The sequence below is a fragment of the Enterobacter sp. JUb54 genome (assembly GCF_014298075.1).
Classification (GTDB): Bacteria; Pseudomonadota; Gammaproteobacteria; order Enterobacterales; family Enterobacteriaceae; genus Klebsiella; species Klebsiella lignicola.
This window is the reverse complement of record NZ_CP060418.1, coordinates 4,313,122-4,428,120: the sequence shown is the minus strand read 5'-3', so window position 1 is coordinate 4,428,120 and position 114,999 is coordinate 4,313,122. Positions and strand designations below refer to the sequence as shown.

The 114,999-nt window shown below is 58.0% G+C and carries 106 protein-coding genes and 1 riboswitch (2 of these 107 cut by a window edge); of the genes, 51 read left to right on the top strand and 55 right to left on the bottom strand.

All coding sequences use genetic code 11. The annotated features are described in order from the left end of the window. The 5 genes from greB to feoC all read left to right on the top strand — a co-directional run. Nucleotides 1–282: the 3' portion of a transcription elongation factor GreB gene (greB, locus tag HF679_RS20340; protein WP_123757324.1), read on the top strand. Its footprint begins 192 nt before the window's first position; only the last 282 of its 474 coding nucleotides appear in the window; its start codon lies beyond the left edge, outside the window; the stop codon is at nt 280–282. Nucleotides 283–383: 101 nt separating this feature from the next. Beyond that, nucleotides 384–2,714: a Tex family protein gene (locus HF679_RS20335; RefSeq protein WP_187042340.1), complete on the top strand. Its 2,331-nt coding sequence runs from the start codon at nt 384–386 to the stop codon at nt 2,712–2,714. 444 nt (nt 2,715–3,158) lie between these two features. Beyond that, nucleotides 3,159–3,386: a ferrous iron transporter A gene (feoA, locus tag HF679_RS20330; protein ID WP_123757322.1), complete on the top strand. Its 228-nt coding sequence runs from the start codon at nt 3,159–3,161 to the stop codon at nt 3,384–3,386. Nucleotides 3,387–3,414: 28 nt separating this feature from the next. Further along, a complete protein-coding gene (gene feoB, locus HF679_RS20325) occupies nt 3,415–5,733 on the top strand; it encodes a Fe(2+) transporter permease subunit FeoB (RefSeq protein ID WP_123757321.1) in 2,319 nt (772 codons plus the stop codon). Nucleotides 5,734–5,742: 9 nt separating this feature from the next. Next, the gene (gene feoC / locus HF679_RS20320; protein ID WP_123757388.1) at nt 5,743–5,979 is read left to right on the top strand and encodes a [Fe-S]-dependent transcriptional repressor FeoC; all 237 of its coding nucleotides are present in this window, start codon (nt 5,743–5,745) and stop codon (nt 5,977–5,979) included. Between the two features lie 55 nt (nt 5,980–6,034). Here feoC and HF679_RS20315 read toward each other — a convergent pair whose 3' ends face one another. Both HF679_RS20315 and bioH read right to left on the bottom strand, forming a co-directional pair. Further along, a complete protein-coding gene (locus HF679_RS20315; protein ID WP_123757320.1) occupies nt 6,035–6,304 on the bottom strand; it encodes a YdgH/BhsA/McbA-like domain containing protein in 270 nt (89 codons plus the stop codon). A 108-nt stretch (nt 6,305–6,412) separates the two neighbouring features. Further along, a complete protein-coding gene (bioH, locus tag HF679_RS20310; RefSeq protein ID WP_123757319.1) occupies nt 6,413–7,195 on the bottom strand; it encodes a pimeloyl-ACP methyl ester esterase BioH in 783 nt (260 codons plus the stop codon). Nucleotides 7,196–7,232: 37 nt separating this feature from the next. Between bioH and gntX the strand changes: the two genes are divergently transcribed. From gntX to gntT, 3 genes are all read left to right on the top strand, one after another. Then, entirely contained in the window at nt 7,233–7,907 is a 675-nt protein-coding gene (gene gntX, locus HF679_RS20305; protein ID WP_123757318.1) for a DNA utilization protein GntX, read from the top strand. 58 nt (nt 7,908–7,965) lie between these two features. After that, nucleotides 7,966–8,541, top strand: coding sequence for a Fe-S biogenesis protein NfuA (nfuA, locus tag HF679_RS20300; RefSeq protein WP_123757317.1), 576 nt, complete (start codon nt 7,966–7,968; stop codon nt 8,539–8,541). A 341-nt stretch (nt 8,542–8,882) separates the two neighbouring features. After that, nucleotides 8,883–10,199, top strand: coding sequence for a gluconate transporter (gene gntT, locus HF679_RS20295; RefSeq protein WP_123757316.1), 1,317 nt, complete (start codon nt 8,883–8,885; stop codon nt 10,197–10,199). 102 nt (nt 10,200–10,301) lie between these two features. Here gntT and malQ read toward each other — a convergent pair whose 3' ends face one another. Continuing rightward, the gene (malQ, locus tag HF679_RS20290) at nt 10,302–12,389 is read right to left on the bottom strand and encodes a 4-alpha-glucanotransferase (RefSeq protein WP_187042339.1); all 2,088 of its coding nucleotides are present in this window, start codon (nt 12,387–12,389) and stop codon (nt 10,302–10,304) included. A gap of 10 nt (nt 12,390–12,399) precedes the next feature. Then, the gene (malP, locus tag HF679_RS20285; RefSeq protein WP_123757314.1) at nt 12,400–14,790 is read right to left on the bottom strand and encodes a maltodextrin phosphorylase; all 2,391 of its coding nucleotides are present in this window, start codon (nt 14,788–14,790) and stop codon (nt 12,400–12,402) included. Nucleotides 14,791–15,398: 608 nt separating this feature from the next. Here malP and malT point away from each other — a divergent pair. Then, entirely contained in the window at nt 15,399–18,104 is a 2,706-nt protein-coding gene (malT, locus tag HF679_RS20280; protein ID WP_123757313.1) for an HTH-type transcriptional regulator MalT, read from the top strand. A gap of 6 nt (nt 18,105–18,110) precedes the next feature. Here malT and HF679_RS20275 read toward each other — a convergent pair whose 3' ends face one another. From HF679_RS20275 to glpE, 3 genes are all read right to left on the bottom strand, one after another. Then, nucleotides 18,111–18,869, bottom strand: coding sequence for a DeoR/GlpR family transcriptional regulator (locus HF679_RS20275; RefSeq protein WP_123757312.1), 759 nt, complete (start codon nt 18,867–18,869; stop codon nt 18,111–18,113). 54 nt (nt 18,870–18,923) lie between these two features. Beyond that, nucleotides 18,924–19,754 carry a rhomboid family intramembrane serine protease GlpG gene (gene glpG, locus HF679_RS20270; RefSeq protein ID WP_123757311.1) on the bottom strand — a complete coding sequence of 277 codons (831 nt, stop codon included), beginning with the start codon at nt 19,752–19,754 and terminating at the stop codon, nt 18,924–18,926. Nucleotides 19,755–19,934: 180 nt separating this feature from the next. Next, nucleotides 19,935–20,264, bottom strand: a complete 330-nt coding sequence (gene glpE / locus HF679_RS20265; protein WP_123757310.1) for a thiosulfate sulfurtransferase GlpE — start codon at nt 20,262–20,264, stop codon at nt 19,935–19,937. Nucleotides 20,265–20,479: 215 nt separating this feature from the next. Between glpE and glpD the strand changes: the two genes are divergently transcribed. Beyond that, entirely contained in the window at nt 20,480–21,988 is a 1,509-nt protein-coding gene (glpD, locus tag HF679_RS20260; RefSeq protein ID WP_187042338.1) for a glycerol-3-phosphate dehydrogenase, read from the top strand. A 98-nt stretch (nt 21,989–22,086) separates the two neighbouring features. Here glpD and glgP read toward each other — a convergent pair whose 3' ends face one another. The 11 genes from glgP to HF679_RS20205 all read right to left on the bottom strand — a co-directional run bounded on the left by glgP (nt 22,087) and on the right by HF679_RS20205 (nt 38,339). Beyond that, a complete protein-coding gene (gene glgP, locus HF679_RS20255) occupies nt 22,087–24,534 on the bottom strand; it encodes a glycogen phosphorylase (RefSeq protein ID WP_123757308.1) in 2,448 nt (815 codons plus the stop codon). Nucleotides 24,535–24,551: 17 nt separating this feature from the next. Next, on the bottom strand, nt 24,552–25,985 hold the full coding sequence (gene glgA, locus HF679_RS20250) for a glycogen synthase GlgA (protein ID WP_187042337.1): 1,434 nt from the start codon (nt 25,983–25,985) through the stop codon (nt 24,552–24,554). Next, the gene (glgC, locus tag HF679_RS20245; RefSeq protein ID WP_123757306.1) at nt 25,985–27,280 is read right to left on the bottom strand and encodes a glucose-1-phosphate adenylyltransferase; all 1,296 of its coding nucleotides are present in this window, start codon (nt 27,278–27,280) and stop codon (nt 25,985–25,987) included. The genes glgA and glgC overlap by 1 nt, the downstream gene beginning before the upstream one ends. Before the next feature lie 80 nt (nt 27,281–27,360). Then, nucleotides 27,361–29,337, bottom strand: coding sequence for a glycogen debranching protein GlgX (glgX, locus tag HF679_RS20240; RefSeq protein ID WP_154144990.1), 1,977 nt, complete (start codon nt 29,335–29,337; stop codon nt 27,361–27,363). Next, complete coding sequence (gene glgB, locus HF679_RS20235; RefSeq protein WP_123757304.1) at nt 29,334–31,520, bottom strand: 1,4-alpha-glucan branching enzyme; 2,187 nt, start codon at nt 31,518–31,520, stop codon at nt 29,334–29,336. The genes glgX and glgB overlap by 4 nt, the downstream gene beginning before the upstream one ends. A 251-nt stretch (nt 31,521–31,771) precedes the next feature. After that, nucleotides 31,772–32,878 carry an aspartate-semialdehyde dehydrogenase gene (gene asd / locus HF679_RS20230; protein ID WP_187042336.1) on the bottom strand — a complete coding sequence of 369 codons (1,107 nt, stop codon included), beginning with the start codon at nt 32,876–32,878 and terminating at the stop codon, nt 31,772–31,774. Nucleotides 32,879–33,306: 428 nt separating this feature from the next. Further along, nucleotides 33,307–34,647: a gluconate transporter gene (gene gntU / locus HF679_RS20225; RefSeq protein ID WP_123757302.1), complete on the bottom strand. Its 1,341-nt coding sequence runs from the start codon at nt 34,645–34,647 to the stop codon at nt 33,307–33,309. Continuing rightward, a complete protein-coding gene (gene gntK, locus HF679_RS20220; protein WP_004868532.1) occupies nt 34,647–35,177 on the bottom strand; it encodes a gluconokinase in 531 nt (176 codons plus the stop codon). Before gntK ends, gntU begins: the two co-directional genes overlap by 1 nt. A gap of 185 nt (nt 35,178–35,362) precedes the next feature. Then, nucleotides 35,363–36,358 (bottom strand): gluconate operon transcriptional repressor GntR, encoded by a 996-nt coding sequence (gntR, locus tag HF679_RS20215; RefSeq protein ID WP_123757301.1) that lies wholly within the window; start codon nt 36,356–36,358, stop codon nt 35,363–35,365. A gap of 126 nt (nt 36,359–36,484) precedes the next feature. Continuing rightward, a complete protein-coding gene (locus tag HF679_RS20210) occupies nt 36,485–37,180 on the bottom strand; it encodes a pirin family protein (protein ID WP_123757300.1) in 696 nt (231 codons plus the stop codon). 121 nt (nt 37,181–37,301) lie between these two features. Then, nucleotides 37,302–38,339: an oxidoreductase gene (locus HF679_RS20205; protein ID WP_123757299.1), complete on the bottom strand. Its 1,038-nt coding sequence runs from the start codon at nt 38,337–38,339 to the stop codon at nt 37,302–37,304. A 298-nt stretch (nt 38,340–38,637) separates the two neighbouring features. On the opposite strand from HF679_RS20205, the gene HF679_RS20200 reads away from it, so the two are divergent. Together HF679_RS20200 and yhhY are read left to right on the top strand one after the other, a co-directional pair. Next, a complete protein-coding gene (locus tag HF679_RS20200; protein WP_148060403.1) occupies nt 38,638–39,210 on the top strand; it encodes a polymer-forming cytoskeletal protein in 573 nt (190 codons plus the stop codon). 267 nt (nt 39,211–39,477) lie between these two features. After that, complete coding sequence (gene yhhY, locus HF679_RS20195) at nt 39,478–39,954, top strand: N-acetyltransferase (RefSeq protein ID WP_187043076.1); 477 nt, start codon at nt 39,478–39,480, stop codon at nt 39,952–39,954. 53 nt (nt 39,955–40,007) lie between these two features. Here yhhY and ggt read toward each other — a convergent pair whose 3' ends face one another. Continuing rightward, nucleotides 40,008–41,750, bottom strand: a complete 1,743-nt coding sequence (ggt, locus tag HF679_RS20190; protein WP_123757297.1) for a gamma-glutamyltransferase — start codon at nt 41,748–41,750, stop codon at nt 40,008–40,010. Nucleotides 41,751–41,930: 180 nt separating this feature from the next. On the opposite strand from ggt, the gene HF679_RS20185 reads away from it, so the two are divergent. Beyond that, complete coding sequence (locus HF679_RS20185) at nt 41,931–42,254, top strand: DUF2756 family protein (protein ID WP_123757296.1); 324 nt, start codon at nt 41,931–41,933, stop codon at nt 42,252–42,254. 18 nt (nt 42,255–42,272) lie between these two features. On the opposite strand, the gene ugpQ is transcribed toward HF679_RS20185, so the two are convergent. The 10 genes from ugpQ to livK all read right to left on the bottom strand — a co-directional run bounded on the left by ugpQ (nt 42,273) and on the right by livK (nt 52,377). Continuing rightward, complete coding sequence (gene ugpQ, locus HF679_RS20180; RefSeq protein ID WP_123757295.1) at nt 42,273–43,013, bottom strand: glycerophosphodiester phosphodiesterase; 741 nt, start codon at nt 43,011–43,013, stop codon at nt 42,273–42,275. Further along, entirely contained in the window at nt 43,010–44,080 is a 1,071-nt protein-coding gene (locus HF679_RS20175; protein ID WP_123757294.1) for a sn-glycerol-3-phosphate import ATP-binding protein UgpC, read from the bottom strand. The genes ugpQ and HF679_RS20175 overlap by 4 nt, the downstream gene beginning before the upstream one ends. A gap of 1 nt (nt 44,081) precedes the next feature. After that, entirely contained in the window at nt 44,082–44,927 is an 846-nt protein-coding gene (gene ugpE, locus HF679_RS20170; protein ID WP_123757293.1) for a sn-glycerol-3-phosphate ABC transporter permease UgpE, read from the bottom strand. Continuing rightward, nucleotides 44,924–45,811, bottom strand: a complete 888-nt coding sequence (gene ugpA, locus HF679_RS20165) for a sn-glycerol-3-phosphate ABC transporter permease UgpA (protein WP_123757292.1) — start codon at nt 45,809–45,811, stop codon at nt 44,924–44,926. Before ugpA ends, ugpE begins: the two co-directional genes overlap by 4 nt. Nucleotides 45,812–45,916: 105 nt before the next feature. After that, nucleotides 45,917–47,233 carry a sn-glycerol-3-phosphate ABC transporter substrate-binding protein UgpB gene (gene ugpB, locus HF679_RS20160; RefSeq protein WP_123757291.1) on the bottom strand — a complete coding sequence of 439 codons (1,317 nt, stop codon included), beginning with the start codon at nt 47,231–47,233 and terminating at the stop codon, nt 45,917–45,919. A gap of 300 nt (nt 47,234–47,533) precedes the next feature. After that, on the bottom strand, nt 47,534–48,247 hold the full coding sequence (gene livF / locus HF679_RS20155) for a high-affinity branched-chain amino acid ABC transporter ATP-binding protein LivF (RefSeq protein WP_123757290.1): 714 nt from the start codon (nt 48,245–48,247) through the stop codon (nt 47,534–47,536). 2 nt (nt 48,248–48,249) lie between these two features. Next, nucleotides 48,250–49,017, bottom strand: coding sequence for a high-affinity branched-chain amino acid ABC transporter ATP-binding protein LivG (gene livG, locus HF679_RS20150; RefSeq protein ID WP_123757289.1), 768 nt, complete (start codon nt 49,015–49,017; stop codon nt 48,250–48,252). After that, nucleotides 49,014–50,291 carry a branched chain amino acid ABC transporter permease LivM gene (livM, locus tag HF679_RS20145; protein ID WP_154144985.1) on the bottom strand — a complete coding sequence of 426 codons (1,278 nt, stop codon included), beginning with the start codon at nt 50,289–50,291 and terminating at the stop codon, nt 49,014–49,016. Before livM ends, livG begins: the two co-directional genes overlap by 4 nt. After that, complete coding sequence (livH, locus tag HF679_RS20140) at nt 50,288–51,214, bottom strand: high-affinity branched-chain amino acid ABC transporter permease LivH (protein ID WP_123757287.1); 927 nt, start codon at nt 51,212–51,214, stop codon at nt 50,288–50,290. Before livH ends, livM begins: the two co-directional genes overlap by 4 nt. 53 nt (nt 51,215–51,267) lie before the next feature. Then, complete coding sequence (gene livK / locus HF679_RS20135) at nt 51,268–52,377, bottom strand: high-affinity branched-chain amino acid ABC transporter substrate-binding protein LivK (protein ID WP_187042335.1); 1,110 nt, start codon at nt 52,375–52,377, stop codon at nt 51,268–51,270. A 545-nt stretch (nt 52,378–52,922) separates the two neighbouring features. Between livK and panM the strand changes: the two genes are divergently transcribed. Then, complete coding sequence (gene panM / locus HF679_RS20130) at nt 52,923–53,306, top strand: aspartate 1-decarboxylase autocleavage activator PanM (RefSeq protein WP_187042334.1); 384 nt, start codon at nt 52,923–52,925, stop codon at nt 53,304–53,306. 318 nt (nt 53,307–53,624) lie between these two features. On the opposite strand, the gene livJ is transcribed toward panM, so the two are convergent. From livJ to HF679_RS20115, 3 genes are all read right to left on the bottom strand, one after another. Further along, nucleotides 53,625–54,728 carry a branched chain amino acid ABC transporter substrate-binding protein LivJ gene (gene livJ / locus HF679_RS20125; RefSeq protein ID WP_123757284.1) on the bottom strand — a complete coding sequence of 368 codons (1,104 nt, stop codon included), beginning with the start codon at nt 54,726–54,728 and terminating at the stop codon, nt 53,625–53,627. 257 nt (nt 54,729–54,985) lie between these two features. Next, nucleotides 54,986–56,230 (bottom strand): aromatic amino acid transport family protein, encoded by a 1,245-nt coding sequence (locus HF679_RS20120; protein ID WP_174510100.1) that lies wholly within the window; start codon nt 56,228–56,230, stop codon nt 54,986–54,988. Between the two features lie 142 nt (nt 56,231–56,372). Next, nucleotides 56,373–57,638 carry a 4-aminobutyrate--2-oxoglutarate transaminase gene (locus HF679_RS20115; RefSeq protein ID WP_123757282.1) on the bottom strand — a complete coding sequence of 422 codons (1,266 nt, stop codon included), beginning with the start codon at nt 57,636–57,638 and terminating at the stop codon, nt 56,373–56,375. A 118-nt stretch (nt 57,639–57,756) separates the two neighbouring features. Here HF679_RS20115 and HF679_RS20110 point away from each other — a divergent pair, with 118 nt between their 5' ends. After that, entirely contained in the window at nt 57,757–59,280 is a 1,524-nt protein-coding gene (locus HF679_RS20110; RefSeq protein WP_123757281.1) for a PLP-dependent aminotransferase family protein, read from the top strand. A 51-nt stretch (nt 59,281–59,331) separates the two neighbouring features. Here the strand turns inward: HF679_RS20110 and rpoH are convergent, their stop codons facing one another. The 4 genes from rpoH to ftsY form a co-directional block, all read right to left on the bottom strand. Then, on the bottom strand, nt 59,332–60,186 hold the full coding sequence (gene rpoH / locus HF679_RS20105; protein ID WP_123757280.1) for an RNA polymerase sigma factor RpoH: 855 nt from the start codon (nt 60,184–60,186) through the stop codon (nt 59,332–59,334). 259 nt (nt 60,187–60,445) lie between these two features. After that, the gene (gene ftsX, locus HF679_RS20100; protein WP_123757279.1) at nt 60,446–61,504 is read right to left on the bottom strand and encodes a permease-like cell division protein FtsX; all 1,059 of its coding nucleotides are present in this window, start codon (nt 61,502–61,504) and stop codon (nt 60,446–60,448) included. Then, nucleotides 61,497–62,165 (bottom strand): cell division ATP-binding protein FtsE, encoded by a 669-nt coding sequence (gene ftsE, locus HF679_RS20095; protein ID WP_123757278.1) that lies wholly within the window; start codon nt 62,163–62,165, stop codon nt 61,497–61,499. Before ftsE ends, ftsX begins: the two co-directional genes overlap by 8 nt. A gap of 2 nt (nt 62,166–62,167) precedes the next feature. Beyond that, entirely contained in the window at nt 62,168–63,799 is a 1,632-nt protein-coding gene (ftsY, locus tag HF679_RS20090) for a signal recognition particle-docking protein FtsY (protein ID WP_123757277.1), read from the bottom strand. A gap of 191 nt (nt 63,800–63,990) precedes the next feature. On the opposite strand from ftsY, the gene rsmD reads away from it, so the two are divergent. Both rsmD and HF679_RS20080 read left to right on the top strand, forming a co-directional pair. Then, complete coding sequence (gene rsmD, locus HF679_RS20085) at nt 63,991–64,587, top strand: 16S rRNA (guanine(966)-N(2))-methyltransferase (RefSeq protein WP_123757276.1); 597 nt, start codon at nt 63,991–63,993, stop codon at nt 64,585–64,587. Next, nucleotides 64,577–64,855: a DUF1145 family protein gene (locus HF679_RS20080; protein WP_123757275.1), complete on the top strand. Its 279-nt coding sequence runs from the start codon at nt 64,577–64,579 to the stop codon at nt 64,853–64,855. Before rsmD ends, HF679_RS20080 begins: the two co-directional genes overlap by 11 nt. 9 nt (nt 64,856–64,864) lie before the next feature. Here HF679_RS20080 and HF679_RS20075 read toward each other — a convergent pair whose 3' ends face one another. Beyond that, nucleotides 64,865–65,224, bottom strand: a complete 360-nt coding sequence (locus tag HF679_RS20075) for a DUF2500 domain-containing protein (protein ID WP_123757274.1) — start codon at nt 65,222–65,224, stop codon at nt 64,865–64,867. Between the two features lie 141 nt (nt 65,225–65,365). Here HF679_RS20075 and HF679_RS20070 point away from each other — a divergent pair, with 141 nt between their 5' ends. Together HF679_RS20070 and zntA are read left to right on the top strand one after the other, a co-directional pair. Beyond that, nucleotides 65,366–65,992 carry a lysoplasmalogenase gene (locus HF679_RS20070; RefSeq protein WP_123757273.1) on the top strand — a complete coding sequence of 209 codons (627 nt, stop codon included), beginning with the start codon at nt 65,366–65,368 and terminating at the stop codon, nt 65,990–65,992. Nucleotides 65,993–66,070: 78 nt separating this feature from the next. After that, on the top strand, nt 66,071–68,269 hold the full coding sequence (zntA, locus tag HF679_RS20065) for a Zn(II)/Cd(II)/Pb(II) translocating P-type ATPase ZntA (RefSeq protein ID WP_123757272.1): 2,199 nt from the start codon (nt 66,071–66,073) through the stop codon (nt 68,267–68,269). A gap of 226 nt (nt 68,270–68,495) precedes the next feature. On the opposite strand, the gene tusA is transcribed toward zntA, so the two are convergent. Continuing rightward, a complete protein-coding gene (gene tusA, locus HF679_RS20060; RefSeq protein WP_123757386.1) occupies nt 68,496–68,741 on the bottom strand; it encodes a sulfurtransferase TusA in 246 nt (81 codons plus the stop codon). Between the two features lie 166 nt (nt 68,742–68,907). Between tusA and HF679_RS20055 the strand changes: the two genes are divergently transcribed. Next, entirely contained in the window at nt 68,908–69,573 is a 666-nt protein-coding gene (locus HF679_RS20055) for a 7-cyano-7-deazaguanine/7-aminomethyl-7-deazaguanine transporter (protein ID WP_123757271.1), read from the top strand. 73 nt (nt 69,574–69,646) lie between these two features. Further along, nucleotides 69,647–70,204 carry a DcrB family lipoprotein gene (locus HF679_RS20050; protein ID WP_123757270.1) on the top strand — a complete coding sequence of 186 codons (558 nt, stop codon included), beginning with the start codon at nt 69,647–69,649 and terminating at the stop codon, nt 70,202–70,204. On the opposite strand, the gene HF679_RS20045 is transcribed toward HF679_RS20050, so the two are convergent. Then, a complete protein-coding gene (locus tag HF679_RS20045; protein WP_123757269.1) occupies nt 70,205–71,425 on the bottom strand; it encodes an MFS transporter in 1,221 nt (406 codons plus the stop codon). An 837-nt stretch (nt 71,426–72,262) separates the two neighbouring features. Here HF679_RS20045 and HF679_RS20040 point away from each other — a divergent pair. From HF679_RS20040 to acpT, 17 genes are read left to right on the top strand one after another with little or no spacing between them, the layout of a single operon-like run. Then, nucleotides 72,263–72,985, top strand: a complete 723-nt coding sequence (locus HF679_RS20040; protein WP_123757268.1) for a beta-ketoacyl synthase chain length factor — start codon at nt 72,263–72,265, stop codon at nt 72,983–72,985. After that, complete coding sequence (locus HF679_RS20035; RefSeq protein ID WP_123757267.1) at nt 72,982–73,797, top strand: lysophospholipid acyltransferase family protein; 816 nt, start codon at nt 72,982–72,984, stop codon at nt 73,795–73,797. The genes HF679_RS20040 and HF679_RS20035 overlap by 4 nt, the downstream gene beginning before the upstream one ends. Next, nucleotides 73,778–74,035 carry a phosphopantetheine-binding protein gene (locus HF679_RS20030; RefSeq protein WP_123757266.1) on the top strand — a complete coding sequence of 86 codons (258 nt, stop codon included), beginning with the start codon at nt 73,778–73,780 and terminating at the stop codon, nt 74,033–74,035. Before HF679_RS20035 ends, HF679_RS20030 begins: the two co-directional genes overlap by 20 nt. A 10-nt stretch (nt 74,036–74,045) precedes the next feature. Beyond that, the gene (locus HF679_RS20025) at nt 74,046–74,297 is read left to right on the top strand and encodes an acyl carrier protein (protein ID WP_123757265.1); all 252 of its coding nucleotides are present in this window, start codon (nt 74,046–74,048) and stop codon (nt 74,295–74,297) included. 5 nt (nt 74,298–74,302) lie between these two features. Then, nucleotides 74,303–74,884 (top strand): hypothetical protein, encoded by a 582-nt coding sequence (locus tag HF679_RS20020; protein WP_123757264.1) that lies wholly within the window; start codon nt 74,303–74,305, stop codon nt 74,882–74,884. Next, a complete protein-coding gene (locus HF679_RS20015; RefSeq protein ID WP_187042333.1) occupies nt 74,881–76,239 on the top strand; it encodes an AMP-binding protein in 1,359 nt (452 codons plus the stop codon). Before HF679_RS20020 ends, HF679_RS20015 begins: the two co-directional genes overlap by 4 nt. Next, nucleotides 76,226–76,579: a hydroxymyristoyl-ACP dehydratase gene (locus HF679_RS20010; protein ID WP_123757262.1), complete on the top strand. Its 354-nt coding sequence runs from the start codon at nt 76,226–76,228 to the stop codon at nt 76,577–76,579. Before HF679_RS20015 ends, HF679_RS20010 begins: the two co-directional genes overlap by 14 nt. Continuing rightward, nucleotides 76,570–78,261, top strand: a complete 1,692-nt coding sequence (locus HF679_RS20005; RefSeq protein WP_123757261.1) for a glycosyltransferase family 2 protein — start codon at nt 76,570–76,572, stop codon at nt 78,259–78,261. Before HF679_RS20010 ends, HF679_RS20005 begins: the two co-directional genes overlap by 10 nt. A gap of 3 nt (nt 78,262–78,264) precedes the next feature. Beyond that, nucleotides 78,265–78,687, top strand: a complete 423-nt coding sequence (locus HF679_RS20000; protein WP_123757260.1) for an acyl-CoA thioesterase — start codon at nt 78,265–78,267, stop codon at nt 78,685–78,687. Next, nucleotides 78,684–79,289, top strand: a complete 606-nt coding sequence (locus HF679_RS19995) for a LolA family protein (protein WP_123757259.1) — start codon at nt 78,684–78,686, stop codon at nt 79,287–79,289. The genes HF679_RS20000 and HF679_RS19995 overlap by 4 nt, the downstream gene beginning before the upstream one ends. Next, nucleotides 79,258–81,582, top strand: a complete 2,325-nt coding sequence (locus tag HF679_RS19990) for an MMPL family transporter (RefSeq protein ID WP_187042332.1) — start codon at nt 79,258–79,260, stop codon at nt 81,580–81,582. The genes HF679_RS19995 and HF679_RS19990 overlap by 32 nt, the downstream gene beginning before the upstream one ends. Then, nucleotides 81,579–82,163 (top strand): DUF3261 domain-containing protein, encoded by a 585-nt coding sequence (locus HF679_RS19985; protein ID WP_123757257.1) that lies wholly within the window; start codon nt 81,579–81,581, stop codon nt 82,161–82,163. The genes HF679_RS19990 and HF679_RS19985 overlap by 4 nt, the downstream gene beginning before the upstream one ends. A 1-nt stretch (nt 82,164) precedes the next feature. Next, nucleotides 82,165–83,334, top strand: a complete 1,170-nt coding sequence (locus HF679_RS19980) for a beta-ketoacyl-[acyl-carrier-protein] synthase family protein (protein ID WP_154144969.1) — start codon at nt 82,165–82,167, stop codon at nt 83,332–83,334. Beyond that, the gene (locus HF679_RS19975) at nt 83,331–83,807 is read left to right on the top strand and encodes a 3-hydroxy-fatty acyl-ACP dehydratase (RefSeq protein WP_123757255.1); all 477 of its coding nucleotides are present in this window, start codon (nt 83,331–83,333) and stop codon (nt 83,805–83,807) included. The genes HF679_RS19980 and HF679_RS19975 overlap by 4 nt, the downstream gene beginning before the upstream one ends. Further along, a complete protein-coding gene (locus HF679_RS19970; RefSeq protein ID WP_187042331.1) occupies nt 83,804–84,535 on the top strand; it encodes a 3-ketoacyl-ACP reductase FabG2 in 732 nt (243 codons plus the stop codon). The genes HF679_RS19975 and HF679_RS19970 overlap by 4 nt, the downstream gene beginning before the upstream one ends. Continuing rightward, nucleotides 84,532–85,761 (top strand): beta-ketoacyl-ACP synthase, encoded by a 1,230-nt coding sequence (locus HF679_RS19965; RefSeq protein WP_123757253.1) that lies wholly within the window; start codon nt 84,532–84,534, stop codon nt 85,759–85,761. Before HF679_RS19970 ends, HF679_RS19965 begins: the two co-directional genes overlap by 4 nt. Before the next feature lies 1 nt (nt 85,762). Beyond that, entirely contained in the window at nt 85,763–86,332 is a 570-nt protein-coding gene (gene acpT, locus HF679_RS19960) for a 4'-phosphopantetheinyl transferase AcpT (RefSeq protein WP_123757252.1), read from the top strand. On the opposite strand, the gene arnF is transcribed toward acpT, so the two are convergent. From arnF to HF679_RS19920, 8 genes are all read right to left on the bottom strand, one after another. Further along, a complete protein-coding gene (arnF, locus tag HF679_RS19955; protein WP_123757251.1) occupies nt 86,322–86,717 on the bottom strand; it encodes a 4-amino-4-deoxy-L-arabinose-phosphoundecaprenol flippase subunit ArnF in 396 nt (131 codons plus the stop codon). The genes acpT and arnF overlap by 11 nt on opposite strands. Beyond that, the gene (gene arnE / locus HF679_RS19950; RefSeq protein ID WP_123757250.1) at nt 86,717–87,055 is read right to left on the bottom strand and encodes a 4-amino-4-deoxy-L-arabinose-phosphoundecaprenol flippase subunit ArnE; all 339 of its coding nucleotides are present in this window, start codon (nt 87,053–87,055) and stop codon (nt 86,717–86,719) included. The genes arnF and arnE overlap by 1 nt, the downstream gene beginning before the upstream one ends. After that, complete coding sequence (gene arnT, locus HF679_RS19945) at nt 87,052–88,707, bottom strand: lipid IV(A) 4-amino-4-deoxy-L-arabinosyltransferase (protein WP_187042330.1); 1,656 nt, start codon at nt 88,705–88,707, stop codon at nt 87,052–87,054. The genes arnE and arnT overlap by 4 nt, the downstream gene beginning before the upstream one ends. Further along, a complete protein-coding gene (gene arnD / locus HF679_RS19940) occupies nt 88,704–89,606 on the bottom strand; it encodes a 4-deoxy-4-formamido-L-arabinose-phosphoundecaprenol deformylase (RefSeq protein WP_123757248.1) in 903 nt (300 codons plus the stop codon). The genes arnT and arnD overlap by 4 nt, the downstream gene beginning before the upstream one ends. Continuing rightward, nucleotides 89,603–91,588, bottom strand: a complete 1,986-nt coding sequence (gene arnA, locus HF679_RS19935) for a bifunctional UDP-4-amino-4-deoxy-L-arabinose formyltransferase/UDP-glucuronic acid oxidase ArnA (protein WP_187042329.1) — start codon at nt 91,586–91,588, stop codon at nt 89,603–89,605. Before arnA ends, arnD begins: the two co-directional genes overlap by 4 nt. Further along, nucleotides 91,585–92,568 (bottom strand): undecaprenyl-phosphate 4-deoxy-4-formamido-L-arabinose transferase, encoded by a 984-nt coding sequence (gene arnC / locus HF679_RS19930; protein WP_123757246.1) that lies wholly within the window; start codon nt 92,566–92,568, stop codon nt 91,585–91,587. The genes arnA and arnC overlap by 4 nt, the downstream gene beginning before the upstream one ends. A gap of 1 nt (nt 92,569) precedes the next feature. After that, a complete protein-coding gene (gene arnB / locus HF679_RS19925) occupies nt 92,570–93,709 on the bottom strand; it encodes a UDP-4-amino-4-deoxy-L-arabinose aminotransferase (RefSeq protein ID WP_123757245.1) in 1,140 nt (379 codons plus the stop codon). Nucleotides 93,710–94,104: 395 nt separating this feature from the next. Further along, nucleotides 94,105–94,611 (bottom strand): phenolic acid decarboxylase, encoded by a 507-nt coding sequence (locus HF679_RS19920; protein ID WP_174510213.1) that lies wholly within the window; start codon nt 94,609–94,611, stop codon nt 94,105–94,107. 96 nt (nt 94,612–94,707) lie between these two features. Between HF679_RS19920 and HF679_RS19915 the strand changes: the two genes are divergently transcribed. The 7 genes from HF679_RS19915 (at nt 94,708) to nikR (ending at nt 101,024) form a co-directional block, all read left to right on the top strand. After that, a complete protein-coding gene (locus HF679_RS19915; protein WP_187042328.1) occupies nt 94,708–95,568 on the top strand; it encodes a LysR family transcriptional regulator in 861 nt (286 codons plus the stop codon). 166 nt (nt 95,569–95,734) lie between these two features. Beyond that, nucleotides 95,735–97,309: a nickel ABC transporter substrate-binding protein gene (gene nikA, locus HF679_RS19910; protein WP_123757242.1), complete on the top strand. Its 1,575-nt coding sequence runs from the start codon at nt 95,735–95,737 to the stop codon at nt 97,307–97,309. Then, the gene (gene nikB, locus HF679_RS19905; RefSeq protein ID WP_123757241.1) at nt 97,309–98,253 is read left to right on the top strand and encodes a nickel ABC transporter permease subunit NikB; all 945 of its coding nucleotides are present in this window, start codon (nt 97,309–97,311) and stop codon (nt 98,251–98,253) included. The genes nikA and nikB overlap by 1 nt, the downstream gene beginning before the upstream one ends. Continuing rightward, entirely contained in the window at nt 98,250–99,083 is an 834-nt protein-coding gene (nikC, locus tag HF679_RS19900) for a nickel ABC transporter permease subunit NikC (RefSeq protein ID WP_123757240.1), read from the top strand. Before nikB ends, nikC begins: the two co-directional genes overlap by 4 nt. Continuing rightward, nucleotides 99,083–99,847: a nickel import ATP-binding protein NikD gene (nikD, locus tag HF679_RS19895; protein WP_123757239.1), complete on the top strand. Its 765-nt coding sequence runs from the start codon at nt 99,083–99,085 to the stop codon at nt 99,845–99,847. Before nikC ends, nikD begins: the two co-directional genes overlap by 1 nt. Beyond that, the gene (nikE, locus tag HF679_RS19890) at nt 99,844–100,635 is read left to right on the top strand and encodes a nickel import ATP-binding protein NikE (RefSeq protein WP_123757238.1); all 792 of its coding nucleotides are present in this window, start codon (nt 99,844–99,846) and stop codon (nt 100,633–100,635) included. The genes nikD and nikE overlap by 4 nt, the downstream gene beginning before the upstream one ends. Further along, nucleotides 100,623–101,024, top strand: coding sequence for a nickel-responsive transcriptional regulator NikR (nikR, locus tag HF679_RS19885; protein ID WP_123757237.1), 402 nt, complete (start codon nt 100,623–100,625; stop codon nt 101,022–101,024). Before nikE ends, nikR begins: the two co-directional genes overlap by 13 nt. A gap of 50 nt (nt 101,025–101,074) precedes the next feature. Here nikR and HF679_RS19880 read toward each other — a convergent pair whose 3' ends face one another. Together HF679_RS19880 and HF679_RS19875 are read right to left on the bottom strand one after the other, a co-directional pair. Further along, nucleotides 101,075–101,434, bottom strand: a complete 360-nt coding sequence (locus HF679_RS19880; protein ID WP_123757236.1) for a type II toxin-antitoxin system HicB family antitoxin — start codon at nt 101,432–101,434, stop codon at nt 101,075–101,077. Further along, nucleotides 101,431–101,706, bottom strand: coding sequence for a type II toxin-antitoxin system HicA family toxin (locus HF679_RS19875; RefSeq protein ID WP_154144961.1), 276 nt, complete (start codon nt 101,704–101,706; stop codon nt 101,431–101,433). The genes HF679_RS19880 and HF679_RS19875 overlap by 4 nt, the downstream gene beginning before the upstream one ends. Before the next feature lie 155 nt (nt 101,707–101,861). Next, a riboswitch (M-box (ykoK) riboswitch) is annotated at nt 101,862–102,043 on the top strand. A 54-nt stretch (nt 102,044–102,097) separates the two neighbouring features. Here HF679_RS19875 and HF679_RS19870 point away from each other — a divergent pair. After that, nucleotides 102,098–103,111 carry a magnesium transporter gene (locus HF679_RS19870; RefSeq protein ID WP_154144959.1) on the top strand — a complete coding sequence of 338 codons (1,014 nt, stop codon included), beginning with the start codon at nt 102,098–102,100 and terminating at the stop codon, nt 103,109–103,111. A gap of 33 nt (nt 103,112–103,144) precedes the next feature. Here the strand turns inward: HF679_RS19870 and HF679_RS19865 are convergent, their stop codons facing one another. Further along, nucleotides 103,145–103,726 carry a nuclear transport factor 2 family protein gene (locus tag HF679_RS19865; RefSeq protein WP_123757233.1) on the bottom strand — a complete coding sequence of 194 codons (582 nt, stop codon included), beginning with the start codon at nt 103,724–103,726 and terminating at the stop codon, nt 103,145–103,147. 107 nt (nt 103,727–103,833) lie between these two features. On the opposite strand from HF679_RS19865, the gene HF679_RS19860 reads away from it, so the two are divergent. Further along, a complete protein-coding gene (locus HF679_RS19860) occupies nt 103,834–104,727 on the top strand; it encodes a LysR substrate-binding domain-containing protein (protein WP_123757232.1) in 894 nt (297 codons plus the stop codon). Here the strand turns inward: HF679_RS19860 and HF679_RS19855 are convergent. After that, nucleotides 104,724–105,914 carry an NAD(P)/FAD-dependent oxidoreductase gene (locus tag HF679_RS19855; RefSeq protein WP_187042327.1) on the bottom strand — a complete coding sequence of 397 codons (1,191 nt, stop codon included), beginning with the start codon at nt 105,912–105,914 and terminating at the stop codon, nt 104,724–104,726. The genes HF679_RS19860 and HF679_RS19855 overlap by 4 nt on opposite strands. A gap of 230 nt (nt 105,915–106,144) precedes the next feature. On the opposite strand from HF679_RS19855, the gene pitA reads away from it, so the two are divergent. Then, nucleotides 106,145–107,641 (top strand): inorganic phosphate transporter PitA, encoded by a 1,497-nt coding sequence (gene pitA, locus HF679_RS19850; RefSeq protein WP_123757230.1) that lies wholly within the window; start codon nt 106,145–106,147, stop codon nt 107,639–107,641. A gap of 65 nt (nt 107,642–107,706) precedes the next feature. Here pitA and uspB read toward each other — a convergent pair whose 3' ends face one another. Continuing rightward, nucleotides 107,707–108,042 carry a universal stress protein UspB gene (gene uspB, locus HF679_RS19845; protein ID WP_123757229.1) on the bottom strand — a complete coding sequence of 112 codons (336 nt, stop codon included), beginning with the start codon at nt 108,040–108,042 and terminating at the stop codon, nt 107,707–107,709. A gap of 379 nt (nt 108,043–108,421) precedes the next feature. Between uspB and uspA the strand changes: the two genes are divergently transcribed. Together uspA and dtpB are read left to right on the top strand one after the other, a co-directional pair. Next, complete coding sequence (gene uspA, locus HF679_RS19840) at nt 108,422–108,859, top strand: universal stress protein UspA (protein ID WP_004126268.1); 438 nt, start codon at nt 108,422–108,424, stop codon at nt 108,857–108,859. A 312-nt stretch (nt 108,860–109,171) separates the two neighbouring features. Continuing rightward, the gene (dtpB, locus tag HF679_RS19835) at nt 109,172–110,644 is read left to right on the top strand and encodes a dipeptide/tripeptide permease DtpB (RefSeq protein WP_187042326.1); all 1,473 of its coding nucleotides are present in this window, start codon (nt 109,172–109,174) and stop codon (nt 110,642–110,644) included. A gap of 37 nt (nt 110,645–110,681) precedes the next feature. Here the strand turns inward: dtpB and HF679_RS19830 are convergent, their stop codons facing one another. Then, the gene (locus tag HF679_RS19830; RefSeq protein ID WP_123757227.1) at nt 110,682–111,185 is read right to left on the bottom strand and encodes an RrF2 family transcriptional regulator; all 504 of its coding nucleotides are present in this window, start codon (nt 111,183–111,185) and stop codon (nt 110,682–110,684) included. A 232-nt stretch (nt 111,186–111,417) separates the two neighbouring features. Between HF679_RS19830 and HF679_RS19825 the strand changes: the two genes are divergently transcribed. Next, nucleotides 111,418–112,620, top strand: a complete 1,203-nt coding sequence (locus HF679_RS19825; RefSeq protein WP_154144957.1) for an NAD(P)/FAD-dependent oxidoreductase — start codon at nt 111,418–111,420, stop codon at nt 112,618–112,620. A 357-nt stretch (nt 112,621–112,977) separates the two neighbouring features. Here HF679_RS19825 and rsmJ read toward each other — a convergent pair whose 3' ends face one another. Together rsmJ and prlC are read right to left on the bottom strand one after the other, a co-directional pair. Continuing rightward, nucleotides 112,978–113,727, bottom strand: coding sequence for a 16S rRNA (guanine(1516)-N(2))-methyltransferase RsmJ (rsmJ, locus tag HF679_RS19820; RefSeq protein WP_123757225.1), 750 nt, complete (start codon nt 113,725–113,727; stop codon nt 112,978–112,980). 7 nt (nt 113,728–113,734) lie between these two features. After that, nucleotides 113,735–114,999: the 3' portion of an oligopeptidase A gene (gene prlC / locus HF679_RS19815; protein ID WP_123757224.1), read on the bottom strand. Its footprint extends 778 nt past the window's final position; 1,265 of the gene's 2,043 nt are visible here — the last part of the coding sequence; its start codon lies off the right edge, out of view; it ends in the stop codon at nt 113,735–113,737.

Here is a 114,999-nt window from a genome sequence, read left to right as displayed (position 1 = left end):
CTCACCAAATGCCTGGAGCATCTGAAGATTGTCGATTACTCCCCGCAGCAGGAAGGCAAAGTGTTCTTCGGCGCGTGGGTGGAAATCGAGAACGACGACGGCGATACCAAGCGTTTTCGCATCGTGGGCTACGATGAAATCTTCGGGCGCAAAGACTACATCTCCATCGACTCGCCGATGGCCCGCGCGCTGTTGAAAAAAGAGGTCGGCGACCTGGCGGTGGTCAACACCCCGGCAGGCGAAGCCAGCTGGTACGTGAACGAGATTGAATATGTTAAATAGCGCGTCCGGAACATTCTGAGAGCCTCGTGCGGCGACTGGCATTTTACCGTGCCAGCCCGTATAACTATCCCCTGATTTTCGATCCACAAGATGAAATAGACATGATGAATGATTCGCTCTGCCGCATTATTGCGGGTGAACTTCAGGCCAGGTCTGAACAGGTAGAAGCTGCCGTTCGCCTGCTTGATGAAGGGAATACCGTGCCGTTTATTGCACGCTATCGTAAAGAAGTCACCGGCGGTCTGGATGACACGCAGCTGCGTAATCTGGAAACCCGTCTCGGTTATTTGCGTGAACTGGAAGACCGCCGTCAGTCGATTCTCAAATCGATCGGCGAACAGGGCAAGCTGACCGACGCGCTGGAAAAAGCCATCACCACCACCCTGAGCAAAACCGAGCTCGAAGACCTCTACCTGCCGTACAAACCCAAACGCCGCACCCGCGGGCAGATTGCGATTGAGGCCGGACTGGAGCCGCTGGCAGACCTGCTGTGGAACGAACCGTCCCACGATCCGGAGACGGAAGCCGCCAGATTTATCGACGCCGACAAAGGTGTCGCCGATACCAAAGCCGCCCTGGATGGCGCACGCTACATTCTGATGGAGCGTTTCGCCGAAGACGCCCAGCTGCTGGCAAAAGTACGCGACTATCTGTGGAAGAATGCCCACCTGGTCGCCACCGTCGTGACGGGTAAAGAAGAAGAAGGCGCCAAGTTCCGCGACTACTTCGACCATCACGAGCCGATCGCTACCGTCCCTTCACACCGTGCGCTGGCGATGTTCCGTGGGCGCAACGAAGGCATACTGCAGCTGGCCCTCAATGCCGACCCGCAGTTCGACGAGCCGCCGAAAGAGAGCCAGTGCGAGCTCATTATTATCAATCACCTTGGCCTGCGCCTGAACAACGCCCCGGCAGACAGCTGGCGTAAAGGCGTGGTGAGCTGGACGTGGCGCATTAAGGTGCTGATGCACCTCGAAACCGAACTGATGGGCACCGTCCGTGAACGCGCGGAAGACGAAGCAATCAACGTCTTCGCCCGCAACCTGCACGATCTGCTGATGGCGGCGCCTGCTGGCCTGCGCGCCACCATGGGCCTCGATCCGGGTCTGCGTACCGGGGTGAAGGTCGCGGTTGTCGATGGCACCGGTAAACTGGTAGCCACCGATACCATCTACCCGCACACCGGGCAGGCCGCCAAAGCGGCGGTTGCCGTGGCTGCGCTGTGTGAAAAACACAACGTCGAACTGGTGGCGATCGGTAACGGCACCGCTTCCCGCGAAACCGAGCGTTTCTTCCTCGACGTGCAGCAGCAGTTCCCGAAAGTTACCGCGCAGAAGGTGATCGTTAGCGAAGCGGGCGCCTCCGTCTACTCCGCCTCCGAACTCGCGGCGCTGGAGTTCCCGGACCTCGACGTCTCCATTCGTGGTGCAGTATCTATCGCCCGTCGCCTGCAGGACCCGCTGGCCGAGCTGGTTAAAATCGACCCGAAATCCATTGGCGTGGGCCAGTATCAGCACGACGTCAGCCAGTCGCAGCTGGCGCGTAAGCTGGATGCGGTCGTCGAGGACTGCGTAAACGCCGTCGGCGTAGATCTGAACACCGCCTCCGTACCGCTGCTCACCCGCGTGGCCGGTCTGACCCGAATGATGGCGCAGAATATCGTCGCCTGGCGTGATGAAAACGGTCAGTTCCAGAACCGCCAGCAACTGCTGAAAGTGAGCCGCCTCGGGCCAAAAGCCTTTGAACAGTGTGCCGGCTTCCTGCGCATCAACCACGGCGATAACCCGCTGGATGCCTCTACCGTGCACCCGGAAGCCTACCCGATCGTGGAGCGCATTCTGGCCGCCACCCAGCAGGCGCTAAACGACCTGATGGGCAACAGCAGCGAACTGCGCAACCTGAAAGCCGTCGATTTCACCGATGACAAGTTTGGTGTGCCGACGGTATCCGACATCATCAAAGAGCTGGAAAAACCGGGGCGTGACCCGCGTCCAGAGTTCAAAACCGCGAAGTTTGCCGACGGCGTCGAGACCATGAACGACCTGCTGCCCGGCATGGTGCTTGAAGGGGCGGTCACCAACGTCACCAACTTTGGCGCCTTTGTCGATATCGGCGTTCACCAGGATGGCCTCGTGCATATCTCATCGCTGTCGAATAAATTCGTCGAGGACCCGCATACTGTGGTCAAAGCCGGCGATATCGTGCAGGTGAAAGTGATGGAGGTCGATCTGCAGCGCAAGCGTATCGCCTTAACCATGCGCCTGGACGAGCAGCCAGGTGAGAGTAACGCCCGACGCGGCGGCGGCAGCGAACGCCCGCAGGGCAACCGCCCGGCAGCGAAAGCAGCAAAACCTCGCGGCCGCGAAACGGCGTCAGCCGGTAACAGCGCCATGATGGACGCGCTGGCTGCGGCAATGGGCAAAAAACGTTAATGCCTTCCCGGCCCCTCGCTATGAGGGGCCGTTTTCTTACCTGCAACGCTCGCCATTCCCTTTCCCTCTGCCAGTAATCTCTGAGTGTTTATATATTCTCGTAACCGGTTAATTACCGTTAATTACGGTCAATAAAATGAGTAAATATTCTCCGCATAAAGATTTCATTTTGTTAACCAATGAAACCTTAATTAAACATTAACGACAGCGGCTCACTTTGGCCTTATTTTTCGCCACACCACAGACCTTGCGTCATATCAAAAAACCGGCAAATTTGCCGGGCTAAGTTGATTATTACACCGCTTATGTATTGATGATAAAAACCATTATCATTATCATCATTTATAGTCAGTATATATTTTCTCCGTTGGCGATGCTCCCCGGCGCGGTGTAGCTATCGTATGCAATCCGTTCTCATTGACTTAGCGATGACAAGTAGGCCCTATGCAATTCACTCCTCATAGTGCGTGGAAAATCACTGGTTTCTCTCGCGATATTAGCCCGGCTTATCGTCAGAAACTGCTGTCTCTTGGAATGCTGCCGGGCTCTTCTTTTAGTGTGGTTCGCGTCGCACCGCTTGGCGATCCCGTTCATATCGAAACCCGGCGCGTGAGCCTGGTATTACGTAAAAAAGATCTCGAATTAATCGAACTGGAAGCGGTTGCACAATAACGCCAGCCCGGCACTTAGAGTCTGAAATATGAAAAAATTAACCATTGGTTTAATTGGAAATCCTAATTCCGGTAAAACAACGTTATTCAACCAGCTCACCGGCGCCCGCCAGCGCGTAGGCAACTGGGCCGGGGTGACCGTTGAGCGCAAAGAAGGGGCGTTTAGCACCACGGACCACCAGGTCACGCTGGTTGACCTGCCGGGAACATACTCGCTCACCACCATCTCTTCGCAGACCTCTCTGGATGAGCAGATTGCCTGCCACTATATCCTCAGCGGCGACGCCGACATGCTGATTAACGTGGTCGACGCCTCGAACCTGGAACGTAACCTCTACCTGACGCTCCAGTTACTGGAACTCGGATTCCCCTGCATCGTCGCCCTGAATATGCTGGATATCGCCGAGAAGCAAAAAATCCGTATCGACGTTGATGCGCTTGCGGCCCGTCTCGGCTGCCCGGTGATCCCGCTGGTTTCTACGCGCGGTCGCGGGATCGAAGCCTTAAAAATGGCGGTCGATCGCCACCAGCAAAATACCGCGCTCGAACTGGTGCACTATCCGCAGCCGCTGCTGCGTGAAGCCGACATGCTGGCCCAGGAGATGGCGCAGGAAATCCCGGCACGTCAACGCAGCTGGCTGGGTCTGCAGATGCTGGAGGGCGATATTTACAGCCGCGCTTACGCCGGTAATGCCGAGCATAAACTGGAGTCCGCTCTCGCCAACCTGAGCAACGAGATTGACGACCCGGCGCTGCATATTGCCGACGCCCGCTATCAAAGCATCGCCGCCATCTGCGATGCGGTCAGCAACACCCTGACCGCCGAACCGAGCCGCTTCACCGCCGCGATGGATAAAATCGTCCTCAGCCGCGTGCTGGGGCTGCCGGTGTTTCTGTTTGTCATGTACCTGATGTTCCTGCTGGCGATCAACATCGGCGGCGCGCTGCAGCCGTTCTTTGACGCCGGTTCCGTGGCTATCTTTATCCACGGTATCCAGTGGCTGGGCTACACCCTGCACCTTCCGGACTGGCTGACCGTTTTCCTGGCCCAGGGGATTGGCGGCGGTATCAATACCGTCCTGCCGCTGGTGCCGCAGATTGGCATGATGTACCTGTTCCTCTCCTTCCTTGAGGACTCCGGTTATATGGCGCGCGCGGCGTTCGTCATGGACCGCCTGATGCAGGCGCTGGGTCTGCCGGGCAAATCCTTCGTGCCGCTAATTGTCGGCTTCGGCTGTAACGTCCCGTCGGTGATGGGGGCGCGCACGCTGGATGCACCGCGTGAACGCCTGATGACTATCATGATGGCGCCGTTTATGTCCTGCGGCGCACGCCTGGCGATCTTCGCCGTCTTCGCCGCCGCGTTTTTTGGTCAGAACGGTGCGCTGGCGGTGTTCTCGCTGTATCTGCTTGGCATTGTGATGGCGATCCTGACCGGTCTGATGCTCAAGCACACCATCATGCGTGGCGAAGCCTCGCCGTTCGTGATGGAGCTTCCGGTCTATCACGTTCCGCATATTAAGAGCCTGATTATCCAGACCTGGCAGCGCCTGAAGGGCTTCGTGCTGCGCGCGGGTAAAGTTATCGTCATCGTCAGTATCTTCCTCAGCGCCCTGAACAGCTTCTCGCTCAACGGAAAACTGGTGAACAACATCAACGATTCGGCGCTGGCGTCGGTCAGCCGGGTGATCACGCCGATTTTCAAACCAATCGGCGTGCATGAAGATAACTGGCAGGCGACGGTCGGGCTGTTTACCGGCGCAATGGCCAAAGAAGTGGTGGTCGGGACGCTGAACACGCTCTACACCGCGGAAGATATCCAGAATGAAGCCTTTAACCCGCAGGAGTTCCACCTTGGTGACGAGCTACTAGCGGCGGTAGACGAGACATGGCAGAGCCTGAAAGATACCTTCAGCCTGAGCGTGCTGGCTAACCCTATCGAAGCCAGCAAAGGCGATGGTGAAATGGAAACCGGCGCCATGGGCGTGATGGGCAGCAAGTTCGGCAGCGCTGCGGCCGCCTACAGCTACCTGATTTTCGTTCTGCTCTATATTCCGTGCATCTCGGTGATGGGGGCTATCGCCCGCGAATCCAGCCGCGGCTGGATGTCATTCTCCATCCTGTGGGGGCTGAACATCGCTTATTCGCTCTCGACGCTGTACTACCAGACCGTCAGCTTCAGCCAGCATCCACGCTATAGCCTGGTGTGCATCCTGTCGGTGATCCTGTTTAACATCGTGGTCTTTGGTCTGCTGCGCCGGGCGCGGAGCCGGGTGGATGTCTCGCTGCTGGCCACGCGTAAAACGCCGTCATCCTGCTGCCAGAGCCCGGCAGGGGATTGCCACTAGGAAACCATGATGGCGTCACTGATTGAAGTCCGCGATATGCTGGCCCTGCAGGGACGGATGGAGGCGACGCAGCTCAGCGCTCGTCTCCATGCGCCGCAGCCGCTGGTTGACGCCATGCTGAGTCGCCTGGAGGCCATGGGAAAAGTCGTGCGCATCAAGGAAGACAAAGACAGCTGCTTGTCCGGTAGCTGCAAAAGCTGCCCGGAGGGCAACGCCTGTTTGCGGGAGTGGTGGGCACTGCGCTGAGCGCCATGACGGCGCGAAGAACAAAGCGAAGCGGGTCCTGAGACCCGCTTTTTGCTTATTTGTAGACGTCGGCGTTAGCGTGCACGGTTTTCTCGTTTTTCTCACCGGCAATAACCACAAAATACTTGCCGCCCAGCTCATCCGCTTTCTTCGACAGATCGCGTTTTGCATCCATCGGAGATGTCGTTTTAGAGGTGGTAATGCTTCCGACTTTCGTCAAATTCATCGATGCAACTTCATCTTTTTGAATCTCTTTCGCCGCAAAAACGCCAAAAGACAGGGATCCAATAACCAGAGATGCAGCAATACCCGTAATAAGTTTCATAGCCTAACTCTCCATCAGGTTGTTTTTATAGGACGCGGTGATGACTGAAATTCACCTTCTCCGCGACAACCTAAGTATTGCGTTGACCGGGATTTTTGCCACAGCCGGCTACAAATAATTGCTCAGGCGGTTATTCAGCGCCACCAGCGGTTGGCAAAACGCCTGCGGGTGCGAGATAAACGGCGCATGGGCGGCTTTATCAAAGACGATAGATTCGCTCTGCGGCCATAAGGCGTCCAGCAGGGGCACAATTTTGCGCGGCACCAGGCCATCCAGTCGGCCATACAGTCTGATAAACGGCATGGTTAACGCCGCCAGCGGCAGGCGCAGGTCCGTGGTTTTGAGGATCTCCAGGCCACCGTTCAATACATCAGTGGAGGGCATCGGCAGCGACAGGACCGTGCTTTTCAACGCCCGGGCGTCCTGACGCGCGCTTTCGGTACCCATGGTCTGCAGTGCCAGAAAACGCTCAACGGTGCGCTGAAAATCCTCGCTCAGCTGCTGCTGGAAGCCGCTCAACACCTCCGCCTTGATACCCGGCCAGTCGCCATCGGCGCCAAAACAGGGGGAAGAGGCAACGGTCACCAGCCCCAGCACCCGCTCAGGATGCTGCAACGCCACCTGGCTGGCCACCAGCCCGCCAAGGCTCCAGCCCAGCCAGACCGCCTTTTCAGGCGCTTTTTCTGCTACCAGCTGCGCCATGGCGTCCAGCGACAGCGCGCCAAAACCGCGACTGCGGCCATAACCCGGCAGATCGACCAGATGCAGCGTAAAATGCGAGGCCAGTTCCGACACGACGCCATCCCATACTCCGGCATTCAGCCCCCAGCCGTGCAGCAGCACAAGATGACAATTTCCTTCGCCCGTGGTTTGCCACCAGATGTCGTTCATCAGTTACTGTTCTCTTTCCATCACTATGAGGTGAAATATGCTAACAGCACACAGCTTATGCTGGCTATGCCAAATGCCGCTGGCGCTCAGCGGATGGGGGATCTGTTCGCGCTGCACCAGTGCATTACTGCACCCGCAACCGCTGTGCCCGCAGTGTGGACTGCCGGCCATCACTGGCCTGCTGCCCTGCGGACGCTGCGTGCAAAAACCGCCGCCGTGGCAACGGCTGGTGGCGGTCAATGACTACCGGCCACCGCTGAGTCGTCTGGTGCATCAGCTGAAGTTTACCGCGCGCCCGGAACTGGCCCCGGCGCTGGCGCGCCTGCTGCTGTTACGCCTGCGCCAGAGCGCGGAATTACCCCGGCCGGACCGGCTCGTCAGCGTCCCGCTCTGGCAGCGGCGCCACTGGCGGCGGGGTTTCAATCAAAGCGACCTGCTCTGTCGCCCGCTGGCGCGCTGGATGCACTGCGCCTGGCATCACGACGCTCTGCGCCGCCACCGGCGTACCGCAACCCAGCATCAACTCTCCGCCCGATTGCGCCGGCGTAACCTGAAAAATGCCTTTCAGCTTGAAATCCCGGTTCAGGGTCACCATATCGCCATTGTGGATGATGTCGTCACAACCGGAAGCACCGTCGCCGAGATATCCCGCCTGCTTTTGCGAAACGGCGCCGCGACGGTTCAGGTATGGTGTATATGCCGTACCTTGTAGACCCCTGCTGATGGGCGTATTATAACCCAGTAAAATAGTCAACTATTAGGCCAACGCTATGATCCGTATTTCCGATGCTGCACAAGCGCACTTTGCCAAACTGCTGGTCAATCAGGAAGAAGGGACACAAATTCGCGTATTTGTGATCAATCCCGGCACCCCTAACGCTGAGTGCGGCGTTTCCTACTGCCCACCGGATGCGGTGGAAGCCACCGACACGGCGCTGAAGTTTGAGCAACTGACCGCCTATGTCGACGAACTCAGCGCGCCGTACCTCGATGACGCTGAAATTGACTTCGTAACCGATCAGCTGGGTTCTCAGCTGACGCTGAAGGCGCCGAACGCCAAGATGCGTAAAGTCTCCGACGACGCACCGCTGATGGAGCGCGTGGAGTACATGCTGCAATCGCAGATTAACCCGCAGCTGGCCGGCCATGGCGGGCGCGTCACGCTGATGGAAATCACCGAAGACGGCCTGGCGATCCTGCAGTTCGGCGGCGGATGTAACGGCTGCTCCATGGTCGATGTGACCCTGAAAGAAGGGATCGAGAAGCAGCTGCTGAACGAGTTCCCGGAACTGAAAGGCGTGCGCGATCTGACCGAACACCAGCGCGGCGAGCACTCCTACTACTAAGCCTCCCCTGCTGCCTCATGCCCGGCGGTGTTTCACCTGCCGGGCTGCTTTTCTGACGCCCCCGCACAGCATTTCCCGCTACGCTATCCGGCTAAAACCCGGAAAAGAGTATGACTTAAGTCTCATATTTAAAATTTACCCCCGCCAGGTGATTCTCAACCTGCGTATGTTACCCGTATCATCTGTTTCAGGCACCGCTGCTATAAAAATAGCCAGCTATCCTTTATTACAGGAGTGATAGTCGATTTTATGGCGCCGCACCGCTTACCACCCTCGCGGGAGCAAGCGAAAAGAGATTGAAATTTGACGTTACCCATAACAAATGAAAGGCCAGGTAAATTATGCCATTAGTCATCGTTGCTATCGGGGTTGCCCTGTTATTACTGCTGATGATCCGCTTCAAAATGAACGGATTTATCGCGCTGGTTCTGGTGGCTCTCGCCGTCGGACTGATGCAGGGTATGCCGCTGGATAAAGTCATCGTATCCATTAAAAACGGCGTGGGAGGCACCCTCGGCAGTCTTGCGCTGATCATGGGCTTTGGCGCCATGCTCGGTAAGCTGCTGGCGGATTGTGGTGGCGCCCAGCGTATCGCCACGACCCTTATCGCCAAATTTGGCAAAAAGCACATTCAGTGGGCAGTGGTACTGACTGGTTTTACCGTCGGCTTCGCCCTGTTCTATGAAGTGGGCTTTGTGCTGATGCTGCCGCTGGTCTTTACCATCGCCGCGTCTGCTCGTATCCCGCTGCTGTATGTCGGTGTCCCGATGGCGGCCGCGCTCTCCGTTACCCACGGTTTCCTGCCTCCGCACCCGGGTCCGACGGCGATCGCCACCATCTTCCATGCCGACATGGGTAAAACCTTACTGTACGGTACGCTGCTGGCTATTCCGACCGTGATTCTGGCCGGTCCGGTGTATGCCCGCTGCCTGAAGAACATCGATAAACCGATTCCGGAAGGCCTGCATAACCCGAAAACCTTCACCGAAGAAGAGATGCCGGGCTTCGGCGTCAGCGTCTGGACCTCGCTGGTCCCGGTGGTGCTGATGGCGATGCGCGCCGTGGCGGAAATGGTGCTGCCAAAAGGTCACGCCTTCCTGCCGGTTGCGGAATTCTTTGGCGACCCGGTGATGGCAACGCTGATCGCGGTCTTAATCGCTCTGTTCACCTTCGGTCTGAACCGCGGCCGTTCGATGGATCAGATCAACGAGACGCTGACCTCATCGATTAAAATCATCGCCATGATGCTGCTGATCATCGGCGGCGGCGGCGCCTTCAAACAAGTGCTGGTAGATAGCGGCATGGATAAATACATCGCCTCTATCATGCATGAATCCAACATGTCTCCGCTGTTTATGGCCTGGTCCATTGCCGCCGTGCTGCGTATTGCACTGGGTTCGGCGACCGTTGCGGCCATTACCGCGGGGGGCATTGCGGCTCCGCTGATCGCCACCACCGGCGTCAGCCCGGAACTGATGGTTATCGCCGTAGGCTCAGGCAGCGTGATCTTCTCTCACGTTAACGACCCAGGCTTCTGGCTGTTTAAGGAGTACTTCAACCTGACCATCGGTGAGACCATCAAGTCCTGGTCGATGCTGGAAACCATTATTTCAGTATGCGGCCTGGTGGGCTGTCTGCTGCTGGGGATGGTGGTGTAACTCAGGCACCGTGATAAAAAAAGGCCGGGTCCGCTTGCTGCGACCCGGCCTTTTTATTGTGGCGTAACCCGGCATACAAGTGCTGTCGGGTAAACGACAGAACTAACGTTTCTTCGCCACGGCTTTACGGCGCTTATCCAGATCCTTAATCAGCTTATTCACCCGTTCATCGGCAAACATCTGCTCAAGGGTCACCGACAGCTTGCGCCGCCAGTTCGGATACTCGGTGCTGGTGCCCGGAATATTGACCGGGGAGGCCATCTCCAGCCAGTCTTCCGGCTGTAACCCCAGCAACGCGCTGTTGCTGTCGGCAATATAACGCTGCATCCCGCGATTCAGGGTCGAGCTCATCGCCATCAGCGAGGCGTGATGCCCGGCGCGTTTTGGCAGGCAGCCGTATTGATGCAGGGCGTCCAGCAGCCCCTGCTTCGCCAGCTCGCGATCCTGATACAGACCGCGCAGTACCACTTCATCCGGATACAGGCCTAACGATTTACCCAGCGTCAGATCTCCGCTTTCCCAGTAGCCGCGCAGCGTCGGCAGGTCATGCGTTGTTGCCACCGCCATTGATTGCACCGGATACGTCTGCGGCGCGCGGAAAGTCTTCTCGTGGTCATTTTCGAAATAGAGCACTTTGTAGGAATAAACGCCGCTCTTACGCAGCTTGCCAACAATCTCTACCGGCACGGTACCGAGATCTTCGCCGATCACCATGCAGCGCTGACGTTGACTCTCCAGCGCCAGAATCGACAGCAGATCATCCACCGGATACTGCACATAGGCCCCGTGGTCGGCGGTTTCGCCGTACGGGATCCACCACAGACGCAGGACCGACATCACGTGATCGATACGCAGCGCGCCGCAGTTTTGCATGTTGGCCCGCAGCAGTTCGATAAACGGCTCATACGCCCGGGAGACGATGATATGCGGATCCATCGGCGGCAGGCCCCAGTTCTGTCCCAGCGGGCCAAGAATGTCCGGCGGTGCACCAACGGAGGCTTTCAGGCAGTACAGTTCACGGTCACACCAGGTTTCCGATCCCCCTTCCGCCACGCCGACCGCCAGATCGCGGTACAGGCCAATCGGCATTGCATCGCGCTGGCTGGTCTGCCAGCAGTCGGCAAACTGTGACCAGGCCAGCCACTGCAGCCAGAGGTAGAAACTCACCTCATCAGCATGTTCAGTGCAGAAGGCTTTCACTTCCAGGCTGGTGATGTCCTGGTAGGCTTTTGGCCACGCCGGCCAGCCCCAGCGCAGCGGGTCCTGCTGAACCTGCCAGGCATGCAGCGCATCAAACGCCGCCTGCCAGTACAGGCTTTCGCCTTCGCGCAGCACGAACTGACGAAACGCCGTCATGGCCTCATCGTTGCGGCCAGAAAAACGCTGCCAGGCCATACGCAATGCGGTCATTTTCAACGCGGTGACCGCGGTGTAATCCACATCTTCAGTCTGACGCGCCGCCTGTAAGGCCTGCTGTGTATCTGCCGAGTGCCACCAGGCCTGGGCTTCTTTGTTCAGACGAAAATCATCGACCGCATTGACGTCGATATAGATAACGTTCAGCCAGCGCCGCGAAGACGGGCTGTAAGGGCTGGCGCTTTCCGGGTTTGCCGGGTAGAGCGCATGAATCGGGTTAAGACCGATAAACGCCCCGCCGCGCTGAGCAATTTGCGGCAGCATTGCGCGTAAATCGCCAAAGTCGCCCACGCCCCAGTTGTTCTCTGAGCGCAGGGTGTAGAGCTGCACGCAGGCGCCCCACAACTTTTGGCCCTCTTTCAGCGCCTGAGGTTCATAGCAACGTACGGGCGCGACAATTGCCCGACAGTGCCAACGCTCTCCCTCCTGGGTGAGCGTCAGCGAGTGATAGCCTTCCGGGAGTTTCACCGGCAGCGGCAGCGTATCGCCGCCGCTAACCTTGCCCTGATACTGCTTCCCCTCTTCGGTGGTGAGGATCCACTGGTATTCACCGCTGCCGGCAACCGGCAGCGACATTTTTTTCCCGTGGGTGAATACCTTCACCGCCGGCAGGGGATCGACCGCCACTTTCGTGGCAGCCGTGGTCCGATGCATCGCATCAAGCAGACGCTTTTTCGTCGCCGCAGCAATAGACTGCGGCTTACCATGCGCATTGATGTAGTCAGGGCTTATCCCTGCCGCCAGCGCGGCGTTATCAAGGCGTTGAGTCTCCATAGGCCCGTCCTTAGCGTTTTGCCTGCCAGATACGTTGTTGATAATCGCGGATAGAGCGGTCGGAGCTGAACATACCGCAACGCGCGGTATTCAGAATGGTCGCGCGCGTCCAGGCTTCCTGGTCACGGTACAATTCATCCACCTGCTTCTGCGCCGCCACATAGGCTTCGAAGTCAGCCAGCACCAGGTACGGGTCGCCGCCTTTCAGCAGGCTGTGCAGCATCTGGTCGAAGGCGTGTTTATCGCCATCGCTGTACTTACCGCTTTCCAGCTCTTTCAGCACCGCATCCAGCAGCTTGTCTTTCTTACGCCATTTCAGCGGGTCATAGCCTTTCGCCTTCAGCGCTTTCACTTCTTCGACGGTGTTACCGAAGATAAAGATGTTTTCCTCGCCGACCTGTTCAGCGATTTCAACGTTCGCGCCGTCCAGGGTGCCGACGGTCAATGCGCCGTTCAGCGCCAGCTTCATGTTGCCGGTACCGGAGGCTTCTTTACCTGCCGTGGAGATCTGCTCAGAGATATCCGCCGCTGGGATCAGCATTTCCGCCGCGGAGACACAATAATCCGGCAGGAACACCACTTTCAGCTTATCGCCCACCAGCGGGTCGTTATTTACCGCTTCCGCTACCTTGTTGATAGCGAAAATGATGTTCTTCGCCAGGTAGTAGCCCGGTGCCGCTTTCGCGCCAAACAGGAATACGCGCGGTACACGGTCTGCCTGCGGGTTTTCACGAATTTCTTTGTACTGCGCCAGGATGTTCAGCAGGTTGAGGTGCTGACGTTTGTACTCGTGCAGACGCTTGATCTGGATATCGAAAATCGCCTGCGGGTTAATCTCGATACCGGTACGCAGCTTAACGAACTCTGCCAGACGGACTTTGTTCGCCAGCTTGATGTCACGATACGTTTTACGGAACGCCGCATCATCGGCATATTTCTCGAGATTAATCAGCTGATCGAGGTCGTTGGCCCACTCTTTCTTCAGCGTCTTATCCAGCAGCGCGGCCAGAGCCGGGTTGCACTGTTTAATCCAGCGGCGCGGCGTGATGCCGTTGGTGACGTTATGGAATTTGTTCGGCCACAGCTGGTGATATTCCGGGAACAGATCCTTCACCACCAGATCGGAGTGCAGTGCCGCCACGCCGTTCACCGCGAAGCCGCTGACCACGCACATGTTCGCCATCCGAACCTGCTTGTCATGCACCACCGCCAGTTTCGCCCATACCTGCTTATCGCCCGGCCAGGTTTTCTCAACCAGGGTTTTAAACTGTTTGTTGATCTCGTTAATGATCTGCATGTGGCGCGGCAGCAGCGCTTTGACCAGCTTCTCGTCCCAGCACTCCAGCGCTTCAGGCATCAGCGTGTGGTTGGTATAGGCGAAGGTTTTGCTGGTAATAGCCCATGCATCGTCCCAGCTCAACTGGTGCTCATCGATCAGCACGCGCAGCAGCTCAGGGATGGCAATCGTCGGGTGCGTGTCGTTGAGCTGGATCACTTCGTAATCCGCCAGCTCGGCCAGCTTGCGGCCTGCCAGATGATGACGACGCAGAATATCGGCAACCGAACAGGCGCACTGGAAGTACTGCTGCATCAGACGCAGCTTTTTCCCTGCCTGGTGGTTGTCGTTCGGGTAGAGCACTTTAGTCAGTTTGGCCGCGTCGATACCCTGCTGTTCAGCACGCAGGAAATCGCCGTCGTTAAATTTGGTCAGGTTAAACGGATGCGCGTGGGTCGCCTGCCATAAACGCAGCGGCTGCGCGACGTTATTGCGATAGCCCAGTACCGGCAGATCCCAGGCTTCACCGGTAATCACAAACGCCGGCTGCCAGGCACCGCTCTTGCTCACCTTGCCGCCCAGCCCGACCTGTACGTCCAGCTGTTCGTTATGGCGGAACCATGGGTAGCGACTACGCCCCCAGTCATCCGGCGCTTCAATCTGCTGGCCATCGTTGAAAGACTGGCGGAACAGACCGTATTGATAATTGAGGCCATAGCCGGTTGCCGACTGGCCTACGGTCGCCATGGAGTCGAGGAAACAGGCTGCCAGACGGCCCAGGCCGCCGTTACCCAGTCCCGGATCGATCTCTTCTTCCAGCAGGTCGGTCAGGTGGATGTCGTGCGCTTTCAGCTCATCGCTCACCCCTTGATACCAGCCGAGGTTCAGCAGGTTGTTACCGGTCAGGCGGCCAATCAAAAACTCCATCGAGATGTAGTTGACGTGGCGCTGTCCTTTCGCTGGTTTCGCGATCGGCTGAGCCGATAACAGCTCGGCCAGCGCGCCGCTCACGGCGTGCCACCACTGACGCTGCGTCATCTCAGAAGCGGACTGTAAGCCAAGATGCTGCCACTGACGGGTCAGTGCAGCCTGAAACTGATCTTTATTAAAAGAAGTCTGTGACATAAGAAATCCGGGTCCTTTACTAAAACGTTGGCGTTAGTGTGCCGACCTCCTGCAACAACGTCCTCATCCCGATGGGGATTAGGCAGGGAGGAGCAGCAGGGATGAGCGAAAAGTGTGATCGTGGCCACTATAACGGTAGCTCTCTGAGAAAAATTTGCTGAATAAATCACCACGCCGGGGGGCGATAGAGGGACAAAATCTGTTACAGGGCGAAACATGGTGCTCAACCCAATACCCTTGCGCAATTATCACCAAATAAAAATAAACATTGTGTAAAAATAATCCTCTCCGGGACGCTCAATACGTCAAAACGCTTATTTCTAAGAATTTGCTGACATTAATTTAATAAAAACATGCAACTACAAGAAAATGCAGTGAAATTCATTTCATCGCCGCTGAAAGTGCGATCAAACCCAGGCTCCACGCCCACTGGTACCGGTTTTACCATGCGAGTGATTTAATGAGGAATTTGTGACCTGGTGCAAATTCAAGAGCATAAAATTCGGACATAACTTGCAATAACTTTCATAATCGCCGACCTTAATAGTCATTAATTACGAAGCGCAAAAAAAATCGCAAACCTCTCTTGCACAGCGAAATGATTAACTATGTTGATTCCGTCTAAATTAGGTCGTCCAGTCCGCCTTGAACACACTGTGGTTCGCGAGCGATTACTGGCGAAACTTTCCGGCGCGAACAATTACCGTCTCGTGTTGGTCACCAGCCCGGCAGGCTATGGCAAGACCACGCTCATCTCACAGTGGGCGGCGGGGAAAAAAGAACTTGGGTGGTTCTCGCTTGATGAAGGCGACAACCAACAGGAACGTTTTGCCAGTTATCTGATCGCCTCCGTTCAGCAGGCTACCGGTGGGCACTGCGCCGCCAGCGAGGCAATGGTGCAGAAGCGCCAGTACGCCAGCCTCCCCTCGCTCTTCGCGCAGCTGTTTATTGAACTTGCCAGCTGGCAGCATCCGCTGTACCTGATCATCGATGACTATCATCTGATCAACAACCCGGTGATTCATGATGCGATGCGCTTCTTCCTGCGCCACCAACCCGAAAATATGACCCTGGTGGTGCTCTCGCGTAACCTGCCGCAGCTTGGCATTGCCAACCTGCGGGTCCGCGATCAACTGCTGGAGATCGGCAGCCAACAGCTGGCGTTTACCCATCAGGAAGCCAAACAATTTTTCGACTGTCGCCTGACGTCACCGATTGAAGCAGAAGACAGCCGCCGGCTGTGTGACGATGTCGCCGGCTGGGCAACCGCACTGCAGCTGATTGCCCTCTCGGCGCGCCAGAACAACTCCTCCGCCCACCACTCCGCCCGACGTCTGGCCGGCATTAACGCCAGCCACCTGTCCGATTACCTGGTGGATGAAGTGCTGGATAATGTTGATGCCCGCACGCGCAATGTGCTGCTGAAAAGCTCGCTGCTACGTTCAATGAACGATGCGCTTATCGTGCGCGTAACCGGGGAAGATAACGGCCAGATGCAGCTGGAGGAGATCGAACGTCAGGGTCTGTTCATGCAGCGGATGGACGATTCCGGTGAATGGTTCCGCTATCACCCTCTGTTCGGCAACTTCCTGCGACAGCGCTGCCAGTGGGAACTGGCAACCGAACTCCCTGAAATTCACCGCTCCGCCGCGGAAGGCTGGATGGCGCTCGGCTTCCCGAGCGAAGCTATCCATCATGCACTGGCGGCTGGCGACGCGAAAATGCTGCGCGATATCCTGCTCAATCACGCCTGGGGCATGTTTAACCACAGCGAGCTGGGGCTGCTTGAGCAGTCACTGGCGGCGCTGCCGTGGTCAAGCCTGCTGGAAAATCCGCGCCTGATTCTGTTGCAGGCCTGGCTGATGCAAAGCCAGCACCGCTACAGCGAAGTCAATACTCTGCTGGCCCGGGCCGAGCAGGAGATGGATATTAAGCTGGATACCGCCATGCACGGCGATTTCAACGCCCTGCGCGCGCAGGTGGCGATTAACGCCGGCGATCAGGAAGAGGCTGAGCGGCTGGCAATGGTCGCCCTCGACGAGCTGCCGCTGGCCAGCTATTACAGCCGCATCGTCGCCACTTCGGTGCACGGTGAAGTGCTGCATTGCAAAGGCCTGCTTAGCAAATCGCTGGCGGTCATGCAGCAAACGGAGCAGATGGCCCGTCGCCATGATATCTGGCACTACGCGCTGTGGAGCATGATCCAGCAAAGTGAAATTCTGTTTGCTCAGGGCTTCCTGCAGGCCGCGTGGGAAGTTCAGGAGAAAGCCTTCCAGCTGATCCGGGAGCAGCATCTCGAACAGCTACCGATGCATGAGTTCCTGCTGCGTATTCGCGCGCAGCTGCTGTGGGCATGGGCGCGTCTGGACGAAGCTGAAGTCTCAGCTCGCAGCGGGATGGAAGTCCTCGCGACCTATCAGCCGCAACAGCAGCTGCAATGTCTGGCCTTGATGGTCCAGTGCTCGCTGGCGCGTGGTGACCTGGATAACGCCCGCAGCCATCTCAACCGTCTGGAAAACCTGCTCGGCAACGGTCACTACCATAGCGACTGGGTATCGAACGCCGACAAGGTCCGGGTGATCTACTGGCAGATGGTCGGCGACAAAGCCGCGGCGGCCAACTGGCTGCGCCAGACGCCAAAACCAGAATTTGCCAATAACCACTTCCTGCAGAGCCAGTGGCGCAACATTGCCCGGGCGCAGATCCTGCTGGGCGATTTCGACTCGGCGGAAATGGTACTGGAAGAGTTAAACGACAACGCGCGTTCGCTGCGCCTGATGAGCGATATCAACCGCAACCTGCTGCTGCTCAATCAGCTTTACTGGCAGGCGGGGCGCAAAGGCGAAGCGCAAAAAGTGTTGCTTGAAGCGCTGGCCCTCGCCAACCGTACCGGGTTTATCAACCACTTTGTGATTGAAGGCGAAGCCATGGCGCAGCAGCTGCGTCAGCTTATTCAGTTAAATACGCTGCCGGAGCTTGAGCAGCACCGCGCCCAGCGCATCCTGCGCGATATTAACCAGCACCATCGCCATAAGTTTGCCCACTTTGATGAAGGCTTTGTCGAGCGGCTGCTGAGCCACCCGGAAGTTCCGGAACTGATCCGCACCAGCCCGCTGACGCAACGCGAATGGCAGGTATTAGGGCTTATCTACTCCGGCTACAGCAACGAGCAGATCGCTGGCGAGCTGGATGTAGCGGCCACGACGATCAAAACCCATATTCGTAATCTGTATCAGAAGCTGGGAGTCGCACACCGCCAGGATGCCGTTCAGCATGCCCAGCGGTTGCTTAAAATGATGGGATACGGCGTCTGACGCCGTTTAGCACAGTTCCAGCTGAACGTTATTCTCGCTAATCACCTTCAGCACTCCTGCCGGCGGCATCACATCGGTGTAGACTGCATCGACCATGCTGATGCTGCCCATATTCACCATCGCGTTACGGCCAAACTTCGAGTGATCCACCACCAGCATCACATGGCGCGAGTTTTCAATGATCGCGCGCTTGGTCCGCACCTCATGGTAATCGAACTCCAGCAGTGAACCATCGCTGTCGACGCCACTGATGCCGAGAATGCCGAAATCAAGGCGGAACTGGGAGATAAAATCCAGCGTCGCTTCGCCAATAATGCCTCCGTCGCGGCTGCGCAGTTCGCCACCGGCCAGAATAATGCGGAAGTCCTCTTTCACCATCAGCGTGGTGGCGACGTTGAGGTTATTGGTGACGATACGCAGATCGTTATGCTCCAGCAGCGCGTGCGCGACGGCTTCCGGGGTGGTGCCGATATCGATAAACAGCGTGGCGCCGTCAGGGATTTGGCTCGCCACCTTGCGGGCGATGCGCTCTTTTTCCTGCGTCTGGGTGGCTTTTCGGTCATGCCACGAGGTGTTCACTGAACTCGACGGCAGCGCCGCGCCGCCGTGATGACGCAGGATCATCTTCTGTTCAGCGAGGTCATTCAGGTCACGACGAATGGTCTGCGGGCTGACGGCAAACTGCTCGACCAGCTCTTCCGTACTGACATATCCCTGTTTTTTTACCAGCTCGATAATCGCGTCATGACGTTGTGTTTGTTTCATGAAATATCCCTGGGATTATAAGACTCACTTCACAGAGAGCCCGGTGAAGAGGCTCTATGTTCGCTTTCGCACATGCTGCGTATCGACAAACGCCATCGCCAGCCCGGTCAACAACCCAGCCACGTGCGCGCCGTTGGCGATCGACATGCCAAAAACATCAAACCATCCAGCCACTAACCATACTAATGAGAAGAGGATCAGGCCGCGCTGTAAATAGACGCCGCTTTGCGGATCCCGCTCGCCCCGCAGCCAGACATAGCCCATCAGCGCATAGACTACGCCGGACAAACCGCCAAACCAGGGGCCGCTATATTGATGCTGGATAAACCCGCTCAACAGGGCGCTAATCACGGTAATGACCACCAGCTTGCCGGTGCCAATACGCTTTTCCACCGCGCCGCCGAGGTACCACCACCATAGCAGGTTAAACAGAATATGCATCAGCGAGAAGTGCATGAAAGCATGGCTAAAGTAGCGCCAGGCCTCAAATTTCAGCGACGGGTCATACGGCCAGGCCAGCAGCAGCATCACCGGCTGGTCGCCGATAATGTTTTGCAGCACAAAGACCAGAATACAGGCGATCAGCACCGCCCACGTAAAGGGACCGGCGTTACGACGCAGGGTGGCGAAAAAGGGAAAGCGCTGGTAGCGCAGGCCGCTGTTGGTGTGCCCGGATTGCCAGCTGGCCGCCAGATAGCGCGGGTCGGCCGGGTTTTCCAGAAAGCGAGCCAGTTCAGTCTGCACCCGCCCGGCCTGGCTCTCATCAGCCAGCCAGACATCGCTCTGCTCATGCTGCTGAATGGTCAGGATAATGCCCTGCGTCGCCATGTAGTCGACAAACGCCTGGGCCACACGCGGGTTAGCAAAAGAGGTAATCATTAACATACAGCGGGTCGCTTATTCCACACAAAGGGGGCTAGTATATACACTAAACCCGTCGAGTTGCAGGAGATGTACGCCGCGGACGCCACCGGGCCGTCGCGCTAATGGCCCTGAGACGGCATCAGGCGGCAAGAGAGTGCCCAACGGCATCGACCAGCCGACGGCTGGCCAGGATACAGACGCTTACAGCGCGCCATGCTCCACTTCCGCCGGGAAGTGGCGATGCCACGCATCGAAACCGCCATCCACACTGTAGACCTTGTCATAGCCCTGCTGCAGCAGATACTGCGCGGCGCCTTTGCTGCTGTTGCCGTGGTAGCACATCACCATCACCGCGGTTTCAACATCGTTATCACGCATAAACGCGCCCAGCGTATCGTTGGTCAGATGAAACGCGCCCGGCGTGTGCCCCATCGCAAAGCTCTGCGGGTCGCGAATATCCACCAGCACCGCCATCGCCTGATGCAGTTTCTGGTGCGCTTCTTCTACGTTGATACATTCAAAGTGGTCCATGTGCTCTGTTCTCTATATATAGCAGGGGGTTTTTACGGGCGGTAACCGGCCATGATTCTACTGCTTAGTTTACCGTCAGACGGCAATTAAACACCAATATGTTACATGCATCACTCTGAAATGTTTTTTTGATGTTACCAAAGGCGCGTTTGTTTGCTATATTGAGCGATATCGAACATTTGTGAGCTTAAACGAAAGTGCCAGAGGTAGCGAACGTGGAAACCAAAGATCTGATTGTGATAGGGGGAGGCATCAACGGTGCCGGTATCGCGGCAGACGCCGCCGGGCGTGGTTTATCCGTCCTGATGCTGGAAGCACGCGATCTCGCCTGCGCCACCTCCAGCGCCAGCTCAAAGCTGATTCACGGCGGGCTGCGCTACCTTGAACACTACGAATTCCGCCTGGTCAGCGAAGCGCTGGCCGAGCGCGAAGTGCTGCTAAAAATGGCGCCGCATCTGGCCTTCCCGATGCGTTTTCGCCTGCCCCATCGCCCGCACCTGCGTCCGGCCTGGATGATCCGGGTAGGTCTGTTTATGTACGATCACCTCGGCAAACGCACCAGTTTACCCGGCTCAACCGGGTTGCGATTTGGCGCAGAATCAGTACTTAAACCTGAAATTTTGCGCGGTTTCGAATATTCCGACTGCTGGGTCGACGATGCGCGACTGGTACTGGCTAACGCACAGATGGTGGAACGCAAAGGCGGCGAGGTCCGTACCCGTACCCGGGCTATCTCGGCGAAACGCGAAAACGGTCTGTGGATTGTGGAAGCCCAGGATATCGATACCGGCGAGAAATTTACCTGGCAGGCCCGGGGACTGGTCAACGCGACCGGCCCGTGGGTCAAACAGTTCTTTGACGATGGCATGCAGCTACGTTCGCCGTACGGCATCCGTCTGATCAAAGGCAGCCACATCGTGGTGCCGCGGGTGCATACCCAGAAGCAGGCCTACATTCTGCAAAACGAAGATAAACGTATTGTCTTCGTCATCCCGTGGATGGATGAGTTCTCGATCATCGGCACCACCGACGTGGAGTACAACGGCGATCCGCAAAAAGTGGCGATCGATGACAACGAGATTAACTATCTGCTGAAGGCCTACAACGCCCACTTCAAGAAGACGCTGTCGCGCGACGATATCGTCTGGACCTACTCCGGCGTCCGTCCGCTGTGTGATGACGAATCGGATTCACCGCAGGCCATCACCCGCGATTACACCCTTGATATCCATGACGAAAATGGCCAGGCGCCGCTGCTGTCGGTGTTTGGCGGCAAGCTGACCACCTATCGCAAGCTGGCCGAACACGCGCTGGAAAAACTGACGCCCTACTACAAAGGGATCGGCCCGGCGTGGACCAAAACCGCCGTGTTACCCGGCGGCGATATCGGCGGTGACCGGGACGATTACGCGGCGAAACTCCGCCGCCGCTTCGCCTTTATCAGCGAATCCATGGCGCGCCATTATGCCCGCACCTACGGCAGCAACAGCGAGCTGATCCTCTCAGGAGCGACCTCGCTGAGCGATCTGGGGGAAGACTTTGGTCATGAGTTTTATGAAGCTGAGCTGAAATACCTGGTGGAGCATGAATGGGTACGCAGCCTTGACGATGCCATCTGGCGTCGGACGAAACAAGGGATGTGGCTGAACGCCGGACAGCAGGCGCAGATTGAGACCTGGCTGGCGCAGCACGCGGGAAAGTCTGAGCTGTCGCTGGCCTCTTAAGCGACTGACCGGACCCGCAATAAGCCAAAAAAATGCTGGTCACCTTAGGTGACCAGCATTAGGACCAACCTGCCCCGGATGTTTTAGTGCACTAGCGGCTACAGCCGGACGGGGTCGATATGCCAGATATGCTCGGCATACTCCTGAATCGTACGGTCAGAGGAGAAATAGCCCATATTGGCGATATTGAGCATCGCTTTCATGGTCCACTCTTCCGGATGACGATACAGCTCATCGACTTTATCCTGGCAATCCACGTAGCTGCGGTAATCCGCCAGCACCTGATAGTGGTCGCCAAAGTTAATCAGCGAATCCAGCAGGTCACGATAGCGCCCCGGCTCTGAAGGACTGAACACACCGGTGCCGATTTGCGTCAGCGCCTGATGCAGTTCCGGATCCTGCTCGTAGAACTCCCGCGGCTTATAACCACTCCGACGCAGCGCCTCCACCTGTTCTGCGGTATTGCCGAAGATAAAGATATTCTCCTCTCCGACGTGCTCCTGCATCTCGACGTTGGCGCCGTCCAGGGTTCCGATAGTCAACGCGCCGTTCAGGGCGAATTTCATATTACTGGTCCCGGAGGCTTCGGTTCCCGCCAGCGAGATCTGTTCGGAAAGATCGGCTGCCGGAATGATCACCTGCGCGAGGCTGACGCTGTAGTTCGGGATAAACACCACTTTCAGCTTATCGCCAATCTGCGGGTCGTTGTTCACCACCGCCGCCACGTCGTTAATAAGATGAATGATGTGCTTCGCCATGTAGTAGGCCGATGCGGCTTTCCCGGCAAAGACATTCACACGCGGCACCCACTCGGCGTCAGGATCGGCCTTGATGCGGTTGTAGCGCGCAATCACGTGCAGCACGTTCATCAGCTGGCGCTTGTACTCGTGGATACGCTTGATTTGCACATCAAACAGCGCTTTCGGGTTCACCACCACGTTCAGATGCTGGGCAATGTAGTTCGCCAGCCGCTGCTTGTTCTCCAGCTTCGCCTGACGCACGGCGAGGTTCACCGTCGGGTAGTCGATATGCTGCTCCAGCTCTTTCAGCTGGCTCAGATCGGTACGCCAGGTGCGGCCAATATGCTCATCCAGCACCTTCGATAACGGCGGGTTCGCCAGCGCCAGCCAGCGTCGCGGCGTCACGCCGTTGGTGACGTTGGTGAAGCGCATCGGGAAGATTTTCGCGAAGTCGGCAAACAGAGACTCTACCATCAGCCGCGAGTGCAGCTCGGAAACGCCGTTCACTTTATGGCTAATCACCACCGCCAGCCACGCCATACGCACCTGGCGACCGTTAGATTCATCGATGATCGACGTCCGGCTCAGCAGCACGGTATCGCTGGGGTACTGCTCCTGAAGCGTCTTCAGGAAGTAGTCGTTGATCTCGAAGATAATCTGCAGATGTCGCGGCAGGATTTTCCCCAGCATATCGACAGGCCAGGTCTCCAGCGCTTCGCTCATCAGGGTATGGTTGGTGTAGGAGAACACCTGGCAGGTGACTTCAAAAGCCTCATCCCAGCTGAATTTGTGCTCGTCAATCAACAGGCGCATCAGCTCCGGAATCGACAGCACCGGGTGGGTATCGTTGAGGTGAATCGCAATCTTCGCCGCCAGGTTGGCGTAGGTTTTATGCAGCTGATAGTGCCGGCTGAGAATATCCTGCACCGTGGCGGACACCAGGAAATACTCCTGACGTAAGCGCAGCTCGCGTCCGGAATAGGTCGAGTCGTCCGGGTACAGCACCCGGGAGACGTTTTCCGAGTGGTTTTTATCTTCCACCGCAGCAAAGTAGTCGCCCTGGTTAAATTTACCGAGGTTGATCTCGCTGCTGGCCTGCGCGCTCCACAGCCGCAAAGTGTTGGTGGCGTCGGTGTCGAAGCCCGGGATAATCTGGTCGTAGGCTTCCGCGAGGATCTCTTCGGTTTCTACCCAGCGGGATTGTTTACCTTCCTGCTGAATGCGCCCGCCAAAACGCACTTTGTAACGGGTATTGTGGCGTTCAAATTCCCACGGGTTGCCGTATTCCAGCCAGTAGTCGGGGGACTCTTTCTGCCGCCCGTCCACGATGTTTTGCTTAAACATCCCGTAGTCATAACGGATACCGTAGCCCCGCCCCGGCAGACCTAAGGCCGCCAGAGAGTCGAGGAAACAGGCCGCCAGGCGCCCCAGGCCACCATTGCCGAGGCCCGGGTCGTTCTCTTCATCAATCAGCTCTTCCAGATTGAGCCCCATCTCCTCCAGCGCATTGTTCACATCCTCGTAGATGCCCAGTGACAACAACGCGTTAGAGAGGGTACGACCGATCAGGAACTCCATCGACAGGTAGTAAACCTGGCGAACTTCCTGAGAAAGCTGCGCGCGATTGGAGCGTAACCAGCGCTCAACCATCCGGTCACGGACGGCAAACAGGGTGGCGTTGAGCCACTCATGTTTATTGGCGATAGCCGGATCTTTGCCGATGATAAACATCAGCTTGTAGGCAATAGAGTGCTTTAACGCCTCAACGCTCAGCGTGGGTGATGCATAGCTAAAGGGTACATTCATCGCAATGACTCCTGTGGTTACATCAAGCGTTGATAAAGTTCGCGATAGGAGTTCGCGGCAACCTGCCAGCTAAAATCCATATTCATCGCCTGGCGTTGCACGTAACGCCACAGCGACGGGCGCGACCACAGCACGAAGGCGCGTCGAATGGCCCGTAATAGCGAAACGGCATTACTGTCTTCAAACACAAAACCGCTGGCCACGCCATCGGCGAGGTTTTCCAGCGAACTGTCGGTGACGGTATCCGCCAGGCCACCGGTACGACGGACCAACGGCAGCGTGCCGTACTTCAGGCCATACAGCTGCGTTAAGCCGCAGGGTTCAAAACGGCTGGGAACCAGAATCACGTCGGCGCCGCCCATAATGCGGTGGGAGAAGGCCTCGTGATAGCCGATCTGCACGCCAACTTTCCCCGGATGCTCCGCCGCCGCGGCCAGGAAACCTTCCTGCAGTACCGGATCGCCTGCGCCCAGCAGCGCCAGCTGTCCGCCCTGCTCCAGCAGGCCTGGCAGCGCTTCCAGCACCAAATCCAGCCCTTTCTGGCTGGTCAGACGGCTGACGACGGCAAACAGAGGGGCTTTGTCATCGACTTTCAGCCCCATCGCAATCTGCAGCTGACGTTTGTTTTCTGCTTTCTCCTCAAGGCGGTCACGGTCATAGCGCGCGGCCAGCAGCAGGTCGCTTTCCGGGTTCCAGATACGGTCGTCTACCCCGTTAAGAATCCCCGATAGCCGCCCTTCGTGCTGACGCTGACGCAGCAGCCCTTCCATGCCGTAGGCATATTGCGGCTCGGTGATCTCGCGCGCGTAGGTCGGGCTCACCGCCGTAATGTGGTCGGCATAATAGAGTCCCGCTTTCAGGAACGAGAGCTGCCCGTTGAACTCGAGGCCATGCATGTTATAGAACGACCAGGGCAGTTCGATATCATTCATGTGCCAGGAGTAGAACATTCCCTGATAGGCCAGGTTATGTACCGTAAAGACCGATTTCGCCGGGTGTCCGCGTGCCGCCAGGTAGGCGGGCGTCAGCCCCGCATGCCAGTCATGGGCGTGCACAACATCAGGGCGCCAGAAAGGATCCAGCCCGCTGGCCATTTCACTCCCGACCCATCCCAGCAGGGCAAAGCGCAGCACGTTGTCGGTATAAGCATGCTGATGGGTATCGTGGTAAGGGCTCCCTGGGCGGTCGTAGAGATGCGGGGCATCAATCAGATAGATCCCCACGCCGTTAAAATGGCCGAACAGCAGCGTCATACGACCCGCGAAGGTATCCCGGCGCGTCACTACCTGCGCATCGGTCACTCCACGACGGATATCAGGGAAGGCCGGTAACAACACACGCGTGTCGATACCTTCCGCGATTTGTGCCGCAGGCAGCGCGCCGAGGACATCTGCCAGGCCGCCGGTTTTTAACAGCGGAAACATCTCCGAACATACGTGTAAGACCTGCATTAGCGCTCCTGTTTATGCCCCAACTTCCGCAACATATCACGCGTAACCAGCACGATACCTTCCTCTGAGCGGTAGAACCGACGCGCATCCTCTTCCGCATGTTCACCGATCACCATCCCTTCAGGAATGACACAGGCGCGATCGATCACACAGCGGCGCAGACGGCATGAGCGCCCCACCCATACTTCTGGCAATAAGACTGACGAATCAATGTTACAGAATGAGTTCACGCGCACGCGCGGGAACAGCACCGACTGCACCACCACGGAACCGGAGATAATACAGCCGCCCGACACCAGGGAGTTCAGCGTCATGCCGTGGCTGCCGGAACGGTCCTGCACAAACTTGGCCGGTGGCAGAGACTCCATATGGGTGCGAATTGGCCAGTTCTGGTCATACATATCCAGCTCCGGCGTCACCGAAGCCAGGTCAAGGTTCGCTTTCCAGTAGGCCTCCAGCGTTCCCACATCACGCCAGTACGGTTCCGCATCCTGGTCAGACTGCACGCAGGAGAGTGGGAAAGGATGTGCATAAGCCATGCCAGCTTCGGTGATCTTAGGAATAATATCTTTGCCGAAATCGTGGCTGGAATTTTCGTCGTTATCGTCTTCCGCTAGCAGCTCATAAAGATAATCCGCATCAAAGACATAGATCCCCATGCTGGCCAGCGATTTAGTGGCATCACTCGGCATGGCCGGCGGGTTGGCCGGTTTCTCGACGAACTCGATGATTTTGTCGCTCTCATCCACCGCCATCACGCCGAAGGCGGATGCCTCTTCGATGGGCACCGGCATACAGGCAACGGTGCAGCGCGCCCCTTTTTCGACATGGTCGATCAGCATGCGGGAATAGTCTTGCTTGTAGATATGGTCGCCGGCGAGGATCACCACATATTCCGCTTTATAGCGGCGGATGATATCGAGGTTCTGCGTCACAGCATCCGCGGTGCCGCGGTACCAGTTTTCGCCATGCACACGCTGCTGTGCCGGCAGCAAATCGACGAACTCGTTCATCTCTTCGCTAAAGAACGACCAGCCACGTTGAATATGTTGTACCAGCGTGTGGGATTGATACTGGGTGATCACGCCGATACGGCGAATACCTGAGTTAATACAGTTGGATAACGCGAAGTCAATGATACGAAACTTACCGCCAAAATGGACGGCCGGTTTTGCACGTTTGATTGTTAAGTCCTTAAGCCGGGTACCGCGCCCCCCCGCCAGAATCAACGCAACGGTTTTGATCGGCAGCTGACGCGCCAGCATCAATGGGTCATTCTTTTCAAGCCTAACCATGATTAACTCCTTTTTACATCCCGGTCTTCCCGTCCTTCTCACCGCGCAGCCGCCGCGAGTTCAACCGGAAGCTTCAGGGCTTACGACCTTTGAAATACGCACACTCCGTGCGCGGGCCCATGCCAGACAGCTATGACGACCGGATTATCCTCTCCGGCGAAAGGAGGAACGGCGTGCCACTCCCCCTCAGGTAATTCCATTGGCGCCACCTCCGGGGTGGCGTTCAGCGTCACCAGCCAACGATCCGAGAGCAGAATTTGCAGGCGTGGAATGCCATGCTGCCACTCGTCAGCGGTTAATGGTTGCGCATTCTGGTTTAGCCACAGCACGTTGCCGTCTCCTTCCTGCCACCATGCGTTCCCGGTTAAGGCCGGTATGCTGCGGCGCAGATGAATGAGCGCGGCGGTAAATGCGGTCAGCCCACCGTTGGCCTGACTCCAGTCAAGCCAGGTCAGGGCATTGTCCTGACAATAGGCGTTATTATTGCCATGCTGGCTATGACCATGCTCGTCACCTGCCAGCAGCATCGGCGTACCTTGTGCCAACAGCAGCGTGGACAGCAGGGCATGAACGCTGTCCCGACGCCGCTCCATCACGTCGAGACTGCCACCTAACCCTTCTATACCATGGTTGCTGCTGTAGTTATTGTTAGTCCCATCGCGATTCTCTTCACCGTTCGCCTCATTGTGTTTCTGATTGAAACAAACGCAGTCGCAGAGGGTGAAGCCGTCGTGGGCGGTAACCAGATTGACCGCTGCGGCGGGCAGCCGTCCGTTATGCTGAAACACATCGCTGGAGGCGGCAAAACGCCGGGCGAACTCGCCCAGCGACACGTTGTTATGCAGCCAGAAACGCCTTGCGACGTCGCGGAAATGATCATTCCACTCGGCAAACAGCGGCGGGAAATTCCCCACCTGATATCCCCCGGCACCAATATCCCAGGGCTCGGCAATCAGCTTGACGGCCGAAAGCTGCGGATCGTGGCGAATTGCCTCAAACAGCGGCGCATCCTGGCGAAATTGCGGGGTGCGGCCCATCACCGAGGCCAGGTCGAAACGGAAGCCGTCGACGTGGCACTCATCGACCCAAAAGCGCAGACACTGACGGGCAAACTCCACGGTTCCAGGCTGGCTCAGATTGAGGGTGTTGCCGCAGCCGGTCCAGTTGTAGTAATCCCCGTCGTCCCTTATCCAATAATAGTAACGGTTGTCGATTCCGCGAAAACAGAAGGTCGGCCCTTCAAGGTCAATTTCCGCACTGTGGTTCAACACCACGTCGAGGATCACTTCGATGCCCGCAGCATGCAGCGCTTTCACCGCGTCACGAAACTCGTCGAGCGCGCGCTCCGGCTCGCTGGCGTAGCGCGGGTCGAGCGCGAACATCGCCATCGGGTTGTAGCCCCAATAGTTGCTCAACCCCATTCTCTGCAGCCGCGGTTCACTGGCGAACTGCGCCACCGGCATCAGCTCCAGCGCCGTGATCCCAAGGGTGGTGAAGTAGTCGATCATCACCGGATGCCCCAACGCTTTATAGGTGCCGCGGATGGCCTCCGGCAGCGCCGGGTGCAGCCACGTCAGCCCTTTCACATGGGCTTCGTAGATGACCGTCTGCCCCCAGGGCGTCCGGGGCGGCGCATCGTTGTGCCAGTCGTAGTGCAGATCCACCACCTGCGACTTCGGCGCAATCGCCGCACTGTCCCGGTGATCCGGCATATGGTCGCCGCCGTGGAGCAGCTCGTCATCGGGCAGCCCCCCCGCGACCCGATGACAACAGGGGTCGAGCAGCAGCTTCGCCGGATTGAAACGGTGCCCCTGTGCCGGGTCCCACGGGCCGTGGACACGGTAACCGTAGCGTAAGCCCGGCCCGGCATCCGCCAGCCAGCCGTGCCAGACATCCCCGCTGCGCGCGGGTAAATCAAAGCGCTGCTCATTGCCCTGCGCGTCAAAGACGCACAGTTCTACCCGCTCAGCGTGGGCGGATAAGAGCGTAAAATTCACGCCCTTTCCATCATAGCTCGCGCCTAACGGTGAGGGTTTTCCGGCGGCCAGCATCGTCATTGTGCCTCCCGTACCAGCCAGACGGTCGCCAGCGGCGGTAGCGTAATTGACAGCGAATATTCACGGCCGTGGCTGGCGATAGCATCACTTTCCACGACGCCACCGTTGCCGGTATTGCTACCGTGGTAGTGCATCGAATCGGTATTCAGCTCCTCACGCCAGCGCCCAGGCTGGTTGATCCCGAAACGGTAGTCATGGCGCGGAACCGGGGTGAAGTTGCTGGCAACGATAATCTCGTTACCGGCTTTATCGCGGCGCACGAAGACAAAGACCGAGCGTTCGTGATCATCCACCACCAGCCATTCAAAGCCGTAGGGGTCAAAATCGAGTTCGTGGAGCGCTTTATGGTGGCGATAGGTATGGTTCAGATCGCGCACCAGGCGCTGAACCCCGTGATGCCAGTTATCGCCGCCTTCCAGCAGATGCCAGTCCAGGCTGCCATCGTGGTTCCACTCCCGCCCCTGGGCAAACTCGTTACCCATAAACAGCAGCTTTTTGCCCGGGAAGGCAAACATCCAGCCGTAGTAGGCGCGCAGGTTGGCGAACTTCTGCCACGCGTCACCGGGCATGCGGTCCAGAATCGATTTTTTGCCATGCACCACTTCATCGTGGGACAGCGGCAGCACGAAGTTTTCGGTGTAGTTATAGAGCATCCCGAAGGTCATCTTGTCGTGATGATGACGGCGATGGACCGGATCGAGCTTCATGTAATCGAGGGTGTCGTGCATCCAGCCGAGGTTCCATTTGAACCAGAAACCGAGGCCACCGGTCGACGAAGGCCGTGACACGCCGGCGAAATCGGTGGACTCTTCCGCCATGGTGACCGCCCCCGGGGTCTGTTCGCCGAGCACGCGGTTGGTATTGCGCAGGAACTCAATCGCCTCGAGGTTCTCCCGACCGCCAAACTCGTTTGGCACCCACTCGCCCTCTTTACGGCTGTAGTCGCGATAGATCATTGACGCCACCGCATCGACCCGCAACGCATCGATCCCGAAGCGTTCAATCCAGTACAGCGCATTCCCGACCAGGAAGTTGCTGACTTCGCGGCGACCGTAGTTATAGATCAGGGTATTCCAGTCCTGGTGATACCCTTCGCGCGGGTCGCTGTGTTCATACAGCGAAGTACCATCAAACGAGGCAAGCGCGAAGTCATCGGACGGAAAGTGGCCGGGAACCCAGTCCAGAATCACATTCAGCCCAGCGGCATGTGCGGCATTGAGGAAGTAGCGGAAATCTTCACGGGTACCAAACCGGCGGGTCGGCGCGTACAGCCCGGTGGGCTGATAGCCCCAGCTGCCATCAAACGGATGTTCGTTAACCGGCAGCAGCTCCAGATGGGTAAAGCCCATCCATTTGGCATAAGGCACCAGTTGGTCAGCCAGCTCGCGATAGCTCAGCCAGAAATTGTTATCGGTATGGCGGCGCCATGAACCGAGGTGAACTTCATAAATCGAAATCGGCGCATCAAACTGGTTAGCCTGGCGACGCGCTTCCGGCTGTTCGACTTTTTCCGGCAACCCGCAGATAAGCGAGGCGCTGTCCGGGCGCATCTGTGCTTCAAAGGCATACGGGTCAGATTTCACCCGCAGATGACCGTGGGCGTCGATCAGTTCGAATTTGTACAACTGGCCGTTGTGCGCGCCGGGGATAAACAGCTCCCAGATACCGGACTCTTTTCGCAGGCGCATCGGGTGGCGGCGCCCGTCCCAGTAGTTGAACTGGCCGACGACGGAAACCCGGCGGGCGTTCGGCGCCCAGACGGAGAAGCGCGTCCCGGTGATCCCGTCCATCGTGTCAGCATGCGCGCCCAGCGTCTCATACGGGCGCAGATGGGTCCCCTCAGAGAGCAGCCAGACGTCGAGATCCTGCAGCAGCGGGCCAAAACGGTAAGGATCATCAATCAGATTTTGTTGACCATGCCAGGTCACCGCCAGCTGGTAGCGGAAGGGATTTTTTCGACGCGGCAGAACGCCGCTAAAGAACCCGCGTGCATCGAGGCATTCCAGTTTGCCTACTTTGCGCCCGGTTTTCGGCTCAATAACCCATACATCAGTAGCATCGGGTAATAACGCACGTACCTCCAGACCGGCATCCGTTTGATGCATGCCAAGCACGGAAAAAGGGTCCGCAAAATGGCCAGAGATAAGCGCATTAATCACGTCTCTATCGATACGATTAGACATGGTTTCATCCTGTTGTAAGTGCCGTCATTTCCTGTATCTGACGACTTTTTTTGACCTGAACGGTGCAGCACTCTGTGCATCCTTCTGCTCCGTCCCACCTTCAGGTAAGGCAACGTTGTCGTTCCTTACTTAAAGCATAGCCAAGGCTGACTTACCTCCGTTGGAAAAAATCTAACATCCGCGTTTACTCCTTGTATTACGCAAAAAAAAGGGGGTGTTAAACACCCCCTTTCCCGTTGTTGAGTCGGATATTAAGCCAGCTGGCGCAACATGCGTCGCAGCGGCTCCGCAGCGCCCCACAGGAGCTGGTCTCCGACAGTGAAGGCCGAGAGATACTCCGGCCCCATATTCAGTTTGCGCAGGCGACCGACTGGGGTGGTCAGGGTGCCGGTAACGGCAGCCGGGGTCAGCTCACGCATGGTAATATCACGATCGTTTGGTACCACTTTGGCCCACGGGTTGTGCGCCGCCAACAGTTCTTCAACGGTCGGGATAGAGACATCTTTTTTCAGTTTGATGGTGAACGCCTGGCTGTGACAACGCAGGGCACCCACACGAACACACAGACCATCAACCGGAATCACTGACGGGGCGGCGAGGATCTTGTTGGTCTCTGCCTGGCCCTTCCACTCTTCACGGCTCTGGCCGTTATCCAGCTGTTTGTCGATCCACGGGATCAGACTGCCCGCCAGCGGCACACCAAAGTTATCGACTGCCAGCTCGCCGCTGCGCGTCAGCGACGTCACTTTGCGTTCAATATCCAGAATCGCGGAAGCCGGGTTCGCCAGTTCTGCCGCGACGTGGGTATGCAACTGGCCCATCTGGGTCAGCAGTTCGCGCATATGACGCGCGCCGCCGCCGGAAGCGGCCTGATAGGTCGCCACGCTGACCCACTCAACCAGGTCCTGTGCAAACAGGCCGCCAAGGGACATCAGCATCAGGCTGACGGTACAGTTACCGCCAACAAACGTTTTCACGCCGTTGTTCAGGCCTGCGGTAATCACATCCTGGTTAACCGGATCGAGAATAATGATGGCATCGTCTTTCATACGCAGCGACGAAGCCGCATCAATCCAGTAACCCTGCCAGCCGCTCTCACGCAGCTTCGGATAAACATCGTTGGTATAATCGCCGCCCTGGCAGGTCACAATAATGTCCAACGCTTTCAGTGCTTCCAGGTCAAATGCATCCTGAAGCGTACCGCCGGTGCTGCCACCGAAGGAAGGAGCAGGCTGCCCCAGCTGAGAGGTGGAGAAAAAAACAGGGCGAATGGCGTCGAAATCGCGCTCTTCAACCATGCGTTGCATGAGTACAGAGCCGACCATTCCGCGCCAGCCGATAAAACCAACATTTTTCATAACGTATTTCCTGGGAGATGTGTGCTGTTTGTGTCAAGCCAGTTTCCTACTGGATCATCCCTCACATTACAAAATGCTGCTAAAGTCGCAAGTGAAATTAATCAATGATTGCGCGGCAATCAGAAAAGCAGCTTATTATTCACGCCACCTCTGTTGCCAGCAGCATCCAGGAAACCCTAAAGATTATCGGTATATTGCCCAGGGAAGGGAATATTTTCTACCGCTGATTTATTGATCTGGGTTATGAAATCGTCCGGAAATGGGGTGGCGGGCATGCGGCGGGAGAGTTCGCACAAAACCAGAGCTGGTGCGGCCTTACGAGGGTTAATACGTTTTTCGCAGCGCTCAGCAGGAAGGAAATGTCGGGTGATAGCAGAGGGAAATATCGCCCGGCGTTGCATCGCTCAGCCGGGCGAGGAGACCTACGTTTAGCTCAGCAGCGTAAACGCGATCATACCGACGATGGCACCGGTGGTGCCGAGGATAGTTTCCATCATCGTCCAGGTTTTCAACGTCTGCGCTTCGGTGGCGCCGGTAAATTTACCAAACAGCCAGAAACCCGCGTCGTTGACGTGACTCACCACGATGGAGCCGCCGGCGATACAGATGGACAGCGCCGCCATTTGCGCACCGCTGTAGTTCAGCTGCTCAATCACCGGCATCACCAGCCCGACGGCGGTTAAGCAGGCGACGGTCGCAGAGCCCTGAATAATACGCACCGCGGCCGCCAGCACGAAGCAGGTGACGGCAATCGGCAGACCCATACCGGTCAGCGCTTCACCCAGTGCAGGGCCCACGCCGGAATCCACCAGCACCTGTTTAAAGACGCCGCCCGCCCCGATAACCAGCAGGATAATCCCCGCCGGCTGCAGCGCGTGACCGCAGATTTCCATGACCCGGTCTTTCGCCATGCCCTGACGAACCGCCAGACCATAAATCGCCACCAGACAGGCCACCAGAATCGCGGTGAACGGATGGCCGATAAATTCGAACCATTCATAAGTCGTAGAGCCTACCGGCACAAAGCGTGCGGCGACGGTTTTCAGCCCAACCAGCACCAACGGCAGCAGAATCAGCGACAGGCTAAAGCCAAATGACGGCATCTTGCCTTCGCCGAGGCTCGGCTCACTGATATCGTCAGGAATGTGCAGCTCAACGTAGCGGCTGATAAAGTTGCCCCACAGCGGACCGGCGATAATCATCCCCGGAATAGCGGCGCACAGACCAATCAGGATCATCCAGCCGAAATCGGCGTGCATCTGCGATGCCAGCAGCATCGGCGCCGGCCCTGGCAGCAGGAATGCCGCCGCGGCGGCAACGCCGGCGAACAGCGGGATCACCAGCTTCACCAGGTTGGTACCGGTATGACGCGCCATAGAGAAGGCAACGCTGATCAGCAGTACGATAGCCACTTCGAAAAACAGCGGCAGCGCACAGATCAGCCCGGCCAGACCAATCGCATAATGGGCGCGGTTATGGCCGAAAGATTTCAACATCTTCACGGCTATCTGATCGACCGCGCCGGTCTCATGGAGGATCTTGCCGAACATCGCCCCGAGCGCCACGACAATCGCCAGGAAGCCCAGCGTACCGCCCATCCCTTTTTCCATGGTCGCTGCAATCTTATCCAGCGGCATGCCCGAAAAGAGACCGGCACCAATAGAAACCACCATCAAGGCCACGAAGGCATGCATACGTGCCTTCATGACTAAAAACAGCAGCAGCAAAACAGAGCCGACTGCGGTTAAAACAAGCGTTAAAGTACTCACTAGTTACTGCCTTTGTTGATCACCTCAATGGTGCTCGCGACCACGCCTTCCAGCGATTGATCAATATCGACGATTAAGACATCGCCTTCGTCTGCGCCTGGCTCCTGCAGCGTTTCAAACTGCGTCACCAGCATCTGGGTTTTGAAGAAGTGGCCTTTACGCGCCTTCAGACGGCTTTCGATCAGGTCAAAATCCCCTTTCAGGTAGACAAACGACAGGTTCGGGTTGCCTTTACGCAGAATGTCGCGATAGCTCTTTTTCAACGCGGAGCAGACAATCAGCGAAACTTTATTGGTGCGCTGCATAGCAAAAGCGGCGTCGTTCAGCGCCTGAAGCCACGGTGTACGGTCGTCGTCATTTAACGGCTCACCGGAGGCCATCTTATTGATATTGCTGCGCGGATGCAGAAAGTCGCCATCAAGAAACGCGGCATGCAGTTGATGCGCCACTTCGCTGGCGACAGCGGATTTACCACTGCCGGAAACGCCCATCAGGACATAGACGTGGTGATCATGGTTAGTCGTGCTCAAAGCTTCCTCCCACTGGACACATATGCGAGGCCGCGCAAGCTGCGGAATACAGCATGGAAGGCTCGCATACAGATTGATTGTTACGGGTAACTGTTATCGGTAACATTGTCATGCCGGACTAAGGGATAAGCAATCACCATTCGTGCCAGAAATGAATATGTGTGATCTACTTCAAACTTGTCGGATTAAATAGATCCGCCCGGTGACAATGTGAAACCTAAATCTAACATCTTAGGCGTAACGGTTTCACCACGGATCCGCGCCAGCAGCCGTTCGGCGCCAATGCGGCCCATGCGCTCACGCGGGGTCAGCACGCTGGCAAGCCGCGGCTCCATCACCTGACCAATATCATGGCCGTGGAAACCGGCAATCGCCATATCATCCGGAATTTTTAATCCCAGGCGCTGGCACTCAAAGGCCGCCCCGACCGCCAGGTCATCGTTGGTACAAAAAATACCGTCGAGCTGTGGGTATTCCCGGCGTGCCTGACGCATCAGCTCAATCCCTGACGAGTAGGACGACGACTGCTCAACCATCACGCTGTAGGGCGTCATGCCGGCATCAAACATCGCCTGCTCGTAACCCTTCTGTTTGATGATAGTACGTTCATCGAGGCGCGCGCCAAGATAAGCCACATGACGATGCCCACGGGCAATAATCGCGGCGGTCATCTGTCGTGCGGCGTCGAAGTTGTCAAAACCCACGGCGATATCGAGGCACGGCGACTGGCTGTCCATCAGCTCGACCACCGGAATACCGGCCACTTCGATCATCTTCAGCGTGCGGGGAGTATGGGTACGTTCGGTGAGGATCAGGCCATCAATGTTCCAGGAGAGCATTGATTCGAGACGTTTCTCTTCCATCTCCGGCTTATAGCCGTAGTGCGCCAGCATCGTTTGATAGCCGAAGGCATCGGTGACGCTTTCAATGCCGCGCAGCACTTCCGAGAAGACCTGGTTGGTTAACGACGGCAGCAGCACGCCGATGGCGCGACTGGTCGCATTGGAGAGAATATCAGGCGCACGATTGGGGATATAACCCAGTTCATCGAGAGCAACGGCAATCTTGCCACGCAAAGCCTCGGAAACCTGCTCCGGGTTACGTAAAAAGCGACTGACCGTCATTTTGGTCACGCCGACAAGATCGGCTACATCCTGAAGTACGGGTCTTTTCTTTTTCATCGTCCTGACTGTGATTCCTGGCTGTGATAACGGGGAGACATTATCTCAGTTTATCACGGACGAAGCGCAACCTTCCCAAACATCCGGGAAGGCTGCGCAATTTATTTAAACATCTTCAGAACGGCATCAGACCGGCGGCAGATCGAACAGCAGGATTTCGCTATCGCTGTCGGCGTGAACAGAAATCGCCTGCTCATCCCAAATCGCCAGGCCATCGCTGGTAGTGGCTTTGGTCCCGTTGATGGTCACTTCGCCCTTCACGACCTGGATCCAGACGCGGCGTTCAGCGGCAATCTGATGCACCGACTGTTCGTCTTTCAGCAGCGCCCAGCGGTACAGTTCCATATCCTGATACACCTTCAGGGAGCCTTCACGCGCATCCGGCGACAGCACCAGCTGTTTGCCCTGTGCCGCATCAAAGCGACGCTGTTCGTAGCGCGGTGTGATTCCGTTTTCCTGCGGCATAATCCAGATTTGATACAAACGCAGACGCTCGGTGCTGCTCGGGTTGTATTCCGAGTGGCGAACACCGGTACCGGCGCTCATGATCTGGAACTCACCGGCAGGCACCTGCTCTTTGTTACCCATGCTGTCCTGGTGTTCAACCGCCCCTTCCAGCACATAGGTCAGGATTTCCATGTCTTTGTGCGGGTGGGTACCGAAGCCCTGGCCGGCGTCAATCACGTCATCGTTGATGACGCGCAGCGCCGAGAAGCCCATAAAGTTCGCGTCGTAATAGTTGGCGAAAGAGAAAGTATGCCAGGAATCCAGCCAGCCGTGGTTAGCGTGACCGCGTTCGTTAGCTTTGCGTAAGTAGATCATGTTGCACCCCCGTATGTTTTCGATGGAGTCAGTGTGGACTCATTCCGCTGACGATCATAGAGGGTGAAAATTGACTCCTCTGTTCAAAAAATATGAATAAGAACCGAGGAGCCAAAAAAGCTTATTTCATGAGGGTTACTACCGACGGAGAAGGTTGTTCAAAGCCGCGTTCGAGGATCTCCATATTGGTGAGAACCTCAGATTCATTGACGTAATTTTCGCGACCATTCACCAGGGTGTCGTAGAGCGCATCATAGACCCGGCCATAGTCGCCCGGCTCCACGCCAATCTCCTCACGCACACTGACGCCGCTGTCATCAACGTATTCCAGCACACCAATGCTGTCATCCGCGGCAAAACCTGCTTCCCCCGGCATGATATTGGCTTTCAGGCTGGTCTCCTGCTGATCGATGCCGTACTTAATAAACGACCCACGATGGCCGTGGACGATAAACTTCGGATAAGGCAGCTTCACCAGATGGCTGGTTTTGACGATGGCTTTCATGGTGCCGTAGAACAGCTGGGCTTCGAAGGTATCATCCGGGTTGGCTTTATTACGCACGCTGCGGATGTCATAGGCCACGTGATCCGGGCGACCAAACAGCGAGATAATCTGATCCATCGTGTGCACGCCAAGACCGTAAAACGCGCCGTCCTGCGGCAGTCCCGGTTTGCCACCGTCCACCGGACGATAGTTGTCAAAGTGGCTCTCAATTTCGACGATCTCGCCGAGTTTGCCGCTCTCGATGACCTTTTTCATCGTCAGGAAGCAGGAGTCAAAGCGGCGGTTCTGGTACGGCGTCACCGTCAGGCCTTTGCTCTTCGCCAGCGCAAACAGCGCCTTCGCTTCAGCCATCGTTGGCGTGAACGGTTTTTCCACCAGCACGTTTTTGCCCGCCTCCAGCGCCCGTTTTGCATAGTCAAAATGGCTATCCGCATGGGTACAGACAATCACCAGCTTGACCTGCGGGTCATTGAGCACGTCATCAAGATCGCTGGTGAAGTGGATATGCGAGTACTGCGGCCCCTGTTCTTCGGGCTTCGCGCTGCGGCGATAGATGTGCGCGACGTGCCAGCGGTCTTTGCGGTGCAGAACATAGGGCAGATGGTAGCGGGTGGTACTTTTACCGAAGCCGATAAATGCACAATGCAGAGTCATAATAACGTCCTGTGTTGAGGTTTCTGCCGTTAACCATAGCGCACCCCGGCAAGGAACTTAACTCTTTCCCGTCCCGTAGTTGCAGAAATTTATCTGCAGAATACTTTAATCATTACACATACGAAACATTTATAACTCAATGATAAATAATGTTATTTTAAATTAAAGTGCTATCAAAGCCTTGTTCCTTGCGTGTAAAGTCGAGAGACACGAATCCTGAGCGGATGAGGTTTACGCCACCCCGTTTCCGGAGCAAATCTCCACCGTCCACGCAGACAAGGAAGCACCACCAATTCACATGGAAAGACAATATCTCGCGTTAAACAGCGCGCTGCTTTTCTGGTTCCTGGGGCTGGTGGCCTGGTGTTTCAACGCCTTATACCTGGCAGGCGCCGCCGCCGCACTTTCCATTACCGCGTTCATCATTCATTTCCAGTACCAGCAGGTTAAACTCATGTTCAAAAAGAAGAATACTCCCCGGACTTCCGCCTCCTCTTGCGATGAAGCCACCGTGCATGACCAACACGGGCAGTCCGAACCCACCGTGGTTGCCAGCGGCGTCAATGTGGAAGGCAATATCGTTGCCGACGGTAACGTCGATATTTATGGCTCGCTGACAGGCAATATCGATGCAAAAGAGGGCCAGATTACGATCAAACGCGACGGACATGTCGAAGGCAATATCACCTGTCGCACCCTAATTATCGACGGCAGCGTGACCGGCCAGTGCAACAGCGACAGCATTGAAATAGCGGAAAACGGCCGGGTGACCGGGACTCTGGCTTACCGCACTCTGGCGATGATTAAAGGTGCTGTATTCTGCGGCAAAGCGGAGATGCTGCCGGCGCTGAGCGACAAACCTGAAGCGTGAGGGCCTGAAAAAACGCAAAAAAAAAGCCAGCACCTGGCTGGCTAAAGTAATACTGGAAGCAATGTGAGCAATGTCGTGCTTTCAGGCTTTCCGCAAGGGTCTCCCTGAATGCAGGACAATAATAATCATTCTCATTCGCACTTGTCTACCCCTTTTTGCAAAAATTAGCCGTTGACGCCTTTTTTAAAGTCAGGGATGTTGAAAAGAACCATTGAGCACACAAAGCCTGATATTCAGGTACAAGGGAGAAGAGGAATGAGTGAGATTGTGATACGCCATGCTGAACCGCGCGATGCAGAACCTTTACGCCAGCTGACTGCGCACCCGGAGGTCTATCACGACACGCTACAGCTCCCGCATCCATCAATGGAAATGTGGCAGGAACGGCTAAAACCCCGGCCACACGGTCACCACCTGGTTGCCACGATCGACGAGCAGGTCGTCGGCCACCTGATGCTCAGCGTCGAACCCCGGCCACGCCGATGCCATGTCGCCACTTTCGGGATGAGCGTGGCGGCACCGTTCCAGGGTCGCGGCGTTGGCAGCGCCCTGATGCGCGAAATGATCGGCCTGTGCGATAACTGGTTGCGGGTTGAGCGGATCGAACTCACGGTGTTTGCCGATAACGCCGCTGCGGTTGCCGTCTATCGCAAATATGGTTTTGTCGTTGAAGGGACCGGACGGAAATTCGCGCTGCGTAACGGCGAGTACGTCGATGCGCACTTTATGGCGCGCCTGAAGTAAAGGTTAAGACAGGGTTACAGGCCGGGCACACGCCGTGCTGCCCGGCCGTTGACTCAGTATCCGGCGGTTAAATCGCCCGGCGAGCGTGGGTCGGAAGCGCCGTACAGCGTCCCGTCCGGGCCAACCATAATGCTCTGCGTGCTGCCCATCGCCTCCTTCAGCACCACTTTTTGTCCCTTCTGTTCCAGCAGTTTCAAGGTATCCGGGCTAAAGCCCTTCTCCACCCGCAGCTCATCCGGCAGCCATTGATGGTGGAAGCGCGGCGCGTTGGTGGCTTCCGCGACGTTCATGCCGAAATCAATCGTATCCACCACCATCTGCAGGACGGTGGTAATAATGCGGCTGCCGCCCGGGCTGCCGGTCACCAGCCAGGTTTTGCCCTCTTTCACCACGATGGTCGGCGACATCGACGACAGCGGACGTTTTTTCGGCCCGACGGCATTGGCATCGCCGCCCACCAGCCCGTAGACGTTCGGTACGCCCGGTTTTGCCGAGAAATCATCCATCTGGTTATTCATCAGGATCCCGGAGCTACCCGCAACAATCCCGGTGCCAAATACGGTGTTCAGCGTATAGGTAACCGCCACCGCATTGCCGTCTTTATCCACTACCGAGAAATGAGTGGTCTGGTTGCTTTCATAGGGTGCCAGCTTGCCGGGACGGATCTGGCTGGAAGGTTTGGCTTTGTTGATATCAATCTGATCGGCAATCGATTTGGCGTAAGCCTTATTGGTTAAGGCCTGCCACGGCACGCTGACAAAGTCCGGGTCACCGAGATACTCCGAGCGGTCGGCATAGGCATGTTTTTCGGCCTCCGCCATGACCTGCATGGCATCTGCGCTGCCGAAGCCATATTTCTGCATATCGAAGTTTTCGAGGATATTAAGGATCTGTACGATGTGGATCCCACCGGACGACGGCGGCGGCATCGAGAACACCTGATAGCCACGGTACTCGCCGGCGATCGGCGTACGTTCGACCGCCTTGTAGCCCGCGAGGTCCGCCCGGGTTATCAGACCACCGTTTTTCTGCATCTCTTCGGCTATCTGATCGGCAATCGCCCCTTTATAAAACGCGTCCGGGCCATGCTCGGCGATCAGCTCGAGGCTTTTCCCCAGCTGTTTTTGTACCAGCTTGTCGCCCTTCTTCAGCGGCTCGCCGTTTTTCCAGAAGATGGCCTTGCTGTTCGGGTGCTGCGGGATCACTTCGCTCCCGTAGGTTTTCAGGTCATCAGCCAGCGCATCGTTAACCGTGAAGCCCTCTTCTGCCAGCTTGATCGCCGGGCGCATCACCTTGTTGAGCGGCAGCGTGCCGTATTTTTCCAGCGCTAATGAGAAGCCAGCAACGGTGCCCGGTGTACCGGAGGCCAGATGCGAGGTGAGCGATTTTTTACTGTCCGGGTTGCCGTGGTCATCGAGGAACATGTCCCGGGTGGCCTGCTCCGGCGCCATTTCGCGAAAATCTATCGCCGTGGTGTGCCCGTCTTTGGTCCGCAGCATCATAAACCCGCCGCCGCCAATGTTACCGGCCTGCGGATGGGTGACCGCCAGCGCATAGCCCACCGCCACCGCGGCATCAACGGCATTCCCGCCCTGGCGCAAAATATCGACCCCAACCCGGGTGGCCAGCGCGTCCACCGAGGCCACCATTCCCTGCTGCGCGCGAACCGGATGAAAGACATCCGCTTCGACACCGTAAGAAACCGGCGACGGGGCGGGATTTGCCGCGACGGTAAAACTACCGCCGGCCAGCAAAGCAGCGATGACCACCTGACGCCATAAACGTTTTGTTATCATTGCCTTACTCCTGAAATGTATTTTTATCCCCATATACACCCAAAATAATTCGAGTTGCTTGTACGTTGGCGGCAACGAGAATTATTCAGGGTTTAAGCCTGGCTGATAAGTCTTAAAAAATCATTGTTATGCCGGAAAGGAGGTACACTTAAGTGATCCCACACACGGGAGGAGAGAACGATGAAAGCACTATTTTTTCTGGCGGCGCTGATGCCGCTCAGCGTCCTGGCGCAGCCGCTTAACACCACCAACAACCCTAACCAGCCGGGGTATGTCGTCCCCAGCCAGCAGCGGATGCAGAACCAGATGCAGGTCCAGCAACAGCAGCATCAGAGCATGCTGAAGCAGGATATGCAGAACCAGACTCGCGCCCAGCAGCAGCATCTTCAGACCCAGCTCAACAATAATCAGCAGCGGGTAACCCAGAGCGGGAATTTGAATTCGTCACAGCAGATGTTGCCGAACAGCAACGGGGGAATGCTGCATCAGCAGACGACGCCATAGGCGCCGCCTGCAGTCAGCTCAGGGCTGAAAATCAGGGCCGATAACGTCGATGGCGTCGGTGCAGAGGCAATCGACGCCCCAGCGTAACAGCTCTGCCGCCCGCTGGGGTTGGTTCACGGTATACACGAGGATGTGCAGGCCAGCCGCTTTCAGGCTGGCGACGCGCGCCGCATCCAGCAGCTTGTGGTTGAGGTGAATCGACACGCAGCCCAGCCGGGTGGTCAGCTCGCGCCAGTCCTCACGCCACTCATCCAGCAGCAGCCCGCGCGGTAGCTCGGGCACCGCGTGCTGGGCGGCTTCCAGCGCATCAATTTCAAACGACGATAGCAGCGGCGGGGTCATGCCCTGCCACAGCTCGCGGGCCGCCAGCGCCACCGTTTTGCCGGTCAGCGGTCCGGTGCCGGTGGTCGGCTTAATTTCGATATTCGCCATCATGCCGTGCTGACGACAGCGGTCGGCTACCTCGGCCAGCAGCGGCAGCGGCTCACCTTTGAATTCGGCGCTGTACCAGCTTCCGGCATCGGCTTTCAGCAGATCGCGCCACGGCAGTTCTCCGGCAATGCCCCAGCCGTTGCTGGTGCGTTCCAGATTGTCATCGTGTAGCAAAAAGATCTCGCCGTCTTTCGACAGCTTGGCGTCGAACTCGATCATCGTATGACCAAATCGCGCGCCAACGTCGATGGCCGCCAGGGTGTTTTCCGGCGCCAGTTTCCCGCCGCCACGATGGGCGACGATGTGGGGATAAGGCCAGTGACTCATGCGCGTTGTCCTGTTTCACCATCAAAGAGGTGCAGATGTTCCCTGGGCAGCTGCAGCCACAGCGTGCAGCCCGCCGGCGGACGCTGCTGGTGTGGCAATCTGACCACCAGCTTCTGTTCGCCCCAGCGACCGTGGGCCAGGTTATCGGCACCTAAAATTTCCAGCGTATCCATCACCAGCGGTACGCCACCTTCCGCCTGGGAGCTTAATGCAAAATGCTCCGGGCGGATACCCAGCGTCATCTTACGCCCGGCGTACTGACGATGCCCGTTATTCAGCGGCAAACGCATGCCGCCCTCCAGCTCAAAGTCATTCCCCTCGGCGCTGACGCGCCCTTCCAGCAGATTCATCGCCGGGCTGCCGATAAAGCTCGCGACAAAGCGGCTGGCCGGTTTTTCGTAAACTTCCACCGGAGTGCCAATCTGTTCGGCAATCCCTTTATTCATGACCATCACCCGCTGGGCAAGGGTCATCGCTTCTACCTGATCGTGGGTAACGTACAGCGAGGTGGTTTTCAGGCGACGATGCAACTGCTGCAGTTCGAGGCGCATCTGCACCCGCAGCTTGGCATCGAGGTTGGACAGCGGCTCATCAAACAGAAACACTGCCGGGTCGCGCACAATCGCGCGGCCCATCGCCACGCGCTGACGCTGGCCGCCTGAAAGCTCACGGGGACGGCGTTGCAGCAGGCCATCGAGCTCCAGGATACGCGCCGCTTCCTGCACCCGCTCGGCGATCAACCCTTTACCCATCCCGCGGATCTTCAGTCCCCAGGCCATATTCTCTTCGACGCTCATGTGCGGGTAGAGGGCGTAGTTCTGGAACACCATCGCGATACCGCGATCCTTCGGCTCCATTTCGGTGACGCGCTTGCGGTCAATCCAGATATCGCCGCTGCTCACGCGCTCAAGACCGGCCACCATGCGCAGCAGCGTTGATTTTCCACAGCCGGACGGGCCGACCATCACGATAAATTCGCCATCCGCGACGTCCAACGTCAGCGGTTGGATCACCTGGGTTTTGCCATCCCAACTTTTAGTTACTGCCTGTAGTTTTAAACCAGCCATTTTATTTCTCACTGTCGACCAGGCCACGCACAAACGCGCGCTGCATGGTTAAAACGATAACAACCGGGGGAATAAGCGTGAGCAGCATCGCCGCCATCACCTGGTTCCACTGGGTGGTGCCCTCGCCGGTGGCGATCATGCCTTTGATACCCGCCACCGCGGTGCCAAGATTGACGTCCTGGATAATCAGCAGCGGCCACAGATACTGGTTCCAGCCGTAGATAAAGGTGATCACAAACAGCGCCGCGAGATTGGTTTTCGACAGCGGCAGCACGATGTCGCGGAAAAAGCGCATCGGCGAAGCACCGTCGATGCGTGCCGCTTCAATCAGCTCATCCGGCAGCGTCATAAAGAACTGACGGAACAAGAAGGTGGCGGTCGCCGAGGCCATCAGCGGTAACGTCAGCCCGGCGTAGCTGTCGAGCATTTTCAGGTTGGCGATGACTTCTACCGTCGGAAAAATACGGACCTCAACCGGCAGCATCAGGGTGATAAAAATCATCCAGAAGAACAGGTTACGCAGGGGAAAACGGAACCAGACGATGGCGAATGCCGAGAGCATCGACACCACGATTTTCCCCACCGTGATGCCGAATGCCATGATGAAGCTGTTGAGCATCATCAACCAGAATGGCGCGCTGTTCGCCCCGACGCCCTGGGTCCAGATGGTGGCCATGTTATCCAGCAGGTGTCCGCCGGGGATCAGCGTCATCGGCGTCTCAAACACCGCCTTGTTATCCAGCGTCGCCGCAACAAACGCGACATACAGCGGGAACAGGATCACCGCAATCCCCACGATCAGCATGGTGTGGCTGAAAATCGTCAGCCCGCGACGGTTCTCAATCATTGGTAGCGCACCTTACTTTCAACATAGCGGAACTGAACCACCGTCAGCACAATCACCAGCAGCATCAATACCACCGACTGAGCCGCGGAAGCGGAGAGGTCAAGACCGGCGAAGCCTTCGCGGTAAATCTTGTAGATCAACGTGGTGGTCGCCTGTACCGGGCCACCGGCGGTAGCCGCATCGATCACCGGGAAGGTATCGAAGAAGGCGTAGACCAGGTTGACCACCAGCAGGAAGAAGCTGACCGGCGCGATCAGCGGCAGCGCCAGCTTAAAGAAACGCCGCACCGGCCCGGCACCATCAATGGCGGCGGCCTCGACCAGCGATCGCGGAATTGACTGCAATGCCGCGAAGAAAAACAGGAAGTTGTAGCTGATCTGCTTCCAGACCGACGCAAAGACCACCAGGAACATTGCCTGGCCGCTGTTTTGCGCATGGTTCCAGTCGTAACCCATCTCGGCGAGGAAGTGAGTAATCAGCCCACGCCCGGGATTAAAAAGGAAAATCCACAGCACCGCCGCCACCGCCGGCGCCACCGCATAGGGCAGCAGCATCAGGGTCTGATAAAAGCGGCTGCCGCGCACGACGTAGTCCACCAGGGCCGCAAAGAACAGGGAGATGATCAGGCCGCTGAAGGTCACCAGCGTGCTGAACTTAATGGTGGTCCAGAACGAGGCCAGATAGTACGGGTCATGGACCAGGGTCATGAAGTTGTCCAGACCAACGAACTGACTGGAAAGGCCAAATGGATCAACGCTTTGTAGCGAATACCACAGCGCTTCACCCGCGGGCCAGATAAAGAAAATAACGGTGATAATCAGCTGCGGCGCGACCAGCACATAGGGCAACCAACGCGAGCGGAATACCGGACGGGATGATGACATAAGGGAACTCTTCTTCAGAAAACGCCGGGAGGCGACATGCGCCCGACCCGGCCTACAAAATCTCGAACGACAGGCCCGGTCAGCATCACGCCGCCGGGCACAGGGTTAAGACTTCGTCGACTGCTCGAAACGGCGCAGCAGCTGGTTACCACGTTCAACCGCTGAATCCAGCGCTTGCTGTGGCGTCTTCTTGCCGGTCCACACGCTCTCCAGTTCCTCATCCACAATGGTGCGGATCTGCGGCATGTTGCCCAGACGCAGGCCTTTGGTGAACGGCAACGGCGGCTTGTTCAGCATCTGGCGAGTGGCGATATCCGCGCCCGGATTTTTCTCGTAGAAGCCTTGCTGACGGGTCAGGTCATACGCGGCGGTGGTGATCGGCAGATAGCCGGTTTTCTGGTGCCACTCCGCGGCGATTTCCGGTTTAGCGAGGTATTCGAGGAATTTCGCCACGCCGGTGTAGGTTTCTTTGTCTTTACCTTGCATCACCCACAGGCTGGCTCCGCCAATAATGGCGTTCTGCGGCGCGCCTTTCACGTCGGCGTCGTATGGCATCATGCCCACGCCGTAGTTGAATTTGGCGTACTGACGAATATCTGCCAGCGAACCGGAAGAGGCGGTGGTAATGGCGCAGTCACCGTTATAGAACTTCTCGGTGGACTCGTCTTTACGCCCGAAATAGCTGAAGTCGCCCTTCTTGTTCATCGCTTCCAGCATGGCGATATGCTTCACCTGCTCCGGCTTGTTGAACTCCAGTACCGCGTCGGTGCCGTCGAAGCCGTTGTTTTTGGTCGCCACCGGCAGGCCATGCCAGGCGCTGAAGTTTTCAATTTGGATCCAGCCCTGCCAGCCGCTGGCGTAACCGCACTTCATGCCCGCCGCTTTCAGCTTATCGGTATAGGCGGCCAGCTCCTGCCAGGTTTTTGGCGGTTGCTCCGGGTCTAAACCGGCTTTTTTGAAGGCATCTTTGTTGTAGTACAACACCGGCGTAGAGCTGTTAAACGGCTGGGAGAGGAGATGGCCGCTTTTTGAATCGGTGTAGTAACCGGAAACGGTCGGCACGAACTGCGATTCATCGAACTTAATGCCCGCATCACTGAACACCTGATACACCGGCTTAATGGCTTTCGAGGCCATCATCGTCGCGGTACCGACTTCATACACCTGCAGCAGCGCGGGCGCGTTACCGGTACGGAACGCCGCGATACCGGCGCTCAGGCTCTGCTCGTAGTTGCCTTTGTACACCGGCGTAATTTTGTAATCCGGATTGGCCGCGTTGAAACGTTGCGCCAGAGAATCAACTTCTTTACCCAGTTCCCCTTCCATCGAGTGCCAGAACGGGATGGTGGTGACTGCCAGCGCCTGACCGGCACATGCCAGACTGAGCGCCAGACCTAAAGCTGTATGTCGTAACGATATCATCGGTTATCTCTCTTGTTGTTCCAGATGCGCGATTTCACGCGTTTTATGTTCGCGGGGGTAACATGACATGCTCGAATTACAGAAAAATAACTTTTTTATTACAAAAAAAAGATAGTAAGGCGTCAAAGAGATGGCAAGACGATGAAAGATCGGAGACAGGAAAGTGGGAGCTGTGACACGAATAGATGTGATACCCCCCCGGGGTCGGCGCCAGCGCCTCGCCCGGGCTACGGTGCGGGAATCATTTTATTGAACACGCACAAGGGTAGCCCGGCCAGGCGTAGCGCCGCCGGGGACGTTTTAACCGCCCAGATAGGCGCTGCGTACCGCCTCGTTGGCCAGCAGTGCGTCGCCGGTATCTTCCAGCACCACGTGGCCGTTTTCCAGCACGTAGCCACGGTCGGCCAGCTTCAGCGCCTGGTTGGCGTTCTGCTCGACGAGGAAAATGGTCATCCCCTGCTCGCGCAGCTGTTCGATAGTGTTGAAAATCTGCTGAATGATAATCGGCGCCAGCCCCAGGGACGGCTCGTCAAGCAGCAGCAGACGCGGCTGGCTCATCAGCGCACGACCGATTGCCAGCATCTGCTGTTCGCCGCCGGACATGGTGCCCGCCCGCTGAATACGACGCTCAAGCAGGCGCGGGAACAGCTCGTAAACCCACTGAATGCGGCTCTGGAACTGATCGCGGTCGGCAAAAAAACCGCCCATCGCCAGGTTCTCTTCTACCGTCATCCGCGAGAAGACGCGACGCCCTTCCGGCACAATCGCCACCGCTTCACGCATGATTTTCGCGGTCTGCCAGTCGGTAATATCTTTACCATCAAAGACCACCTTGCCGCTGGAGGCGCGCGGGTCGCCGCACAGCGTGCCAAGCAGCGTGGTTTTACCCGCGCCGTTGGCGCCAATCAGAGTGACGATCTCTCCCTGATTGATGTGCAGACTGACGTTATGCAGCGCCTGAATCTTGCCGTAGTGGGCGCTCACGTTGTCAAAAGATAACATCACTTTTTCCATACTTATGCCTCACCAAGGTATGCGCGGATCACGTCCGGGTTATTGCGGATCTCTTCCGGCGTACCGTTAGCTAACGGCGTGCCCTGGTTAACCACATAAATACGATCGGAAATCCCCATCACCAGCTTCATATCGTGCTCAATCAGCAGGATGGTGGTGTTGTGATGACTACGCAGCTCGGCGATCAGCTCGTCCAGCTCTTTGGTCTCTTTCGGGTTCAGACCCGCCGCCGGTTCATCCAGCATCAGAATTTCCGGCTGGGTCACCATGCAACGGGCAATCTCCAGACGTCGCTGGTCGCCGTAGGCCAGGTTACTGGCCTGACGGTTGGCGTGCTCCAGCAAGCCGATGCGCTCCAGCCAGGTGGCAGCGCGGTCCAGCGCCTCGCTCTGGGCGCGGCGGAAGGACGGCGTTTTCAGCAGCCCGGAAAATACGCCGGTTTTCAGCTGCTGATGTTGTGCCACCAGCAGGTTTTCAATCACCGTCATTTCACGGAACAGGCGCACGTGCTGGAAGGTCCGGACCACGCCCATGCGGGCAATCTGCTGACCCGGCAACCCTTCGAGATGCTGATCGCGCAGTTTAATGGTCCCGCCAGTCGGTTTATAAAAACCGGTCAGGCAGTTGAAGACCGTGGTTTTGCCGGCGCCGTTAGGGCCAATCAGCGAGACGATCTCCTGCGGGCGCAGCTCAAGCGACACGTTGTTGACCGCCAAGAGGCCGCCGAAGCGCATCATCAGGCCGTTGACGGATAATAATGGCTGACTCATGCCTGCTCTCCTTTCGCCTGAACTTTTTTCAGCTTCAGCTGCGGGCGCGTCATCGGCAACAGTCCCTGCGGACGCCAGATCATCATCAGCACCATCAAACCACCCAGCATCAACATGCTGTATTCGTTGAAATCACGCATCAGTTCGCGCGATACCACCAGCAGCACCGCCGCAAGGATCACCGCAAACTGCGAGCCCATGCCGCCGAGCACCACAATTGCCAGCACGAAAGCCGACTCGGCAAAGGTGAAGGATTCCGGACTGACAAAGCCCTGACGAGCGGCAAACAGCGTCCCGGCAAAACCGGCAAACGCGGCACTGATGGTAAAGGCGGTCAGCTTGATGCGCGTCGGGCTAAGGCCCAGCGAGCGACAAGCAATTTCATCTTCACGCAGCGCTTCCCACGCGCGCCCCAGCGGCATGCGCAGCAGGCGGTTAATCACAAACAGCGACAGTACCACCAGCAGCAGCGCCACCAGATAGAGGAAAATGACCCTGTCAGCCGGATCGTACTTCATACCAAAGAAGTTACTGAAGGTATCCCAGCCGCCTTCACGGGCGCTACGGCTAAACTCAAGACCAAACAGCGTCGGCTTAGGGATCTGGCTGATGCCGTTCGGGCCGCCGGTCACTTCGGTGTTGTTGAGCAGCAGGATACGCACGATTTCGCCGAAGCCCAGCGTCACGATGGCCAGATAGTCACCGCGCAGGCGCAGCACCGGGAAGCCCAGCAGGAAGCCCGCGGCGGCAGACACCAGGCCCGCCAGCGGCAGACAGGTCCAGAAACCGAGGCCGTAATAGTGGTTCAGCAGCGCAAAGGTATAGGCGCCGATGGCATAGAAACCGCCGTAGCCCAGCACCAGCAGGCCTGACAGCCCCACAACCACGTTAAGCCCCAGCCCGAGAATGATATAAATCATCGTCAGGGTGGCAATATCCACCGTGCCGCGCGACACCATAAACGGCCACGCCACGGCGATCACCAGCAGCGCCACCAGGAACAGCTTCTGTTTCACCGTCGACCCGTCGATAGCCGGCATAATAAACTTCGGCCCGGAGACATTCTTCAGGGTTTTCTGGAACAGCGGACGCATCAACTGGAAGAAGAAGACCACCGCGGTGCCGATAAAGATCCACTGCCAGCGGATATCGGCGGCGGTGTCCACCACCAGTTTGGTGCCGTCCAGCTCCAGCTGCACGCCCATAAACACGCCGGCCAGAACAAAGAACATCGCCGCAGACAGCAGCGACATCGCAATATGCATCGGTTTCATACTTTCTCTACCTCCGGACGACCCAGAATGCCGGTAGGCATCACCAACAGCACCAGAATCAACAACGCGAAGGAGACCACGTCTTTATATTCCGTGCTGAGGTAGGCAGAAGAGAGCGCTTCGGCGATGCCGAGGATCAGCCCGCCGATCATCGCGCCAGGGATACTGCCGATGCCGCCCAGAACCGCAGCAGTAAAGGCTTTCATCCCGGCCATAAAGCCGATATACGGGTTGATAACGCCATAGAACTGACCCAGCAGAACGCCCGCTACCGCCGCCATTGCCGCGCCGATAACAAAGGTCAGGGCAATCACCCGGTCGGTGTTAATCCCGAGCAGGCTCGCCATTTTCAGGTCTTCAGCACAGGCACGACAGGCGCGGCCCATGCGGGAGTAGCGAATAAACAGCGTCAGTGCCAGCATCGCCACAAAGGTCACGACCCAGATCACCAGTTGCATGGTGGTGATGGTCGCAGAGAAGTTTTCGCTGCTGCCCACCGTCCACTGGCCATTGAACAGGCTCGGCAGCGCCACGTCGCGCGACCCTTCCGTCAGGCTGACATAGTTTTGCAGGAAGATAGACATCCCGATGGCGGAGATCAGCGCAATCAGGCGCTTGGAGCTACGCACCGGCCGGTAGGCCACGCGCTCGATGCTCCAGCCGTAGGCGCTGGCGATCACAATCGCCCCGACAAAACCCGCGGCCACCAGCAGCCAGCTGGTATCAATCCCCATCATCATCAGTGCGGCAATGATCATGAAGGAGACGTAGCTGCCAATCATGTAGACCTCGCCATGGGCGAAGTTAATCATGCCGATAATGCCGTACACCATCGTATAACCGATGGCGATCAGCGCGTAAGTACTGCCCAGCGTGACGCCGTTGAACATCTGCTGCAGAAAGTAGAGAAACTGCTCGGACATAAGGTAACCTTTTTCATGCCGCCCGTTTTACGCGGGCGGTGGGATAACGCATCTTATTTTGCGACAGAGGATGATCCATCCGCATGCCACTGGAAGACACCAAACTCAAATCCCTTCAAATCGCCTTTTTCGTCCCAATTCAGCGGCCCAATCACGGTTTTCGCCCCGTGAGCTTTCAGATCTTTAATTAAGTCCAGCGGTTCCTGGCTGCTACTTCTGTCCATTGCCTGGGCTAACGACTGCACGGCAGCGTAGGTAATCCAGACATACGGGCCACTCGGATCTTTTTTCTCTGCTTTCAGCGCCTCGACGATAGCGCTGTTCGCCGGGTCCTGGTCGTAGCGTTTCGGCATTGTCACCAGCATGCCTTCTGCGGCTGCACCGGCGATGTTAGACAGCGATGCGTTACCCACGCCTTCCGGTCCCATAAACACGGTTTTCAGGCCCACGGAGCGTGCCTGGCGCAGCATCTGCCCCATTTCCGGGTAGTAGCCACCGTAGTAAACGAAATCGATATTCTCTTTTTGCAGGCGGGCCAGCAGCGCCGAGAAGTCTTTCTCACCGGCGGTAATGCCGTCGAAGAAGACAATGTTGGCATTGGCTTTTTTCAGGCTATCCTGGACGGAACGCGCCAGGCCTTCACCGTATTGCTGTTTGTCGTGGATGATGGCGATGCGCTGCGGCTTCACTTTTTCCAGAATGTATTTCGCGGCGGTCGGCCCCTGGGAAGAGTCCAGACCGGCGGTGCGCATGATGTACTGGTAGCCGCGCTGCGTCAGTTCCGGGTTGGTGGCGCCCGGGGAGATCATCAGAATGCCTTCATCTTCATAGATATCAGAGGCCGGCTGGGTGGAAGAAGAGCACAGGTGACCGATGACGTACTGGATGCCTTCGTTAACAATTTTGTTCGCTACCGCGACGGCCTGTTTCGGGTCGCAGGCATCGTCAAATTCAACGCCAACCAGCTTATCGCCCTTAATGCCGCCCTGGGCGTTGATGTCTTTGATTGCCTGACGCGCGCCGTTGAACTCCATGTCGCCCCACTGAGCGACCGGACCGGACATCGCGCCGACAACCGCAACTTTAATATCTTTGGCCATAACCGTGTGCGACATCGCCAGTGCGACAAATCCCGCAATAATCGTTTTCGCGTTCCTGTTCATGCTGCAGAACCCCGTTCGTGATGTGGTGTATACCCGTCATACTTCAAGCTGCATGAGTGTTGGCTGTACTCGTTCACCCCAGTCACTTACTTCAGTAAGCTCCTGGGGATTCTCTGCGTCGCCGCCTTCCTGCAACTCGAATTATTTAGGGTTTATATATTTTGTATTTTTATGGTTAAAAAGCATTCTGTGCTTTTATTAAACAACGCTACTTTTACCATTGTCTTTAAGGGTTTAGCGAAGTTTTTACCTGATTTTAGCGTAAAATCTCTATATTTCAGGCTATTAAGCGAAGATAATATTCTGAAATAAGTCGAAGATAAACAAAAAAAGTCCCGTTCCCAGCATAATATAACGATACATAAGGCGGAATAAAACGCTGCACATTAGGTAAAAATTCTGCTTATTTTTCGATCCATGACGCATTGCGCTACTCTGATTACCTCAGGAAAACGAATCCCCTAATGAACAGGAAAAAAACAGCACCCTGCCTGACGGCAAATTTGGGTACACTGACTCCTTCATTTTGACGGGGCAAGCTGTGCATGAAACTGACCATTATTCGATTACCGCTCTTCGGCGAACAGGATCGCATCGACTTAGGGAAAATTTGGCCGTCACAGGATCTCGACGCGATCCCGCTGGACGACCATCACCGGGTTTACGCCGCCCGCTTTAACGAGCGCCTGCTGGCTTCCGTGCGTGTGACGTTAAGTGGCGATGCCGGCGAGCTCAGCGCGCTCTGCGTACGCGAAGTCACCCGTCGACGCGGCGTCGGGCAGTATTTAGTGGAAGAGATCCTGCAGGATAACCCGGAGATCGGCCGCTGGCGGGTCAACGCAGCCGGCGTAGAAGACAAGACGGTGATGTCGGCATTTATGCAGGCGCTGGGCTTTAGCGCACACCAGGACGGCTGGGAAAAACGTTAAAAACATCCCGGATGGCGGCGCATCGCGCCTTATCCGGGCTACCAAAAGCAGACACCTGTAGCCCGGTAAGCGCAGCGCCACCGGGGAAAGCGTAAACCACCCACCCGGTTATTCCCGGGTGCTTACATCAGTAAGTGACCGGGGTTGCGGAGCGCAGCCAACACACCTGTAGCGTGAAAGGCTGTCAGCTTATTTAACCAAGAATTTCATGCTACAGGCAAGCGGCAAGCGTCGAAATCCCCGGGAGCTTACACGAGTAAGTGACCGGGGTTGAGCAGCGCAGCCAACACACCTGTAGCGTGAAAGGCGAAGGTTAAATTATTTGGCGTCGGTGGCGGTGCCATCCGCGTGCCAGGTAAACACGCCGAACTCGAAGCCTTTCAGGTCGCCCTTCGCATCCCATGACAGCGGCCCCATCACGGTATCAACCGAGTTTGCCTTCAGGTATTTCACGATTTCTGCCGGGTCTTCGGACTGATTCAGGCCAGCGTCCAGCGACTGGATTGCCGCATAGGTGGTCCAGACGAACGCGCCGCTCGGATCCTGTTTTTTAGCTTTAATCGCGTCAACAATCGGTTTGTTCGCCGGTACCTGATCGTAGTTCTTCGGTTTCGTGACCAGCATGCCTTCAGCGGACTGACCGGCGATGTTAGACAGAGAAACGTTGGCCACGCCTTCCGGTCCCATAAACTGCGTTTTCAGGCCGGCGGCACGAGACTGGCGCAGAATCTGCCCCATTTCCGGGTGGTAGCCACCGTAGTAAACGAAGTCGATATTTTCTTTCTTCAGACGCGCAACCAGCGTGGAGAAGTCTTTCTCACCGGCGGTGATACCGTCGAAGAAGACGATGTTCGCGCCGCCTTTCTTCAGGCCATCCTGTACCGCGCGGGCCAGGCCTTCACCATACTGCTGCTTGTCGTGAACGATAGCGATGCGCTGCGGCTTCACTTTCTCGATAATATATTTTGCCGCCGTCGGACCCTGGTCAGAATCCAGGCCGGTGGTACGCAGAATCATTTTATAACCACGCGCGGTCAGCTCCGGAGCCGTCGCCGCTGGCGTAATCATCAGAATGCCTTCGTCTTCATAGATATCGGATGCTGGCTGGGTAGAAGAAGAGCATAAGTGGCCGATAACGTACTTAATGCCATCGTTGACCACTTTGTTGGCAACCGCTACCGCCTGTTTCGGGTCGCAAGCGTCATCATATTTAACGATCTGCAGCTTATTGCCTTTGATCCCGCCTTTGGCGTTGATATCAGCAACCGCCTGCTCGGCACCGGTAAACTCCTGGTCGCCATACTGCGCTACCGGACCAGACATCGCGCCAACCACGGCAATTTTGATGTCTTCTGCCAGCGCGGCATTGCTCATAATCAAGGCGATACATCCTGCCAGTAACGCTTTACCCTTCATGTTCATCCTGAGGCTCCCCATTATTATGGTTTTTGCATTTGTTGTGATGTTGTTTGTTAGCGCATTATTCTAATTTGAGTCATAAGAAAAGCATATGACGCCTATTTTAAGGTCTGCCGCCTGCGCTTTTGCAGCACACTATGCTAAACATACCGTCATTCAGGAGAATTTGAAATGACAAAATTGTGGGTTATGTAACAGATAAGTGACAAATAAAAAACCGCGCCAGGATCAACCGGACGCGGTGGAGTCAAGACGCCAGATTACCAACCGGCGGGCAGGTAGCCCAAAGCGGAAGCAATTGCGTAAACGGCGCTACAAAGATACAGCAACACAATGAAGGTCTGGATAAGCGGATGGGTTATCGCCGCCGGACACACCCAGCCCGGGGTAATATCCCCACGCTGGCGAGCGCCTTTGAGCATCAGAATCGGCATAATGGATAAGATCACCCCGCTAAACACCCCGGCGAAATAGAGCGCATTCACAAACGACACCATTCCGCTGTAGGCCAGAACAAATGGCGGAACCGCCACCACCACCAGCACCATCAGGCGCTTAAGCGGCTGTTCGTCGTTCCCGAGGCGGAACTGGTCGAAAATATTGGTCAGGAAACTGCCCCCCAGGCCCCAGTAGGAAGTCAGCATGGCGCACAGGGCAAACAGGTTGGCAGAGAAAAAGGCCCACTCACCGAGCGCCCGTCCCCAGGAGATGGTCGCGACATCGGAAATATTATCCAGGCCATTGAGCGCAATCACCGATAGCGGAACCAGCGCCAGCAGAACAAAGGTCAGCCCCATCCCGACCATAATGGCCTTTGGCAGCTTCTCCGGCTTATCGGCGAAGCCACGGGCCATTTCCGGGACAATATATTGCGCCGAGAAACAGAAGGCGACGACGTTGAACACCGGCACCATGTAGAGCCAGTTACCGTCGAGCAGATAGCTGATCTGGGTCGTATCTTTGAGCAAGGTGGCGGCAACCAGCACGGCAATCATCACCACCATGCCGATACTAATAAACTTCTCGCCGCGACCAATCGCTTTCAGCCCCAGATAGAGCACGCCAGCCGCCGGGATAAAAAACAGCACGCTGCCGAGCGCCGGGGAGATGCCGAACAGCGAATGCAGCAGCTTGCCGCTGCCGGTCATATAGGCGGTCAACGCGCCGACGCTGTTCACGCACACGGACAGGAACATCATCAACGCCCCGAAGCGCCCGACATAGCGGTGCGACAGTCCGCTAAGCTGCAAATGTTTGCGGGTACGCAGGGTCGATTCGGCGACATAAAGCATGGTAATGGTGGTCAGGCTGCCGACGATGATCAGCCAGAACAACAACGGTAGAAAACCGGCCTTACTGGAGGCATAGGCGATGGACAATACCCCGGCACCGATGTTGGTCCCGACGATCATCGACACCCCTTCAACGAAGCTGAGGGACTTTGCAGGTACAGCAGTACGTTCCCGGTTCGTCAGAACCGAGGAAAAGGTGGAATTTTCAGACATAATATTTTCCGTTTTATTCCGGCGATCTGCGCCGCCGGAAAAAAGGTGATATCAGGGTGATAAACCACTGACGCTGAGTAAAACCCCTGTGCGGCATCCTGTTTTATTCGGCTTCCCTGCCGCCGCACAGGCGTGTGGCGTGTTATCCCTTGAGGATACGCGCCAGAATATCCAGCGCTTTAGTAAACTGCGCGTCTGGAATAGTTAACGGGTACAGGAAACGAATCACGTTGCCATAGATGCCGCAGCTCAGCAGCAGCAGACCATTTTCCTGGGCTTTTTGTTGGATCTGGCGGGTAAACTCTGGTGACGGTTCGCCGGTCTGCGGATCGTTAAACTCCACGGCCACCATCGACCCTTGACCACGAATATCAACAATCGCCGGGCAATGTTGACGCGCCTGCTGCAGCACCTCTTTCAGATGGCTGCCGAGTTGCTCCGCGCGCTGGCACAGCTGCTCTTCGTCAATCACATCGAGGACCGCATGGGCTGCCGCCACCGCCAGTGGGTTACCGGCATAGGTGCCGCCAAGTCCACCCGGCGCCGGCGCATCCATTACGTCGGCACGGCCAACGACGCCCGAGAGCGGGAAACCGCCGGCGAGGCTTTTCGCCATCGTCATCAGGTCCGGTTTCACATCGTAATGCTGCATGGCAAACAGCTTGCCGGTACGCGCAAAGCCCGTTTGCACCTCATCGGCAATCAGCAGAATGCCGTGGGTATCACAGAGCGCACGCAGCGCCTGCATAAACTCTGGCGGTGCAACGTTAAACCCGCCTTCGCCCTGAATCGGCTCAAGGACAATCGCTGCCACCTGGTCCGGGCCAATATCGGCTTTAAAGATGCGCTCCAGGCTCTTCATGGCGTCAGCCGTGGTAATTCCGTGGGCGGCATTCGGGTAGACCCCGTGATACACCGACCCTGGGAACGGCCCAAAACCGATTTTGTACGGTGCGACCTTGCCGGTCAGCGCCATGGTCATAAAGGTACGACCGTGGAAACCGCCACCGAAGGTGATCAACCCCGGGCGGCCGGTGTAGGCGCGGGCAATCTTCACCGCGTTTTCTACGGCTTCAGCGCCGGTGGTGAAGAACGCGGTTTTTGCCGGGCCATCGATCGGTGCCAGCTCGTTAATACGTTCGGCCAGAGAGACGTAGCTTTCGTACGGGACAATCTGATACGCGGTGTGGGTAAAAGCCTGCAGCTGCTGTGCGACAGCCTCAACGATTTTCGGGTGACGATGGCCGGTGTTGAGCACGGCAATACCGGCAGCAAAATCGATCACCTCGTTGCCTTCCACATCCCACAGCGTGGCGTTTTCTGCTTTCTCAACAAAGTAGTTGCACATTACGCCTACGCCGCGCGGCGTCGCCTGCTGGCGACGTTGATTCAGTTCTGAACTTTTCACCCTCGAATCTCCTGTCATGTGTGTCACGTTATCGCAACAATTTCGAAACTATGTCGTTTATTTACACAGGAGTTGGCCCTATAATCGAGTACCAATTTAGATTATCTGAGGGATCCAATTGCGTTCACTCGTCGGCGACCTGGTGTTGGTCAGATTGCAGGAAGAGTCAGACCCACTCCTGCATAAACGCTTGTATAACGCGGTCCGCCGCTCGATTCTGGACGGTTCTTTACCGCCCCACAGCCGCCTGCCACCCTCGCGAGATCTGGCCGGGGAACTCGGCGTTTCAAGAAACACCATATTAACAACTTATGAACAACTCCTGGCGGAAGGATATGTTATCTCCCGCCGGGGAAGCGGTACATTTGTCGCAAAAATAGGCCATGATGCCTCGCATTCTGTTGATAAAACCGATGTAAACAGCAGCACCCCGGCACCGACGCCCTACCTATCCCGTCGCGGTCAGCGTCTGCTCACGCACGTCAGCGCCAGCCCGCGCCAGTGGGGAGCTTTTATCCCCGGTGTGCCGGACGTCAACGCCTTTCCCCATCCGCTGTTCAGCAAGATTCAAGCCCGCATCAGCCGCCGCCCGAAGCCTGAGCGATTGAGCTACAGCTGCAATGGCGGCACGCCGGAATTGCAGCAGGCGCTTGTCGAATACCTCAGGGTATCCCGAGGTGTGCATTGCCAGGCAGATCAAATTCTTATTACCGAAGGGATCCACCAGGCGATTGACCTGGTGACGCGCATGCTTTGTGACAGCGGCGACCTGGCCTGGGTGGAAGAGCCATCCTACTGGGGGATACGCCACGTGCTGGGAATGAATGATGTGCGGATCGAGCCGGTTACCGTTGATGCCAACGGCTTGTGCCCTCCGGAGACGGTTGAGGAGGCGCCGCACCTGATTTTTGTCACCCCGTCGCATCAGTATCCGCTGGGGGCGGTGATGACGCTGGCGCGCCGTCAGCGCTTGCTGGCACTGGCTCGTCAGCACGGCAGCTGGATCGTCGAAGACGATTACGACAGCGAGTTTCGCTTTTCCGGCCAGCCAATCCCGGCGCTGCAGGGGTTGGTCGCCGATGCGCCGGTGGTCTACATCGGCACCTTCAGTAAGACCCTCTATCCCGGGCTACGGCTAGGCTATGTGGTGCTGCCGCGACCGTTGATTGGCGATCTTAAAAACGCCCATGCCGAGCTCTACCGCGGCGGCCATTCGTTGATTCAGATGGCGCTGGCGGAGTTTATTAATGCCGGTCACTACTCCGCCCATATTCGCCGCATGCGCCTGCTTTACAGCCGCCGCCGCGCCTGCCTGACGGAACTCATCCAACGCTACTGCAACCCGCAGGCGCTGTCAGATTTCAGCGATAATGCCGGTCTGCATCTGATCCTCAATCTGCCGGACGAAGCGGACGATGTGGCGATCGCCAAAATGGCCAATGCCCGGCATATTCTGGTGCGCCCGCTGTCGCGCTACTACCTGACAGCCCGGCGTAAAAAGGGATTGTTGATGGGGTTTGCCAGCCTGCCAGAGACGCAAATGGAGCCGGCCTTCCAGGTCCTGCTGGAGTGCCTGCAGACATTATGTCCCGAGGTGCTGGCCAATGGAGACGGTGCAGAAAAACAAAACGCCCCAACGTAATGTGGGGCGTTATCAGGTGGCTGCGAAGAGGCGGGTGTTCACGCGGTCGCGTTATGCTTCGATAGCCATACGCAGTTTCTTCATCGCGTTCTTTTCCAGCTGGCGTACACGCTCAGCCGACACGCCGTAACGATCGGCCAGCTCCTGCAGCGTCGACTTGTTGTCTTCGTCCAGCCAGCGGGCGCGGATGATGTCCTGGCTACGCTCGTCCAGACCCTGCATCGCATCGGTCAGCTTGTTGGCCGCCTGCTCTTCCCAGTTATCATCCTCAATGCCGTCGGCAAAGTTAGAGGTTTTATCCTGCAGATAGAGCACCGGAGCCATCGGCTGGCTATCGGACTCGTCGTCCGACGACATGTCAAAGGTCATGTCCTGCGCCGCCATACGGGATTCCATCTCACGCACGTCTTTGCTCGACACGCCCAGCTCGCGGGCCACCATTTCGACTTCATCCTGGTTAAACCAGCCCAGACGCTGCTTGGTTTTACGCAGGTTAAAGAACAGCTTACGCTGTGCTTTGGTTGTTGCGACTTTCACAATACGCCAGTTACGCAGGACATATTCGTGAATTTCAGCCTTGATCCAGTGCACGGCGAAGGAAACCAGACGCACGCCCACTTCCGGGTTGAAACGACGCACGGCTTTCATCAGGCCGATGTTGCCTTCCTGAATCAGATCCGCCTGCGGCAGGCCATAGCCCGAGTAATTACGAGCAATATGAACAACAAAGCGCAGGTGAGACAGAATCAGCCTTTTCGCTGCTTCCAGATCGCCCTGGTAATGCAGCTTTTCAGCAAGCTCCCGCTCTTCATCAGCCGACAACATCGGCCAAGTGTTCGCAGCCCGGATATACGATTCCAGGTTACCAACGGGGGCTAAAGCTAAAGTTTGCATATCTTTGGTCATTCAAATCCTCTCAATCGATATCGTCTGGCGCGGTGGCTTCCCATCACATGGGCAACAAACATGCCAGCATTTATGAGCAACGAGAATATCACCCACATTAGTATCAGACAGTGATTTTATCCACAAGTTCCATGCAACGATGTGAATAGATTACGCACAAAATGTGACATGGATATGAAGCGTAGGGAAGAGACAACAGGGACTCTTTCCCTGCAGAGAGACATTCATCAGTGCAGGGAAAGATTATACCAGACTTTTTTTAATCGGGGGTAAAGTGACGTAAATGTTGGACGGTAGCCAACCAGGCCGCAACCCAGCCAATCATCGAGCAGACGATCAGCATCAGCAGACACTCGTCGAAGCCTAAACCGCTGAGCTCAAATTTCGTCCCGAACACCTGCGCCACTTCGGTCACCGCTGACGACAGACGCATCACCATGATTTCCGACAGAATCAGCGATAAGAAGGCACCACAGAAGCCCAGCAGCGCCCCGCCGTACAGGAACGGACGCAGGATGAAGCCATCAGTCGCCCCGATCAGCTTCTGCACGTTAATAGTATCGCGGCGCGCAAAAATGCTCAGACGCACGCTGTTGCCGATCACCAGGAACACGGCGGCAACCATTAACACGCCAATCAAGGCCGATACGCGACCCACTAAGCCGGTTAAGGAAGAGAGGCGCGCGAACCAGCTGTCGTCCATACGCACTTCATCAACGCCCTGAATACGCGTCACCCGATCGCGTAACGTATTCAATGCCTCGGTTCCCTGGAAGTCCAGCTTCGGCACCACAATCGCCACCGCCGGCAGCGGGTTCTCTTCCAGCATATCCAGCGCACCGCCAAAGCCAGACCAGTTGCGGAACTCCCCTAGCGCTTCATCACGCGACAGGTAGTTAACCTTCTCAACGCCTTGCTCAGCTTGCAGCTGACCGACCACCCGCGCCGCCGCATCGTCATCCAGCGTTTTCTCGAGGTACACGGTGATCTGCGGGGTAGGATAATACTGCGCTGCCGCGGTATTGACGTTTTTGTACACCATGTAGCAGACGCTTGGCAGCGTCAGCGAGATGGCGATAACCATGATCGTCAGGAAAGTCGCGAGCGGCGTGCTTTTCAGATCCTGAACCGCGCCATGCCAGGCATAGCGAACCTGTTCGTTAAAGACGTTGCTCTTACGGGAAGCCGGGGCTGGCGTCGCTTTGGGCCGCTTCGGCGCATTGCGCCCGCCACCACCGCCCGCACCAGCACCGTTACGCAGGCGATCGAACCTGTTGCCGAACTGGCGAATTTGATTTATTGCGTCACGCTTATTCACCCCAGTGGCCTCCATGCATATGACCGTCGCTCAGGGTCAGCATGCGATACGAGCGGCTGGAGATCAGCCCCAGGTCGTGCGTCGCCATCAGAACCGTTACCCCTACGCGGTTGAACTCCTCAAACAGACGTAAAATCCCTTCCGAGAGCGCCTCATCGAGGTTACCGGTAGGTTCGTCCGCCAGCAGCACCGCTGGCTTATTCACCACCGCGCGGGCAATCCCTACGCGCTGCTGCTCACCACCGGAGAGTTGGATGGGAAGGTTTTTCGCTTTGTCCAGCAGCCCGACTTTATCCAGCGCCGCTGACACGCGGCGACGAATATCATCGCCGCTGGCGCCGGCAATAATCAGCGGGATAGCCACATTATCAAACACCGTACGATCCATCAGCAGGTGATGGTCCTGGAAAATCATGCCGATCTGGCGCCGTAGGAACGGCACCTCCCGGCTCTTCAGACGGCTAATATCATGGCCGCCGAATAAGATTTTCCCGGCGCTCGGCCGCTCGATACCGCAGATAAGCTTAAGCAGGGTACTTTTCCCCGCGCCGGAGTGGCCGGTCAGAAATGCCATCTCGCCCGACTGCAGGTGAAAGTCCACCCCCTGCAGCGCTTGTCTCCCACCGAGATAGGCTTTGCTGACTTGTTCAAAGCGAATCATGATTAATCCTCTCGGGCAAAAAGTGCCTCAATAAAGTCGCCCGCATTAAACGGACGCAGATCCTCAATACGTTCACCGACGCCAATGTAGCGAATCGGAATACCAAACTGGTCGGCGACGGAGAAGATAACGCCCCCCTTCGCGGTGCCATCCAGTTTAGTCAGCGTAATACCGGTCAGTCCAACGGCTTCATGGAACAGTTTGGCCTGGCTAATGGCATTTTGCCCGGTGCTGGCATCGATGGTCAGCATGATCTCATGCGGCGCATCTTCATCCAGTTTTTTCATCACGCGGACGATTTTCTTCAGCTCTTCCATCAGATGCGATTTGTTCTGCAGACGGCCGGCGGTATCGGCGATCAGCACATCGACGTTGCGCGCCTTCGCCGCCTGAATGGCATCGAAGATAACCGATGCGGAATCCGCGCCGGTATGCTGGGCAATGACCGGAATGTCGTTCCGCTGGCCCCAGACCTGCAGTTGCTCGACCGCCGCGGCACGGAAGGTATCGCCCGCCGCCAGCATGACCGATTTACCCTGCTGTTCGAACTGGCGCGCCAGCTTGCCGATGGTGGTGGTTTTGCCAACGCCGTTGACGCCAACCATCAGAATAACAAACGGTGTTTTCCCTTCAACATTCAACGGCTCATCGACTTTCGCCAGGATGCCGCCCATCTCTTCTTTCAGCAGGCCATACAGCGCTTCTGCGTCGCGCAGTTGCTTGCGGCTGGCGCCTTCGGTGAGATTGGTAATGATCTTGCGGGTCGTTTCCACGCCAACATCGGCAATCAGCAGCTGCTCTTCCAGCTCTTCAAACAGATCATCATCGATTTTTTTACCGCGGAACAGACTGATAAATCCGGAACCGAGGTTCTGTTTGGTTTTAATCAGGCTGCGTTTCAGTCGGGCGAAGAAGCCCTCTTTGGTCGGTTTTTCCTGCTCCTGCTGGACAGGTTCTTCCGCCTGGGTCTCTTCTTCTTCGTGGTCGGCATCAACAGGCTGTGACGCCAGCGCCAGGGCTTCCAGTTCTTCATCAGACAGCGCTGGCTCAGGCTCGATGACCGCATCGTCGGCAACGCTGACGTCCGGCTCAGCCATCACCTGTTCCGGCGCGAGGTCGGCTACTGCTTCCGCCACAACCGGCTGGGCAAGACTCGCCTCAACCAGCGGCTCGGTAACAGTAACGTCTTCAACCCGAGGCGCTTCAACCACAGGCTCTTCAACCACAGGTTCTTCGACAACCACGACTGCTGGCTCTTCAACCACCGGAGCTTCAACAACCTCGACTGCTGGTTCTTCAACCACAGGTTCTTCAATCGCAGGTGCTTCAATCACAGGTTCTTCAATAACCGCGACTTCTTCAACCACCGGCGGCAGCTCGCGCTCAACCACCTGCTCAGTGACCTCCACGACGTCAGCTGCAAAGGTCTCCGGGTCCGCTTTTTCTACCGCAGGTGCGTTAACCGCATCCGCTTCTGGCGTCGCAACCGTCTGCTCAGGCAGCGTCTCTGTCGGATGCTGCCCGACAACCTCGTCCTGCCCTTCTACTTTTTGTTCGCTTTCGGTTTCCTGCGCCTGTTCTTTTTGTCCAAAGCCCAGCCAGGAAAAGAAGCCACGTTTTTTCTCTTTTGCCATTTGCGACGACACTCCCGCTGTTTATTCATGGCACAGCTTCGGCATATCACGCGCGGAAGCTGAAAAATGATGAAATTAGTCGGATAGTCTATCACTTAACTTAACTCGCATCACCGCCCCCGGATTAAGGTTTCGTCATCCGCGTTCGATCGCTAGAATAGCGGGCTGAAAGTGGAGACCTGAGCAAAGAGATGAAGAAACCAAACCACGCAGGCAGCGGCCAGATCCGCATTATTGGCGGACAATGGCGAGGCCGAAAATTACCGGTGCCGGAGAGCCCGGGTCTGCGCCCGACCACCGACCGGGTTCGCGAAACCCTGTTTAACTGGCTGGCGCCGGTCATGGCGCAGGCGCACTGCCTCGACTGCTTTGCCGGCAGCGGCGCCCTGGGGCTGGAAGCGCTCTCGCGCTATGCGGGAAGTACCACGCTGCTGGAAATGGAGCGCGGCGTCGCCCAACAGCTGCAAAAAAACCTGGTAACGCTGAAAGCGGCGAACGGCAAGGTGGTCAATACGAATACGCTCACCTACCTGAATCAGCCCGGCACGCCGCACCAGATCGTGTTTGTCGACCCGCCGTTCCGCAAAGGACTGCTGGAAGAGACGCTGCGCCTGCTGGAAAATAACGGCTGGCTCGCCGATGAAGCGCTCGTCTACGTCGAGAGCGAAGTCGAAAATGGCTTACCGCCGGTGCCGGTCAACTGGCATCTGTATCGTGAAAAAGTGGCCGGACAGGTCGCCTACCGTCTCTACCAACGTGAGGCACAAGGAGAAAATCATGCTGATTAATTTTGGCCGCGTGCTGATGCTGTGCGTGTGGGCGTTTTTGCTGTTAAACCTGTTTCAGCCTTTCCCGAAACCGCTGAATATTTTCGTTAACGTCGCGCTGATCTTTATGATCCTGATGCACGGCCTGCAGCTGACGCTGCTGAAAGCCACGCAGCCGAAAGACGCCCCGCCGCTGGGGCGCTTTGAGCAGGTGCGCATTTTTGTCTTTGGCGTGTTTGAACTGGTGGCCTGGCAGAAAAAGCTCAAGGCCACGCTGCGTAAGAAGTGACAGACCGGCTCAGGGTTCTGGCGTAAACGCGACAAACCTTGAGCCCTGATAGCTCAACATCCCCCGGTCGCCGACGCTCAGCGCATGATATTGAGCGGCCTCAAGCCGAAAATTGACTTCCAGCCCGCCGGTCTCTGGCCGGAAGCTGGCCTCATAGCGAATATCGCTGCCGGCAGGCGCCACGGTCTGCTGGCGCGAACGGCGATCGTTGATCACCTTTTCTCGCTTGTTACTCACCACCACCCGCTTTTGCAGTACGGGCGCGGCGTCATTATTCATATTTTCCCGTCGCTGCTGCACATAACGCAGCGAGGCGGCCACCACAATAATGGCGACGACGACGATAAAAAACAGCGGTACCTTACTCATTCATCTAACCCATAAGAATTCTCAGGAATAAGCATACCGCGCCTTGATTAACATTGTCATCTGCCGCTCCGAACCACTACACTAGAATTCAGTACCGTCAATACACCAATCACTTAATAATAACAGATACAAGGACTTACTATGCTTTGGTCGTTTATTGCTGTCTGTTTCTCCGCGTGGCTTTATGTCGATGCATCCTATCGCGGCCCCACGTGGCAACGCTGGGTTTTTAAACCCGTCACCCTGATCCTGCTGCTGCTGCTCGCCTGGCAGGCACCGATGTTCAATGCCATCAGCTATCTGGTGCTCGCCGGACTGTGCGCGTCGCTGCTGGGCGATGCGTTAACGCTGCTGCCACGCCAGCGGATCATGTATGCGGTCGGCGCCTTTTTCCTGTCGCACCTGCTCTATACCATCTGGTTTGCCAGCCAGATGACAATGTCATTTTTCTGGCCGCTGCCGCTGGTCCTGCTGGTTATCGGCGCGCTGCTGCTGGCGGTGATCTGGAGCCGGCTTGAAGAGCTGCGCATGCCGGTGTTTACCTTTATCGGTATGACGCTGGTGATGGTCTGGCTGGCCGGCGAACTGTGGTTCTTCCGCCCGACGGATACCGCACTTTCTGGCTTTGCCGGGGCGTCATTCCTGCTGCTCAGCAATATCGTCTGGCTGATCAGCCACTATCGCCGTCGCTTCCGCGCCGATAACGCGATTGCTGCCGCTTGCTACTTCGCCGGTCACTTCCTGATTGTCCGCGCTCTGTACCTGTAATTAATCGCTTGACTCTGGAGTCGACTCCAGAGTGTATCCTCCGGGTAATGAGAAAATTATCATTACCCGGAGGGTCTCATGTCGACTCCAGAAGCTCAGGATAAAAAAGTCCCGCAATTCTCGTCATTCAAATTAAAGCCGGTGACTGCGCAGGCTGACAACTGCTGCACGGAGTCCACCTGTGCCACCGCCACGCCGCCTGAAAGCACGCCTTTAAACGAAGCTCGTTACCGTTGGTTAGTCGAAGGGATGGACTGCGCCGCCTGCGCCCGCAAGGTAGAAACTGCTGTGCGCCAGGTCGAGGGCGTCAGCCAGGTTCAGGTGGTGTTTGCCACCGAGAAGCTGCTGGTGAACGCCGATGGCGACGTCCGCGAGCGCATTGAAAGTGCGGTACGCGCAGCAGGCTATACGCTACGCGATGAAAGCGCCCCGGCGCCGAAAGTCTCACGTCTGCGCGAAAACCTGCCGCTGGTAACGCTGCTGCTGATGATGGCGCTGAGCTGGGGTCTGGAACAGTTCAACCATCCGTTTGGCGAGCTGGCGTTCATCGCCACCACCCTCGTGGGCCTGTGGCCCGTCGCCCGCCAGGCCGTGCGCCTGATCCGCAGCGGCAGCTGGTTTGCCATTGAAACACTGATGAGCGTTGCCGCCATCGGGGCACTGTTTATCGGCGCCACCGCCGAGGCGGCGATGGTGCTGCTGCTGTTTCTGATTGGCGAACGCCTTGAAGGCTGGGCTGCCAGCCGCGCCCGCCAGGGCGTGAGCGCGCTGATGGCCTTAAAACCCGATACCGCCATTCGCTTGCGCAACGGTGAACGGCAAACCGTCGCCCAGCGCGATCTGCGTCCCGGCGACGTGATTGAAGTGGCCGCCGGCGGCCGTTTACCCGCCGATGGTCAACTGCTGACACCGTTCGCCAGCTTCGATGAAAGCGCCTTAACCGGCGAATCCGTTCCGGTCGAACGTCGCTCTGGCGAGCGCGTAGCGGCAGGCGCCACCAGCGTCGATCGATTAGTGCAGCTGACGGTGATGTCCGAGCCGGGCGACAGCGCCATTGACCGTATTCTGAAGCTGATTGAAGAGGCCGAGGAGCGTCGGGCGCCGATTGAGCGGTTTATCGATCGCTTCAGCCGGGTCTATACGCCAGCCATTATGGTCGTCGCCCTGCTGGTGGCGATTGTCCCGCCGCTGTTCTTCAGCGCCGCCTGGCTGCCGTGGATCTACAAAGGCCTGACGCTGCTGCTGATCGGCTGCCCCTGCGCGCTGGTGATTTCCACCCCGGCGGCAATTACCTCCGGACTGGCGGTCGCGGCCCGGCGCGGGGCGTTAATTAAGGGCGGTGCGGCACTGGAACAACTGGGGCGGGTACGCCAGGTCGCCTTTGACAAGACCGGGACGCTGACCGTTGGCCAGCCGCGCGTCACCGCCATCATCGCGCTGAACGAAGAGGATGAAAACAGTCTGCTGGCGCTGGCGGCAGCGGTAGAGCAAGGCTCCAGCCATCCTCTGGCGCAGGCGATTGTGCGGGAAGCGCAGCAGCGCCAGCTGGCGATCCCTTCGGCCCGCAACCAACGCGCGCTGGCAGGCTCCGGGATTGAAGCCGACGTCGACGGCCAGCAAATCTTGATTTGCGCGGCGGGTAACGGCAGCGCGCCGCAGCATGAGGCGCAGATTCAGCAGTTGGAGAACGCCGGGCAGACGGTGGTGCTGGTACAGCGCGAGCAGGCGCTGCTGGGGATTCTGGCGTTGCAGGACACGTTACGGGATGACGCCCGTCAGGCGGTCGACGATCTGCATCGTCTGGGCGTCAAAGGGGTGATCCTCACCGGGGATAACCCACGCGCGGCGGCGGCGATTGCCGGAGAGCTGGGGCTGGCGTTCCGCGCCGGGCTGCTGCCAGCCGATAAGGTCACGGCGGTGACGGCGCTCAACGCCGAGGAGCCGCTGGCGATGGTTGGCGACGGGATTAACGACGCCCCGGCAATGAAGGCCGCGACCATCGGCATCGCTATGGGCAGCGGGACCGACGTGGCGCTGGAGACCGCCGACGCCGCCTTGACCCATAACCGGTTAACCGGTCTGGCGCAGATGATTGCCCTGGCCCGCGCCACCCACGCCAATATCCGACAAAACATTGCCATCGCGCTTGGGCTGAAGGGGATTTTCCTCATCACCACCCTGCTCGGATTAACCGGGCTGTGGCTGGCGGTGCTGGCGGATACCGGCGCGACGGTGCTGGTCACCGCGAACGCCCTGCGACTGTTACGTCAGAAGTAAGCGTCAAGCCCCGGGGGCGGCGCTTGACGCGCCTTGCCCGGGCTACAGGCTGGCGGATACCGGCGCGACGGTGCTGGTCACCGCGAACGCCCTGCGGTTGTTACGTCAGAAGTTAGCGGAAAGTCCCGGGAGCGGCGCTTGACGCGCCTTGCCCGGGCTACAGGCAAATACAGGCTGGTAGCCCGGACAGGTGCGCAGCACCGCCTCCGGGGCAGCCTGAAGCAGATCAGTGGCTTTTGCGGATCAGGTAACGGTACGGCAGCGCCTCGGTTTCCTGCGCCAGCAGCTCGTGTTCCATAAAGCGGCAAAACCCAGGAATATCGCGGGTGGTCGCCGGATCGTCGGCGATAATCAGCAACGTCTCGCCCACCGGCATCGTACGTACTGCCTTGCGCACCATCATTACCGGTTCCGGGCAGCGCAGACCCTGAGCATCCAGCGTGTGGTCAGGACTGGAGAAAAGTTCGGTCATTTTCATCTCACATCAACAAAACGGCCCTAGTTTACCCCCACTTTTGCGCCGCGCAAGTCAGGTTAACGTTTGCGCGAAAAACAACCGTTGCATTACGCACGCAACGCAGTATCATGCAGCCGTTTTTATTGGGTTCCCTCACCCCAACCACTAAAAAGGTCACAATATGAGTCCCTTTACTACCGTACAGCGTACAAAAGCGCTGGTCTGGCTTTCGCTTTTCCATTTGCTGGTGATCACCTCCAGCAACTATCTGGTGCAGCTCCCGATCTCCATTTTCGGTTTTCATACCACCTGGGGCGCGTTCAGCTTTCCGTTTATTTTCCTTGCCACCGATCTGACGGTGCGGATTTTCGGCGCTCCGCTGGCGCGACGCATTATCCTGGCTGTGATGATCCCGGCATTGCTGATCTCCTACGGCGTCTCCTCCCTGTTCTATATGGGCGAGTGGCAGGGTTTCGCCGCGCTGACCCACTTTAACCTGTTCGTCGCCCGTATCGCGGCCGCCAGCTTTATGGCCTACGCGCTGGGTCAGATCCTTGATGTCCACGTCTTTAACCGCCTGCGTCAAAACCGCCGCTGGTGGCTGGCGCCGACCGCCTCGACCCTGTTCGGCAACGTCAGCGATACGCTGGCCTTTTTCTTTATCGCCTTCTGGCGCAGCCCGGATCCGTTTATGGCGGCCAACTGGGGAGAGATTGCGATTGTCGACTACAGCTTCAAGGTGCTGATCAGCATTGTCTTCTTCCTGCCGATGTATGGCATGCTATTGAATATGCTGATGAAAAGACTGGCAGATAAATCTGATTTATCGGCATTGCAGCCAGGTTAAGAGTACTCACAGGTTGATGTGATAAGATACACGGATGAGCCGTTAATGGCCGTTTATCGAAAGGAAGATGTCAATGCGCAATTTGGTTAAATATGTCGGTATTGGCCTGCTGGTTGTAGGTCTTGCGGCCTGTGATAACAGCGATTCAAAAACGCCAACCGAAGGGGCTGCTGCACAGAGCAACGCCAGTGGACAAACCGTGAGCCTGCTGGATGGCAAGCTGAGTTTCTCCCTGCCGGCGGGAATGACCGATCAGAGCGGCAAGCTGGGCACTCAGTCCAACAACATGCACGTCTACTCTGACGTCACCGGGCAAAAAGCGGTGATTGTGATTGTCGGCGACAGCACCAATGAAGAGTTAAGCGTGCTGGCCCAGCGTCTGGAAGAGCAGCAGCGCAGCCGCGATCCGCAGCTGCAGGTGGTAACCAATAAATCGGTTGAGGTCAAAGGCCACACCCTGCAACAGCTGGACAGCATCATCTCCGCCAAGGGTCAGACCGCGTGGTCTTCCGTACTGCTCGGCAAGATTGACGACAAGCTGCTGACCCTGCAGATCACCCTGCCAGCAGACAACCAGCAGCAGGCGCAGACTGAAGCAGAAAGCATCATCAATACCCTCGCCATCCAGTAACTACTGGCCCGGCGTCGCGGCCTCCGGTTCTACCACCGGGGGCCGTTTTTTTAACTGCCAGCCTAACACCAGCGCCACCGCCACCAGCCCTGCAGCCACCAGATAAATCGCCGATATTCCAACCCACGCCATCAGCAAGCCCGCCAGCGGCCCGGTTACCCCTAACGAAAGATCCATAAATACCGTGTAGGTCGCCAGCGCCGAGCCCTGATTCTGCTGCGGTACCGCCTTCACCGCCACTACGCCCAGCGCCGGGAAGACCAGCGAAAAACCGGCGCCGGCCAGGAAGGTACCGATTTTCGCCATCAACGACGTTTCTGCCAGCCCCACCAGCAACAGCCCGACGATCTCCACGCTGAAGCACAGCATCGCTACGTTCAGTCCGCCCAGACGCTGAATACCGTTGGGGAACAGCAGACGGGTGCCGACAAACGCACAGCTAAACAACGTCAGCGCGAACGCCGCGCCATCCCAGCCTTTGGCATCGTAAAACAGCGTGATAAAGGTCGCGATGGCCCCAAATCCGGCGGACGCCAACGCCAGCGCCATGCCATAGGGCCAGACCCGGCCCAGCACCGCGCGAAACGACATAGCCTTGCCCCTGGTCGCCTTGACCGCCGCCTTGGGCAGCGCGCAGAGAATCGCCACCAGCGCCACGGCCATAATCGTCAACGCCAGCCCTTTCAGCCCCACGAGGGAATAACAGAGCACGCCAAGCGGTGCACCAATCGCCATCGCCCCGTAGGTCACGATGCCGTTCCACGAAATCACCCGTCCGATGTGCAACGAGCCGACGACGCCCACGCCCCACAGGGTCGAGCCGGTACCGGCAAAGCTTTGCCCAATGCCGAGAATCACGCGTCCCAGGCACAGCAGCGTCAGGCTGATCAGCGGCCAGTCGTCGCCAACCGCCGCCAGCAGATAGCTCAGGCCGCTGAGGAAGCAGCCGCACAGCCCGAAGACCACAATCTTTTTTGGCCCCAGCAGATCAGCGTAGCGCCCGGCATGCGGGCGACTGAGCAGCGTGGCAAAGTATTGCAAACTGATCACCAGCCCCGCCCAGAAGGCGCTGAACCCCATAACATCGTGCACATAGCCGGGCAGTACCGCCAACGGCAGGCCAATCGTCAGGTAGCTGGCAAAATTAAACATCACAACTGAAACAATCCGCAGATTGAGGCGCAATCCATTCAGCGCCGGTTCGTCAACGGCTTCGGGCATTGGGTTCACCAGATTTTTACAACAGTGTTTCACTATTACCACGTCCCCCACACAAAAGCAGCCTGCTGTGCATAAAATCACGTTTCAGCGGCGTACCGGCGGCGTATGGGAAGAATAGGTTTGTCTATATTTAAATAACTCAGGCGCTGTGGTTAAATATTGCGGATTATTAACTTGCCGGAAAAAATAATGTTAGCGTTCTGAGCAAGATAAATTGCCGTTGCCCGGATATAGTGCACGTTCAGCATCATCCGAGGCCAGTATCGCCCTGTTCGCACGTTTTTATGATCAACACGACCCGACAGAAAACAACGTTGAATTCGAGATAGCTATTTGCCTGGGGTTTTATTTTGACTGAGGATATTCAAGACCTGTGGCCATACTTCATGAGTAAGTACTCAAGCACTCATTCTGACTGAAAAATAGGGGCGGCGAGAGTGAATTCGGCATTCTCCTATGTATTCATCTGCCTGCCGCGGCAATTTGTGGCGCAAATGTCAGAGAGTAGTCATCGGCCTGTTGATGGAATAACGGAATATCGCTATCAGCTGCGAATAATTGCCATAATAAATTGCACTGGCATGCGAAAATAATGAAAATACGCGCTGACTTCACCACCTAATTTGCCAGGCGGTGAATATGCCTGCCGCTATGCCCTCACTCTGCACTGAGCAGCAGATATCCGGTCGGCAGAAAAAGCGGAGCGCTAAAAATCCTGGCTGGTAAAACGCCGTTGGTTCAGACGTTAGCCATACTGTATTCGCGGGCCAGAAGAAAATACAAAGCGGCGTTCAAAAAACGTAGCTGGAATCACCGGTTTATCGCGGATGCGCGTTGATGAAATTCTCACTAAACATAGTTGACTGGCAGGGCAGAGCCCCTGGGCTTAGCGAAACAGCGCAGTGGCAGCAATGGTCACGGCAGCCGCACGCCATCGATCCGGCAGCGCCGCAGGCAAAATTAAGTGAATTACCGATGATGGCCGCCAGACGACTCAGTTCGGGGAGCAAGCTCGCCGTGGAGTGTGGACTGGCAATGCTGCGCCGTCATCACATCGACGCCGTGCTGTACACCAGCCGCCACGGGGAACTGGAGCGCAATTATCGCCTCCTCCACGCTCTGGCGACGGGGCAGGATATCTCCCCTACCGACTTCGCGCTTTCGGTACACAATTCAGCGGTGGGCAATCTGACCATCACCGCTCAACACCCGATTACCTCCTCTTCGCTCTCCGCCGGACGGGACTCCTTCCAGCAAGGGTTATGCGAAGTGATGTGCCTGCTGAGCGCCGGTTATCAGCGGGTGCTGATGGTGGATTTCGACGGTCACCTGCCGGAGTTTTACCATCCGCAGCTGGCCCCTACCATGCCCACCTGGCCCTACGCGCTGGCGCTGGTGATTGAGGCCGGTGACGCGTGGCGCTGCGCCACGACAGGCGACGTGCGCGACGAAGAGCCTGACCTGCCGCAAAGCCTGCTGTTTTTACAGCACTATTTGCAAGACCACGCCGACTTTACCCTGCCGGGCGAACGCCTGCAGTGGCGCTGGAGTCGCGCATGAGCGGCATTATGCAGGGCGTAAACCGGGTCTGGCGCGGCGCCATGACCGGCGTCTGCTTCGCCCTGTTTGGCCTCGGTGGATTAGTGCTGTCCCTTATCTGGTTCAACCTGCTGCTGGTGGTGGTGAGGAATAAAGCCCGCCGCCGCCGTCTGGCACGACGCAGCATCGGGGCCAGCTTCCGCCTGTTTTTAACGGTGGTCCGAGCCGTCGGCGTGCTGGACTACCGCATTGAGGGCGAGGCGATTCTGCGTCAGGAACGCGGGTGCCTGGTGGTCGCCAACCATCCCAGCCTGATCGATTATGTGATGCTGGCGTCGATCATGCCCGAGACCGACTGCCTGGTGAAAAGCGCCTTACTCCACAACCCCTTCGTAAGCGGCGTGATCCGCGCGGCGGACTATTTGATCAACGACCAGGCCGATTCGCTCCTGCCCGCCAGCCAACAGCGGCTGCAGCAGGGCGATACCATCCTGATCTTTCCTGAGGGCACCCGTACCCGCCCCGGTGAGAAAATGACATTACAACGCGGCGCGGCCAATATTGCCGTGCGCTGTGCCAGCGATGTGCGGATCGTGACGATCCGCTGCAGCGAGCACATGCTCGGTAAGCAGTGCAAATGGTACGATGCGCCGCCAACCAAACCGCTGTTTACCATCGAGGTACGCGAGCGGGTAGATATAAGCCAGTTTTACGATGCCAACCTGCATGAACCGTCCCTGGCGGCCAGGCAGCTAAACCGGCATCTTTTGCTCCAGTTACAATCAGGGACTACGCCTGGTTCAGGAATTAATGATGCAAGCGCTCTATCTTGAAATTAAAAAACTCATAATAACTACGCTGAATCTGGACGAACTGTCGCCTGACGACATCGACACCGATGCAGCACTCTTTGGTGATGGACTCGGTCTGGATTCGATTGATGCCCTGGAGCTGGGGCTGGCGGTGAAAAACCAGTATGGCGTTGTGCTCTCTGCCGAAAGCGACGAGATGCGCCAGCACTTTTTCTCCGTTGCTACCCTGGCCGCCTTTATCCACGCTCAACGAACCTGAGGCACGTACCATGACTGAATCCCAAGATATTTATGCAGAAGTCTCGGCACTGCTGGTCAAACTGTTTGAAATCGATCCCGAAGACATCACGCCGCAGGCGCGTCTGTACGAAGATCTCGAGCTGGACAGCATTGACGCGGTCGACATGATCGTCCACCTGCAAAAGAAAACCAGCAAGAAAATTAAGGCCGAAGAGTTTAAAGCCGTGCGCACCGTACAGGATGTTGTTGATGCGCTAGAACGTCTCTCCCGAGAAGCCTGATCCGCATGTCGGAGGCCTTTTCGCGTCGGGGGATACCGCTGCTGACGAATCTGCTGCTGCTCGCCTGGCCTGGGTTAATCTGGCTGGGTCTGGCGCATAACAGTCTGCACTGGCTGCTTCCGGTGATGGCGCTACTGCTGTTTTTACGCTTCTATCAGACCCGGCGTCAGGCCGGGCCTCTGCGCATCGTCACCCAGGTCGTGGCGCTGGCCGGTATCACGCTGTGTACGGCCAGCTATGTGCTGAAAACGCATCAGCTGCTGCTGTTTTACCCGGTGGTGGTCAACGCTGTGATGCTGACCATTTTCGGCGGCTCGCTGTGGTCGGCGATGCCGATCGTTGAACGCCTGGCGCGCTTCCAGGATCCTCAGCTTCCCGCCGCGGCTATCCGCTATACCCGCCGGGTCACGCAGATCTGGAGCCTGTTTTTTATCGCTAACGGCAGTATCGCCCTGTTCACAGCGCTGTATGGCGATATGGTGCTGTGGACCGCGTGGAATGGCATGATCGCCTACCTGCTGATGGGAACGCTGATGGCGGGAGAGTGGCTGGTACGCCGCCGGGTCATTAAGCGAGACGCCGCATGAACGCGCCGCTGCCCATCTCCCGCTGGCTGAGCGCCCCGCGCTCCGCCGATACCCTCATCGCCTGGCAAGGCCAGCAACGCTGGACGGTCGACCACCTGCGCCACGATGTCGCGCGTTGGGTAACTCACCTGGACCAGCAGCAGGGCCAGCGCTGGGCGCTGTGTTTCGACGACAGCTACCTGTTTCTGGTGGCGCTGCTGGCCACCCTGCACGCCGGCAAAACACCGGTGATGCCGGGGCACAGCCGGGTTTCGCTGCTGAATGAACAGCGGGCGCTGTTTGATGGCCTGCTCAGCGATAAACCCCTCGGCTGGAACGGCCCGGCGCTGACCATCAGCAGCTTGCCGCAGGACACGACGCAATCCAGCGCACTACGCGATATCGCCGATGACGCCTGCGTGGAGCTGTTCACCTCCGGGTCAACAGGACAGCCAAAGCGAGTGATCAAGCCGCTGGTATGCCTCGACCGCGAAGCCGCCCTGCTGGCCGCGCACTTTGGCGAACGGCTGGCCGGCTGCCGCATTGTCGCCTCGGTAGCGCCCCAGCACCTGTACGGCCTGACCTTCCGCCTGTTTTTACCGATGGCGCTTGGCCTGCCGCTGCACGCCACGACGCTGAACTACGCCGAACAGCTTAGCGCCCTCAACCCGCAGCATCGTTATGCGTTTATCAGCAGCCCGGCGTTGTTAAAACGTCTGGATGCCCGGCTGACGCCACCGCCGGTGGAGCTGATTGTCTCCGCCGGGGGCCAGCTGGCGTGGCAGGATGTTACCCGCACGGTCGAGTGGCTTAAACGCTGGCCGGACGAGATTTACGGCAGCACCGAAACCGGCGTTCTGGCCTGGCGTTTTCGCGATCGGCCAGACGGTGACTGGCAGCCGCTGCCCGGCGTCAGATTTATGCCACATAACCAGGCATTCCGCGTGTTTTCGCCGCTGATAGCCGAAGAAGACGGCCTGTTACTCGATGACAGCCTGCAGTTCACCGCCAACGGCCATTTCCAGCTGGCAGGCCGCCGTGGACGGGTCGTGAAGATAGAAGAAAAGCGCATTTCGCTCAGCGACATTGAACAGCGCTTGCTGGAGCTGGAAGGCATTCGCGACGCGGTCGCGCTGCTCGTGACCCGCGGCGGTCGCCAGAATATCGGCGTCCTGCTGGTGCTGGATGAACACACCCGCCAGACGTGGCAACACGCCAGCAAAGCCCTTGAACAAACGTGGCGACGGGCGCTGCGCCCGACGCTGGAGCCGGTTGCCATCCCCCGCTACTGGCGCGTTACCGACGATATTCCGGCCAACAGCATGAACAAGCGTGTCTATGCGCAATTACAGGAGTTGTTTCTTGAAACCCCGTGAAATTGAACGCCATCAGGCACAACCCCAGCAGGTGGAGATTGTCCTGCATCTCGACCCGGACCTGCAGTGGTTCCGCGGTCATTTTGCCGTCCAGCCGCTGCTGCCCGGCGTCGCCCAACTGGACTGGGTGATGCATTATGCCACCACGTTGCTGGCGCCAGGCTGGCGGTTCCAGAGCATTCAAAACGTTAAATTTCAGGCGCCGCTGCTGCCGGAGAGCACCGTCACCCTCAGCCTCAGCTGGCAGCCCGAACGCCAGATACTGGCCTTCAGCTATCAACGCCACGATGGCGAGGCGCGTCATACCGCCAGCAGCGGGAAGATCCGCCTATGTCGCTAGTCTTCAAGCCCTGCGTGGTGATCCCCTGCTACAACCACGGTGCCATGATGGCGCAGGTGATTGCCCGCCTGCAGCCTTTCGCGCTGCCCTGCATCGTCGTCGATGACGGCAGCGACGCGGCAACCCGCGAGGTCCTGGCGCAGCTGGCCCTGCAGGAACCGAACCTGACGCTGATCCGCCTGGCGGAGAACGCCGGCAAAGGCAGTGCGGTGATCCGCGGTCTGCAGGCCGCCGCCGACGCCGGGTTCAGCCATGCCGTGCAGGTGGATGCCGATGGCCAGCACGCCATTGAAGATATTCCCCGGCTGCTGACGCAGGCGCAGGCGCACCCTACCGCGCTGATCTCCGGCCAGCCCATTTACGACGACTCCATTCCCCGCTCGCGGCTGTATGGCCGCTGGATAACCCATATCTGGGTGTGGATTGAAACCCTCTCGCTGCAGCTAAAAGACAGCATGTGCGGCTTTCGCGTCTACCCGATTGGCCCGACGTTGCAGCTGGCGCAGCGCGTGGCGCTGGGCAAGCGGATGGATTTCGATACCGAAGTCATGGTGCGCCTCTACTGGCAGGGCCATGACAGCTATTTTGTCCCGACCCGGGTCACCTATCCCGCCGACGGGCTGTCTCATTTCGATGCCCTGAAGGACAACTGCCGCATCTCGTGGATGCACACCCGCCTGTTCCTCGGCATGCTGCCGCGTATCCCTTCCCTGTTGCTGCGCCGCCGGGCGACCCACTGGGCGCGCCAGGATGAGGTCAGGGGATTATGGGGAATGCGTCTGATGCTGCTGGTGTGGCGTCTTCTGGGCCGCAACGTATTCTCATGGCTGCTCTATCCGGTGGTCGGCGTGTACTGGCTGACCGCACATCGCGCCCGTCGCGCCTCGCAGGACTGGCTGGCCCGGGTCCGCGCGCAGCTGACCGCCCGTCGGCTGCCGCTGCCGGCGCATCTCACCAGCTATCGCCATTTCCTGCGTTTTGGCGACGCGATGCTCGATAAAATCGCCAGCTGGCGCGGGGAGCTACGTTTCGATCGCGATGTTGTGTTCGCTCCCGGAGCCGAAGCCGCACTCAATAGCGGCGCCCCTACCGGCAAACTGCTGCTGGCCTCGCACCTCGGCGATGTCGAAGCCTGTCGGGCACTGGCGCAACTGCAGGGCGGTCAGGTCATTAACGCGCTGGTGTTTAGCGAGAACGCCCGCCGCTTTAAGCAGATCATGGAAGAGATGGCGCCGCAGGCCGGGGTGAACCTGATACCGGTCAACGATATCGGCCCGGAAACCGCCATGTTGCTGAAAGAGAAGCTGGAGCGTAACGAGTGGGTGGCTATCGTCGGCGACCGCATAGCCGTAACCCCCCAGCGCGGCGGCGAATGGCGCGTCTGCTGGAGCGAATTTATGGGCCAGCCGGCCCCCTTCCCGCAGGGGCCGTTTATTCTGGCCGCCATTCTGCGTTGCCCGGTACAGCTTATTTTTGCGCTGCGCCAGCAGGGCAAGCTGCATATTCACTGCGAACCTTTTGCCGATCCGCTGGCGCTGCCGCGGGCTGAACGCCAGGCGGCCCTGCAGGAGGCGGTCGATCGCTACGCGCAGCGCCTGGAACACTATGCGCTCCAGTCACCATTGGACTGGTTCAATTTTTTCGATTTCTGGCAGTTGCCGGATGCCAAAGAGAAGGAGTAAAGGGTGCTTAACGATCCCCGTTTTACTACCGAGGTAGAGCTGACCATCCCGTTTCACGACGTCGATATGATGGGCGTGGTGTGGCACGGTAACTACTTTCGCTACTTCGAGATTGCCCGCGAGGCGCTGCTCAACCAGTTTAACTATGGCTACCGGCAGATGAAGGAGTCCGGCTACGTCTGGCCGGTGGTGGACACCCGCGTAAAGTACCGCGATGTGCTGACCTTTGAACAGCGTATCCGCGTGCGCGCCCGGCTCGAAGAGTATGAAAACCGGCTGCGCATCGGCTATGAGATTTTCGCCGCCGACAGCGGCAAACGCACCACCACCGGCTACACCATTCAGGTGGCGGTCCACGAGCAGAGCCGTGAGATGAGCTTTGTCAGCCCGGATATTCTGTTCGAGCGCATGGGGGTGAAGCCATGAGATGGTGGCCTCTGCTGGCGCTGCTGCTCAGCCCGCTGGTCAGCGCCCTGACGCTGGACGATCTTCAGCAGCGCTTTACCGAACAGCCGGTGATCCGCGCCCACTTCGATCAAACCCGTACCATTAAGGATCTGCCGCAACCGCTGCGATCCCAGGGGACGATGTTGATCGCCCGCGACACCGGTCTGCTGTGGGATCAAACCACGCCGTTCCCGATGCAGCTACTGCTGGATGATAAACGGATGGTCCAGGTGGTCAACGGCCAGCCGCCGCAAACCATCACCGCCGAAAACAACCCGCAGATGTTCCAGTTCAACCACCTGCTGCGCGCCCTGTTCCAGGCCGACCGCCGCGTGCTGGAGCAGAATTTCCGCGTCGAATTTAGCGATAAGGGCCAGGGACGCTGGACCCTGAGCCTGACGCCGCTCACCACGCCGCTGGATAAGATCTTCGCCACCATCGATCTGGCCGGGCAGACCTATCTCGACCACATCCAGCTCAATGATAAACAGGGCGATCGCACCGACATCACGCTATCGCAACATCAACTGACTCCCGCGCACCTGACCGATGACGAACGACAACGATTTACCGCACCGTAACCGTCGGAGCATTGCGCTGCTGTGGGGACTCGTCTGCCTGCTGATGCTGGGGGTGTTGTTGACGCTGCTGCCGCAGTCGCGCATCAACAGCAGCGTGCTGGCCATGCTGCCGAAACAGACCCTCGGCGCCATTCCGCCGGCGCTCAACGAAGGCTTTACCCAGCGCCTTGACCGGCAGCTGGTCTGGCTGGTTAGCTCCGGCAAGCAGGCCGACCCGCAGGTGGCGCAAGCGTGGCTCAGCCTGCTGCAACAGTCCCACGCGCTGGCGGAGGTCAAAGGCCCGATGGATGCCGCCAGCCAGCAGGCCTGGGGCAGCTTCTTCTGGCAGCACCGCAACGGGATGATCGACTCCGAGACCCGCGCCCGTCTGCAAAACGGCGGCAGCGCGCAGGCGCAGTGGGTGCTCTCCCAGCTCTATTCCGCCTTCTCCGGCGTCAGCGGCAAAGAGCTGCACAGCGATCCGCTGATGCTGATGCGCGGCTCGCAGCTGGCGATGGCAAAAAGCGGCCAGCGCCTGCAGCTGAAAGAGGGCTGGCTGGTCACTCAGGATGCTCAGGGCAATCACTGGTATCTGATCCACGGCGAACTGGCCGGTTCCTCTTTCGATATGCAGCAGACGCACCGTCTGGTGACCACCCTTTCCGGGCTGGAGCAGACCTTCAAAGCGCGCTACCCGCAGGCGCAGCTGCTGTCACGCGGGACGGTCTTTTACAGCGACTACGCCAGCCAGCAGGCGAAGCAGGACATTTCCACGCTCGGCATCGCCACGATACTCGGCGTGATGCTGCTAATCATCGTGACCTTCCGCTCGCTGCGACCGCTAGTGCTGTGCCTGATTTCCGTGGGTATAGGCGGGCTGGCGGGTACCGTCGCCACGCTGCTGCTGTTCGGCGAACTGCATCTGATGACGCTGGTGATGAGCATGAGCATTATCGGCATCTCCGCCGACTATACGCTCTACTATCTGACGGAACGGATGGTCCACGGCCACGAGAGCACGCCGTGGCAAAGCCTGGCCAAAGTACGCAGCGCGCTGCTGCTGGCGCTGCTGACCGCGGTGGTGGCCTATCTTATTATGATGCTCGCCCCGTTCCCCGGCATTCGCCAGATGTCGGTATTTGCCGCCGTCGGGCTGAGCGCCTCCTGCCTGACGGTGATTTTCTGGCATCCGCTGCTGTCTCGCGGATTGCCGGTTCGCCCGGTTCCGGCCATGGTGCCGATGCTGCGCTGGCTGGCGGCATGGCGGCGCAGTAAAAAACTGTACCTCGGCCTACCGCTGGCGCTGGCGCTGGTGTCGCTGGCCGGTATCGCCACGCTGCGTATCGATGACGATATTTCGCAGCTGCAGGCGCTGCCGCCGCAGATTCTGGCCCAGGAAAAGGCCATCGTGGCCTTAACCGGCCAGAGCGTCGACCAGAAATGGTTCGTTGTCTACGGGGCGACCCCGCAGCAAACCCTGGAGCGGCTGGAGGCCTTTGTCCCGGCGCTTGAACAGGCCAAAAAACAGGGGACGATCGCCGGGTATCGCACGCTGCCGCTCAATTCGCTGGCCCGCCAGCGCCAGGACCTGACGCTGCTCAAGGCCGCAGTCCCGGCGGTCAGCCAGGCGCTGCAGCAGGCCGGCGTGCAGGCGGTTAATGTCGATCTTAACGCCATGCCGGTCACGGTTGAGGACTGGCTTGCCAGCCCGGCCAGTGAAGGCTGGCGCCTGCTGTGGCTGACCCTGAAAAGTGGGGAAAGCGGCGTCCTGATCCCGGTTGACGGCGTGAAAGAAAGCGCGGCATTACAGGCATTGAGCGAGAAGCAGTCCGGCGTGGCGTGGGTCGACAGAAAAAGCACCTTTGACGGCCTGTTCGCCCTCTATCGGCATATTCTGACGGGGCTCCTGGCGGTAGCGCTGGCGGTGATCGCCTGCGGCGCGATGCTGCGGCTCGGCTGGCGCAGCGGGCTGAAAAGCCTCGTGCCGTCGGTGCTGTCGCTCGGCTGCGGGCTGGCGGCGCTCAGCCTGAGCGGCCACTCCGTGAATCTGTTCTCCCTGCTGGCGCTGGTGCTGGTGCTGGGGATTGGCATCAACTACACGTTGTTTTTCAGTAACCCTCGCGGTACGCCGCTGACGTCGCTGCTGGCGATTATTCTGGCGATGATGACCACCCTGCTGACCCTGGGCATGCTGGTCTTCAGCGCCACCCAGGCCATCAGCAGCTTCGGCATTGTGCTGGTCAGCGGTATTTTCACCGCCTTCCTGCTGTCACCGATGGCGATGCCCGGTAAAAAAGAGAAAAAAAGACGATGATCACGCACAGACTGTGGCGCGCCGCCGCGCTGGTTGCCACCCTTATCCTTGCCGGGTGCAGCCACTCGCCAAAACCGCAGGACGGCCGTCCCCAGGCCTGGCTGGAGCCGGGGACCCGCGTTACCTTGCCGCCGCCGGGGATCGCGCCGCCGCTGAGCGCCCAGCAACTGCTGACCGGGCGTTTTCACGGCCAGACCCAGTCACTGCTGGTGATGCTCAATGCCGACGACCAAAAAATCACCCTCGCCGGCCTCTCGTCGGTGGGGATCCGCCTGTTTCTCGTCACCTACGATCAACGCGGACTGCGCGCCGAACAATCGATCGTGGTGCCGCAGCTGCCGCCCGCCAGCCAGGTGCTGGCGGATGTGATGCTCAGCCACTGGCCAATAGCCGTCTGGCAGAAGCAGCTTCCGGCCGGCTGGACCCTGACCGACATCGGCGATCGCCGGGAACTGCGTAACGCGCAGGGCAAGCTGGTCACGGCTATCGTCTATCTGAACCGCCAGGGAAAACGCATGCCCATCAGCATCGAGCAGCTGGCCTTCAAATACCACATCACCATGCAATATCTGGGTGACTGAGATGATCTATATTTCTGCTGTCGGCATGATCAATGCGCTCGGCAACGACATGGACGAGATCGCCGCGAACCTGACGCGCGGCGTGGCGCCGGGGATGCAACCGCGCGCCGGTTGGCTACGGGGAGTCCCTGAGGCCGTATTCGGCGGCGTGGACGCCACCCTGCCGGCGATCCCGGAGCGCTTTGCCGCCCACCGCTCGCGCAACAACCAGCTGCTGCTGGCGGCGCTGGCGCAGATCCGTCCCCAGGTTGATGAGGCCATCGCCCGCTTCGGCCACGACAGAGTGGCGGTGGTGCTCGGTACCAGCACCTCCGGGCTCGACGAGGGGGATATTCACGTTGACCGCACCCTCAACGGCCGCGCCAGCAGCGACTGGCAATACCCGCAGCAGGAGCTGGGCGACCCGTCGCGCTTCCTGAGCCACTGGCTGGCGCTGGACGGCCCGGCGTTTACCCTCTCCACCGCCTGCTCCTCCAGCGCCAGGGCCATCATCAGCGGACGACGGTTGATTGAAGCCGGGCTCGCCGACGTTGCCATCGTCGGCGGCGCCGATACCCTGAGCCGGATGCCGGTGAACGGTTTTCACAGCCTCGAGTCGCTCTCTCCCACGCGGTGCCAGCCGTTTGCCCGCGACCGCAACGGGATCACCATCGGTGAAGGGGCGGCGCTGATGCTGCTCACCCGCGAGCCGCAGCCTGTTGCGCTGCTGGGCGTCGGCGAGTCAAGCGACGCTCACCATATTTCGGCCCCGCATCCTCAGGGCGAAGGGGCGATCCGCGCCATTACCATGGCTCTCGACGATGCCGGCATCAGCGCGGATGACGTGGGCTATATCAACCTGCACGGCACCGCGACTCCGCTGAACGATCGGGTGGAGTCGCAGGTTGTACAGGCGCTGTTCGGGGATCGCGTGCCGTGCAGCTCCACCAAACACCTGACCGGGCATACCCTCGGCGCCGCCGGGATTACCGAAGCGGCCATCGCGATGCTGATTTTGCAGCGCGACCTGCCGTTACCGCCCCAGGACTTCACGCTGTCGCCGCGCGACCCGGCGCTGGCAGACTGCGGTCTGATCACCACCGCGCAGCCACTCGAGCGCCCGGCGATCCTCTCCAACTCATTTGCCTTTGGCGGCAATAACGCCAGCATTCTGCTCGGGAGATGTTCATGAGCCACTATCTGCCCCCCGGCGACTATCTGCCCCATGACGCGCCGATGCTGCTGCTCGAAGAGGTAGTGGAAGTCACCGAAGAGACCGCCACCTGCCGCGTCGGGGTGAACACCGCAGGGGTGCTGGCGCCGTTTGTCGATAGCGATGGCAACCTGCCCGGCTGGTTTGCGCTGGAGCTGATGGCACAGACCGTCGGCGTCTGGTCAGGCTGGCATCGCCATCAACACCAGCAGGAGAGCATCGCCCTTGGGATGGTGCTCGGCGCCCGGGAACTGGTCTGCGCCGCCGGTATTTTGCCTGCCGGATCCACGTTGACGATCGCCGTCACGCTGTTAATGCAGGATGACCGTTTTGGCAGTTTCGACTGCACTATCGCTGATGGGGATACCACGCTGGCAACGGGCCGTGTAAACACCTTCCAGCCTACCCCAGACGAGTTAACGACGCTGTTTAATCAGGGAGAGAAACCATGAGCCGTTCCGTATTAGTGACCGGTGCCAGCAAGGGCATCGGCCGGGCCATTGCCTGCCAGCTGGCGGCTGACGGCTTTGTCGTCGGCGTCCATTACCACCGCGATGACCAAGGGGCGCAGGAGACGCTGGAGACAATCCTCGCCGCCGGCGGTGCGGGCCGCCTGTTGAGCTTTGATGTCGCCGAACGCGAGCAGTGCCGCGAGGTGCTGGAGCAGGATATCGCCGCCCACGGCCCGTGGTATGGCGTGGTGAGCAACGCCGGTATCACCCGCGACGGCGCCTTCCCGGCGCTGAGCGACAACGACTGGGATGCGGTGATCCACACCAATCTCGACAGCTTTTATAACGTCATTCAGCCCTGCATTATGCCGATGATTGGCGCCCGCCAGGGTGGCCGGATTATTACGCTGTCGTCGGTATCCGGGGTGATGGGCAATCGCGGGCAGGTGAACTACAGCGCCGCCAAAGCGGGTATTATCGGCGCTACCAAAGCGCTGGCCATTGAGCTGGCAAAACGCAAAATTACCGTCAACTGCATTGCCCCCGGCCTGATTGACACCGGCATGATCGCCATGGAAGAGGCCGCCCTCAAAGAGGCGATGTCGATCATCCCCATGAAACGCATGGGCCAGGCCGCAGAAGTGGCCGGACTCGCCAGCTATTTAATGTCGGATATCGCGGGCTACGTCACGCGCCAGATGATTTCCATCAACGGAGGCATGCTATGACTCGCCGCGTCGTGATTACCGGTATGGGAGGCGTAACCGCCTTTGGTGAAAGCTGGCAGGCGGTGTCTGCCCGGCTGCGCGCTTACAAGAACGCCGTGCGCGCCATGCCGGAGTGGAAAATCTATGACGGCCTGCATACCTTGCTCGGGGCGCCAATCGATGATTTCAGCCTGCCGGAACACTATACTCGCAAGCGGATACGCGCCATGGGCCGGGTGTCGTTGATGTCCACCCGCGCCAGCGAACTGGCGCTGGAGCAGGCCGGACTGATTGGCGATGCGGTGCTGACCAACGGCGAAACCGGCATTGCCTACGGCTCCTCCACCGGCAGCACCGGTCCGGTCAGCGAGTTCGCCACCATGCTGACGGAAAAGCACACCAATAACATCACCGGCACCACCTACGTGCAGATGATGCCGCACACCACCGCGGTCAACACCGGCCTGTTCTTCGGCCTGCGCGGGCGAGTGATCCCGACCTCCAGCGCCTGCACCTCTGGCAGCCAGGCGATTGGCTACGCCTGGGAAGCCATTCGCCACGGCTATCAGACGGTGATGGTCGCCGGCGGCGCGGAAGAGCTGTGCCCGTCTGAAGCCGCGATCTTCGATACCCTGTTCGCCACCAGCCAACGCAACGACGCCCCGGCCACCACGCCGTCGCCGTTCGACGAGCAGCGCGACGGGCTGGTGATTGGCGAAGGCGCCGGTACCCTGATTCTCGAAGAGCTGGAGCACGCCAAAGCCCGGGGAGCGACCATTTACGGCGAGATCGTCGGCTTCGCCACCAACTGCGATGCCGCGCATATTACCCAGCCACAGCAGGAAACCATGCAAATCTGCATGGAGCAGTCGCTCAGAATGGCGGGCTTAGACGCCCGGGACATCGGCTACGTCTCCGCACACGGCACGGCAACCGACCGCGGCGATATCGCCGAAAGCCAGGCCAGCGCCGCAGTGTTTGGCAACAACGTGCCGATCTCGTCGCTGAAAAGCTATTTTGGCCACACCCTCGGGGCCTGCGGGGCGCTGGAGGCGTGGATGAGCCTGCAGATGATGCGCGAAGGCTGGTTTGCCCCGACGCTCAACCTGCGCCAGCCGGACCCGCAGTGCGGCGAGCTGGATTACATTATGGGAGAAGCCCGCCCGCTGGACTGCGAGTTCCTGCAGAGCAATAACTTCGCCTTTGGCGGGATCAATACCTCCATCATCATTAAGCGCTGGCCCTGATATGTATCAACTGTACCTGCGGAAAATCTCGCCGCTCAGCGCCCAAACCCTGCCGCCTGAGATCGTGGCTCAGGCGCCACAGGGCGCGCGCCGCGCAAGCTGGCTGGCCGGTCGCGCCCTGCTGGCGCAGGCGATCTCACCGCTACCAGATATCATCTACTCCGCGCAGGGCAAACCGGGCTTCGCCGGCACCGCCACGCGCTGGTTTAACCTCAGCCACAGCGGCGATGATATTGCGCTGTTGATTAGCGATGAAGGAGAAGTGGGCTGCGATCTCGAAGTGATTCGCCCACGCCAGAACTGGCGCCGGCTGGCGAATGCGGTCTTTAGTATGGATGAGCATGCGGAGGTGGAAGCGGAACCGCCGGAGCAGCAGCTCAACGCATTCTGGCGGATCTGGACGCGGAAAGAGGCCATGGTGAAGCAGCGCGGCGGCAGCGCCTGGCAAATCGCCAGCGTCGACAGCACCCGCCACCCAACGTTGTCGATCAGTCAGATTCAGCTGGATGGCCTGAGCCTTGCGGTATGCACGCCGACGCCGTTTGTTGTGGATGCCGCGCTTATTCTTTGAGAGACGCCGGGCGTTTTAGCGGCCAGAAGATGGTCAGCACCCCGGCGATGATCAATAGCACCCCCACCAGCGCCCGCCAGTGGAACGGTTCATGCCATCCGGGAAGCCAGATTGCCGCCGCCCACACCACAATGTAGCTGAGGCTCAGCAGCGCATAGGCTTTGGCGAGCGGCAGCCGGTGCAGGGCAAAGTACCAGCAGACCATCGACAGCAAATAGCCGCTCAGCCCCAGCAGCAGGCTCCAGGTGCCGGGGCGCAGATGGAGCAGATGACTGAGAAACGCCATCAGGTCGCTCAGCGGCGGCAGCGCAACCATCGCGCCGCGCAGCAGCAGCTGCGCCACGCTGACCAGCCCGACGCTGAATAATGCCCAGATTAACCCCATCAGACGCTGCTCCCCAGGATCACGATCCCGACGACAATTAACCCCACGCCAGCCCAGTGACGCGGCGCCACCGGTTCACGCCAGAGCCCCCAGGCCGCTAACGTCACCCAGACAAAATTGAGGCTCAGCATCGGATAGGCCACGCTCACCGGGATGGATTGCAGGACGCTCAGCCACAGCAGCATCCCGCCGCCAAGCGCCAGCAGCGCCAGCCCCAGCCAGCCGAGAATATGGCGACCGCGCCGCCGGGATTTCGACGGGCGCGTCGCCTGTTTCTGGCACAGCTGGCCTGCACAGCTCAGCAGGCTCGCCAGTGCCAGACAGATCCAGGTACTCATTGCGGCAAATACTGAAGAAACACGACCCGCTCTAACACATACACATTGTCAGGTTTCGGGAGGGGTAAATCGGCCATGTTCTCTCCTTTATCCATCAGCAGCACCAGCGAAACCGGCCCTTGCTGACGATGGGTTGCCAGCCAGCCGGCAAACTCACTCTGGCTCACAAAGCTATTTTTGGCATCCGCCCAGCTTAAGCCGTACTTCAGCTCGCCCTGCTTGCCATACATGATGATATCGCTGCGCTTCAGCTCCCACGCCAGCCCTGCGGCAATGCCGACGTTATTACTCAACACGTAGCGGCTGGGCGCCAGCGACTCGCCGACGATATCCACCATAAACTGCGGCTGTTTGCTATCGATCACCCGGTCCGGGATCGCGAAGCCAATCAACAGCGCCAGCCCCAGCGGACAGCAGGCGGCTAAGGTCCAGCGACGACCGTTATCTTTCATCGCCAGCCAGCCCATCGCTGCCCAGACCGCAAACGCGATGGCCGCCAGCAGGCATTTATACAGCTCAATCTGGCTCCAGACCGGCTTATGCATGACGCCCCACGGCGACACCACCAGCACCGCCACCAGACCCGCCAGGCCGAAAATCAGGTTGATGAGGCCGTTAATCCGTAGCGCTTTGGCCCCGGCTTTCGCCGCATCCAGCCCATAGCGCGCCATCAGGATCGACAGCGGCGCGAAGCACGGCAGGATGTAGGTCGGCAGTTTGCCTTTCGCAATGCTGAAGAACAGCAACGGCATCACCACCCAGCCGAGCAGATACAGCGCCCCGCGCGCCTCATCGCGCTCGCTCCAGCCGCGCTTTAACGCACCGGGCAGCAGCGCCAGCCACGGCAGGCTACCGGCAATCAGGAACGGAATGTAATACCAGAACGGTGCCTTATGCTGGGCGTCTTTCTCGGCAAAGCGCTGAATATGCTCCACCCAGAAGAAGTAGCGCCAGAAATCCGGTTCGCGGTTGGCGATAGCCAGCCCCCAGGGCAGCACCATCAGAATGCAGACCCCGACCGCCAGCCAGCCGTAGGTCAACACCTCACGCCAGCGTTTGCGCGCAATGATCCACGGTAAAACCCCGATAACCGGCACCGCCAGCGCAAGGAAACCTTTGGTCATCACCCCCATGCCGCAGGCCACTCCCAGCAGCGCATAGCCGGCGATTTTGCCGCCTCGGGTCTGCGCCTGAGCGGCGCTCCAGAAACTGCACATCGCCAGGGCCATCCACAAGGTTATCATCGGGTCCAGCACCGCATAGGTACCAATGCTGTATACCAGCAGCGCGGTCAGGAAGATCACCCCGGACAGTATCGCCACCCGCTTATCCCGCCAGATGCGCCACGCCAGCCACGCCACCAGCAGCACGGTGACGCTAATCGAAAATACCGCCCCAAAGCGCACGCCGAAGTTATTGTGACCAAACAGCCACTGCCCGATGCTGTTCATCCAGTATCCGGCAATGGGTTTTTCAAAATAGCGTAGCCCAAGAAAATGCGGTACCACCCAGTCACCGGATGCCAGCATTTCACGGCTGATTTCCGCATAGCGCGTTTCATCCGGCTGCCAGAGCAGGCGGAAATTGAGCGGAAGTAAATAATAGAGCGCAAATAGCACCCCTAAAACGACGCTATAACGAAGGCTTTTCATACGTCCTGACTCAATAATTGTTCACGCCCAAGCCAGCCTTCCCGGCCAGCCAGTTCACCACGCACCACTTTACCTAACGGCAGCGCGCTAAAATCAGCGGGCAGCAGCTGGCTCAGCGGGCAAAACTGGATTTCCTCTTGCGCGGCCATCGTCAGCAGTTCATCAAACTGTTGTGCAAAGGCAATGCCTTCCACTTCGGCATGAATGGTGTAGACCGGCGTGCCGCGATCCTGGTGGATCCTGTCCAGAAGATAGCGGTTGAAACCCGCGGCGTCGACGCGACTGCCGACCACTTCATCCCAGGTGGGCAGCGTCACTGGGATCTGCACGGTGCCCGTCGCCTTGTCGCCCAACAGCGGCAGGAACGGTCGGGTTCCCCGACAGTCGCTGTTGTAGAGAAAATTGCATGACTCTTTGGCTTTGACCACCCGCTGATCCGCCCGCCAGCCCGCAACGGCGGAACAGGTGACCGAACGGCCGATGATCCTCTCCAGTTCCAGCAGGCCGCGTTCAACCTCCAGCGCCAGACGTTCCTGCGGCCAGACGCCGCTCCATGCCTGCCAGCTGTAGTGGTCCCAGGCATGCAGCCCCACCTCATGATCCTGCGCTGTCGCACGGATCACCGCTTCATTCCCCGCGCCAATCCGCCGTCCGGGCCAGGCAGTCCCGGCCAGCAGAATATCCCAGCCGTACAGCGAGGCGGCGTTGGAACGCAGCATCTTCCACAGAAACTTCGGTTTAATCAGGCGCCATAAATGACGCCCCATATTGTCCGGCCCCACGCTGAAAAAGAAGCTTGCCTGAATCCCATGCTGGCCCAGCAGGCTCAGCAGGCGCGGCACCCCGTCCCGGGTACCGCGAAAGGTATCGACATCTATGCGTAAGCCGACCTGTTTCATGATGTCTTGTCGTCCACCAGTTCAACGGTGCGCAGGAAGAAGTCCAGCGTATGTTCCACGGTTTCTTCCATCGGCACGGCTGGCGCCCAGTTCAGGCAGCGTTTCGCGTTGCGAATGCTCGGCTTGCGATGCTCAACATCCTGGTAGCCTTTGCCATAGTAGTCGCTGCTCTCGACATCGCGGAAACCGGCGAACGGCGGGAAGTTGCTGCGCAGCGGATGACGCTCGAAGCATCCCAGCAGCATCTCCGCCAGCTCTTTGATACTGGCTTCGTTATCCGGGTTGCCGATGTTGATAATCTGCCCGTCGCAGTGGCCGTCTTTGTTCTCGATAATACGGAACAGGGCTTCAATCCCGTCGCTGATGTCGGTAAAGCAGCGCTTCTGCTTCCCGCCTTCGATAAGCTTAATCGGCGAGCCTTCAACCAGGTTAAGGATCAGCTGCGTGATGGCGCGGGAGCTACCGATACGCGCGGCGTTAAGGTTATCCAGACGCGGCCCCATCCAGTTGAACGGACGGAACAGGGTGAAGCGCAGGCCGGATTTGTCGCCGTAAGCCCAGATCACGCGGTCAAGCAGCTGCTTCGAAACCGAGTAAATCCAGCGCTGTTTGTTGATTGGGCCAACCACCAGAGTCGAGCTGTCTTCGTCGAAGTTTTTGTCGGTGCACATGCCGTACACTTCGGAGGTCGACGGGAAGATGATGCGCTTATCGTATTTCACGCAGTCGCGGATAATCTTCAGGTTCTCTTCGAAATCCAGCTCGAACACGCGCAGCGGGTTGCGGGTGTATTCGATCGGCGTCGCGATAGCCACCAGCGGCAGTATCATGTCGCATTTCTTAATGTGATATTCGATCCACTCGGAGTGAATGCTGATATCGCCCTCCACAAAATGGAAGCGCGGGTTGCCGAGGAAACGGCTGATGGCGTCAGAACCGATATCCAGGCCATAGATTTCGTAGTTGTCGTCGGCGAGCAGGCGTTCGGTCAGGTGGTTACCGATAAAGCCGTTAACGCCGAGGATCAGCACCCGGGTACGGCGTTTGATTGCCACCACCGGTTTGCTGCTCAGCACCGCGCCGCAAACCAGCCCCAGCACCTGCGCCAGCTGGGTACCCTGCATGTAAACGCCGCGGTCGGTTTGCCCGGTCAGGATCTCCAGCGCACCATCCTGACAGGCTACCACCAGCGGAGAGGTGGATATCACCGTCCCCGGCTTCGCGGCGGCCAGATCGTGGCGCACGCGGGATTTCCAGACGATAAATTTGTTGGCCCCGGCGTAGCCGAAGGCGCCCGGCCACGGGTCGGAGACGGCACGCACCAGGTTATGCAGCGCCAGCGCCGGCTGCTCCCAGTCGAGACGGCCATCTTCCGGCGTGCGGCGGCCCACGTAGGTGGCCTGACTCTCATCCTGCGCCCGCGCCTCAATATTGCCCGCACGGATCGCCGGCAATGCCTGGCCCAGCAGGTCTGACGCCGCAGAACACAGCTTGCGGTGCAGGGTCAGCGCAGCGTCATCGGCGCCAATCGCCACCGCCTGCTGCGCCACGATATCGCCCGCATCGGCACGATTGACCATCCGGTGCAGGGTGACGCCGGTTTCGGTTTCACCGTTCACCAGCACCCAGTTCAGCGGCGCGCGGCCACGATACTTCGGCAGCAGGGAACCGTGCAGGTTGAAGGCCCCTTGCGGCGCCAGGCTGAGGATCTCATCGCTCAGCAGATTGCGGTAGTAGAAAGAGAACAGCACGTCCGGATTCATGGTACGGATACGTTCAATCCACAGTGGATGGTTAACATCTTCTGGAGCCCACACCGGGATACCTTGCTCAGCCGCAATACGCGCCACCGAGCCAAAGAAGTGGTTTTCGCCAGGGTTATCCGGATGGGTAAAAATAGCGGCGATGTCATAGCCAGAATCCAGCAGAGACTGAATACCGGCACACCCCATATCGTGATAAGCGAAGACTACGGCTTTCATGAACGATCTTCCTCTTGAGACGCCGTTTCCGGCTGACGAATAACACGTTGAATAAAGTAACGGGGACGGGCGCGGACATCGTTATAGATGCGGCCGATATACTCCCCGAGCAGGCCCATGCCGACAAACTGCGCGCCGATAAACATAAACAGCACAGCAAACAGCATGAACACCCCTTCCGCCGCCCACTGCGGGCCAAACACCAGCCGCAAGAAGACCAGCAGGAAGGCAAAAGCAAAGCCCAGCAGGGCGATGACGCTGCCAAAAACGCTCAGCAGACGCAGCGGCGTGGTGGTTAAACAGGTCACCAGGTCGTACATCAGGTTAATCAGGCGCATAAAGCTGTATTTCGAATCGCCAAATTCGCGTTCCGCGTGCATCACCGGGATTTCAACCGCCCGGCGGGCAAAGGTATTGGCCAGAATCGGAATAAAGGTGCTGCGCTCATGGCAGTTGAGCATTGCGTCGATAATGTGGCGGCGATAGGCGCGCAGCATGCAGCCGTAGTCGCCCATCGCTTTACCGGTGGTGCGTTGGATCAGGCGGTTGATCATCTTCGAGGCGCTTTTGCGAAAGAAGGTATCCTGGCGATTCTGTCGCACCGTACCGACCACGTCGTAGCCTTCATCGGCCTTCGCCACCAACCGCGGGATCTCTTCCGGCGGGTTTTGCAGGTCGGCATCAAGGGTAATAATCAGATCGCCGGTGACATGGCTGAAGCCGGCCATGATCGCCGAGTGCTGGCCGTAGTTGCGGTTAAGCAACACCGCCACTACGTGGCTGCCTTCGGCTTCAGCGGCGTCGGTCAACATGCGGGCTGACTCATCGCTGCTGCCATCGTCCACCAGTAAAATTTCATACTGGCGGCCCAGCGTCGCGCAGGCGGCATCGGTACGGCGAATCAGCTCGGGCAGGCTTTCCTGTTCGTTATAAACCGGAATGACGACCGAGACCTTTTTCACGGGAGGGTAAGTAAACATATCAACATCCTGACAGCTGGTGCAGCGCGGAAATGACGCGGGTCACATCGTCATCGGTCATATCCGGGAACAGAGGAAGCGAACAGATGCGCGCGCTGTTCCATTCCGTATTCGGTAAGGACAACGTCGGGAATCGTTCACGGTAGTACTTTTGGGTGTGCGCCGCCCGGAAGTGCAGACCGGTGCCAATCCCCATGGCTTTCAGTTGTTCCATCAGGGCATCGCGGCCGATCCCGCAGGTGGCCTCATCCACGCGGATGATAAACAGATGCCAGGCGTGCTGGTGCTGCCACGCGGGGACCATCAGCGGTTCGAATGGCGTATCCGCCAGCTCGCGCAGGTAGCGTTGGGCAATCTCGGTACGACGCTGGTTGGCATGGGCGAGTTTATCCAGCTGAACCAGCGCCAGCGCGGCGTTGATATCGGCCAGGTTGTATTTGAAACCAGGGGAAATGACTTCCGCCTGCGGCGCCCGGCCGTGGGTCTGGCGGTCATAGGCGTCCACGCCAAGACCGTGGAACTTCAGGCTGCGAATACGTGCGGCCAGTTGCTCATCATCGGTGACAATCAGCCCTCCTTCGGCGCAGGTCATGTTCTTAATGGCATGGAAGGAGAAGATCGCGCAGCCGCGCTCCCCCACGTGGCGACCCTTGTAGTAGGTCCCCGCCGCATGCGCGGCATCTTCGATAACCGGGATACCGTGGCGCGCCGCTACCGCGCGGATGGCGTCGATATCGGCGGGCGCTCCGGCGTAATGCACCGGAATAATCGCTTTGGTCTGCGGGGTGATCGCCGCCTCAACGGCCTCCGGGGTAATCATCAGGTTGTCGCGGTCGACGTCAATCATCACCGGCGTCGCCCCCAGCAGACAAATCATGTTCAGCGTGGACACCCAGGTCTGTGACGGGGTGATCACTTCATCACCCGGACCAATACCCAGCGCCATCAGCGTGACGTGCATGCCGCCGGTCGCCGAACTGACCGCCACCGCGTGACGGTTGCCGGTTAACGCGCAGAAGGCCTCTTCCAGCGCCTGGTTTTTCGGCCCGGTGGTGATCCAACCCGATTGCAAAACTTCACGCAGCGCAGCCAGCTCTGCGTCACCCATCGACGGGCGCGAAAACGGCAAAAATTCGCTCATCATTTTCCTGTTCGGTATATGACCCATCGCTGATTGCGGGTCTGATAGAAAAAATATCCTGCGCCAGCGGACTTAAACAAAATGAAAATGGACGCATTTAAATGCCACATTTCATTCCAGGGTATTCGATATTATTAAATCTAGACGGGGTTGCTTAGGATAATATTAAGAAATTAATATTATTTGATGTGATATGTATAATTCATTGTTTTTAAATGAAATATATATAAAAAATGGAAAGGGATAACAACGAAACGAGACGCCTGCCTGCACCAGAAGCAGACGCCTGTCGGTATAAAGTAAACAAACATTAAACGGCGAAACAATAGATGAGGTTTAATTCTCAGTCCGTGGAAAATAAAGTTCAATCAGATCACAAATTTATTTCCAGGGGATTACAAGTTTGCAGGAAAATCAGCAGGTAATTCACTCGCCGGGCAATTAATCACGCTGTCATTATCCGCACCGCAATCACGCACAAAGGTAATCGTGGCGAACTCATCAATCACTTCGGTCGGGTAGGCCGGACCGGCGGCGCGGTAGGATTCCATCAGCGGAATATGATCGTTCTGGAAGCAGACGGTTTTTTCCGGGTTATTGATCACCCAACGTGGGAAAAAGATGGTGCCGTGAAACAGTTTATCGCCGAGGTTAACAATCAGGCTGACGTCGGTACCGGTCGGTTCGGTCCACGAAATTTTATAAATGCTCGCCCCCACCCGCACGATGTACGCCTGCTGGTCTTTTACCCAACGGTTGGCGACGATACCGCTGTGAATACGGTAATCCAGCGTGTGGCCGTTTTTGACATAAATCTCGTAGTTCCAGCCATTATCGTAGGTATAAACCAGATGTTTGCCGATAAAGCCGCTCAAGTCGTGTTTATCAAAAGTGTTCATAATGTCTTCTCCTTTGCTATTGAGACTCAGCATACGGCTTTAAAAAATGAATGAATAACGCTATGTTTGGATGAAATACATTCATTTTTTAGATGAGTTATGCACAAGACAACGCTGGAACAATGGGCTTTGCTGGAGAGAGTGATCGAACTGGGCAGCTTCGCCAAAGCGGCGGACGAGACGCACCGTAGCCAGTCGTCGGTCAGCTATAACCTCGCCCTGTTGCAGGAGAGGCTCGGGGTCGCGCTGCTGCAGCCCGCCGGCCGCCGCGCGGTGCTGACCCCTGCCGGAGAGCTGCTGCTGAGCCAGGTGAAGCCGCTGCTGCAGGCGTTTTCCTATGTGGAAACCCGCGCCGCCACGCTGCATAACGGCGCGCGCACCCGGCTGGATCTGGTGGTGGACAGCATTTTTCCCCGCGAACGGCTGTTTGCCATTCTGCGCCAGTTCCAGCAGCAGCACCCTCAGACCCAGATCCGGCTGACCGAAGTGCTGGAGAACAGAAAAGAGGAGAGCGAGGCCTTCAGCGAAGCCGATGTGATGGTCTTAACCCGCCGTCAGGATATTACCGGGCGCGGCGAGTGGCTGATGAATATCGATTTTGTCGCGGTGGCCCACCAGCATCACCCGCTTGCCGCGCTGAGCGGCCCGCTGGACGACAACGCGCTGGCCCCCTGGCCCCTCGTCCGCATCGCCGATCGCAGCGACGATCCGCAGGCCAGCCGGGATGCCTGGACCTTTTCCACCATCGATGCGGCCATTGACGCGGTGCTGTATCAGGTTGGTTTCGGCTGGCTCCCGGAAGAACGCATCCGCGACCGGCTGCAACAGGGGACGTTGAAGATTCTGCCTCTCGCCCATGGCACCCGCCGCGCCACGCCGCTGCACCTGATCGTCAAGCGCGATCTGGCCCCCATTGATAAGCCGCTTGCAACATTGCTGGCGCTGTTCAGAACGCCGTGATCCGCCGAATATCGCTGAGGAGCACGGGTGTAGCCAGGGCCTGTGCCGCCTGAAACAGCACGGTTATATAGGATTTTCTTATACTTTCCGGCCCTACATTGATCCAGATTACTCCTTAAGTATGATGAATTATTAAAATCATCATACTTTCCTGTCCGTTGAGATCATGACCTTGTCTATTTTCCGCTCCACACTGCTGGCGCTGCTCGCCTGTGTTCCTCTGCTGGCCCCCGCCGCCTCACACACCATCACAACCGCCTGGCCGGTGAATGTCGGCCCTCTGAATCCCCATTTGTATACCCCCAACCAGATGTTCGCCCAAAGTATGGTGTATGAACCACTGGTAAAATATCAGGCCGATGGCTCGGTCAAGCCGTGGCTGGCGACCCACTGGAGCCACTCCGCGGACGGAAAAGTCTGGACCTTTACCCTGCGTGACGACGTGCAGTTTTCTAACGGCGAACCGTTTAACGCCCAGGCGGCGGTTGCCAACTTCCAGGCGGTGCTGGCGAATCGCCAACGGCACGCCTGGCTGGAGCTGACCAACCAGATCACCGACGTTCGCGCCCTGAGCGATACCCAACTGCAAATTACCCTCAAAGGCGCCTACTACCCGTTCCTGCAGGAGCTGGCCCTGCCGCGGCCGTTCCGGTTTATCGCCCCGTCGCAGTTTGTCGAGGGAGGCACGCTGCACGGCATCAAAGCGCCGATCGGCACCGGACCGTGGGTGTTAAAAACGTCGAAGCTCAACCAATATGATGTGCTGGTGCGCAACGAGCGCTACTGGGGAGAGAAGCCGACGATCGACCAGGTCACGGTGAAAGTCATTCCGGACCCGATGACCCGTGCCGTCGCCTTTGAGACCGGGGATATCGATCTGCTGTATGGCAACGAGGGCCTGCTGCCGCTGGATACCTTCGCCCGTTTTAGCCACAACCCGGCTTACCGCACCCAGCTTTCGCAACCGATTGAGACGGTGATGCTGGCGCTGAACTCCGCCAAAGCCCCGACCAACGAACTGGCGGTGCGCGAGGCCCTGAACCACGCGGTCAACAAAAAATCTCTGATCGACAATGTGCTGTACGGCACCCAGCAGGTTGCCGACACGCTGTTTGCCCCGAGCGTTCCCTACGCCAACATCGGCCTGACGCCGCGGCAGTACGACCCGCAGCAGGCCAACCAACTGCTGGAAAAAGCCGGCTGGGTCCGCCCGGCAGGCAAAGAGATTCGCGAGAAGAATGGCCAGCCGCTGCGCATTGAGCTGTCGTTTATCGGTACCGATGCACTGAGCAAATCGATGGCGGAGATTATTCAAGCGGATATGCATCAGGTCGGCGTCGAGGTGACGCTGGTCGGGGAAGAAGAGAGCAGCATTTATGCCCGCCAGCGCGATGGCCGTTTTGGCATGATCTTCAACCGCACCTGGGGCGCACCATACGACCCCCATGCATTTATGAGCTCGATGCGCGTGCCCTCCCACGCCGATTACCAGGCGCAGCAAGGGCTTGCTGACAAACCGCTGATTGATAAAGAGATTGGTCAGGTGCTGGAGACCAACGACGAGACCCGGCGCCAGGCGCTGTATCGCGATATTCTGACCCGTCTGCATAATGACGCGGTCTATCTGCCGATTAGCTACATCTCGATGATGGTGGTGGCGAAACCTGAGCTGGGGGCCATTCCCTACGCTCCGATTGTCGCTGAGATCCCGTTCGAACAGATCCAGCCGGTGAAACCCTGATGCGACGTTATCTGCTACGGCGCATTCTGCTGCTGATCCCGATGATTTTTGCCGCCTCGGTGATTATCTTTCTGATGCTTCGCCTCGGCACCGGCGATCCGGCGCTCGACTACCTGCGGCTGTCGAACCTGCCGCCGACGCCGGAGATGGTGGCATCCACCCGGATCATGCTCGGCCTCGATCAGCCGCTGCTGGTCCAGTACGGCAGCTGGCTGTGGAAGGCGCTGCATCTGGATTTTGGCCTCTCATTTGCCACCCAGCGTCCGGTGCTGGATGACGTGCTGCACTTCCTGCCGGCGACGCTGCAGCTGGCAGGCGCGGCGCTGGTGCTGATCCTGCTGACCTCCGTGCCGTTGGGGATCTGGGCCGCCCGCCACCGCGAGCAGCTACCGGATTTCATCGTGCGCTTGATTGCATTTCTTGGCGTATCGATGCCGAACTTCTGGCTCGCCTTCCTGCTGGTGCTGTTCTTTTCCGTCTATCTACAGTGGTTGCCTGCGCTGGGCTACGGCGGCTGGCAGCATATCGTTCTGCCTGCCGTCTCGATTGCGTTTATGTCGCTGGCCATTAACGCCCGCCTGCTGCGTGCCAGCATGCTGGACGTCGCCGGGCAGCGCCATGTTACCTGGGCGCGCCTGCGCGGCCTGAACGACAAACAGACCGAGCGTCGCCACATTCTACGCAACGCCTCGCTGCCAATGATCACCGCCGTGGGGATGCATATTGGCGAGCTGATCGGCGGCACGATGATTATCGAAAATATCTTCGCGTGGCCGGGCATCGGACGCTATGCCGTCTCCGCCATTTTCAACCGTGATTATCCAGTGATTCAGTGCTTTACGCTGATCATGGTGGTGGTGTTCGCCCTCTGTAATCTGGCAGTTGACCTGCTAAACGCCGCGCTGGACCCCCGCATTCGTCGCCACGAAGGAGCGCACTCATGAACGTCTTCTGCTCCGCTCGCGGATCGGTGCGTGTGGCGATGGTCATTATCGGCCTGCTGATGCTGATCGCCCTCACCAGCCAGTGGTGGCTGCCCTACGATCCGCAGGCCATTAATTTGCCCGCCCGTCTGCTGTCGCCGGACGCGCAGCACTGGCTGGGCACCGACCACCTGGGCCGCGATATTTTCTCCCGCCTGCTGGCGGCGACGCGGGTCTCGCTGGGGGCGGTGATGGCCTGTTTACTGCTGGTGTTGGCGATGGGGATTATCGTCGGCGGCTGCGCCGGATTGCTTGGTGGGCGGGTCGATCAGTTCACGATGCGGGTGGCCGATATGTTTATGACCTTCCCCACCTCGATCCTCTCATTCTTTATGGTCGGGGTGCTGGGCACCGGGCTGACCAACGTCATTATCGCCATCGCCCTGTCGCACTGGGCATGGTATGCCCGAATGGTCCGCAGCCTGGTGGTGTCGCTACGCCAGCGCGAGTTTATTCTCGCCGCCCGACTCAGCGGCGCCAGCCGCTGGCGGCTGTTTGTCGACCATCTGGCCGGGGCGGTGATGCCATCGTTGCTGGTCCTCGCGACGCTCGATATCGGCCACATGATGCTGCACGTCGCCGGGATGTCATTCCTGGGCCTTGGCGTCAGCGCGCCGACGGCAGAATGGGGCGTGATGATTAACGACGCGCGCCAGTATATCTGGACCCAGCCTCTGCAGATGCTCTGGCCCGGCCTGGCGCTGTTTATCAGCGTGATGGCTTTTAATCTGGTGGGCGATGCGCTACGCGATCGTCTCGATCCACACCTGATCGCGGAGCACAACCACTGATGCCTCAGAAGATCCAATTAGAACAATTAGCCCTGTGCGCCGGCCAGCCGCTGGTCACGGACCTGTCGCTGACCTTGCGCCGTGGGCAGGTGCTGGCGCTGCTGGGCAGCAGCGGCTGCGGCAAATCGCTGACCTGCGCGGCGGCCCTCGGCGTGCTGCCGCCTGGCGTCCGGCAAACCGCCGGCCGTCTGCTGCTGGACGGCATTCCGGTGCACGGCGAGCAGCTGCGCGGTGGCACCGTCGCCACCATCATGCAGAACCCACGCAGCGCTTTTAACCCGCTGTACACCATGGCCACCCACGCGCGGGAAACCTGCCGTGCCAGCGGCCAGCCCACGGATGAGGCGACGCTCATCAACGCCATGAAAGCCGTGGGGCTGGACAACCCCTCACAGCTGCTCAAGCGCTACCCCTTCGAGATGAGCGGCGGCATGCTGCAGCGCATGATGATCGCCCTCGCCCTGCTGAGCAAAGCGCCGTTTATTTTTGCCGATGAACCCACCACCGACCTCGATGCCGTCGCTCAGGGCCGTATCCTTGACCTGCTGGAAGAGATTGTCGCCACCCGCGGCCAGGGTTTGCTGCTGGTGACGCACGATATGGGGGTGGTTGCGCGGCTGGCACATGAAGTGGCGGTGATGGACAGCGGGCGCATTGTCGAGCGTTGTGACGTCGATACCCTGTTCAGCGCGCCGCTGCATCCCGTCAGCCAGCGCTTACTGGCAGCGCATCTGGCGCTGTATGGAATGGAGTCCCCGGTATGAATCTCCTGAACGTCACCAACGTCAGCCACGATTATCCACATCACCCAGGCGTGCTGCGCGAAGTCAGCTTCAACATCCAGGCCGGTGAGACCATGGCGCTGCTTGGCCGCAGCGGCTGCGGCAAAAGCACCCTGGCGCGCATGCTGGTCGGTCTGGAAACCCCTGCTCATGGCGACATCCGCTGGCAGCAGACCCCGCTGAACGCCTTAAAAGGCGAGGCACTGCGGGCGTTTCGCCGCGATATTCAACTGGTGTTTCAGGATGCGCACAGCGCCGTGAACCCACGTAAAACGGTGAACGAGATTATCAGCGAGCCGCTACGCCATCTGTTTCGCTACTCGCGCGATGAACGCCAGGCCCAAGTAGAGGCGATGATGCAGGCAGTGGACCTGTCCCCGGCGCTGCGCGATAAGCGCCCGGTGCAGCTCAGCGGCGGGCAGCTTCAGCGCGTGTGCCTGGCGCGGGCGCTGGTGGTGCAGCCGCAGCTGTTGATTCTTGATGAGGCGGTGTCGAACCTTGACCTCGTGCTGCAGGCGGAGATCGTTGCGTTACTCAAGCGTCTGCAGGTACAGTTTTCTACCGCCTGCCTGTTTATCACCCATGACCTGCGGCTGGTTGAGCGTTTTTGCCAGCAGGTGATGGTGATGGAGAACGGGCAGCTTATCGAGACGACACCGGTCCACGCACCGCTTCGTCTTCAGTCAACGGCGGGCCGGGCGCTACAGCGCGCGGTGCTTCCCGCTTTTCCGGCCTCCCTTGCTAAAGAGAAACGACCATGCAGCGCGTAACCCTGACTCTTGATGACGATCTTCTGGCGACCCTCGACGCGTTAAGCGCCCAGCGTGGCTATCACAACCGCTCGGAGGCGGTGCGCGATATCCTGCGTAACACCTTGATGCATGAACATTCCCAGCAGGGCGGGCAGCACGGCTATGCGGTGCTCTCCTACGTGTACGAGCATGAAAAACGCGAGCTGGCGAGCCGGCTGATCGCCACTCAGCATCACCATCACGACCTGTCCGTTGCCACGCTGCATGTGCATATCAGCCATGACGACTGTCTGGAGATCGCAGTGCTGAAAGGTGAAATGGGCGAAGTGCAGCATTTCGCCGATGAGGTGATTGCCCAGCGCGGAGTCCGCCACGGCCATTTGCAGTGCCTGTCTAAGGAAGGATAAAACCACACATACCGGATAAGGCCAGGCCCTTATCCGGTACCAGACGGTTATTATGCTTGCTTCAGACGTTCGCTAAGCGTCTCAATAATCCAGGTATTGACTGATACCTGTTCTTCCGCAGCCGCCGAGCTGAGACGTTCGCCGAAAGACTCCGGGTAGCGCAGGGTAAATGTTTTCAGTTTCTCTGGATGAACGTAGGGATCAATTCCCGCCTCCCGGCAATCCTCGAGATATTCTCGCAGGGAAATTTCGCCCTCTTCTTGTAGCCCCTGAATACTGTCAGAAACAAAATCGCAGTAGCCAGACAACCCAAGGAACTTGCCGCGAAAGGCATTAAGTTCAGGCACATAGTTGATGACCGCGGGCTGCCCGGCGATCTCCATTGAGTTAGGCGTTTTAGGTTTGATCATGGTTTTACTCCTATGCTTGTTAACCAGTCGCGCACACTCTCCACTGCGCCTTTATCGGTATCCGGTGAAGGATGAGGCCGATGAAAATTGGCAATGCTCTGGTTTAGTAAAAATTTGCATCGCGACCCGCGCCCTTCTTTGATCTGCCCACCTAACGCTTTTATCAGCGACTCAATATCCGTCCATTTAATACCTTGCGGCACGGGAGTTTTGAAGAGTTGCTCCAGCGTGTTGCGCTGCTTTTTGCGTAAGGATAATACCTGCTGCTCCATCGCACCTCCTACGACCTCATCCTTTGAAGTCACATACTATGATAGCGTAGAATGAAGTCAATCCCTACCTCTTCCGGTATTTCTCAACCATTAATAAACCATCTGAATTATACGCTTGGTTAATTATTTCCCTTCGCTAATAATCACGTCTCATTTAACGATCTCGTTATGGCGAGGCTCCTGCATAAACATAAGTTACCGCCCTGCTGGTATCGAGAGAGACCACTCAGGGAAATACAGGCATCCATCGAATCAAGGTGTTGCCAAGGTAACTTCTGGCGGTATTTTCCGTTCAGATACGTTGTGCAGTGCTAAACCCAGGACGTAGGGATCTGCCTGTGCGCACCCTGTCTTGTTCGCCCCTATGAGTGATTTTCTTAGGGTATATCTCATGTCATCTATTCAGCACTGCACCGCGCATCTGCCCGCTGCCAACTTTGACGGCGATGCTATCGCGCAATACATGCGTACCGATTTTATCACCCTGCCTGAGCACCTCAGCGTCTCTGAAGCGCGGGAACTGTTTATCTCCCGGCTCGCCAGCGATGAGATCCCCGGCCAGGTTTTTGTGGTGGCCGGTAAGAAGCTACGCGGAAGCTTATCAATTAAAAAACTGCTTCAGGAGAACGAGACGGCGCAGCCCATTCGCTACCTGATGGACAGCTGCCTGTTTCGCGTCAGGCCCGATGACGAGCGCCAGCAGGTGGTGGCGGAACTGACCGAACGCGGGCTCGATCTGGTGCCGGTGGTCGACAAAGGCGAACTGGTGGGCTGTCTGATGGAAAAAGAGATTGCCCATCTGCTGGAGGATGACGTCACCGAAGATGTTCACCGCCAGGGGGCAACGCTGCCGTTGGATCAGCCTTATCTGGAGATCAGCCCGTGGGCGCTGTGGAAGAAGCGAGCGGTATGGCTGCTGCTGCTGTTCGTGGCGGAAGCCTACACCAGCAGCGTGCTTCAACACTTTGGCGAGGCGCTGGAATCCGCCATTGCGCTGGCCTTTTTCATCCCGCTGCTGATTGGCACCGGCGGCAACAGCGGTACGCAGATCACCTCCACGCTGGTGCGCGCCATGGCGCTGGGGGAAGTCCGGTTACGGGATATGGGACGGGTGATCCGCAAAGAGGTGACCACATCGCTGCTGATTGCCATTACCCTTGGGCTGGCGGGATGCATCCGCGCCTGGATGATGGGCATCGGCATGGAAATCACGATGATCGTCAGCCTGACGCTGGTGTGCATTACCCTGTGGAGCGCGGTGGTGTCGTCGGTGATCCCGATGGTGCTCAAGCGCGTCGGGATTGACCCGGCGGTGGTCTCCGCACCGTTTATCGCCACGCTGATCGACGGTACCGGGCTGATTATTTACTTCAAAATCGCCCAGCACTTTCTTGGCCTGAATTAAAGATGTCGGGGCGCGCCAGAATGATGCCGAGAACTATGCCGAGAGCCAGCGCATTCCTGCGGCTTTCATGTCTCGCTCCTGGTCGCTGCCCCGGGTAGCAAACACGCGCTGTACCGGAAAACCACTCTGCTCTAGCAGATAACCAAGCGCGGCGTATTCACGCGGGTATTTTGCGACCAACGAGGAGTCAATCTCCGTGGGTCCCTGCGGGAAAGTGAAGGTTCCCATATCGTAGATACTCTGGCGATGGAACAGTCTCCACACGCCGTCGCGCTTTTCAGCCATATCATAAAAACGGTTATGGCACTCACAGCCGATATTCAGCCGGGTGTTTTCAGCAATAATCACCGCGCAGGTTTCGAGAATAGCCCGGCTGCCGTCATCGCTGAACTGCACGACGGGTGACGCGATAAGGTGACGGGTGCGCAGCTCAGAGGCGCCCATGCGGATCGAACCATCGATAAAATCGCTGGCCAGCCCTTCAAACCAGGTGATTTCTATCGTCCCGTCCGGGTGAAACAGGCCACGTAATTTATCCCATTCGCTCAGGTCACGATGGATCCAGCCGGTCATCAAGTCATTAAGCTGCTGACGGTCTTGTAATTGGCTATGCATGTTGGTCTCTCCGATTAGTGAACCGGGTGTAGTTTGTGCCCGCGATACAATAAACTCAAATATACAGATTTCATCAATCAATCACTTTTAGTGATTAATGAGGCTCTATGGAACTTCGTCATCTACGCTACTTTTTGGCCGTCGCCGAGGAGAGCCATTTCGGTCGCGCCGCGGAACGTCTGCATATCGTGCAGCCTGCGCTGAGTAAGCAGATTAAAGATCTGGAAAATGAGCTGGGTGGCGCATTGTTTATCCGCTCAAGCCGCCGGGTGATGCTTACTGAAGCCGGGAAGCTGCTGCAGGTTCAGGCACAAAATATCCTCGCCCAGACTGAGCATAGTCGCTTAATGGTCGAGCGTTCACTCAAAGGAGAAATGGGCCAGGTACGCGTCGGTTTTGCCGGTAATGCGGTGCTCAGCGGCCTGCTGGTTGCCGATATGCGGCTTTTTCACCAGCGCTATCCGCAGGCCGAACTGACGGTGCAGGAGCTGGAACCGCATCAGCAAATTGATGCGATTCTTAATGACCAGCTGGATATTGGCTATCTGCCGGACTTTCAGGGAGCAAGCCACCCGGCGCTGCGCTGCGAAGCCGTCGGCAGCTGGCAACGGTTTGTGGCGATGAGACAGGATAACCCGCTGGCCGCTCACCCGCAGCTGACCGTAGCAATGCTGGCGGAGGAGCCGCTAATCCTCTACGCCAGCCACGATGCAGATGCGCAGCTGGCGTCTGCTTTGCAGGCGCTCAACCCAGGTCACCCCCAGCGCATATCCCGCGCCTCGGGGACGCTGAGCGTGCTGGCAATGGCCGGTGCCGGACTGGGGGTGGCCCTGGTCCCCGAACCGGTGGTGCAGGTTGGCATTCCGGATATTGTCTACCGTCCCCTGAATGACCCGGCGCTTTGCGCCAGTCTGCTTCGGGTGAGCCGCAAAGAGGAGATTAACGGAGCTGCCCGCGCCTGGCAGGCGCTATTCCGTCACGCTTCAGTTGCAGAAGACTAATCCGCCAGCGCCTGCGCGCAGGCCCAGGCGGAAGACCACGCCCACTGGAAGTTATAGCCGCCCAGCCAGCCGGTCACATCCATCACTTCACCGATAAAGTAGAGTCCCGGCGCCTTGCGGGCTTCCATGGTACGTGACGACAGTTCGTTGGTATCTACGCCGCCGAGGGTGATTTCCGCGGTGCGGTAGCCTTCGGTGCCGTTCGGCTGGACGCGCCAGGCGGTCAGCGTCTCCACCAGCAGCTCCTGATCGCGCAGGTTCAGCTGTTTCAACGTGACATCCGGTATCTGTCCCAGCAGCTGCAGACACTCCACCAGGCGCTTCGGCAGCTGCATGGCGAGTGTATTTTTCAGGCTCTGGTTGGGGTGCTCGCGGCGCTGCTCGTTGAGAAAATCATCGAGATGGCAGTCCGGCAGCAGATTGATACTGACAAACTCACCCGGCTGCCAGTAGCTGGAAATTTGCAGCACCGCCGGCCCGGAAAGCCCACGGTGGGTAAACAGCAGGTTTTCACGGAACAGCGTGCCGTCCTGCGCCGTGATGGTTGATGGTACCGAGACGCCGGAGAGCACCTGCAGCTGTTCCAGCAGCGGTTTGTGCAGGGTGAAGGGCACCAGGCCGGCGCGAGTGGGCAGCACCTTGAGGCCAAACTGCTCGGCAAGCTTATAGCCGAACGGCGAGGCGCCCAGCCCCGGCATCGACAGGCCACCTGAGGCCACCACCAGTTTTTTCGCCGCCACCGCGTCGCCGTTCAGCTGCAGGGTGTAGCCCTCATCGTCGCGTTCGACGCTGATAATCTCGCTGCGCAGGCGGATCTGCACCGCCCCTTTTTCGCATTCGGCCAGCAGCAGGTCGACAATTTGCCCGGCGGAATCATCGCAAAACAGCTGGCCGAGGGTCTTCTCATGCCAGGCGATGCCGTGCTTGCCGACCAGTTCGATAAAATCCCACTGGGTGTAGCGCGCCAGCGCAGATTTGCAAAAATGCGGATTTCGGCTGAGATACGCCGCCGGTTCAATATACATATTGGTAAAGTTGCAGCGCCCGCCGCCGGACATCAGGATCTTACGACCCGGCTTTTTGCCATTATCCAGCAGCAGCACACGCTGCCCTGCCTGGCCCGCCAGCGCTGCACAAAACATTCCCGCCGCACCGGCGCCGATTACAATGGCATCAAACCTTTCCACACAACTTTCCTCATATCCCGATTGTCGGGAATTGTAAATTTTTCACTCTGGTCGCACCAGCACGAAAATCCATGTATTTAGATACATCATTGAAAGATATAAGATTAATCTCAAGGGAGTGAAAAACAGACAGGAAGAAAATCAAAAAAAGTCTATATTTCACTTTGCCCGCGCCGCTAAAGTCCCTGATAATGCGCCGCGTTCATGTCCTCAAAATGGCGTAACGTCCTATGCTACATTTATTTGCCGGTCTGGATTTACATACCGGACTATTACTATTGCTTGCTTTAGCTTTCGTGCTGTTTTACGAAGCGATTAACGGTTTTCATGATACCGCAAACGCGGTTGCAACTGTGATTTACACACGCGCAATGCGGTCGCAACTTGCTGTTGCGATGGCGGCCCTCTTCAACTTCTTCGGCGTGCTGTTAGGTGGCCTTAGCGTCGCTTATGCCATCGTGCATATGCTGCCGACCGACCTGCTGCTTAATATGGGTTCCGCACATGGCCTCGCCATGGTGTTCTCTATGTTACTGGCCGCGATTATCTGGAACCTCGGCACCTGGTATTTTGGTCTGCCGGCCTCCAGTTCACATACGCTGATCGGCGCTATCATCGGTATTGGTTTAACCAATGCGCTGATGACCGGCACCTCAGTGGTTGACGCGCTGAATATCCCGAAAGTGATCGGAATTTTCGGTTCGCTTATCATCTCGCCGATCGTCGGCCTGGTGGTCGCTGGCGGGCTGATTTTCATTCTGCGTCGCTACTGGAGCGGTACCAAAAAACGCGCCCGTATCCACCTGACCCCGGCGGAACGTGAAAAGAAAGACGGTAAGAAAAAGCCGCCGTTCTGGACCCGTATCGCGCTGATTCTGTCAGCCATTGGCGTATCGTTTTCGCACGGTGCCAACGATGGCCAGAAAGGCATTGGTCTGGTCATGCTGGTGCTTATCGGTGTCGCCCCGGCGGGCTTCGTGGTCAACATGAACGCCTCCGGCTACGAAATCACCCGGACTCGTGATGCGGTCAACAACGTGGAAACCTTCTTCCAGCAGCGTCCTGAGCTGTTGAAGAAAGTCACCGGCGTTGATCAACTGGTGCCGTCTCCGGACACCGGCGCGACGCCAAACGGTGAATTCCATTGCCACCCGGCGAACACTATTAACGCGCTGGATCGTGTGAAGACCGCGTTGACCGGTATCGAAAGCTATGACGCCCTCTCGGTCGATCAGCGTGCTCAGCTGCGCCGCATTATGCTGTGCATCTCCGATACCACCGACAAAGTCGCGAAGCTTCCGGAAGTGAATGCAGACGATCAGCGCCTGCTGAAGAAACTGAAAACCGATATGCTGAGCACCATCGAGTACGCGCCAATCTGGATCATTATGGCGGTTGCTCTGGCGCTGGGTATCGGCACCATGATCGGCTGGCGCCGCGTGGCGACCACTATCGGTGAGAAAATTGGTAAGAAAGGCATGACCTACGCACAAGGTATGTCAGCCCAGATGACCGCCGCCGTTTCGATTGGTCTGGCGAGCTATACCGGTATGCCGGTTTCGACCACCCACGTGCTCTCCTCCTCTGTTGCGGGGACGATGCTCGTCGATGGCGGTGGCCTGCAGAGAAAAACCGTCACCAGCATTCTGATGGCGTGGGTTCTCACCTTACCGGCCGCGATTCTGCTCTCCGGCGGATTGTACTGGCTCTCGCTGAAGCTTATCTAACGCGGGTATCAGCACATGATAAAAACGGGTCAGGAAACTGGCCCGTTTTTTTATCTGACCACCGGTCAGTGCCAGATCAGCAACGCAATCAGACTCACCACCACCAGGCCACACAGCGCGCTGGTCAGGATAAATTGCCGCCGTACCCGCTCGCAGCGACGAATAAACTCATCATCATGATGATCGCGATAACGCTGGCCGTAGATATACCAAACCAGACGCATCTGTTTACCCGGCTGCCCATGCGAGGTGAAAAAGCCGCCACCATCGACATATTGATAAAGCAAGGGATCGCAACCACGTAGCACAACCAATAACGCACGCAGTGAAGAGAAGTAGCGTGCCATATTCACCACACAAACGATACACAGGGCCCAAAACAGCGCAATAGTGCTGATCATACTTCCTCCCCGGCGACCCACCCTCGGAGACGTCTCCGGGGCTAGCGCTCCCCAATACCCAACCCAACATACAATACGAGAGTGAGATACCGATCACGTTTATTTATCCGATCGGCTCATTAAATAGTGTAGGAGATCAGTCAATTTTTTTACCACAAGGTTAATCGTTATCAATACGTAAGACGGATATATTTGTTTAACTTTTGATGGACCAGGTGCATTGACGGAGCGCGAGGGGCGCTATAAGGTAGAAATATCTTCTACAATTAAGTCCTTAACAGGATGAACCCCCGCGGATTAGCGCGCAGGACGCGGGCGAAGCGACAGCACCAGCTGTCTGGTCCAATGGTCATCGACAACTTATGGAAGGAGTAACACTATGGCTTACAAACATATTCTTATTGCAGTAGACCTCTCCCCGGAAAGCAAAGTGCTGGTAGAAAAAGCCGTTTCAATGGCCCGACCTTACAATGCCAAGGTTTCTCTGATTCACGTGGATGTGAATTACTCCGACCTCTACACCGGCCTTATCGATGTCAATCTGGGCGACATGCAGAAACGCATTTCTGAAGAGACCCACCACGCGCTGAGCGAGCTGTCCACCAATGCGGGCTATCCGATTACCGAAACCCTGAGCGGCAGCGGCGATCTCGGCCAGGTGCTGGTTGATGCGATTAAAAAATACGATATGGACCTGGTGGTCTGCGGTCACCATCAGGATTTCTGGAGCAAGCTGATGTCCTCCGCGCGCCAGCTGATCAACACCGTTCATGTCGATATGCTGATTGTTCCGCTGCGCGACGAAGAAGACGAATAACCGTCGCACTGTAGACCTTCAGAATGCCAACGCCCGCCATCGCGGGCGTTGTTGTTTTTAGCGGTCGTGAACCGGCCTGAGCCACATTATCCCTGGTATTTCACCCTCGCCTCCCCCTCGCAAGAGAGACAGAATAACAATCCACAAAATTATTAATGATTAGTGTGATCAACCAATTATAAGAAATATAATTCGTATAATAATCTACAAACATAGCAAATGACCGAATCATTGCGCTTAAGAATACTTTTTCAGCGCGTTCTGGCATACGCGTTCATACTTTTTTGGGATAGAACTTTAAGGCGAAGGAATATGAAAACTACTGCACCTACTGGGTTGTTGAAGCAACCACGGCCGTTCTTCATGATTTTTTTTGTGGAATTATGGGAGCGATTTGGCTATTACGGCGTCCAGGGGATTCTGGCCGTCTTCTTTGTTAAACAGCTCGGATTTTCTCAGGAACAGGCGTTTATTACCTTTGGTGCCTTCGCGGCGCTGGTGTATGGCCTGATCTCGATCGGTGGCTATGTCGGCGACCATTTGCTCGGCACCAAACGCACGCTGGTGCTCGGCGCGGTGGTGCTGGCGCTGGGCTACTTTATGACCGGGATGTCGCTGCTCAAGCCTGACCTGATTTTTATCGCTCTGGGGACTATCGCCGTCGGTAACGGCCTGTTTAAAGCCAACCCCGCCAGCCTGCTGTCAAAATGCTATCCGCCCAAAGACGCGCGTCTTGATGGGGCCTTCACCCTGTTTTATATGTCGATTAATATCGGCTCGCTGCTGTCGCTGTCGCTGGCGCCGGTGATCGCCGAGAAGTTTGGCTATGCCGTCACCTATAACCTGTGCGGCGCGGGGCTGATTATCGCGCTGCTGGTCTATTTCGCCTGCCGGGGAATGGTCAAAGATATCGGTTCTGAACCGGACCATCGTCCCTTAGTGCTGCGTAACCTGCTGTATGTTCTGGTGGGTACGGTGGCGATGGTGTTCCTCTGCGCCTGGCTGCTGCATAACGTTAAAATCGCCAACCTGGTGCTGATTGTGCTCTCCATCGTGGTGATCATTTTCTTCTTCCGTGAGGCCTTCAAACTCGATAAGACCGGGCGCAATAAAATGTTTGTCGCCTTTATCCTGATGCTGGAGGCGGTGCTGTTTTACATTCTGTACGCGCAGATGCCGACCTCGCTCAACTTCTTCGCCATCAATAACGTCCATCACGAGATCCTCGGCATCACCATTAACCCGGTGAGCTTCCAGGCGCTGAACCCGTTCTGGGTAGTGGTAGCCAGCCCGGTACTGGCGGCGATCTACACGCGGCTGGGCAATAAAGGCAAAGACCTGACCATGCCGATGAAGTTTACCCTCGGGATGTTTTTATGTTCGCTGGGATTCCTGACCGCCGCGGCCGCGGGGATCTGGTTTGCCGATGCCCAGGGGCTGACGTCGCCGTGGTTTATCGTGCTGGTGTATCTGTTCCAGAGCCTCGGGGAATTGCTGATTAGCGCCCTCGGCCTGGCGATGGTCGCCGCGCTGGTGCCGCAGCATTTGATGGGCTTTATTCTCGGGATGTGGTTCCTGACCCAGGCGGCAGCTTTCCTGATGGGCGGCTATGTTGCGACCTTCACCGCCGTGCCGGAAAATATCACCGACCCGCTGCAAACCCTACCGATCTACACCAACGTCTTCGGCAAGATTGGCCTGGTGACCTTGGGAGTAACGATAGTGATGGCGGTTCTGGTGCCGTGGCTCAACCGGATGATCAATACGCCGACCAGCGACCAGTAACTCGGTGGTTAACCTCAGCGGGCAACACCGGCTGAGGTTAACCTTTGCGCGCGGCAATCCAGTCCTGTACTTCGATAACAAACTCGTCCGGCGCTTTGCGGTACATCTTACGCGCCAGGTCCAGAATGGTATGCTGCCCTAAGGCCTCTTCCATGCGCTGCTGGGCCATATCCATCACCGATCGCACGCCGCAGATCCCTTCGCAGGCCCATTCCGGCGGACGTTCGTCAAACACCGCCAGCCGCTGGCGAATTTCCCGACACTCAAAAATGCGCTTATCGCCATCAATGGCGTTCACCACATCGAGTACCGTGATATGTTCCGCCGGCTTCGCCAGCTGGAATCCGCCGCCCTTGCCTTCCGTGCTGCGCACCAGGCCGGCCTTCGAAAGGCGGGTAAAGATTTTGGCCAGGTAATCGTAGGGCACGCTTTGCAGATCGGCGATTTCGCGCACGCTCATATCGCGGGCGTCGCCTTTGCTGTCCACCATACACATCAGGCTATGGATGCCGTACTCAACACCGGAACTGTAGAATGCCATGCTCTTATCTCAGCCAAAATAAATCTGAGTTATTGTAGCTTTTTCGCCATAGCCTTACCACAAAGATAAAATATCCCGTCGTCCATAAAATTTTTAAACTTTTTATTATCAATTAGATAAATACAAATCAACCCAGCCAAACCGCTCTGCGTTGCAAATCAGATTGCAATTACATACTACGACAAATAGAATCCGAGTAAACATATCGTCGTTAACAGTGAGTGAAACCATCATGGGTAAACAAATTCTGGTAGTCGGTGCCGGCTTTGCGGGAATGTGGGCCGCGCTTAGCGCTGCTCGCCTCGCCGATCAACATCAATCACAGGCCGTAGAGATCACGGTGATTGCCCCGCAGCCTGAACTGCGGGTGCGTCCGCGCTTTTATGAAAATGCCGTCGAGACCCTGGTAGCGCCGTTGCAGCCGCTGTTTGACGTGACTGGCGTGCGCTTCCTGCGCGGGACGGTTTCCCGGATCCTTCCGGCCAGCAAAACCGTGACCTGGACTGATGCCAACGGCATCATGCAGCAGCAGAGCTACGACCGGTTAGTTCTGGCCAGCGGCAGCCACGTCAACCGTTCACTGGTGGCCGGCGCCGATACCCACGCCTTCGATCTCGATCAGCTGGAGAGCGCCAGCGAGCTGGAATCGCACCTGAAATCCCTTGCTCATGAGGCCGACAGTGAGTCACGCAATACCGTGGTGGTATGCGGCGGCGGTTTCACCGGTATCGAGATGGCGCTGGAGCTGCCCGGCAAATTGCGGGAGATCCTCGGCTCGAATTCTAAGACCAGAGTAGTCGTAGTTGAGCGCGGGCCGCAGCCGGGTTCACGCTACAGCGAAGCATTACGCGAGGTTATCGTCCAGGCCTCTGCAGAGCTTGGCGTTGAATGGCGGGTGAATACCGAAGTAGAACGCGTGGATGCCGACGGCGTGATGCTGAAAGACGGCCAGTACATCGCCTCCCGGACCGTTATCTGGACCGTTGGCGTCGAGGCCAACGGCCTGACGGCGCAGATTGATGCCCCGCGCGATCGCCAGGGCCGCCTGCATGTGAATACGGCGCTTCAGGTGGTGGGCCATGACGATATCTATGCGACCGGTGACGTGGCCTATGCGGCCACCGATGACAAAGGTAACCATGCGTTGATGACCTGCCAGCACGCAATTTTGCTGGGTAAATTTGCCGGTAATAACGCGGCTGCCAGCCTGCTCAACGTGATGCCGCTGCCCTATCGTCAGGAAAACTACGTGACCTGTCTCGACCTCGGGGCGTGGGGTGCGGTCTATACCGAAGGCTGGGATCAGCAGGTGAAGCTGACCCGGGAAGAGGCGAAGAAGCTGAAGATGTCCATTACCCAGGAGTTGATCTATCCGCCAAAGGCCGAGAAAACCGCCGCCTTTGAGATGGCCGACCCGCTGGCACCGTTTGTTTAATCCGTCACTCTCAGGGATCTCCCGGAGGCGGTGCTACGCACCTGTCCGGGCTACAACATCTCAAACCGCATGGACCCGTAGCCCGGTCAGCGCAGCGCCACCGGGGAGTTTCCCGCAGGCGGTGCTACGCCCCGTCCAGGCGACAACATACTAAACCGCACGGACCCGTAGCCCGGTCAGCGCAGCGCCACCGGGGAGTTTCCCGGAGGCGGTGCTACGCACCTGTCCGGGCTACAACATCTCAAACCGCATGGACCCGTAGCCCGGTCAGCACAGCGCCACCGGGGAGTTTCCCGCAGGCGGTGCTACGCCCCGTCCGGGCGACAACATACTAAACCGCACGGACCCGTGGCCCGGTCACGCCGTTCCAGCGTAGATATCGAAACGGTGGCCTTTGGTGACCACCGCGTTCGGCGTGGCGACTTCGGCCAGCGGCGGCGCGTAATCCGGGCGTTTCACCACCACCCGTTTGGTTGCCAGCTGCCGTGCCGGCGCCAGCAGCCCGTCGGCATCCAGATCCGGTCCCACCAACGACTGAAACACACGCATCTCTTTCTTCACCAGCGCGCTTTTCTGCTTGTGCGGGAACATCGGGTCCAGATAGACCACCTGCGGACGCGGCGTAATATCCGTCAGCGCCGTCAGGCTGGAAGCATGAATCAACTGCAAACGCTCGCGTAACCACGGGCCGATTTCCGGGTCGGCATAGCCGCGTGCCAGCCCGTCATCGAGCAGGGCCGCCACCACCGGATTACGCTCCAGCATCCGCACCCGGCAGCCGACCGCCGCCAGCACAAAGGCATCCCGCCCCAGTCCCGCCGTCGCATCCACCACCTCTGGCAGGTAGTCGCCTTTCACGCCAACGGCTTTCGCCACCGCTTCACCGCGACCGCCGCCAAATTTACGCCGGTGGGCCATGGCCCCGCCGACAAAATCAACGAAGATCCCGCCGAGCTTCGGCTCATCGCGCTTGCGCAGCTCCAGATGCTCCGGGGTCATCACCAGCGCCATCGGGTTGTCATCATCCTGTTCCAGCCCCCAGCGGGTCGCAAGAACAGATAAGGCGCCGTCTCCGGCGCCCGTTTCATCGACTAAGCAAATTTTCACGAAACGCTTAGCCCTTGATCCCGTAATGATCGAGCATCGCGTCCAGCTGCGGCTCACGCCCACGGAAGCGTTTGAACAGCACCATTGGCTCTTCGGAACCACCGCGGCTCAGGATGTTATCGAGGAACGACTGACCGGTTTCGCGGTTGAAAATCCCCTCTTCTTCAAAGCGAGAGAAGGCGTCTGCCGCCAGCACGTCGGCCCACAGATAGCTGTAGTAACCTGCCGCATAACCACCGGCAAAGATGTGGCTGAAGGCGTGCGGGAAGCGGCCCCACGACGGCCCTGGCACCACGGCCACCTGCTTTTTGATTTCCGCGAGGGTCTCGAGAATTTTCGCCCCTTGCTCCGGCTGGTATTCTGCATGCAGACGGAAGTCGAACAGGCCAAACTCCAGCTGACGCAGGATGAACAGCGCCGCCTGGTAGTTTTTCGCAGCCAGCATTTTGTCGAGCAGCGCCTGCGGCAGCGGCTCACCGGTTTCATAGTGGCCAGAGATAAACGCCAGCGCTTCCGGCTCCCAGCACCAGTTTTCCATAAACTGGCTCGGCAGTTCGACCGCATCCCACGGCACACCGCTGATGCCGGAGACCCCGGCGGTATCAATGCGGGTCAGCATGTGGTGCAGGCCGTGGCCGAATTCGTGGAACAGGGTAATCACTTCGTCGTGGGTAAACAGCGCCGGCTTGCCGTTCACCGGGCGGTTGAAGTTACAGGTCAGGTAGGCGACCGGTTTTTGCAGCGAACCGTCGAGTTTACGCATCTGGCCAACGCAATCATCCATCCACGCCCCACCGCGCTTGTGCTCACGCGCGTACAGGTCGAGATAGAAGCTACCGCGCAGCTCGTTGCTCTCGTCATACAGTTCGAAGAAACGAACCTCCGGGTGCCAGACGTCGATGTCCGTGCGCTCTTTCGCGGTAATCCCGTAAATGCGCTTAACCACTTCGAACAGGCCATTAACGGCTTTGTTTTCCGGGAAGTACGGACGCAGCTGCTCATCGCTGATGCTGTAGAGATGCTGTTTTTGTTTTTCGCTGTAGTAAGCAATATCCCACGGCTGCAGTTCGTCGACGCCATATTCGGCTTTGGCGAAGGCGCGCAGCTGGGCCAGCTCTTTCTCGCCCTGCGGACGCGCGCGTTTTGCGAGGTCGGTCAGAAAGTCGAGCACCTGCTGCGGATTTTCGGCCATTTTGGTCGACAGCGATTTAAAGGCATAGCTTTCAAAGCCCAGTAATTGGGCCAGCTCGTGGCGCAGCGCGAGGATTTCCG

What these genes read in the sequence shown, in the direction of transcription:
- HF679_RS20335 (WP_187042340.1), top strand. Translation starts at nt 384, where the DNA reads ATGATGAATGATTCGCTCTGCCGCATTATTGCGGGTGAACTTCAGGCC.
- feoA (WP_123757322.1), top strand. Translation starts at nt 3,159, where the DNA reads ATGCAATTCACTCCTCATAGTGCGTGGAAAATCACTGGTTTCTCTCGC.
- feoB (WP_123757321.1), top strand. Translation starts at nt 3,415, where the DNA reads ATGAAAAAATTAACCATTGGTTTAATTGGAAATCCTAATTCCGGTAAA.
- feoC (WP_123757388.1), top strand. Translation starts at nt 5,743, where the DNA reads ATGGCGTCACTGATTGAAGTCCGCGATATGCTGGCCCTGCAGGGACGG.
- HF679_RS20315 (WP_123757320.1), bottom strand. Translation starts at nt 6,304, where the DNA reads ATGAAACTTATTACGGGTATTGCTGCATCTCTGGTTATTGGATCCCTG.
- bioH (WP_123757319.1), bottom strand. Translation starts at nt 7,195, where the DNA reads ATGAACGACATCTGGTGGCAAACCACGGGCGAAGGAAATTGTCATCTT.
- gntX (WP_123757318.1), top strand. Translation starts at nt 7,233, where the DNA reads ATGCTAACAGCACACAGCTTATGCTGGCTATGCCAAATGCCGCTGGCG.
- nfuA (WP_123757317.1), top strand. Translation starts at nt 7,966, where the DNA reads ATGATCCGTATTTCCGATGCTGCACAAGCGCACTTTGCCAAACTGCTG.
- gntT (WP_123757316.1), top strand. Translation starts at nt 8,883, where the DNA reads ATGCCATTAGTCATCGTTGCTATCGGGGTTGCCCTGTTATTACTGCTG.
- malQ (WP_187042339.1), bottom strand. Translation starts at nt 12,389, where the DNA reads ATGGAGACTCAACGCCTTGATAACGCCGCGCTGGCGGCAGGGATAAGC.
- malP (WP_123757314.1), bottom strand. Translation starts at nt 14,790, where the DNA reads ATGTCACAGACTTCTTTTAATAAAGATCAGTTTCAGGCTGCACTGACC.
- malT (WP_123757313.1), top strand. Translation starts at nt 15,399, where the DNA reads ATGTTGATTCCGTCTAAATTAGGTCGTCCAGTCCGCCTTGAACACACT.
- HF679_RS20275 (WP_123757312.1), bottom strand. Translation starts at nt 18,869, where the DNA reads ATGAAACAAACACAACGTCATGACGCGATTATCGAGCTGGTAAAAAAA.
- glpG (WP_123757311.1), bottom strand. Translation starts at nt 19,754, where the DNA reads ATGTTAATGATTACCTCTTTTGCTAACCCGCGTGTGGCCCAGGCGTTT.
- glpE (WP_123757310.1), bottom strand. Translation starts at nt 20,264, where the DNA reads ATGGACCACTTTGAATGTATCAACGTAGAAGAAGCGCACCAGAAACTG.
- glgP (WP_123757308.1), bottom strand. Translation starts at nt 24,534, where the DNA reads ATGAATGTACCCTTTAGCTATGCATCACCCACGCTGAGCGTTGAGGCG.
- glgA (WP_187042337.1), bottom strand. Translation starts at nt 25,985, where the DNA reads ATGCAGGTCTTACACGTATGTTCGGAGATGTTTCCGCTGTTAAAAACC.
- glgC (WP_123757306.1), bottom strand. Translation starts at nt 27,280, where the DNA reads ATGGTTAGGCTTGAAAAGAATGACCCATTGATGCTGGCGCGTCAGCTG.
- glgX (WP_154144990.1), bottom strand. Translation starts at nt 29,337, where the DNA reads ATGACGATGCTGGCCGCCGGAAAACCCTCACCGTTAGGCGCGAGCTAT.
- glgB (WP_123757304.1), bottom strand. Translation starts at nt 31,520, where the DNA reads ATGTCTAATCGTATCGATAGAGACGTGATTAATGCGCTTATCTCTGGC.
- asd (WP_187042336.1), bottom strand. Translation starts at nt 32,878, where the DNA reads ATGAAAAATGTTGGTTTTATCGGCTGGCGCGGAATGGTCGGCTCTGTA.
- gntR (WP_123757301.1), bottom strand. Translation starts at nt 36,358, where the DNA reads ATGAAAAAGAAAAGACCCGTACTTCAGGATGTAGCCGATCTTGTCGGC.
- HF679_RS20210 (WP_123757300.1), bottom strand. Translation starts at nt 37,180, where the DNA reads ATGATCTACTTACGCAAAGCTAACGAACGCGGTCACGCTAACCACGGC.
- HF679_RS20205 (WP_123757299.1), bottom strand. Translation starts at nt 38,339, where the DNA reads ATGACTCTGCATTGTGCATTTATCGGCTTCGGTAAAAGTACCACCCGC.
- HF679_RS20200 (WP_148060403.1), top strand. Translation starts at nt 38,638, where the DNA reads ATGGAAAGACAATATCTCGCGTTAAACAGCGCGCTGCTTTTCTGGTTC.
- ggt (WP_123757297.1), bottom strand. Translation starts at nt 41,750, where the DNA reads ATGATAACAAAACGTTTATGGCGTCAGGTGGTCATCGCTGCTTTGCTG.
- HF679_RS20185 (WP_123757296.1), top strand. Translation starts at nt 41,931, where the DNA reads ATGAAAGCACTATTTTTTCTGGCGGCGCTGATGCCGCTCAGCGTCCTG.
- ugpQ (WP_123757295.1), bottom strand. Translation starts at nt 43,013, where the DNA reads ATGAGTCACTGGCCTTATCCCCACATCGTCGCCCATCGTGGCGGCGGG.
- HF679_RS20175 (WP_123757294.1), bottom strand. Translation starts at nt 44,080, where the DNA reads ATGGCTGGTTTAAAACTACAGGCAGTAACTAAAAGTTGGGATGGCAAA.
- ugpE (WP_123757293.1), bottom strand. Translation starts at nt 44,927, where the DNA reads ATGATTGAGAACCGTCGCGGGCTGACGATTTTCAGCCACACCATGCTG.
- ugpA (WP_123757292.1), bottom strand. Translation starts at nt 45,811, where the DNA reads ATGTCATCATCCCGTCCGGTATTCCGCTCGCGTTGGTTGCCCTATGTG.
- ugpB (WP_123757291.1), bottom strand. Translation starts at nt 47,233, where the DNA reads ATGATATCGTTACGACATACAGCTTTAGGTCTGGCGCTCAGTCTGGCA.
- livF (WP_123757290.1), bottom strand. Translation starts at nt 48,247, where the DNA reads ATGGAAAAAGTGATGTTATCTTTTGACAACGTGAGCGCCCACTACGGC.
- livG (WP_123757289.1), bottom strand. Translation starts at nt 49,017, where the DNA reads ATGAGTCAGCCATTATTATCCGTCAACGGCCTGATGATGCGCTTCGGC.
- livM (WP_154144985.1), bottom strand. Translation starts at nt 50,291, where the DNA reads ATGAAACCGATGCATATTGCGATGTCGCTGCTGTCTGCGGCGATGTTC.
- livH (WP_123757287.1), bottom strand. Translation starts at nt 51,214, where the DNA reads ATGTCCGAGCAGTTTCTCTACTTTCTGCAGCAGATGTTCAACGGCGTC.
- livK (WP_187042335.1), bottom strand. Translation starts at nt 52,377, where the DNA reads ATGAACAGGAACGCGAAAACGATTATTGCGGGATTTGTCGCACTGGCG.
- panM (WP_187042334.1), top strand. Translation starts at nt 52,923, where the DNA reads ATGAAACTGACCATTATTCGATTACCGCTCTTCGGCGAACAGGATCGC.
- livJ (WP_123757284.1), bottom strand. Translation starts at nt 54,728, where the DNA reads ATGAACATGAAGGGTAAAGCGTTACTGGCAGGATGTATCGCCTTGATT.
- HF679_RS20120 (WP_174510100.1), bottom strand. Translation starts at nt 56,230, where the DNA reads ATGTCTGAAAATTCCACCTTTTCCTCGGTTCTGACGAACCGGGAACGT.
- rpoH (WP_123757280.1), bottom strand. Translation starts at nt 60,186, where the DNA reads ATGACCAAAGATATGCAAACTTTAGCTTTAGCCCCCGTTGGTAACCTG.
- ftsE (WP_123757278.1), bottom strand. Translation starts at nt 62,165, where the DNA reads ATGATTCGCTTTGAACAAGTCAGCAAAGCCTATCTCGGTGGGAGACAA.
- ftsY (WP_123757277.1), bottom strand. Translation starts at nt 63,799, where the DNA reads ATGGCAAAAGAGAAAAAACGTGGCTTCTTTTCCTGGCTGGGCTTTGGA.
- rsmD (WP_123757276.1), top strand. Translation starts at nt 63,991, where the DNA reads ATGAAGAAACCAAACCACGCAGGCAGCGGCCAGATCCGCATTATTGGC.
- HF679_RS20080 (WP_123757275.1), top strand. Translation starts at nt 64,577, where the DNA reads ATGCTGATTAATTTTGGCCGCGTGCTGATGCTGTGCGTGTGGGCGTTT.
- HF679_RS20075 (WP_123757274.1), bottom strand. Translation starts at nt 65,224, where the DNA reads ATGAGTAAGGTACCGCTGTTTTTTATCGTCGTCGTCGCCATTATTGTG.
- HF679_RS20070 (WP_123757273.1), top strand. Translation starts at nt 65,366, where the DNA reads ATGCTTTGGTCGTTTATTGCTGTCTGTTTCTCCGCGTGGCTTTATGTC.
- zntA (WP_123757272.1), top strand. Translation starts at nt 66,071, where the DNA reads ATGTCGACTCCAGAAGCTCAGGATAAAAAAGTCCCGCAATTCTCGTCA.
- tusA (WP_123757386.1), bottom strand. Translation starts at nt 68,741, where the DNA reads ATGACCGAACTTTTCTCCAGTCCTGACCACACGCTGGATGCTCAGGGT.
- HF679_RS20055 (WP_123757271.1), top strand. Translation starts at nt 68,908, where the DNA reads ATGAGTCCCTTTACTACCGTACAGCGTACAAAAGCGCTGGTCTGGCTT.
- HF679_RS20050 (WP_123757270.1), top strand. Translation starts at nt 69,647, where the DNA reads ATGCGCAATTTGGTTAAATATGTCGGTATTGGCCTGCTGGTTGTAGGT.
- HF679_RS20045 (WP_123757269.1), bottom strand. Translation starts at nt 71,425, where the DNA reads ATGCCCGAAGCCGTTGACGAACCGGCGCTGAATGGATTGCGCCTCAAT.
- HF679_RS20040 (WP_123757268.1), top strand. Translation starts at nt 72,263, where the DNA reads ATGAAATTCTCACTAAACATAGTTGACTGGCAGGGCAGAGCCCCTGGG.
- HF679_RS20035 (WP_123757267.1), top strand. Translation starts at nt 72,982, where the DNA reads ATGAGCGGCATTATGCAGGGCGTAAACCGGGTCTGGCGCGGCGCCATG.
- HF679_RS20030 (WP_123757266.1), top strand. Translation starts at nt 73,778, where the DNA reads ATGCAAGCGCTCTATCTTGAAATTAAAAAACTCATAATAACTACGCTG.
- HF679_RS20025 (WP_123757265.1), top strand. Translation starts at nt 74,046, where the DNA reads ATGACTGAATCCCAAGATATTTATGCAGAAGTCTCGGCACTGCTGGTC.
- HF679_RS20020 (WP_123757264.1), top strand. Translation starts at nt 74,303, where the DNA reads ATGTCGGAGGCCTTTTCGCGTCGGGGGATACCGCTGCTGACGAATCTG.
- HF679_RS20015 (WP_187042333.1), top strand. Translation starts at nt 74,881, where the DNA reads ATGAACGCGCCGCTGCCCATCTCCCGCTGGCTGAGCGCCCCGCGCTCC.
- HF679_RS20005 (WP_123757261.1), top strand. Translation starts at nt 76,570, where the DNA reads ATGTCGCTAGTCTTCAAGCCCTGCGTGGTGATCCCCTGCTACAACCAC.
- HF679_RS19995 (WP_123757259.1), top strand. Translation starts at nt 78,684, where the DNA reads ATGAGATGGTGGCCTCTGCTGGCGCTGCTGCTCAGCCCGCTGGTCAGC.
- HF679_RS19990 (WP_187042332.1), top strand. Translation starts at nt 79,258, where the DNA reads ATGACGAACGACAACGATTTACCGCACCGTAACCGTCGGAGCATTGCG.
- HF679_RS19985 (WP_123757257.1), top strand. Translation starts at nt 81,579, where the DNA reads ATGATCACGCACAGACTGTGGCGCGCCGCCGCGCTGGTTGCCACCCTT.
- HF679_RS19980 (WP_154144969.1), top strand. Translation starts at nt 82,165, where the DNA reads ATGATCTATATTTCTGCTGTCGGCATGATCAATGCGCTCGGCAACGAC.
- HF679_RS19975 (WP_123757255.1), top strand. Translation starts at nt 83,331, where the DNA reads ATGAGCCACTATCTGCCCCCCGGCGACTATCTGCCCCATGACGCGCCG.
- HF679_RS19970 (WP_187042331.1), top strand. Translation starts at nt 83,804, where the DNA reads ATGAGCCGTTCCGTATTAGTGACCGGTGCCAGCAAGGGCATCGGCCGG.
- HF679_RS19965 (WP_123757253.1), top strand. Translation starts at nt 84,532, where the DNA reads ATGACTCGCCGCGTCGTGATTACCGGTATGGGAGGCGTAACCGCCTTT.
- acpT (WP_123757252.1), top strand. Translation starts at nt 85,763, where the DNA reads ATGTATCAACTGTACCTGCGGAAAATCTCGCCGCTCAGCGCCCAAACC.
- arnF (WP_123757251.1), bottom strand. Translation starts at nt 86,717, where the DNA reads ATGGGGTTAATCTGGGCATTATTCAGCGTCGGGCTGGTCAGCGTGGCG.
- arnE (WP_123757250.1), bottom strand. Translation starts at nt 87,055, where the DNA reads ATGAGTACCTGGATCTGTCTGGCACTGGCGAGCCTGCTGAGCTGTGCA.
- arnT (WP_187042330.1), bottom strand. Translation starts at nt 88,707, where the DNA reads ATGAAAAGCCTTCGTTATAGCGTCGTTTTAGGGGTGCTATTTGCGCTC.
- arnD (WP_123757248.1), bottom strand. Translation starts at nt 89,606, where the DNA reads ATGAAACAGGTCGGCTTACGCATAGATGTCGATACCTTTCGCGGTACC.
- arnA (WP_187042329.1), bottom strand. Translation starts at nt 91,588, where the DNA reads ATGAAAGCCGTAGTCTTCGCTTATCACGATATGGGGTGTGCCGGTATT.
- arnC (WP_123757246.1), bottom strand. Translation starts at nt 92,568, where the DNA reads ATGTTTACTTACCCTCCCGTGAAAAAGGTCTCGGTCGTCATTCCGGTT.
- arnB (WP_123757245.1), bottom strand. Translation starts at nt 93,709, where the DNA reads ATGAGCGAATTTTTGCCGTTTTCGCGCCCGTCGATGGGTGACGCAGAG.
- HF679_RS19915 (WP_187042328.1), top strand. Translation starts at nt 94,708, where the DNA reads ATGCACAAGACAACGCTGGAACAATGGGCTTTGCTGGAGAGAGTGATC.
- nikA (WP_123757242.1), top strand. Translation starts at nt 95,735, where the DNA reads ATGACCTTGTCTATTTTCCGCTCCACACTGCTGGCGCTGCTCGCCTGT.
- nikB (WP_123757241.1), top strand. Translation starts at nt 97,309, where the DNA reads ATGCGACGTTATCTGCTACGGCGCATTCTGCTGCTGATCCCGATGATT.
- nikC (WP_123757240.1), top strand. Translation starts at nt 98,250, where the DNA reads ATGAACGTCTTCTGCTCCGCTCGCGGATCGGTGCGTGTGGCGATGGTC.
- nikD (WP_123757239.1), top strand. Translation starts at nt 99,083, where the DNA reads ATGCCTCAGAAGATCCAATTAGAACAATTAGCCCTGTGCGCCGGCCAG.
- nikE (WP_123757238.1), top strand. Translation starts at nt 99,844, where the DNA reads ATGAATCTCCTGAACGTCACCAACGTCAGCCACGATTATCCACATCAC.
- nikR (WP_123757237.1), top strand. Translation starts at nt 100,623, where the DNA reads ATGCAGCGCGTAACCCTGACTCTTGATGACGATCTTCTGGCGACCCTC.
- HF679_RS19880 (WP_123757236.1), bottom strand. Translation starts at nt 101,434, where the DNA reads ATGATCAAACCTAAAACGCCTAACTCAATGGAGATCGCCGGGCAGCCC.
- HF679_RS19875 (WP_154144961.1), bottom strand. Translation starts at nt 101,706, where the DNA reads ATGGAGCAGCAGGTATTATCCTTACGCAAAAAGCAGCGCAACACGCTG.
- HF679_RS19870 (WP_154144959.1), top strand. Translation starts at nt 102,098, where the DNA reads ATGTCATCTATTCAGCACTGCACCGCGCATCTGCCCGCTGCCAACTTT.
- HF679_RS19865 (WP_123757233.1), bottom strand. Translation starts at nt 103,726, where the DNA reads ATGCATAGCCAATTACAAGACCGTCAGCAGCTTAATGACTTGATGACC.
- HF679_RS19860 (WP_123757232.1), top strand. Translation starts at nt 103,834, where the DNA reads ATGGAACTTCGTCATCTACGCTACTTTTTGGCCGTCGCCGAGGAGAGC.
- pitA (WP_123757230.1), top strand. Translation starts at nt 106,145, where the DNA reads ATGCTACATTTATTTGCCGGTCTGGATTTACATACCGGACTATTACTA.
- uspB (WP_123757229.1), bottom strand. Translation starts at nt 108,042, where the DNA reads ATGATCAGCACTATTGCGCTGTTTTGGGCCCTGTGTATCGTTTGTGTG.
- uspA (WP_004126268.1), top strand. Translation starts at nt 108,422, where the DNA reads ATGGCTTACAAACATATTCTTATTGCAGTAGACCTCTCCCCGGAAAGC.
- dtpB (WP_187042326.1), top strand. Translation starts at nt 109,172, where the DNA reads ATGAAAACTACTGCACCTACTGGGTTGTTGAAGCAACCACGGCCGTTC.
- HF679_RS19830 (WP_123757227.1), bottom strand. Translation starts at nt 111,185, where the DNA reads ATGGCATTCTACAGTTCCGGTGTTGAGTACGGCATCCATAGCCTGATG.
- HF679_RS19825 (WP_154144957.1), top strand. Translation starts at nt 111,418, where the DNA reads ATGGGTAAACAAATTCTGGTAGTCGGTGCCGGCTTTGCGGGAATGTGG.